This is a genomic window from Pseudomonas kermanshahensis, from assembly GCF_014269205.2.
Classification (GTDB): domain Bacteria; phylum Pseudomonadota; class Gammaproteobacteria; order Pseudomonadales; family Pseudomonadaceae; genus Aquipseudomonas; species Aquipseudomonas kermanshahensis.
Genome location: NZ_JABWRY020000001.1, coordinates 4,057,629 through 4,171,605, shown reverse-complemented (window position 1 = coordinate 4,171,605; position 113,977 = coordinate 4,057,629). Strand labels below are relative to the sequence as shown.

At 62.3% G+C, this 113,977-nt stretch carries 99 protein-coding genes and 16 tRNA genes (2 of these 115 only partly in view); 87 read left to right on the top strand and 28 right to left on the bottom strand.

Features of this window, described 5'->3' with window-relative positions; translation table 11 throughout:
• Together HU764_RS18805 and phhA are read right to left on the bottom strand one after the other, a co-directional pair.
• On the bottom strand, positions 1–98 hold the beginning of the coding sequence (locus tag HU764_RS18805) for a 4a-hydroxytetrahydrobiopterin dehydratase (protein WP_027593094.1). 259 nt of this gene lie to the left of the window's left edge; 98 of the gene's 357 nt are visible here — the first part of the coding sequence; its start codon is at positions 96–98; the stop codon falls past the left edge of the window.
• A 37-nt stretch (positions 99–135) separates the two neighbouring features.
• Entirely contained in the window at positions 136–924 is a 789-nt protein-coding gene (gene phhA, locus HU764_RS18800; protein WP_027593093.1) for a phenylalanine 4-monooxygenase, read from the bottom strand.
• A 256-nt stretch (positions 925–1,180) separates the two neighbouring features.
• Here phhA and HU764_RS18795 point away from each other — a divergent pair, with 256 nt between their 5' ends.
• Positions 1,181–2,740 (top strand): sigma-54-dependent phenylalanine hydroxylase transcriptional regulator PhhR, encoded by a 1,560-nt coding sequence (locus HU764_RS18795; RefSeq protein WP_027593092.1) that lies wholly within the window; start codon positions 1,181–1,183, stop codon positions 2,738–2,740.
• Positions 2,741–2,812: 72 nt separating this feature from the next.
• On the opposite strand, the gene HU764_RS18790 is transcribed toward HU764_RS18795, so the two are convergent.
• Entirely contained in the window at positions 2,813–3,067 is a 255-nt protein-coding gene (locus HU764_RS18790) for a DUF2790 domain-containing protein (protein ID WP_027593091.1), read from the bottom strand.
• A gap of 409 nt (positions 3,068–3,476) precedes the next feature.
• On the opposite strand from HU764_RS18790, the gene acs reads away from it, so the two are divergent.
• The 21 genes from acs (at position 3,477) to mgtE (ending at position 25,241) form a co-directional block, all read left to right on the top strand.
• Positions 3,477–5,438, top strand: a complete 1,962-nt coding sequence (gene acs / locus HU764_RS18785) for an acetate--CoA ligase (protein WP_027593090.1) — start codon at positions 3,477–3,479, stop codon at positions 5,436–5,438.
• Between the two features lie 624 nt (positions 5,439–6,062).
• Positions 6,063–6,848 (top strand): ABC transporter substrate-binding protein, encoded by a 786-nt coding sequence (locus HU764_RS18780; protein WP_085272483.1) that lies wholly within the window; start codon positions 6,063–6,065, stop codon positions 6,846–6,848.
• An 88-nt stretch (positions 6,849–6,936) separates the two neighbouring features.
• Positions 6,937–7,626: an ABC transporter permease gene (locus HU764_RS18775; protein WP_027593088.1), complete on the top strand. Its 690-nt coding sequence runs from the start codon at positions 6,937–6,939 to the stop codon at positions 7,624–7,626.
• Positions 7,623–8,321: an ABC transporter permease gene (locus HU764_RS18770; protein ID WP_027593087.1), complete on the top strand. Its 699-nt coding sequence runs from the start codon at positions 7,623–7,625 to the stop codon at positions 8,319–8,321. Before HU764_RS18775 ends, HU764_RS18770 begins: the two co-directional genes overlap by 4 nt.
• 22 nt (positions 8,322–8,343) lie before the next feature.
• Positions 8,344–9,108: an arginine/ornithine transport ATP-binding protein AotP gene (gene aotP / locus HU764_RS18765; RefSeq protein WP_027593086.1), complete on the top strand. Its 765-nt coding sequence runs from the start codon at positions 8,344–8,346 to the stop codon at positions 9,106–9,108.
• A gap of 104 nt (positions 9,109–9,212) precedes the next feature.
• Positions 9,213–10,193 carry a transcriptional regulator ArgR gene (argR, locus tag HU764_RS18760; protein WP_186703654.1) on the top strand — a complete coding sequence of 327 codons (981 nt, stop codon included), beginning with the start codon at positions 9,213–9,215 and terminating at the stop codon, positions 10,191–10,193.
• Positions 10,194–10,500: 307 nt separating this feature from the next.
• Positions 10,501–11,721 carry an aspartate aminotransferase family protein gene (locus HU764_RS18755; RefSeq protein ID WP_186703653.1) on the top strand — a complete coding sequence of 407 codons (1,221 nt, stop codon included), beginning with the start codon at positions 10,501–10,503 and terminating at the stop codon, positions 11,719–11,721.
• 142 nt (positions 11,722–11,863) lie between these two features.
• Positions 11,864–12,883 carry an arginine/ornithine succinyltransferase subunit alpha gene (aruF, locus tag HU764_RS18750; RefSeq protein ID WP_027593083.1) on the top strand — a complete coding sequence of 340 codons (1,020 nt, stop codon included), beginning with the start codon at positions 11,864–11,866 and terminating at the stop codon, positions 12,881–12,883.
• 86 nt (positions 12,884–12,969) lie between these two features.
• Entirely contained in the window at positions 12,970–13,998 is a 1,029-nt protein-coding gene (astA, locus tag HU764_RS18745; RefSeq protein ID WP_027593082.1) for an arginine N-succinyltransferase, read from the top strand.
• Positions 13,999–15,462 (top strand): succinylglutamate-semialdehyde dehydrogenase, encoded by a 1,464-nt coding sequence (gene astD / locus HU764_RS18740; RefSeq protein WP_186681895.1) that lies wholly within the window; start codon positions 13,999–14,001, stop codon positions 15,460–15,462.
• 23 nt (positions 15,463–15,485) lie between these two features.
• A complete protein-coding gene (gene astB, locus HU764_RS18735; protein ID WP_085272487.1) occupies positions 15,486–16,835 on the top strand; it encodes an N-succinylarginine dihydrolase in 1,350 nt (449 codons plus the stop codon).
• Positions 16,836–16,849: 14 nt separating this feature from the next.
• The gene (locus HU764_RS18730; protein WP_027593079.1) at positions 16,850–17,140 is read left to right on the top strand and encodes a hypothetical protein; all 291 of its coding nucleotides are present in this window, start codon (positions 16,850–16,852) and stop codon (positions 17,138–17,140) included.
• A 10-nt stretch (positions 17,141–17,150) separates the two neighbouring features.
• On the top strand, positions 17,151–18,158 hold the full coding sequence (gene astE, locus HU764_RS18725) for a succinylglutamate desuccinylase (RefSeq protein WP_186681973.1): 1,008 nt from the start codon (positions 17,151–17,153) through the stop codon (positions 18,156–18,158).
• Positions 18,159–18,484: 326 nt separating this feature from the next.
• Positions 18,485–21,109 (top strand): alanine--tRNA ligase, encoded by a 2,625-nt coding sequence (gene alaS / locus HU764_RS18720; RefSeq protein ID WP_085272489.1) that lies wholly within the window; start codon positions 18,485–18,487, stop codon positions 21,107–21,109.
• A gap of 84 nt (positions 21,110–21,193) precedes the next feature.
• Positions 21,194–22,429 carry an aspartate kinase gene (locus HU764_RS18715; RefSeq protein WP_027593076.1) on the top strand — a complete coding sequence of 412 codons (1,236 nt, stop codon included), beginning with the start codon at positions 21,194–21,196 and terminating at the stop codon, positions 22,427–22,429.
• 158 nt (positions 22,430–22,587) lie between these two features.
• Positions 22,588–22,776: a carbon storage regulator CsrA gene (gene csrA / locus HU764_RS18710; protein ID WP_003254503.1), complete on the top strand. Its 189-nt coding sequence runs from the start codon at positions 22,588–22,590 to the stop codon at positions 22,774–22,776.
• Positions 22,777–22,848: 72 nt separating this feature from the next.
• A tRNA-Ser gene (locus tag HU764_RS18705) sits at positions 22,849–22,939 on the top strand.
• A gap of 107 nt (positions 22,940–23,046) precedes the next feature.
• Positions 23,047–23,123: transfer RNA gene (locus HU764_RS18700), tRNA-Arg, on the top strand.
• A gap of 72 nt (positions 23,124–23,195) precedes the next feature.
• A tRNA-Arg gene (locus tag HU764_RS18695) sits at positions 23,196–23,272 on the top strand.
• Between the two features lie 72 nt (positions 23,273–23,344).
• Positions 23,345–23,421 (top strand) — tRNA-Arg (locus HU764_RS18690).
• Positions 23,422–23,798: 377 nt separating this feature from the next.
• On the top strand, positions 23,799–25,241 hold the full coding sequence (gene mgtE / locus HU764_RS18685; RefSeq protein WP_027593075.1) for a magnesium transporter: 1,443 nt from the start codon (positions 23,799–23,801) through the stop codon (positions 25,239–25,241).
• Positions 25,242–25,347: 106 nt separating this feature from the next.
• On the opposite strand, the gene HU764_RS18680 is transcribed toward mgtE, so the two are convergent.
• A complete protein-coding gene (locus tag HU764_RS18680; protein ID WP_003254499.1) occupies positions 25,348–25,674 on the bottom strand; it encodes an Arc family DNA-binding protein in 327 nt (108 codons plus the stop codon).
• Between the two features lie 347 nt (positions 25,675–26,021).
• On the opposite strand from HU764_RS18680, the gene phnN reads away from it, so the two are divergent.
• Positions 26,022–26,651, top strand: coding sequence for a phosphonate metabolism protein/1,5-bisphosphokinase (PRPP-forming) PhnN (phnN, locus tag HU764_RS18675; RefSeq protein WP_186703652.1), 630 nt, complete (start codon positions 26,022–26,024; stop codon positions 26,649–26,651).
• An 88-nt stretch (positions 26,652–26,739) separates the two neighbouring features.
• Positions 26,740–26,816 (top strand) — tRNA-Arg (locus HU764_RS18670).
• A 71-nt stretch (positions 26,817–26,887) separates the two neighbouring features.
• Here the strand turns inward: HU764_RS18670 and HU764_RS18665 are convergent.
• From HU764_RS18665 to HU764_RS18640, 6 genes are all read right to left on the bottom strand, one after another.
• Positions 26,888–27,214 carry an AzlD domain-containing protein gene (locus HU764_RS18665; protein ID WP_099430121.1) on the bottom strand — a complete coding sequence of 109 codons (327 nt, stop codon included), beginning with the start codon at positions 27,212–27,214 and terminating at the stop codon, positions 26,888–26,890.
• Positions 27,214–27,954, bottom strand: coding sequence for an AzlC family ABC transporter permease (locus HU764_RS18660; RefSeq protein WP_186681980.1), 741 nt, complete (start codon positions 27,952–27,954; stop codon positions 27,214–27,216). Before HU764_RS18660 ends, HU764_RS18665 begins: the two co-directional genes overlap by 1 nt.
• A gap of 130 nt (positions 27,955–28,084) precedes the next feature.
• Positions 28,085–29,029 (bottom strand): dihydrodipicolinate synthase family protein, encoded by a 945-nt coding sequence (locus tag HU764_RS18655; protein ID WP_420876197.1) that lies wholly within the window; start codon positions 29,027–29,029, stop codon positions 28,085–28,087.
• 37 nt (positions 29,030–29,066) lie between these two features.
• Positions 29,067–30,440: a fosfomycin efflux MFS transporter AbaF gene (gene abaF, locus HU764_RS18650; RefSeq protein ID WP_273003976.1), complete on the bottom strand. Its 1,374-nt coding sequence runs from the start codon at positions 30,438–30,440 to the stop codon at positions 29,067–29,069.
• A gap of 264 nt (positions 30,441–30,704) precedes the next feature.
• Entirely contained in the window at positions 30,705–31,325 is a 621-nt protein-coding gene (locus HU764_RS18645) for a GntR family transcriptional regulator (protein ID WP_186682068.1), read from the bottom strand.
• A gap of 124 nt (positions 31,326–31,449) precedes the next feature.
• Positions 31,450–31,965, bottom strand: coding sequence for a hypothetical protein (locus HU764_RS18640; RefSeq protein ID WP_099454960.1), 516 nt, complete (start codon positions 31,963–31,965; stop codon positions 31,450–31,452).
• A 214-nt stretch (positions 31,966–32,179) separates the two neighbouring features.
• Between HU764_RS18640 and HU764_RS18635 the strand changes: the two genes are divergently transcribed.
• Positions 32,180–33,178 carry a sensor domain-containing diguanylate cyclase gene (locus tag HU764_RS18635; protein ID WP_186681982.1) on the top strand — a complete coding sequence of 333 codons (999 nt, stop codon included), beginning with the start codon at positions 32,180–32,182 and terminating at the stop codon, positions 33,176–33,178.
• Positions 33,179–33,319: 141 nt separating this feature from the next.
• Here the strand turns inward: HU764_RS18635 and lpdA are convergent, their stop codons facing one another.
• The 4 genes from lpdA to HU764_RS18615 are packed head-to-tail and all read right to left on the bottom strand — an operon-like array spanning position 33,320 to position 38,281.
• Entirely contained in the window at positions 33,320–34,699 is a 1,380-nt protein-coding gene (gene lpdA, locus HU764_RS18630; protein WP_186681984.1) for a dihydrolipoyl dehydrogenase, read from the bottom strand.
• 2 nt (positions 34,700–34,701) lie between these two features.
• Positions 34,702–35,988 carry a dihydrolipoamide acetyltransferase family protein gene (locus HU764_RS18625; protein ID WP_186703651.1) on the bottom strand — a complete coding sequence of 429 codons (1,287 nt, stop codon included), beginning with the start codon at positions 35,986–35,988 and terminating at the stop codon, positions 34,702–34,704.
• Positions 35,989–37,047, bottom strand: a complete 1,059-nt coding sequence (locus HU764_RS18620) for an alpha-ketoacid dehydrogenase subunit beta (protein WP_186681988.1) — start codon at positions 37,045–37,047, stop codon at positions 35,989–35,991.
• Position 37,048: 1 nt separating this feature from the next.
• Positions 37,049–38,281 carry a 3-methyl-2-oxobutanoate dehydrogenase (2-methylpropanoyl-transferring) subunit alpha gene (locus tag HU764_RS18615; protein WP_027593064.1) on the bottom strand — a complete coding sequence of 411 codons (1,233 nt, stop codon included), beginning with the start codon at positions 38,279–38,281 and terminating at the stop codon, positions 37,049–37,051.
• A 197-nt stretch (positions 38,282–38,478) separates the two neighbouring features.
• Between HU764_RS18615 and bkdR the strand changes: the two genes are divergently transcribed.
• Complete coding sequence (bkdR, locus tag HU764_RS18610; RefSeq protein WP_027593063.1) at positions 38,479–38,964, top strand: Bkd operon transcriptional regulator BkdR; 486 nt, start codon at positions 38,479–38,481, stop codon at positions 38,962–38,964.
• A gap of 201 nt (positions 38,965–39,165) precedes the next feature.
• On the opposite strand, the gene rne is transcribed toward bkdR, so the two are convergent.
• A complete protein-coding gene (gene rne, locus HU764_RS18605; protein WP_186703650.1) occupies positions 39,166–42,411 on the bottom strand; it encodes a ribonuclease E in 3,246 nt (1,081 codons plus the stop codon).
• A gap of 801 nt (positions 42,412–43,212) precedes the next feature.
• On the opposite strand from rne, the gene rluC reads away from it, so the two are divergent.
• The 3 genes from rluC to sppA are packed head-to-tail and all read left to right on the top strand — an operon-like array spanning position 43,213 to position 45,845.
• Complete coding sequence (rluC, locus tag HU764_RS18600; protein ID WP_027596073.1) at positions 43,213–44,169, top strand: 23S rRNA pseudouridine(955/2504/2580) synthase RluC; 957 nt, start codon at positions 43,213–43,215, stop codon at positions 44,167–44,169.
• 3 nt (positions 44,170–44,172) lie between these two features.
• Positions 44,173–44,832 (top strand): HAD family hydrolase, encoded by a 660-nt coding sequence (locus tag HU764_RS18595; protein ID WP_186681992.1) that lies wholly within the window; start codon positions 44,173–44,175, stop codon positions 44,830–44,832.
• 23 nt (positions 44,833–44,855) lie between these two features.
• Positions 44,856–45,845, top strand: coding sequence for a signal peptide peptidase SppA (gene sppA / locus HU764_RS18590; protein ID WP_186681994.1), 990 nt, complete (start codon positions 44,856–44,858; stop codon positions 45,843–45,845).
• A 155-nt stretch (positions 45,846–46,000) separates the two neighbouring features.
• Here sppA and HU764_RS18585 read toward each other — a convergent pair whose 3' ends face one another.
• The gene (locus HU764_RS18585) at positions 46,001–46,579 is read right to left on the bottom strand and encodes a Maf family protein (RefSeq protein WP_186681996.1); all 579 of its coding nucleotides are present in this window, start codon (positions 46,577–46,579) and stop codon (positions 46,001–46,003) included.
• A gap of 96 nt (positions 46,580–46,675) precedes the next feature.
• Here HU764_RS18585 and HU764_RS18580 point away from each other — a divergent pair, with 96 nt between their 5' ends.
• The 12 genes from HU764_RS18580 to HU764_RS18525 all read left to right on the top strand — a co-directional run bounded on the left by HU764_RS18580 (position 46,676) and on the right by HU764_RS18525 (position 56,566).
• Complete coding sequence (locus tag HU764_RS18580; protein ID WP_027596077.1) at positions 46,676–47,203, top strand: YceD family protein; 528 nt, start codon at positions 46,676–46,678, stop codon at positions 47,201–47,203.
• Between the two features lie 13 nt (positions 47,204–47,216).
• Positions 47,217–47,399, top strand: a complete 183-nt coding sequence (rpmF, locus tag HU764_RS18575) for a 50S ribosomal protein L32 (protein WP_003247154.1) — start codon at positions 47,217–47,219, stop codon at positions 47,397–47,399.
• A gap of 3 nt (positions 47,400–47,402) precedes the next feature.
• Positions 47,403–48,413: a phosphate acyltransferase PlsX gene (gene plsX / locus HU764_RS18570; RefSeq protein ID WP_081717536.1), complete on the top strand. Its 1,011-nt coding sequence runs from the start codon at positions 47,403–47,405 to the stop codon at positions 48,411–48,413.
• Positions 48,414–48,539: 126 nt separating this feature from the next.
• The gene (fabD, locus tag HU764_RS18565) at positions 48,540–49,478 is read left to right on the top strand and encodes an ACP S-malonyltransferase (RefSeq protein ID WP_027596079.1); all 939 of its coding nucleotides are present in this window, start codon (positions 48,540–48,542) and stop codon (positions 49,476–49,478) included.
• A gap of 15 nt (positions 49,479–49,493) precedes the next feature.
• A complete protein-coding gene (gene fabG, locus HU764_RS18560) occupies positions 49,494–50,234 on the top strand; it encodes a 3-oxoacyl-ACP reductase FabG (RefSeq protein WP_027596080.1) in 741 nt (246 codons plus the stop codon).
• Positions 50,235–50,438: 204 nt separating this feature from the next.
• Positions 50,439–50,675, top strand: coding sequence for an acyl carrier protein (acpP, locus tag HU764_RS18555; protein ID WP_008096410.1), 237 nt, complete (start codon positions 50,439–50,441; stop codon positions 50,673–50,675).
• Positions 50,676–50,863: 188 nt separating this feature from the next.
• Positions 50,864–52,108 (top strand): beta-ketoacyl-ACP synthase II, encoded by a 1,245-nt coding sequence (fabF, locus tag HU764_RS18550; protein WP_027596081.1) that lies wholly within the window; start codon positions 50,864–50,866, stop codon positions 52,106–52,108.
• On the top strand, positions 52,108–52,923 hold the full coding sequence (gene pabC / locus HU764_RS18545) for an aminodeoxychorismate lyase (protein WP_186682000.1): 816 nt from the start codon (positions 52,108–52,110) through the stop codon (positions 52,921–52,923). Before fabF ends, pabC begins: the two co-directional genes overlap by 1 nt.
• 4 nt (positions 52,924–52,927) lie before the next feature.
• Positions 52,928–54,130, top strand: a complete 1,203-nt coding sequence (mltG, locus tag HU764_RS18540) for an endolytic transglycosylase MltG (protein WP_186682002.1) — start codon at positions 52,928–52,930, stop codon at positions 54,128–54,130.
• Between the two features lie 9 nt (positions 54,131–54,139).
• Complete coding sequence (gene tmk / locus HU764_RS18535; protein WP_099430108.1) at positions 54,140–54,772, top strand: dTMP kinase; 633 nt, start codon at positions 54,140–54,142, stop codon at positions 54,770–54,772.
• A complete protein-coding gene (locus HU764_RS18530) occupies positions 54,765–55,751 on the top strand; it encodes a DNA polymerase III subunit delta' (RefSeq protein WP_099453311.1) in 987 nt (328 codons plus the stop codon). Before tmk ends, HU764_RS18530 begins: the two co-directional genes overlap by 8 nt.
• A gap of 29 nt (positions 55,752–55,780) precedes the next feature.
• Positions 55,781–56,566, top strand: a complete 786-nt coding sequence (locus tag HU764_RS18525) for a TatD family hydrolase (protein ID WP_186703649.1) — start codon at positions 55,781–55,783, stop codon at positions 56,564–56,566.
• A gap of 222 nt (positions 56,567–56,788) precedes the next feature.
• Here the strand turns inward: HU764_RS18525 and HU764_RS18520 are convergent, their stop codons facing one another.
• Complete coding sequence (locus HU764_RS18520) at positions 56,789–57,922, bottom strand: aminotransferase class V-fold PLP-dependent enzyme (RefSeq protein ID WP_186682008.1); 1,134 nt, start codon at positions 57,920–57,922, stop codon at positions 56,789–56,791.
• A 72-nt stretch (positions 57,923–57,994) separates the two neighbouring features.
• On the opposite strand from HU764_RS18520, the gene HU764_RS18515 reads away from it, so the two are divergent.
• From HU764_RS18515 to HU764_RS18500, 4 genes are all read left to right on the top strand, one after another.
• A complete protein-coding gene (locus HU764_RS18515; protein WP_027596088.1) occupies positions 57,995–58,630 on the top strand; it encodes a TetR/AcrR family transcriptional regulator in 636 nt (211 codons plus the stop codon).
• A gap of 96 nt (positions 58,631–58,726) precedes the next feature.
• Entirely contained in the window at positions 58,727–59,695 is a 969-nt protein-coding gene (locus tag HU764_RS18510; RefSeq protein WP_186682010.1) for a GTP 3',8-cyclase MoaA, read from the top strand.
• Positions 59,696–59,761: 66 nt separating this feature from the next.
• Positions 59,762–60,367: a DUF4823 domain-containing protein gene (locus HU764_RS18505; protein WP_027596090.1), complete on the top strand. Its 606-nt coding sequence runs from the start codon at positions 59,762–59,764 to the stop codon at positions 60,365–60,367.
• A 10-nt stretch (positions 60,368–60,377) separates the two neighbouring features.
• On the top strand, positions 60,378–60,938 hold the full coding sequence (locus HU764_RS18500; protein ID WP_186682012.1) for a DUF1285 domain-containing protein: 561 nt from the start codon (positions 60,378–60,380) through the stop codon (positions 60,936–60,938).
• Between the two features lie 156 nt (positions 60,939–61,094).
• Here HU764_RS18500 and HU764_RS18495 read toward each other — a convergent pair.
• Positions 61,095–61,170: transfer RNA gene (locus HU764_RS18495), tRNA-Asn, on the bottom strand.
• A gap of 73 nt (positions 61,171–61,243) precedes the next feature.
• On the bottom strand, positions 61,244–62,440 hold the full coding sequence (locus HU764_RS18490; protein WP_027596092.1) for an amino acid aminotransferase: 1,197 nt from the start codon (positions 62,438–62,440) through the stop codon (positions 61,244–61,246).
• 287 nt (positions 62,441–62,727) lie between these two features.
• Between HU764_RS18490 and uvrB the strand changes: the two genes are divergently transcribed.
• Positions 62,728–64,743: an excinuclease ABC subunit UvrB gene (gene uvrB, locus HU764_RS18485; RefSeq protein WP_027596093.1), complete on the top strand. Its 2,016-nt coding sequence runs from the start codon at positions 62,728–62,730 to the stop codon at positions 64,741–64,743.
• A 191-nt stretch (positions 64,744–64,934) separates the two neighbouring features.
• On the opposite strand, the gene HU764_RS18480 is transcribed toward uvrB, so the two are convergent.
• Positions 64,935–66,485 carry an MDR family MFS transporter gene (locus HU764_RS18480; protein ID WP_189662680.1) on the bottom strand — a complete coding sequence of 517 codons (1,551 nt, stop codon included), beginning with the start codon at positions 66,483–66,485 and terminating at the stop codon, positions 64,935–64,937.
• On the bottom strand, positions 66,475–67,530 hold the full coding sequence (locus HU764_RS18475; protein WP_186682014.1) for an HlyD family secretion protein: 1,056 nt from the start codon (positions 67,528–67,530) through the stop codon (positions 66,475–66,477). The genes HU764_RS18480 and HU764_RS18475 overlap by 11 nt, the downstream gene beginning before the upstream one ends.
• A gap of 143 nt (positions 67,531–67,673) precedes the next feature.
• Here HU764_RS18475 and gltX point away from each other — a divergent pair, with 143 nt between their 5' ends.
• From gltX to HU764_RS18415, 12 genes are all read left to right on the top strand, one after another.
• Positions 67,674–69,155, top strand: coding sequence for a glutamate--tRNA ligase (gltX, locus tag HU764_RS18470; RefSeq protein ID WP_027596096.1), 1,482 nt, complete (start codon positions 67,674–67,676; stop codon positions 69,153–69,155).
• Between the two features lie 320 nt (positions 69,156–69,475).
• Positions 69,476–69,551, top strand: a tRNA-Ala gene (locus HU764_RS18465).
• Between the two features lie 72 nt (positions 69,552–69,623).
• Positions 69,624–69,699 (top strand) — tRNA-Glu (locus HU764_RS18460).
• A 53-nt stretch (positions 69,700–69,752) separates the two neighbouring features.
• Positions 69,753–69,828 (top strand) — tRNA-Ala (locus HU764_RS18455).
• A 42-nt stretch (positions 69,829–69,870) separates the two neighbouring features.
• Positions 69,871–69,946, top strand: a tRNA-Glu gene (locus HU764_RS18450).
• 65 nt (positions 69,947–70,011) lie between these two features.
• Positions 70,012–70,087 (top strand) — tRNA-Ala (locus tag HU764_RS18445).
• A 42-nt stretch (positions 70,088–70,129) separates the two neighbouring features.
• A tRNA-Glu gene (locus HU764_RS18440) sits at positions 70,130–70,205 on the top strand.
• A 164-nt stretch (positions 70,206–70,369) separates the two neighbouring features.
• Positions 70,370–70,909 carry a TetR/AcrR family transcriptional regulator gene (locus HU764_RS18435; RefSeq protein ID WP_186682018.1) on the top strand — a complete coding sequence of 180 codons (540 nt, stop codon included), beginning with the start codon at positions 70,370–70,372 and terminating at the stop codon, positions 70,907–70,909.
• A gap of 25 nt (positions 70,910–70,934) precedes the next feature.
• Positions 70,935–71,768 (top strand): alpha/beta hydrolase, encoded by an 834-nt coding sequence (locus HU764_RS18430; protein ID WP_186682020.1) that lies wholly within the window; start codon positions 70,935–70,937, stop codon positions 71,766–71,768.
• Between the two features lie 49 nt (positions 71,769–71,817).
• Positions 71,818–72,252 carry an acyl-CoA thioesterase gene (locus tag HU764_RS18425; protein WP_186682022.1) on the top strand — a complete coding sequence of 145 codons (435 nt, stop codon included), beginning with the start codon at positions 71,818–71,820 and terminating at the stop codon, positions 72,250–72,252.
• A gap of 51 nt (positions 72,253–72,303) precedes the next feature.
• Complete coding sequence (locus HU764_RS18420; RefSeq protein ID WP_186703648.1) at positions 72,304–73,275, top strand: tRNA dihydrouridine synthase; 972 nt, start codon at positions 72,304–72,306, stop codon at positions 73,273–73,275.
• 262 nt (positions 73,276–73,537) lie between these two features.
• Positions 73,538–73,981, top strand: coding sequence for an Hsp20 family protein (locus HU764_RS18415; RefSeq protein WP_027596735.1), 444 nt, complete (start codon positions 73,538–73,540; stop codon positions 73,979–73,981).
• Between the two features lie 56 nt (positions 73,982–74,037).
• Here the strand turns inward: HU764_RS18415 and HU764_RS18410 are convergent, their stop codons facing one another.
• Both HU764_RS18410 and HU764_RS18405 read right to left on the bottom strand, forming a co-directional pair.
• Positions 74,038–77,334: a bifunctional diguanylate cyclase/phosphodiesterase gene (locus HU764_RS18410; RefSeq protein WP_186682026.1), complete on the bottom strand. Its 3,297-nt coding sequence runs from the start codon at positions 77,332–77,334 to the stop codon at positions 74,038–74,040.
• A 61-nt stretch (positions 77,335–77,395) separates the two neighbouring features.
• A complete protein-coding gene (locus tag HU764_RS18405; protein ID WP_027596733.1) occupies positions 77,396–78,274 on the bottom strand; it encodes a LysR family transcriptional regulator in 879 nt (292 codons plus the stop codon).
• Positions 78,275–78,404: 130 nt separating this feature from the next.
• Here HU764_RS18405 and leuC point away from each other — a divergent pair, with 130 nt between their 5' ends.
• From leuC to asd, 5 genes are all read left to right on the top strand, one after another.
• Entirely contained in the window at positions 78,405–79,838 is a 1,434-nt protein-coding gene (gene leuC, locus HU764_RS18400; protein ID WP_027596732.1) for a 3-isopropylmalate dehydratase large subunit, read from the top strand.
• Positions 79,835–80,479, top strand: coding sequence for a 3-isopropylmalate dehydratase small subunit (gene leuD / locus HU764_RS18395; RefSeq protein ID WP_027596731.1), 645 nt, complete (start codon positions 79,835–79,837; stop codon positions 80,477–80,479). The genes leuC and leuD overlap by 4 nt, the downstream gene beginning before the upstream one ends.
• Positions 80,480–80,627: 148 nt before the next feature.
• The gene (locus HU764_RS18390) at positions 80,628–81,392 is read left to right on the top strand and encodes a class I SAM-dependent methyltransferase (RefSeq protein ID WP_186682028.1); all 765 of its coding nucleotides are present in this window, start codon (positions 80,628–80,630) and stop codon (positions 81,390–81,392) included.
• Between the two features lie 54 nt (positions 81,393–81,446).
• Complete coding sequence (gene leuB, locus HU764_RS18385) at positions 81,447–82,529, top strand: 3-isopropylmalate dehydrogenase (protein WP_186682030.1); 1,083 nt, start codon at positions 81,447–81,449, stop codon at positions 82,527–82,529.
• Positions 82,530–82,592: 63 nt separating this feature from the next.
• Positions 82,593–83,705, top strand: a complete 1,113-nt coding sequence (gene asd / locus HU764_RS18380; protein WP_186682032.1) for an aspartate-semialdehyde dehydrogenase — start codon at positions 82,593–82,595, stop codon at positions 83,703–83,705.
• Positions 83,706–83,816: 111 nt separating this feature from the next.
• Here the strand turns inward: asd and HU764_RS18375 are convergent, their stop codons facing one another.
• Positions 83,817–86,891, bottom strand: a complete 3,075-nt coding sequence (locus HU764_RS18375; RefSeq protein WP_186703647.1) for a TagA domain-containing protein — start codon at positions 86,889–86,891, stop codon at positions 83,817–83,819.
• A gap of 209 nt (positions 86,892–87,100) precedes the next feature.
• Here HU764_RS18375 and HU764_RS18370 point away from each other — a divergent pair, with 209 nt between their 5' ends.
• From HU764_RS18370 to HU764_RS18295, 16 genes are all read left to right on the top strand, one after another.
• Positions 87,101–88,105: an aspartate-semialdehyde dehydrogenase gene (locus tag HU764_RS18370; protein WP_186703646.1), complete on the top strand. Its 1,005-nt coding sequence runs from the start codon at positions 87,101–87,103 to the stop codon at positions 88,103–88,105.
• A 70-nt stretch (positions 88,106–88,175) separates the two neighbouring features.
• Positions 88,176–90,866 carry a motility hub landmark protein FimV gene (locus HU764_RS18365; RefSeq protein WP_186703645.1) on the top strand — a complete coding sequence of 897 codons (2,691 nt, stop codon included), beginning with the start codon at positions 88,176–88,178 and terminating at the stop codon, positions 90,864–90,866.
• A 110-nt stretch (positions 90,867–90,976) separates the two neighbouring features.
• Entirely contained in the window at positions 90,977–91,834 is an 858-nt protein-coding gene (truA, locus tag HU764_RS18360) for a tRNA pseudouridine(38-40) synthase TruA (RefSeq protein WP_099453327.1), read from the top strand.
• 59 nt (positions 91,835–91,893) lie between these two features.
• Positions 91,894–92,514 (top strand): phosphoribosylanthranilate isomerase, encoded by a 621-nt coding sequence (locus HU764_RS18355; protein WP_099453328.1) that lies wholly within the window; start codon positions 91,894–91,896, stop codon positions 92,512–92,514.
• A 218-nt stretch (positions 92,515–92,732) separates the two neighbouring features.
• Positions 92,733–93,626 (top strand): acetyl-CoA carboxylase, carboxyltransferase subunit beta, encoded by an 894-nt coding sequence (accD, locus tag HU764_RS18350; RefSeq protein ID WP_027596723.1) that lies wholly within the window; start codon positions 92,733–92,735, stop codon positions 93,624–93,626.
• On the top strand, positions 93,626–94,912 hold the full coding sequence (gene folC / locus HU764_RS18345) for a bifunctional tetrahydrofolate synthase/dihydrofolate synthase (protein WP_186703644.1): 1,287 nt from the start codon (positions 93,626–93,628) through the stop codon (positions 94,910–94,912). Before accD ends, folC begins: the two co-directional genes overlap by 1 nt.
• 4 nt (positions 94,913–94,916) lie before the next feature.
• Positions 94,917–95,576: an SPOR domain-containing protein gene (locus HU764_RS18340; RefSeq protein ID WP_186703643.1), complete on the top strand. Its 660-nt coding sequence runs from the start codon at positions 94,917–94,919 to the stop codon at positions 95,574–95,576.
• Between the two features lie 148 nt (positions 95,577–95,724).
• The gene (locus tag HU764_RS18335) at positions 95,725–96,282 is read left to right on the top strand and encodes a CvpA family protein (protein ID WP_012313468.1); all 558 of its coding nucleotides are present in this window, start codon (positions 95,725–95,727) and stop codon (positions 96,280–96,282) included.
• 42 nt (positions 96,283–96,324) lie between these two features.
• Positions 96,325–97,830: an amidophosphoribosyltransferase gene (gene purF / locus HU764_RS18330; protein WP_027596720.1), complete on the top strand. Its 1,506-nt coding sequence runs from the start codon at positions 96,325–96,327 to the stop codon at positions 97,828–97,830.
• A gap of 15 nt (positions 97,831–97,845) precedes the next feature.
• A complete protein-coding gene (locus HU764_RS18325) occupies positions 97,846–99,057 on the top strand; it encodes an O-succinylhomoserine sulfhydrylase (RefSeq protein WP_085273675.1) in 1,212 nt (403 codons plus the stop codon).
• Complete coding sequence (locus HU764_RS18320) at positions 99,054–99,827, top strand: SDR family oxidoreductase (RefSeq protein ID WP_186703642.1); 774 nt, start codon at positions 99,054–99,056, stop codon at positions 99,825–99,827. The genes HU764_RS18325 and HU764_RS18320 overlap by 4 nt, the downstream gene beginning before the upstream one ends.
• A gap of 321 nt (positions 99,828–100,148) precedes the next feature.
• Positions 100,149–100,224: transfer RNA gene (locus HU764_RS18315), tRNA-Val, on the top strand.
• A 92-nt stretch (positions 100,225–100,316) separates the two neighbouring features.
• Positions 100,317–100,393 (top strand) — tRNA-Asp (locus tag HU764_RS18310).
• Between the two features lie 101 nt (positions 100,394–100,494).
• Positions 100,495–100,571 (top strand) — tRNA-Asp (locus HU764_RS18305).
• A gap of 140 nt (positions 100,572–100,711) precedes the next feature.
• Positions 100,712–100,788: transfer RNA gene (locus HU764_RS18300), tRNA-Asp, on the top strand.
• A 189-nt stretch (positions 100,789–100,977) separates the two neighbouring features.
• Positions 100,978–101,811 carry a DUF2242 domain-containing protein gene (locus HU764_RS18295; RefSeq protein WP_186682042.1) on the top strand — a complete coding sequence of 278 codons (834 nt, stop codon included), beginning with the start codon at positions 100,978–100,980 and terminating at the stop codon, positions 101,809–101,811.
• Positions 101,812–102,041: 230 nt separating this feature from the next.
• Here the strand turns inward: HU764_RS18295 and HU764_RS18290 are convergent, their stop codons facing one another.
• Together HU764_RS18290 and HU764_RS18285 are read right to left on the bottom strand one after the other, a co-directional pair.
• A complete protein-coding gene (locus HU764_RS18290) occupies positions 102,042–103,082 on the bottom strand; it encodes an AraC family transcriptional regulator (RefSeq protein WP_027596716.1) in 1,041 nt (346 codons plus the stop codon).
• Between the two features lie 4 nt (positions 103,083–103,086).
• Positions 103,087–104,205: a nitrilase-related carbon-nitrogen hydrolase gene (locus tag HU764_RS18285; protein WP_186682044.1), complete on the bottom strand. Its 1,119-nt coding sequence runs from the start codon at positions 104,203–104,205 to the stop codon at positions 103,087–103,089.
• 190 nt (positions 104,206–104,395) lie between these two features.
• Here HU764_RS18285 and HU764_RS18280 point away from each other — a divergent pair, with 190 nt between their 5' ends.
• Both HU764_RS18280 and HU764_RS18275 read left to right on the top strand, forming a co-directional pair.
• The gene (locus HU764_RS18280; RefSeq protein WP_186703641.1) at positions 104,396–106,432 is read left to right on the top strand and encodes an NADPH-dependent 2,4-dienoyl-CoA reductase; all 2,037 of its coding nucleotides are present in this window, start codon (positions 104,396–104,398) and stop codon (positions 106,430–106,432) included.
• A 78-nt stretch (positions 106,433–106,510) separates the two neighbouring features.
• Positions 106,511–107,404, top strand: a complete 894-nt coding sequence (locus HU764_RS18275) for a pyridoxal-phosphate dependent enzyme (RefSeq protein ID WP_186703664.1) — start codon at positions 106,511–106,513, stop codon at positions 107,402–107,404.
• Here HU764_RS18275 and cybB read toward each other — a convergent pair.
• Both cybB and HU764_RS18265 read right to left on the bottom strand, forming a co-directional pair.
• The gene (cybB, locus tag HU764_RS18270) at positions 107,395–107,940 is read right to left on the bottom strand and encodes a cytochrome b561 (protein ID WP_186703640.1); all 546 of its coding nucleotides are present in this window, start codon (positions 107,938–107,940) and stop codon (positions 107,395–107,397) included. The genes HU764_RS18275 and cybB overlap by 10 nt on opposite strands.
• Positions 107,941–108,077: 137 nt before the next feature.
• Positions 108,078–109,013 (bottom strand): DUF1853 family protein, encoded by a 936-nt coding sequence (locus HU764_RS18265; protein WP_186682048.1) that lies wholly within the window; start codon positions 109,011–109,013, stop codon positions 108,078–108,080.
• Between the two features lie 88 nt (positions 109,014–109,101).
• Here HU764_RS18265 and HU764_RS18260 point away from each other — a divergent pair, with 88 nt between their 5' ends.
• The 6 genes in view from HU764_RS18260 to pepN are tightly spaced (at most 13 nt apart) and all read left to right on the top strand, a layout consistent with a single transcriptional unit that may run on beyond the window.
• Complete coding sequence (locus HU764_RS18260; RefSeq protein WP_027596710.1) at positions 109,102–109,992, top strand: NAD(+) kinase; 891 nt, start codon at positions 109,102–109,104, stop codon at positions 109,990–109,992.
• Positions 109,992–110,963: a metallophosphoesterase gene (locus HU764_RS18255; RefSeq protein ID WP_027596709.1), complete on the top strand. Its 972-nt coding sequence runs from the start codon at positions 109,992–109,994 to the stop codon at positions 110,961–110,963. The genes HU764_RS18260 and HU764_RS18255 overlap by 1 nt, the downstream gene beginning before the upstream one ends.
• Entirely contained in the window at positions 110,960–111,847 is an 888-nt protein-coding gene (locus HU764_RS18250) for a rhomboid family intramembrane serine protease (protein WP_186703639.1), read from the top strand. The genes HU764_RS18255 and HU764_RS18250 overlap by 4 nt, the downstream gene beginning before the upstream one ends.
• 13 nt (positions 111,848–111,860) lie before the next feature.
• Positions 111,861–112,121 carry a YeaC family protein gene (locus HU764_RS18245; RefSeq protein ID WP_027596707.1) on the top strand — a complete coding sequence of 87 codons (261 nt, stop codon included), beginning with the start codon at positions 111,861–111,863 and terminating at the stop codon, positions 112,119–112,121.
• Positions 112,118–112,948 (top strand): DUF2797 domain-containing protein, encoded by an 831-nt coding sequence (locus tag HU764_RS18240; protein WP_085273671.1) that lies wholly within the window; start codon positions 112,118–112,120, stop codon positions 112,946–112,948. The genes HU764_RS18245 and HU764_RS18240 overlap by 4 nt, the downstream gene beginning before the upstream one ends.
• Before the next feature lie 13 nt (positions 112,949–112,961).
• Positions 112,962–113,977 carry the beginning of an aminopeptidase N gene (gene pepN / locus HU764_RS18235; protein WP_186682050.1) on the top strand. 1,642 nt of this gene lie beyond the right edge of the window, so only the first 1,016 of its 2,658 coding nucleotides appear in the window; it begins with the start codon at positions 112,962–112,964; its stop codon lies off the right edge, out of view.

Below are 113,977 nucleotides of genomic sequence, written 5' to 3'. Positions count from 1 at the left end.
TCCGGGATTTCGCGAATCAGCTCGGCCAACTCTTCGTCACTGACTTTCGGGGCGTCGGCGCGGCAGGCTTCGCAGTGGGCTTGGTTCAAGGCATTCATGGTGTCTTTTCCAGTTCGAGTTGTTATCAGGGTGGCTTCAGGCAGCAACCTTGGGTGGAAACTTGGGGGTGTGCAGGCCCAACTGCATGGCTTGCTGCACCATGCCCATGATGTCTTCATGGGCCAGGTCGAATAGGCGCTTGAGGTTCGGCAGCACGAAGTACAGCGGCTGCAGAATGTCGATACGGTACGGCGTGCGCATCGCCTCGATCGGGTCGAACGCCTGATGTTCCGGTTCGTTCGACAGACTGTAGACCGTTTCTTTCGGCGAAGAGAGGATGCCGCCACCATAGATCTTGCGACCTTGCGGGGTCTCCATCAGGCCGAACTCGATGGTCATCCAGTACAGGCGCGCCAGGTAAACGCGCTGTTCCTTGGTCGCAGCCAAGCCGAGCTTGCCGTAGGTGTGGGTGAATTCGGCGAAATACGGGTTGGTCAGCAGCGGGCAGTGGCCGAAGATCTCGTGGAAGATGTCGGGCTCCTGCAGGTAGTCCAGTTCTTCCGGCGTGCGGATGAACGTGGCGACCGGGAAGCGCTTGCTGGCCAGCAGTTCGAAGAACGTTTGGAAGGGGATCAAAGCTGGCACCCTGGCAACCTGCCAGCCGGTGGTGGCGCCCAAGACCTTGTTGACCTCGCCCAATTGCGGGATACGGTCGTGGGGCAGCTTCAACTGATCGATGCCGTCCAGGTATTCCTGGCAGGCACGGCCTTCGATGACTTTCAGCTGGCGTGTGATCAGCGTGTTCCACACCGCATGCTCTTGCTGCGGGTAGTCGATAAAACCATGCGCATCGGGCTCGCGTGCCACGTATTGCGTCTGTTTCATGTGGCTCTCCTGGTGAGGGCTTTTCTTGTTATGTCCACGACATACCTAAGGAATATCCCCTCATTGCCCGATTTGCACGGGGGTAGGGTGGCCACCCCGGTCCAGGATCGGTCCTGGTTCGTAACGATAATTTTACAAAAAGGCGTAGGTGTCGGAAAATCCGGGGCAAAGGGCTGATGGTTTACGGGTTTTTGTCAGCTTATCTTTACGAATTTTCTGCGTCGGGTTGAAAAACTTCGGCGCTTCGAGAGCGTTCATGCGTATCAAAGTGCATTGCCAGAACCGCATCGGCATCCTTCGCGACATCCTCAACCTGTTGGTGGAGTACGGCATCAACGTGCTGCGTGGTGAGGTGGGCGGCGACCATGGCAACGCCATCTACCTGCACTGCCCGAACCTGATCAACCTGCAGTTTCAGGCACTGCGGCCCAAGTTCGAAGCCATTGCCGGGGTGTTCGGCGTCAAACGCGTCGGCTTGATGCCCAGCGAGCGCCGGCACATGGAGCTGAACGCGTTGCTGGGTGCGTTGGACTTTCCGGTGCTGTCGATCGACATGGGCGGCAGCATCGTCGCCGCCAACCGCACTGCGGCGCAGTTGCTCGGGGTGCGCGTCGACGAGGTACCGGGCATGCCGCTGGCGCGTTATGTGGAAGACTTCGACCTGCCCGAGTTGGTGCGCGCCAACAAGTCGCGTATCAATGGCCTGCGGGTCAAGGTGAAAGGGGATGTGTTTCTCGCCGACATCGCCCCCTTGCAGTCCGAGCATGACGACAGCGAGGCGCTGGCCGGCGCGGTGCTGACCTTGCACCGCGCCGACCGTATCGGTGAGCGCATCTACAACGTGCGCAAGCAGGAACTGCGCGGCTTTGACAGTATCTTCCAGAGCTCGCGGGTGATGGCGGCGGTGGTGCGCGAGGCACGGCGCATGGCGCCCTTGGATGCCCCTTTGCTGATCGAAGGGGAGACCGGCACCGGCAAGGAGTTGCTGGCACGTGCCTGCCACCTGGCCAGCCCGCGTGGGCAGTCGCCGTTAATGGCGCTCAACTGTGCGGGGTTGCCAGAGTCCATGGCCGAGACCGAGCTGTTCGGCTACGGGCCGGGTGCTTTCGAGGGTGCGCGGGCCGAGGGCAAGCTGGGCCTGCTGGAGCTGACGGCCGGCGGTACGCTGTTCCTTGATGGGGTAGGGGAGATGAGCCCGCGTTTGCAGGTGAAACTGCTGCGCTTTCTGCAGGACGGTTGCTTTCGCCGCGTAGGCAGTGATGAAGAGGTGTACCTGGATGTGCGGGTGATCTGCGCCACCCAGGTGGATTTGTCCGAGCTGTGCGCGCGCGGTGAGTTCCGCCAGGACCTGTACCACCGCCTCAACGTGCTGTCGCTGCACATTCCGCCATTGCGTGAGTGCATGGACGGGCTGGAAGGCTTGGTGCAGCACTTTCTCGACCAGGCCAGCCGGCAGATCGGCTGCGCCTTGCCACGGTTATTACCGGCCGCGATGGATAAACTAAGCCAGTACCACTGGCCAGGCAACGTACGGCAACTGGAAAACGTATTGTTCCAGGCGGTTTCGTTATGTGAAGGCGGTGTAGTTAAAAGTGAACATATACGTTTGCCGGACTACGGTGTGCGGCAACCGTTGGGAGAGTTTTCATTGGAAGGGGACCTTTCACAGATTGTCGGCCGTTTTGAAAAAGCCGTGCTGGAAAGTTTGATGGGGGAATTTACAAGTAGTCGCGCGCTGGGCAAAAGACTGGGTGTTTCGCACACCACGATTGCCAATAAGTTGCGGGATTATGCGTTGGGCAAGTCAACTGAATAATGCCAGCCGACTGGGTTTATTTGTTCGCGGGGAAACCCGCGAAGGGCCCCAGCGGGGCCCCGATCTCAAGGGTTAGCCGTTAGAGCAACCGTTCCCCATCACGCGGTATTCAAGAATGTGCTTCTGGCCCTGGGAGTCCTCGTAGGTCATGCGGGCGGGCACGACTTCACAGACGTTGGGCACTTCGCTCATGGAGATGACGCGGGCAATGTCCAAGTGCTGCGAGTAACTGTACTGTTCAACCGGAATCTGCTCGGCATCGTTTGCTTCGCCGGCCATTGCCGCGCCGCAAAGACTGCCAAGTACCAATACCAGTAAAGCTTTCATTTTCTATTTACCTGTCTAAGGTCGTGAGGGGGTGCGCGGCGCTTGTGGCGCCGCGAGTGCTGCTAGTTTTAACGATCGGGATTTAGCGGGTGATTAACGCTTGCCTTCGTGGGGGCTGTTGCCAGAAGTTAATCGCCTTGCCGTTGTTGGCGAGATGAATTCTAGGCAGATGGCAACCGCTGAAACAGTGGGACTTTTGATAAAGTGTTTTGACAGAATCTGTAACAATCACGCGAAAAAAAACGGCGATTCTTTCTGCCTAGGGCTGCGAGCCGCGTGCTAGAGCGCTTTGCTCGTACGTCAGTACCAAAATCCGCTGCTTTACTACCAACGTCGAATGGCTTTTGCCGCTCTGGTACAGTTACAAACGGTTCCATACAAAAACAACTATTACACCGAGGTAACACAGATGAGTGCGGCTCCACTGTATCCCGTTCGTCCCGAGGTTGCGGCCACTACCCTGACCGACGAGGCCACCTACAAGGCCATGTACCAGCAATCGGTGATCAACCCGGACGGCTTCTGGCGCGAGCAGGCCCAGCGTCTCGACTGGATCAAGCCGTTCACCAAGGTCAAGCAGACCTCGTTCGATGACCACCATGTCGATATCAAGTGGTTTGCCGACGGCACTCTGAACGTTTCCTCCAACTGCCTGGACCGTCACCTCGAAGAGCGTGGCGACCAACTGGCGATCATCTGGGAGGGCGACGACCCTTCCGAGCACCGCAACATCACCTACCGCGAGCTCCACGAGCAGGTCTGCAAGTTCGCCAACGCCCTGCGCGGCCAAGACGTGCACCGTGGCGATGTGGTGACTATCTATATGCCGATGATCCCCGAGGCCGTGGTCGCCATGCTGGCCTGTGCCCGCATCGGTGCAATCCACTCGGTGGTGTTCGGCGGCTTCTCCCCTGAGGCGTTGGCTGGCCGAATCATCGACTGCAAGTCCAAGGTGGTGATCACCGCCGACGAAGGTGTGCGTGGCGGGCGCCGTACGCCGCTCAAAGGCAACGTCGACCTGGCGCTGACCAACCCTGAGACCAGCAGCGTGCAGAAGATCATCGTGTGCAAGCGCACCGGTGGCGATATCGCCTGGCACCAACACCGCGACATCTGGTACGAAGACCTGATGAAAGTGGCCTCCAGCCACTGCGCGCCGAAAGAGATGGGCGCTGAAGAAGCGCTGTTCATCCTTTACACCTCCGGCTCCACCGGCAAGCCCAAGGGCGTGCTGCACACCACCGGGGGTTACCTGGTTTACGCCGCGCTGACCCACGAGCGCGTGTTCGACTACCGCCCAGGTGAAGTCTACTGGTGCACCGCCGACGTTGGCTGGGTCACCGGCCACAGCTACATCGTCTACGGCCCGCTGGCCAATGGCGCCACCACCTTGCTGTTCGAAGGCGTGCCGAACTACCCGGACATCACCCGTGTGTCGAAGATCGTCGACAAGCACAAGGTCAATATCCTCTACACCGCACCGACCGCAATCCGCGCCATGATGGCCGAAGGGCAGGCTGCGGTAGAGGGGGCTGATGGTTCCAGCCTGCGCCTGTTGGGTTCGGTCGGCGAACCGATCAACCCCGAAGCGTGGAACTGGTACTACAAGACCGTCGGCAAGGAGCGTTGCCCGATCGTCGACACCTGGTGGCAGACCGAGACCGGCGGCATCCTGATCAGCCCACTGCCGGGCGCCACTGGCCTCAAGCCGGGTTCGGCGACCCGTCCGTTCTTCGGCGTGGTGCCGGCGCTGGTGGATAACCTGGGCAACCTGATCGATGGCGCTGCTGAAGGCAACCTGGTGATTCTCGATTCCTGGCCGGGCCAGTCGCGCTCGCTGTATGGCGACCACGACCGCTTCGTCGACACCTACTTCAAAACCTTCCGGGGCATGTACTTCACCGGTGACGGCGCGCGCCGCGACGAGGATGGTTACTACTGGATCACCGGGCGTGTGGACGACGTGCTCAACGTGTCTGGCCACCGCATGGGGACTGCCGAGATCGAAAGCGCCATGGTTGCCCATTCCAAGGTTGCGGAAGCGGCTGTGGTGGGCGTGCCGCACGACATCAAGGGCCAGGGCATCTATGTTTATGTCACCCTCAATGCCGGCGTGGAGCCTAGCGAACAATTGCGCCTGGAGCTGAAGAACTGGGTGCGCAAGGAGATCGGTCCGATTGCCTCGCCGGATGTGATCCAGTGGGCGCCAGGGTTGCCGAAGACACGCTCGGGCAAGATCATGCGGCGTATCCTGCGCAAGATCGCCACGGCGGAATACGGCTCGCTGGGTGATATCTCGACCCTGGCCGACCCGGGTGTGGTGCAGCACCTGATCGACACGCACAAAGCCATGAACCTGGCTACGGCCTGATATTGGGGCAGAGCGCGAGCCCTTGTAGGAGCGGCCTTGTGTCGCGAAAGGGCCGCAAAGCGGCCCCGGCATTGCCAGTGGCGAAGCTGAAATGGTGGGGCCGCTTCGCGCCCCATCGCGACACAAGGCCGCTCCTACAGGGGTGTGTATGTGTCAGAAAACCCCGCACGGGCAACCGGCGGGGTTTTTTGCTTTACTGTTACCCGACATTCATCGGTAACTCTTCTGTCACCGATTACGCACAGGCGCGGGGCGAGCGGAAACAGTCATGACCCGTTTCGGTGCGTTCGCCGAGCCATTTTCTGCAACACAGCACGCTACACTTGCCGTCGTACAAGGCTTTGCGAATAATAGGCCCAGTAATTGCTAGGTCTATAGGTTATTTTCCTTGCGCCTTTGCATGTTTTGCAATGGCTGTCAACATCGCCCGCAGTGGTTTCAAGCGCTTCTGTAAGTAGTTGTCGCTTTGAAGAAATATCGACTACAGGGCTGTCGTTAAAATGCCACTCACTCGCTCGTGGTCTGCGGCCTTGGTCGAACCCTGCGCGGCTCGCGTTGTACCCATTCGCATATCGGGCAGTTGTTACCCTGCCTTGTATTGCCCCGTACCGATGGAGTTACCTGATGAAGAAGCTCGCACTGCTTGGCGCCCTGGCGCTGTCCGTGTTTTCCCTGGTGTCGCAGGCCGATGAAAAACCGTTGAAAATCGGTATCGAAGCCGCTTACCCACCCTTCGCCTTCAAGCAGCCCGACGGCAGCATCGCCGGTTTCGACTACGACATCGGCAATGCCCTGTGTGAAGAGATGAAAGCCAAGTGCACCTGGGTCGAGCAAGAGTTCGACGGCCTGATCCCGGCACTGAAGGTGCGCAAGATCGACGCTATCCTGTCGTCGATGTCGATCACCGAAGACCGCAAGAAATCGGTCGACTTCACCAAGCGCTACTACCTGACCCCAGCGCGCCTGGTCATGAAGGAAGGCACCACCGTCAGCGACAACCTCAACGAACTGCAGGGCAAGAAGATCGGCGTGCAGCGTGGCTCGATCCATGACCGCTTCGCCAAGGAAGTACTGGGCGCCAAAGGTGCCACCGTGGTCCCTTACGGCACCCAGAACGAAATCTACCTGGATGTCGCGGCCGGTCGCCTCGATGGCACCGTGGCTGACGCCACCCTGCTGGAAGATGGCTTCCTGAAGACCGACGCTGGCAAAGGCTTCGCGTTCGTAGGCCCCGCATTCACCGACGCCAAGTACTTCGGTGATGGCATCGGCATTGCCGTGCGCAAGGGCGACAAGGCTAACGTCGACCGCATCAACGCGGCCATCGACGCCATCCGTGCCAACGGCAAGTACAAACAAATCGAAGCCAAGTACTTCAATTTCGATATCTACGGTCCAGACTCGAAGTAAGACGTCGGGTTAAACCTGTGCAATGGTGCAAACAGCAGAGGCTCTGAGGTTTGCACCATTTTTCATTCTCTAGGTCGAGGACCTCATCATGTTGAAAGGCTACGGGGCAGTCATCCTCGACGGGGCGTGGCTGACGCTGCAGCTCGCCCTGTCGTCGATGGCCCTGGCCATCGTGCTCGGCCTGATCGGTGTGGCGCTGCGCTTGTCGCCGGTGCGCTGGCTGGCTTGGCTGGGCGATATGTATGCCACGGTCATCCGTGGTATTCCGGACTTGGTACTGATCCTGCTGATCTTCTACGGCGGGCAGGACATCATCAACCGGGTAGCGCCGCTGCTCGGTTACGAAGACTACATCGACCTGAATCCGCTGGCGGCGGGTATCGGGACCTTGGGCTTCATTTTTGGCGCCTACCTGTCGGAAACCTTCCGCGGCGCCTTCCTCGGCATCCCCAAGGGCCAGGCCGAAGCCGGCGTGGCCTATGGCATGAGCAACCGTCAGGTGTTCTTCCGCATCCAGGTGCCGCAGATGATCCGCCTGGCCATCCCGGGCTTCACCAACAACTGGCTGGTGCTGACCAAGGCCACGGCGCTGATCTCGGTGGTCGGCCTGCAGGACATGATGTTCAAGGCCAAGCAGGCGGCGGACGCTACCCGTGAACCCTTCACCTTCTTCCTGGCGGTGGCGGCCCTGTACCTGGTCTTGACCAGTGTCTCGCTGCTGGCGCTGAAGTATCTTGAAAAACGCTACTCGGTAGGCGTCAAGGTGGTTGAACTATGATCTTCGACTACAACGTGGTGTGGGAGGCCATGCCGCTGTACTTGGGCGGGTTGCTGACTACCCTGAAGCTGCTGGCGCTGTCGCTGTTGTTCGGTTTGCTCGCGGCGATTCCGCTGGGGCTGATGCGGGTGTCCAAGCAGCCGCTCGTGAACCTCACCGCCTGGCTGTACACCTACGTGATTCGCGGCACACCGATGCTGGTGCAGTTGTTCCTGATCTACTACGGCCTGGCCCAGTTCGAAGCGGTGCGCGAGAGCATCTTCTGGCCGCTGCTGTCCAGTGCGACCTTCTGCGCTTGCCTGGCCTTTGCCGTCAACACCAGCGCCTACACCGCAGAAATCATCGCCGGCAGCCTCAAGGCCACGCCCCATGGCGAGATCGAAGCGGCCAAGGCCATGGGCATGTCGCGCTTCAAGATGTACCGCCGCATCCTGCTGCCCTCGGCCTTGCGCCGGGCATTGCCGCAGTACAGCAACGAAGTGATCATGATGCTGCAGACCACCAGCCTGGCGTCGATCGTCACCCTGATCGACATCACGGGTGCGGCGCGCACGGTCAATGCCCAGTACTACCTGCCTTTCGAGGCCTACATCACGGCGGGCGTGTTCTACCTGTGCCTGACCTTCATCCTGGTGCGCCTGTTCAAGATGGCCGAACGCCGCTGGCTCGGCTACCTGGCGCCGCGCAAGCACTGACCGCTTTGTGAGAATCGACAGCATGTACAAACTCGAAGTCCAAGACCTGCACAAGCGCTATGGCAGCCATGAAGTGCTCAAGGGCGTGTCCCTGGCGGCCAAGGCAGGCGATGTGATCAGCATCATCGGCTCCAGCGGTTCGGGCAAGTCAACCTTCCTGCGCTGCATCAACCTGCTGGAGCAGCCCCACGCCGGCAAGATTCTGCTCAATAACGAAGAGCTGAAACTGGTCGCCGGAAAAGATGGCGCGCTCAAGGCGGCCGACGCGCGCCAGTTGCAGCGCATGCGCTCGCGCCTGTCGATGGTGTTCCAGCATTTCAACCTGTGGTCGCACATGACCGCGTTGGAGAACGTCATCGAAGCCCCCGTGCACGTGCTTGGGGTGAGCAAGAAAGAGGCCCTGGAAAAGGCCGAGTACTACCTGGCCAAGGTCGGTGTGGCCCACCGCAAGGATGCCTTCCCGGGGCACATGTCCGGTGGTGAGCAGCAGCGGGTGGCGATTGCCCGTGCCCTGGCCGTCGAGCCTGAGGTGATGCTGTTCGACGAGCCGACCTCGGCCCTTGACCCCGAGCTGGTGGGCGATGTGCTCAAGGTCATGCAGGCGCTGGCCCAGGAAGGCCGGACCATGGTGGTGGTGACCCACGAGATGGGCTTTGCCCGCGAGGTGTCGAACCAGTTGGTGTTCTTGCACAAAGGCTTGGTCGAAGAGACCGGCTGCCCGCGCGAGGTGCTGGCCAACCCGCAATCGGAGCGGCTCAAGCAATTTCTCTCCGGCAGCCTCAAGTAAAGTAGGCTGCATCTTTGCACCAGAATAGGGCATGCTGCGCAGCGAGCGCAGCCTGACCCTGTGCCACTGACGTGAACGCCCCCCAAGGTTTCGGACCGCACCCTATGACCACCCAGCGAATCGGTTTTCTCATCTGGCCCAGCACCAAGCCCTTGACCCTGGCGCTGGCCGAGGAAGTGTTGCAGGTGGCCCAGCGGGTGCATCCGGACGTGGTCTACGACTTGGCGTTTCTGCAGGCGGAGCCGGCGGTGGAGGGCGCCTGGCGCCTGCCGGGCGAGCCGTGGAATGGCCGCCTCGAAGGGTGCCAGAAGCTCTTGTTGCTGTCCGACGAGCCGCCGCAGGCCGTGGGTTCGGTGCTGTCGACTGCACTCAAGCAACTGGCGCGCAGTGGTTGCATGATCGGTGGCTTGTCTGCCGGTGTGTATCCGCTGGCGCAGCTTGGCCTGCTCGACGGTTACCGCGCGGCGGTGCACTGGCGCTGGCAGGATGATTTTGCCGAGCGCTTCCCCAAGGTCATCGCTACCAGCCACCTGTTCGACTGGGACCGCGACCGCCTGACTGCCTGTGGTGGTATGGCAGTGACCGACCTGTTGCTGGCCGTGCTGGCGCGTGATCATGGCGCGGAGCTGGCGGGGGCGGTGTCCGAGGAGCTGGTGGTCGAGCGCATTCGCGAGGGCGGCGAGCGTCAGCGCATTCCGTTGCAAAACCGCTTGGGCTCCAGCCACCCCAAACTGACCCAGGCTGTGCTGCTGATGGAAGCCAACATCGAAGAGCCGCTGACCACCGACGAGATCGCCCAGCATGTGTGCGTGTCGCGTCGGCAGTTGGAGCGAATCTTCAAGCAGTACCTGAACCGCGTACCTAGCCAGTATTACCTTGAGCTGCGGCTGAACAAGGCGCGGCAGATGCTGATGCAGACCAGCAAGTCGATCATCCAGATCGGCTTGTCGTGCGGGTTCTCTTCGGGGCCGCATTTTTCCAGTGCCTACCGTAACTTCTTTGGCGCGACGCCGCGGGAAGATCGCAACCAGCGGCGTAACAGCAGCCCGTTCGAGTTGAGCTCGGCGCCGGCTGAAAAAGGCTGAGATTCTGGTTGGGTTCGGGCGAATGCCTTGGGGGTGAGGGCGGCGCTCGATCTCCCAGGCGCCGCTAAACTATCGGCGTACGCCCAAAGGCACCGAATCCCTTGTGAACACCCGTTCACCCAGCCACCCACTCCCGTTACACTGCGCGATTGCGACAGTGTTTGTCGCATTGCCGAAAGCCTGGGTAAAACAGGGTTTTGCGCTGTAACAAGTTGTCGCTTGGCCGCAAGGACAGGCGCTGATCAGTCCTTACAATCCCCCCATCGCTCGCCACTTCCAGGCCAGCGTTCCTCTTCAGGAGACTCAGATGTCCGTTGAGCAAGCCCCGGTGCAACGTGCCGATTTCGACCAGGTCATGGTTCCCAACTATTCGCCGGCGGCCTTCATTCCTGTCCGAGGCGAGGGTTCCCGGGTTTGGGACCAGTCGGGTCGCGAGCTGATCGACTTTGCTGGCGGTATCGCCGTCAATGCCCTGGGTCACTGCCATCCGGCACTGGTCAAGGCGCTGACCGAGCAGGCCAACACCCTCTGGCACGTGTCCAACGTCTTCACCAACGAGCCGGCCCTGCGCCTGGCGCACAAGCTGGTAGACGCGACCTTTGCCGACCGTGCCTTCTTCTGTAACTCCGGCGCCGAGGCCAACGAGGCCGCCTTCAAGCTGGCCCGTCGCGTGGCCCATGACCGCTTCGGCCCTGAAAAGCACGAAATCATCGCCACCGTGAACAGCTTCCACGGGCGTACCCTGTTCACTGTCAGCGTCGGTGGCCAGCCGAAGTACTCCGATGGCTTCGGGCCTAAGATCACCGGCATCAGCCATGTGCCGTACAACGACCTGGAAGCACTGAAAGCACAGATTTCCGACAAGACTTGCGCGGTGGTAATCGAACCGATCCAGGGCGAAAGTGGTGTGGTGCCGGCCGACAAGGCGTACCTGGAAGGCGCACGCAAGCTGTGCGATGAGCACAATGCCCTGCTGATCTTCGACGAAGTGCAGACCGGCGTTGGCCGTACCGGTTCGCTGTACGCTTACCAGCACTACAGTGTAACCCCGGATATCCTGACCAGCGCCAAAAGCCTGGGTGGCGGCTTCCCAATCGGCGCCATGCTGACTACCACGGAGCTGGCAAAACACTTGGCCGTCGGCACCCACGGCACCACCTATGGCGGTAACCCACTGGGTTGCGCCGTCGCCTGCGCGGTGCTGGACGTGATCAACACCCCTGAAACCCTGGCCGGCATCAAGGCCAAGCACACACGCTTCAAAACCCGCCTGGAGCAGATCGGCCAGCAGTACGGCCTGTTCTCCCAGGTGCGTGGTGTCGGCCTGCTGATCGGTTGTGTGCTGACCGACGCCTGGCAGGGCAAGGCCAAGGACGTGCTCAACGCCGCCGAGAAAGAAGGTGTGATGGTGCTGCAGGCCGGCCCGGACGTGGTGCGTTTCGCGCCTAGCCTGGTGGTCGAAGACGCCGACATCGATGAAGGCCTGAACCGCTTCGAGCGCGCCGTGGCCAAACTGACCCAAGGCTGATTCGCCAGCGGTCCCTTCGCCGGCCCTTAGCGGGCCGGCGATAGCTGAATTCCAGTGCGGGCGCGTGCTTGCCGTTTCAATCACGCGCCCGCCGTTTTTTCGCGCCGTCACGAACGGCCCGCTTTACCAAAGGAGTGACACCATGCTGGTGATGCGCCCCGCGCAAATGGCTGACCTGAACGAAGTGCAGCGCATGGCTGCCGACAGCCCCATTGGTGTCACCTCGCTGCCGGACGATACTGCCCGTCTTGGCGACAAGATCGCCGCGTCGGAAACCTCCTTCGCCGCCGAGGTCAGCTTCAATGGCGAAGAAAGCTACTTCTTCGTGCTCGAAGACAGCGACACCGGCAAGCTTGCCGGCTGCTCGGCCATCGTCGCCTCGGCCGGTTACTCCGAGCCGTTCTACAGTTTCCGTAACGAGACCTTCGTGCACGCCTCGCGCGAGCTGAAGATCCACAACAAGATCCACGTTCTCTCGCTGTGCCACGACCTGACTGGCAACAGCTTGCTGACCAGCTTCTACGTGCTGCCCGAATTGGTCGGCAGCGGCTGGGCCGAGCTCAACTCGCGTGGCCGCCTGCTGTTCATGGCCTCGCACCCGGAGCGTTTTGCCGATTCGGTGGTGACCGAGATCGTGGGCTACAGCGACGATCAGGGCGAGTCGCCCTTCTGGGATGCCATAGGCCGCAACTTCTTCGACCTCAACTACGCCCATGCCGAGCGCCTGTGCGGGCTGAAGAGCCGTACCTTCCTGGCCGAACTGATGCCGCACTACCCGATCTACGTGCCGCTGCTGCCCGACGAAGCTCAGGAGGCCATGGGCCAGGTGCATCCGCGCGCGCAGATCACCTTCGACATCCTGATGCGGGAAGGCTTCGAGACCGAGCACTACATCGACATCTTCGACGGCGGGCCGACCTTGCACGCACGGGCTTCGGGCATTCGCTCGATTGCCCAGAGCCGTGTAGTACCGGTCAAGCTGGAGGAGGCCCCGGCCAAGGGTGGGCGCCCGTACCTGGTGTGCAACGGCCAGTTGCAGGACTACCGCGCGGTGTTGCTGGAACTCGACTGGGTGCCCGGCAAACCGGTCAGCCTGGGGCGCGACGCGGCCGAGGCCCTGGGTGTCGGTGAGGGTGCAAGCGTGCGGCTGGTTGCCGTGTAAGGCGTGAGCCTGCGCAGGCAGCTCGAAACAGCAAGCTCGAAACGAAGCGTTTCGCGGTGGCAGAGGTCGCCGCTCAAGGAGATAGCATGATCGTTCGTCCCGTACGCAGCAGCGATTTACCCGCGCTGATCGAATTGGCTCGCAGCACTGGTACCACCGGGCTGACCACGCTGCCAGCCAACGAAGAGCGCCTTGGGCATCGCGTGGGCTGGGCCGAGAAGAGCTTCCGTGGCGAAGCCGAGCGGGGCGATACCGACTACCTGTTCGTGCTGGAAAACGACGAAGGCCTGGTGGTGGGCATCAGTGCCATCGCCGGGGCCGTCGGCCTGCGTGAGCCTTGGTACAACTACCGGGTCGGGCTCACCGTCAGCGCCTCGCAGGAGCTGAACATCTACCGCGAGATCCCCACCCTGTTCTTGGCCAACGACCTGACCGGCAACTCCGAGCTTTGCTCGTTGTTTTTGCGCAGTGACTACCGTTCTGGCCTCAATGGCCGCTTGCTGTCGCGGGCGCGGATGTTGTTCATCGCCGAGTTCCCGGAGCTGTTCGGCAAGAAGATCATTGCCGAGATGCGCGGCATGTCCGACGAGCAGGGCCGCTCGCCGTTCTGGGAAAGCCTGGGCCGCCACTTCTTCAAGATGGAGTTCAGCCAGGCCGACTACCTGACCGGGGTGGGCAACAAGTCGTTCATCGCCGAGCTGATGCCCAAGTTCCCGCTGTACACCTGCTTCCTCTCCGAAGCCGCGCGCAACGTGATCGGGCGTGTACACACCGACACCGAGCCTGCGCTGGCCATGCTCAAGCAGGAAGGTTTCAACTACCAGGGCTATGTCGACATCTTCGACGCAGGCCCCGCCATCGAGTGCGAGACCGCCAAGATTCGTGCCGTGCGCGAAAGCCAGACCCTGGTGCTGGCGGTCGGTACCCCGGGCGATGACGCCACCCCTTACATCATCCACAACCGCAAACGCGACGACTGCCGCATCACGGCCGCGCCTGCACGCCTGGCGGCTGGCACCCTAGTGGTCGACCCGCTGACCGCCAAGCGCCTGCGCATGGGGGCTGGCGACAACGTGCGTGCCGTGCCGCTGTCGGCGAGCCGGGAGGCCCAGTAAATGACTACGCATTACATCGCCGGCGATTGGCAGGCCGGCCAGGGAGCACCCCTGCAATCGCTCAACCCCGTGACCCAGGCGGTTGTCTGGGACGGGCAGGGCGCCGACGCCAGCCAGGTTGACGCTGCCGTGAAGGCTGCGCGCCAGACCTTTCCGGCCTGGGCACAGTTGAGCCTGGAGGCACGTATCGATGTGCTGGAAAAGTTTGCCGAACAGCTGAAGCAGCATGCCGAAGCGCTGGCGCACTGCATCGGCGAAGAAACCGGCAAGCCGCTGTGGGAATCGGCGACCGAAGTCACCAGCATGATCAACAAGGTGGCGATTTCGGTACAGAGCTACCGTGAGCGCACCGGTGAAAAAAGCGGCCCACTGGCCGATGCCACGGCCGTGCTGCGGCACAAGCCCCACGGTGTGGTGGCGGTGTTCGGGCCCTACAACTTCCCCGGCCACTTACCCAATGGGCACATCGTGCCGGCACTGCTGGCGGGCAACTGCGTTGTCTTCAAACCCAGCGAACTGACGCCCAAGGTGGCCGAACTGACGGTCAACTGCTGGATCGCCGCTGGCCTGCCTGCCGGAGTGCTCAACCTTGTCCAGGGCGCGCGTGAAACCGGCGTGGCGCTGGCGGCCAACCCGGGTATCGACGGGGTGTTCTTCACCGGCTCCAGCCGCACTGGCAACCTGTTGCACCAGCAGTTCGCCGGGCGCCCGGACAAGATCCTCGCGCTGGAAATGGGCGGCAACAACCCGTTGCTGGTGGACGAGGTCAAGGACCTGGACGCCGCGGTGTACACCATCATCCAGTCGGCCTTCATTTCTGCTGGCCAGCGCTGCACCTGTGCACGACGCCTGCTGGTGCCGCAAGGGGCGTGGGGCGATTCGTTGATCACGCGGCTGGTCGAGGTGTGCAAAAGCATCACCGTTGGCGCTTTCGACCAGCAGCCAGCGCCGTTCATGGGTTCGGTGATTTCGCTGCAGGCAGCGCAGGCGCTGATCGCAGCCCAGGCCGAGCTGGTGGGCAAGGGCGCCGTGAAGTTGCTGGAAATGACCCAACCCGAGGCCGATGCCGCGTTGCTGACGCCAGGCATTCTCGATGTCAGCGCCGTTGCCGACCGCCCGGACGAAGAGTTCTTCGGCCCGTTGCTGCAGGTGATTCGCTACGCCGATTTCGAGGCCGCCATCGATGAGGCCAACAACACCCAGTACGGCCTGGCCGCCGGTCTGCTGTCCGACTCCCGCGCCCGTTACCAGTACTTCTGGCTGCGCAGCCGGGCGGGCATCGTCAACTGGAACAAACAGTTGACCGGCGCCGCCAGCAGCGCGCCGTTCGGGGGTGTCGGCAACAGCGGCAACCACCGCGCCAGCGCCTATTACGCGGCCGACTACTGCGCTTACCCCGTGGCTTCGCTGGAGACCGCCAGCCTCGCCTTGCCGGCAACCTTGACGCCGGGCGTCACCCTATAACAAACGGTCTCGGAGCCTAGCCGATGAAATCCTATGAAGTGAATTTTGATGGCCTGGTGGGGCCTACCCACAACTATGGCGGCTTGTCTTACGGCAATGTGGCTTCGCAAAGCAACAGCCAGCAGGCGTCCAACCCGCGTGAAGCGGCGCGCCAGGGCCTGGCAAAAATGAAGGCTTTGGCCGACATGGGCTTCAAGCAGGGCGTGCTGGCCCCGCAGGAGCGCCCGGACGTGGCTGCGCTGCGCCGCCTGGGCTTCACTGGCAGCGATGCCGAGGTGATCCAGCGCGCTGCCAAGCAGGCCATGCCGTTGTTGGTGGCCAGCTGCTCGGCCTCGAGCATGTGGGTGGCCAACGCTGCCACGGTCAGCCCCAGTGCCGACACCGCCGATGGCCGCGTGCATTTCACTGCTGCCAACCTCAACTGCAAATACCACCGCAGCATCGAGCACCCGACCACCAGCCGTGTGCTGGGGGCGATGTTCGCCGATGACAAACACTTCGCCCACCACGAGGCATTGCCGGCGGTGGCGCAGTTCGGTGACGAGGGCGCGGCCAACCACACCCGCTTCTGTCGCAGCTACGGCGAGGCGGGCGTCGAATTCTTCGTCTACGGCCGCAGCGCCTTCGACAGCCGCTACCCTGCGCCGCAGAAGTACCCGGCACGGCAAACCCTGGAGGCTTCCCAGGCCGTGGTGCGGCTGCACGGCCTGCGCGACGACGGCGTGGTCTACGCTCAACAGAACCCGGCAGTGATCGACCAGGGCGTGTTCCACAATGACGTGATTTCGGTGGGCAACGGCGAGGTGCTGTTCTACCACGAGGACGCCTTCCTCGAGACCGAAGCGGTGCTTGGCCAGCTGCAAGCTAAACTGGCCCACAAGGGCGGCAACTTCCAGGCCATCCGAGTGCCGCGTGCGGCGGTGGCAGTAGACGACGCCGTGCGTTCGTACCTGTTCAACAGCCAGCTGCTCAGCCGTGACGACGGCTCCATGCTGCTGGTAGTGCCGGAGGAGTGCCGCAGTAACGAGCGCGTCTGGGCCTACCTGGAACAACTGACCCAGCAGGGCGGCCCGGTCAAAGAGGTCAAAGTGTTCGACCTCAAGCAGAGCATGCAGAACGGCGGAGGCCCTGCTTGCCTGCGTCTGCGCGTGGCATTGAAGGAATCGGAACTGGCGGCGGTGAATCCAGGCGTTATCATGACCGCGCCGCTGTACGACACCCTGCTGCAATGGGTCGACAAGCATTACCGCGATCGCCTTGGCGAAGCGGAGCTGGCCGATCCGCAACTGCTGGTCGAATGCCGTACGGCACTGGATGAGTTGACCCAGATTCTGAAATTGGGTTCGGTCTATCCGTTCCAACGCCAACCTTGAAGAGAGACTAAGTAATGACCGATGCCCTGCGCCTGATCCTCGAAGACGAAGACGGCACCCAGCTGGAAACCTCCTGCACCCGTTTTGCTGTGGTCTGGCAAGGCAAGGAAGTGTGGATTCAGCAGGACGGCCGCGGCCAGTTGCTGATTGGCGTGGATGTCGATGAAAACGACACCGAGTATGCCAACCTGCTGCTGCGCCCGATGGCCACCAACCTGGTCAGCCTGCAGCTGGAAATGGAGCTGGCTGAAGCCGCTGATGGCGACGATCACGTCCATGGCCCTGATTGCGGTCACCACCATTAAGGAAGTGCCTATGCTCGCCCTCGGCAAATTGCTTGAGCTGACCTTGACCGATCACGAACCGGCCGAGAAGACCCAAGTTACACCCAAGGGCGTGCGTTTGCGCTGGCTGGGGGAGGGCGCCCTTGAGGTGCGCCCGCCCGAGCATGAGGACAGTGGGCTCGACCTGCTGCTGTCGGCCGGTATCCATGGTAACGAAACGGCGCCGATCGAGTTGCTCGAGCGCCTGTTGCATGGCGTGGCCAATGGCAAGATCAAGCCGCGTTCGCGGGTGTTGTTCCTGTTCGGCAACCCGGCGGCCATCCGCAAGGGCGAGCGCTTCGTCGAGCAGGACATCAACCGCCTGTTCAATGGTCGCCACGAGCTGTCCAGTGGTTTCGAGGCGCTGCGCGCCGCCGAGCTTGAACAGTTTGCCCGGGTGTTCTTCAGCAAGCCGGGCCGCCCCCGCCTGCATTACGACCTGCATACCGCCATCCGTGGCTCGAAGATCGAGCAGTTTGCCCTGTACCCCTACAAGGAAGGGCGCAAGCATTCCCGCCGGGAGCTGGCGCGCCTGGCCGCAGCGGGTATGGAGGCCGTGTTGTTGCAGAGCAAGTCGTCCATTACCTTCAGCGCCTTCACCTACGAGCAGCTCGCCGCCGAGGCGTTCACCCTGGAGCTTGGCAAGGCGAGGCCGTTCGGGGAGAACGAGCAGGTCAACCTCGACAAGCTGGAAGAGCGCCTGATCCAGATCATCGAAGGCACCGAGCCTGAGACTGAAGACTCGCTGGAGGGCTTGAAACTGTTCCGCGTCGCTCGCGAGATCATCAAGCACAGCGAGGGCTTCCGCCTGCATTTGCCGGCGGATATCGAAAACTTCTCCGAGTTGAGCATGGGTTACCTCCTGGCCGAAGACCTGGCCGAAACGCGCTGGGTGGTCGAGGAGGAGGGCGCGCGGATCATCTTCCCTAACCCCAAAGTAAAAAACGGCCTGCGCGCGGGAATTCTGGTGGTACCGGATTCGGGCCAGTGCCTAGGCTGAATACCGCCCTTGTAGGAGCAGCACAAGGCTGCTCCTACCGGAAATGCAGGTTTATTGGATCCTGTTTCACCCTGAAAACCTATTAATTCACCGTCTATTCCATTTTCCCTTCCCTTCGGCCGTAATGGGCTTGCCAGTGGCGAAAGGCTGCAATTAGCATCCGATCATGTCATTTTCGTTTGCAACCGCCTGAAAACCGTCTATTCGACGTTTTCCATCGCATAAACACACTGCACCGAGTTTGCAGGACCGATATAATGCGGCCCTTTGCCGTCGTTTCGTCGACGCGTTTGCCCACCAGGGCCGCCGTTTCCGTGGAAGAACCTATGAAAAGCGCAGAAATCCGTGAAGCCTTCCTTCGCTTCTTCGAAGAGCAGGGACACACCCGAGTTGCCTCCAGCTCCCTGATCCCGGGCAATGACCCGACCCTGCTGTTTACCAACGCCGGCATGAACCAGTTCAAGGACTGCTTCCTCGGCCAGGAAAAGCGCGCCTACACCCGCGCCGTCAGCAGCCAGAAATGCGTACGCGCCGGTGGCAAGCACAACGACCTGGAAAACGTCGGCTACACCGCGCGTCACCATACGTTCTTCGAGATGCTGGGCAACTTCAGCTTCGGCGACTATTTCAAGCGCGACGCGATCACCTACGCCTGGACCTTCCTGACCTCGGACAAGTGGCTGAACCTGCCGAAGGAAAAGCTCTGGGTCACCGTCTACGCCACCGATGACGAAGCGTACGACATCTGGACCAAGGAAATCGGCGTGCCGGCCGAGCGCATGGTGCGCATCGGTGACAACAAAGGCGCCCCGTACGCGTCCGACAACTTCTGGACCATGGGCGATACCGGCCCGTGCGGCCCTTGCACCGAGATCTTCTACGACCACGGCGCCGACATCTGGGGCGGCCCACCCGGCTCGCCGGAAGAAGACGGCGACCGCTACATCGAGATCTGGAACAACGTCTTCATGCAGTTCAACCGCACCGCCGATGGCGTCCTGCACCCGCTGCCTGCCCCCTCGGTAGACACCGGCATGGGCCTGGAGCGTGTCAGTGCGGTACTGCAGCATGTTCACTCGAACTACGAGATCGACCTGTTCCAGAACCTGCTCAGCGCCGCGGCCAAGGCCATCGGTTGCAGCAATGACAGCCAGGCGTCGCTGAAAGTGGTCGCCGACCATATCCGTTCGTGCGGCTTCCTGATCGCAGACGGCGTGCTGCCGTCCAACGAAGGCCGTGGCTACGTGCTGCGCCGCATCATTCGCCGCGCTTGCCGCCACGGCAACAAGCTGGGCGCCAAGGGCAGCTTCTTCTACCAGATCGTTGCCGCACTGGTGGCCGAGATGGGCGAAGCCTTCCCAGAGCTGAAGAGCCAGCAGGCGCATATCGAGCGCGTGCTCAAGGCTGAAGAAGAGCAATTCGCCAAGACCCTGGAGCAAGGCCTGCGCATCCTCGAGCAGGACCTGGCGCAACTGCAGGGTGACGTGGTGCCGGGTGACGTGGTGTTCAAACTGTACGACACCTACGGCTTCCCCATGGACCTGACCGCCGACATCGCTCGCGAGCGCGAGCTGACCATCGACGAAGCCGGTTTCGAGCGTGAAATGGACGCTCAGCGTGAGCGTGCGCGCTCTGCCAGCGCCTTCGGCATGGACTACAACAGCCTGGTCAAGGTCGACACCGCCACGGACTTCCTGGGCTACACCACCACCGAAGGCCAGGCCAAGGTCATTGCCCTGTACAAGGACGGCCAGGCCGTCGAGCAGTTGGGCGAAGGCGAGCAGGGCGTGGTGATCCTCGACCGCACGCCGTTCTACGCCGAGTCCGGCGGCCAGGTGGGTGACAGCGGCTTCCTGCAGGCCGGCGCCGTGCGCTTTGACGTGCGCGATACCACCAAGACCGGCGGTGCCTTCCTGCACCACGGTGTGGTTGCCAGCGGTGCATTGAGCGTGGGTGCCGAGGTCGAGGCCAAGGTCGACGCCGACGTGCAGCACGCCACCTCGCTGAACCACTCCGCCACTCACCTGCTGCACGAAGCGCTGCGCCAGGTGCTGGGCGATCACGTACAGCAGAAGGGCTCGCTGGTCGACAGCCAGCGCCTGCGTTTCGACTTCAGCCACTTCGAGGCGGTCAAGCCAGAGCAGATCAAGGCGCTGGAAGACATCGTCAACCGTGAAGTGCGCCGCAACACCGAGGTGCTGACCGAGGTGACCGACATCGAGACCGCCAAGCGCAAAGGCGCCATGGCCTTGTTCGGCGAGAAGTACGGCGATACCGTGCGCGTGCTGAGCATGGGTGGCGACTTCTCGGTGGAGCTGTGCGGGGGTATCCATGCCAAGCGCACCGGCGATATCAGCCTGTTCAAGATCATCAGCGAAGGCGGCGTGGCCTCTGGGGTACGTCGTATCGAAGCGGTTACCGGCGCGGCTGCGCTGGCCTACCTGAACGCTGCTGAAGAGCAGGTGAAGGAAGCCGCGCAACTGGTCAAGGGTAACCGTGACAACCTGATCGACAAGCTGTCGGCGGTGCTCGAGCGCAACCGTCAGCTGGAGAAGCAGCTGGAACAGCTGCAGGCCAAGGCCGCCAGCGCCGCCGGGGATGATCTCTCCAACGCGGCCGTTGAGGTCAAGGGTGCCAAGGTGCTTGCCGCTCGCCTGGATGGGCAAGATGGCAAGGCCTTGCTGGCCCTGGTCGATCAGCTGAAGAACAAGCTCGGCCACGCAGTGATCCTGCTGGGCAGTGAGCATGAGGGCAAGGTCGTGCTGGTGGCCGGCGTGACCAAGGACCTCTCCAGCCAACTCAAGGCTGGCGATCTGATGAAACAAGCCGCTGCGGCAGTGGGTGGCAAGGGCGGTGGCCGTCCGGACATGGCCCAGGGTGGCGGCGTCGACGTCGCTGCGCTGGACCAGGCCTTGGCGCTGGCCGTGCCGTTCGCAGAGCAGGGACTTTGAGATGAGGGGGCCGGCGGTCTAGTCGCCGGCTCCTTCATGTTGGATTGTTTTTTGGGGCCCTGTATGGGCTGAGGCACCATTGAAATGGCGTTGATCGTACAGAAATTTGGCGGCACCTCTGTCGGTTCCATCGAGCGGATCGAGCAGGTAGCCGAAAAGGTCAAGAAACACCGTGAGGCGGGCGACGACTTGGTGGTCGTGCTGTCGGCCATGAGCGGTGAAACCAATCGCCTGATCGATCTGGCCAAGCAGATCACCGATCAGCCGGTTCCGCGTGAACTGGATGTGATCGTGTCGACCGGTGAGCAGGTCACCATTGCCCTGCTGACCATGGCCTTGATCAAGCGTGGTGTGCCAGCGGTGTCCTACACCGGTAACCAGGTGCGCATTCTGACCGACAGCTCGCACAACAAAGCCCGCATCCTGCAGATCGACGACCAGAAGATTCGCGCCGACCTCAAGGAAGGGCGTGTGGTCGTGGTTGCAGGTTTCCAGGGGGTCGACGAGCACGGCAGCATCACCACCCTTGGCCGTGGCGGCTCCGACACCACCGGCGTCGCCCTGGCGGCGGCGCTCAAGGCTGACGAGTGCCAGATCTACACCGACGTCGATGGCGTCTACACCACTGACCCGCGCGTGGTGCCGCAGGCACAGCGCCTGGAGAAGATCACCTTCGAAGAGATGCTGGAAATGGCCAGCCTCGGCTCCAAGGTGCTGCAGATCCGTTCGGTGGAGTTCGCCGGCAAGTACAACGTCCCGCTGCGCGTGCTGCACAGCTTCAAGGAGGGTCCGGGTACCCTCATTACCATTGATGAAGAGGAATCCATGGAACAGCCGATCATTTCCGGTATCGCCTTCAACCGTGATGAAGCCAAGCTGACCATTCGCGGCGTGCCGGACACCCCGGGCGTGGCCTTCAAGATCCTCGGCCCGATCAGCGCCTCGAACATCGAGGTCGACATGATCGTGCAGAACGTGGCGCACGATAACACCACCGACTTCACCTTCACCGTACACCGCAACGAGTACGAGAAGGCGCAGAACGTGCTGGAGAACACCGCCCGTGAAATCGGTGCCCGCGAAGTGATCGGCGACACCAAGATCGCCAAGGTCTCGATCGTTGGCGTTGGCATGCGCTCCCACGCAGGCGTTGCCAGCCGCATGTTCGAAGCCCTGGCCAAGGAGAGCATCAACATCCAGATGATCTCCACCTCCGAGATCAAGGTTTCGGTCGTGATCGAAGAGAAGTACCTGGAGCTGGCCGTACGCGCGCTGCACACCGCGTTCGAACTGGACGCTCCTGCCCGACAGGGCGAGTAAGGCGCTGCCTGGAAGGGCGCGGCTTGCCGCGCCCTTCGCGTTTCTGCTCGCCACGCACGCTGCTGCGGGGTGGGCAACCAGGGCTGGGTCGTCGTCCGCGACCAGGCCCCCGATACCAAAGACTGTTATCCCTGAATGTTTTGCGTAAGGAGAAAGCTATGTTGATTCTGACTCGCCGGTGCGCCGAGAGCCTGATCATTGGAGACGGCGAGATCACCGTGACGGTGCTTGGCGTCAAAGGCAACCAGGTGCGTATTGGCGTCAGCGCCCCGAAAGAAGTGGCTGTGCACCGCGAGGAAATCTACCTGCGGATCAAGAAAGAGAAGGACGAGGAGCCAAGCCTTTAATTCTTTTGAAGTTTTTTTCAAAAAAAGGGTTGCAAAGGTGAAAGAGGTTCTTTAATATTCGCCTCGTGTTGCGGTGAGGTGGCCGAGTGGCCGAAGGCGCTCCCCTGCTAAGGGAGTATACCTCATAAGGGTATCGGGGGTTCGAATCCCCCCTTCACCGCCATTATTCGCTTAGGCCGCTGTAAACAGTAAGAACGCTAAGTAGTTGAAATTAAACGAAAAAAGTTCTTGCAAAAATGTTTCAGCGACCTATAATGCGCGGCAAGACACGGACTCATAGCTCAGCTGGATAGAGTACTCGGCTACGAACCGAGCGGTCGCAGGTTCGAATCCTGCTGAGTCCGCCACTTTTGAAGTGGCTTTGCTTACAAGGCTACTTCAAACAACCAGTGGTAATCTGGTCTAAAACTACCAACCACGGACTCATAGCTCAGCTGGATAGAGTACTCGGCTACGAACCGAGCGGTCGCAGGTTCGAATCCTGCTGAGTCCGCCACTTTTGAAGTGGCTCTGCTTGCAAAGACGCTTCAACAAGCCAGTGGTAATCTGGCCTAAAAATACCGACCACGGACTCATAGCTCAGCTGGATAGAGTACTCGGCTACGAACCGAGCGGTCGCAGGTTCGAATCCTGCTGAGTCCGCCATACAATCAAAAAGCCCGCTCAAATGAGCGGGCTTTTTGTTTTCTCCCGTTCACTGTTTCTCAGTGATGCCCGCTAGACTGCACATAAACCGGCCCGATAATCTTTTGCGCGGCATTTGTGTTTTTTCTTTTGCTCCCGCCGTCGCACACATAGCTTCGAGCGTTGTCCTAGCTTTATCTCGCAAACGATTGTTCTGGCCAAAAATTTAAGCGATCTGACAGCTTAGGCAGTGTATGATTGCGCCCGTCAGCCCCGCCGGGGCTTGTGGAATACCACCATGGACTTACCCAGTAGTTACTCCTTAACAAGATTCATACAGATAGATCTGACCGATTGATTCCCCCGGCGTGCTCCGCTGCTGGGAGTGGAGTTCGCCTATGACTGAAGTAGAAGTAAAGAAAGCGCAAGAGAGCCTGCAGGATCGCCTGGCTCAGGTGGTCGAACTGCTGCAGCGCCAGCGCGTGGTCGAAGACCTCACCCACCGCCAGGAGGGTGCTCATCACGACCTGGTCGAAAACCTCGTCCACCGCCAGAACCTCGTTGAGCTGCAGCGCAAGCTCGATGACCTGCACCCCGCCGACGTCGCCTACATCCTCGAAGCATTGCCCCTGGAAGACCGCCTGACGGTCTGGCAGCTGGTGCGCTCGGACCGCGACGGCGACATCCTGCTTGAAGTATCCGATTCGGTTCGCCAATCGCTGATCGCCGACATGGACGATCACGAACTGCTCGCCGCTGCCAAGGAAATGGACGCCGACGAACTGGCCGACCTGGCGCCCGAGCTACCGCGCGACGTCGTTCACGAGTTGATGGAAACCCTCGATGCCCAGCAACGCGAGCGCGTGCGTTCGGCGCTGAGCTACGATGAGGAGCAGGTCGGTGCGTTGATGGACTTCGAGATGGTCACCATCCGCGAAGACGTCAGCCTCGAAGTCGTATTGCGTTACCTGCGCCGCCTGAAAGAGCTGCCGAACCACACCGACAAACTGTTCGTGGTCGACTATGACGGCATTCTCAAGGGCGTGCTGCCCATCAAGCGCCTGCTGGTCAACGACCCGGACAAGAAGGTGGCAGAGGTCATGGCGACCGACCCTGTGTCCTTCCACCCCGAGGAAGATGCCTACGACGCGGCTCAAGCCTTTGAACGTTACGACCTCGTATCCGCCCCGGTGGTGGACAAGAGCGATCGCCTGATCGGCCGTCTGACCATTGACGAAATGGTCGACCTGATCCGTGAAGAGAGCGAGAGCGAAGTGCTCAACATGGCCGGCCTGCGCGAAGAAGAAGACATCTTCGCCTCGGTCTGGCGTTCGCTGCGCAACCGCTGGGCGTGGCTGGCCATCAACCTGATTACTGCATTCCTGGCTTCACGGGTGATCGGCCTGTTCGAGGGGTCGATCGAGAAGCTGGTGGCGCTGGCCGCCTTGATGCCGATCGTGGCGGGCATCGGTGGTAACTCCGGCAACCAGACCATCACCATGATCGTGCGTGCGATGGCGCTGGACCAGGTGTCGCCAGGCAATACCAGCCGCCTGATGCGCAAGGAGCTGGCTGTATCGTTGCTCAACGGCTTGATCTGGGGTGGCGTGATCGGTGCGGTGGCGTTCTGGCTGTATGGCAGTTGGTCGTTGGGCCTGGTGATGACCGCGGCTATGACCTTGAACCTGCTGTTGGCAGCGTTGATGGGGGTGTTGATCCCGATGACCCTGACACGCCTGGGGCGCGATCCGGCGATGGGCTCCAGCGTGATGATCACGGCGGTGACCGACAGCGGCGGGTTCTTCATCTTCCTGGGCTTGGCGACGCTGTTCCTGCTCTGATTATTGGGGGGCCAGCCTATGGCCGCTCCTACACACGATTGCTAATGATGTGACGAACAATAAAAAAGCCAGCTTACGCTGGCTTTTTTGTGTTCGCTAGCAACCTTCAGGAAGCGTCGGCGGCCATTTCTACATCGTGAGCGATGAGGGCGACCAGGGCGTTCTGCTGGCGGTGGGACAGTTGGCGGAAGCGTTGCAGCAACTCGCGCTCATGCAGGGACAGTTCAGGGCTGTCCAGGCGCATGCTCAGCTCGTCACCCAACGCGCCTTCCTGGATAAGGCTCTGTTCCAGGCGCGCGATGATCTCGGAGTTCATGCTGCGGTGATGGTTGCGCGCTACCTCGGCAATGCGCTCACGCATCCCATCTGGCAGGCGGACGACAAACTTGTCAGCAGTGCGGCTGGAGTAAATAGCCTGTTTCATTGGGCGCATATAAATTGACCGGATTTACTGGTTCAGGGGACGCGGTTCTCAAATTGGCCGCACGGAGTGGAAATACGACCGTGGCGACAACAAAATGTTCAACCCTCGTGGAAAATTGGATGCTCATCTTGCCTCATGGTCGCCGTTTCCTTGGCGTCAATTCTGTGACAAATAGTGAGCCCGGTAAAGGCTTTATGCCAGTACCAATTATCAGAAATGAGCACTGGTTTGAAAAGTTTTACATGCTCCGACTTGTCCCGCCGTCAGTCTTCTGCCGTCAAAAACTGGTAAAACGCAGCAAAAGGCCAAGAAAACTCCTAGAATGCGCGGGTTTCCTTCCATAGAGCATAGTGGCTATGCAACATGACGCAAGCGCACGGCGATCAGCGACAGGCCGCCTGATATTTCTGATAGGACCGTCGGGTTCAGGGAAAGATTCCCTGATCGATGCCGCGCGCGAGCAACTCACTGCTGCCGGGGTAAAAATTGCTCGCCGCATCATCACGCGTTCGGCCGAAGCCAAGGGTGAAGCAGCCCAAGGCGTCACTGCCCAACAGTTCGAAGCGATGCGTGCGCAGGGTGGATTTGCCATGCATTGGCAAGCCAATGGCCTGAGCTACGGGATCCCGCAGCACGTTGATCAATGGCTGGAAGCGGGCAGCGCGGTGCTGGTGAATGGCTCCCGCGCCTATCTGGCTGAAGCGCAGCGGCGCTACCCGGATCTTCTGGCAGTGCTCATCGACGTGAAGCCCCAGGTATTGCGCCAGCGCTTGCTGGCCAGAGGCAGAGAAACCCCGGACGAGATCGAACAGCGGTTGGCGCGTAATGCGGGGCTGCAAGCCTTCAATGACCCTGCGGTGCATGTGCTGGACAATTCCACTACGCTCGACGCAGCGGTGACCGGATTGTTCAAACTGCTTCATGATGAAGGCGTACTCCGGTACCTGACCCAACCAGCCACGGAACCGCAGAAAAGGATTACGTGAAAAAGGCCTGTTGCAGCATGACAAACGGCAGCATGCTGGTTAACATGCTGGCCGTCCAACTGTGCAGTGTTCACTGCCCGGTTCTAGCGTCTCAGTAGCTCAATTGGATAGAGCATCCCCCTCCTAAGGGGAAGGTTGCAGGTTCAATTCCTGCCTGGGACGCCATTTCCTTCCGAGCGACTCCACACCTTCATCACCCTCCGACGCTTTTGTCGGCAAACGTGCGCACACGTTGCCTACAGCCCCCAGTGCTTCAATGCCCACAGCGCGCCCATGCCCACGCCCAGCGTCAACAGCGTGCTGCGCGTACGCCAGGCCACCAGGCCCGCCAGTATCGCGGCGGGAATCTGCGGGTTCATCCAGTCGAAGTCGGCGTGCCGGTCAGGGAACACCACGGCCGGCAGCACCAATGCGGCCAGCACGCTGGCCGGCACGTAGGCCAACGCGCGGCGAAACAGCGGCGGGATGCGCAGCACGGTGTAGAACTCGATGAACGACAAGCGGACCGCGAAGGTGCCCAGGCCGATCAGCAGGAAGGTAATCCACTGGCTCATTTCGCTCATCATGCGTCCTGCTCGATGTGTTCATCCGCCACGGGCTGTACGGCTTTTGTTTTCCGCAGGTTCTCTAGGGTCAAGCCGGCGATGATCCCACCCAATGCACCCGCCAACAGGCCCAGGTTATATGGCAGGTCGACCGCCAGCACCGCGAGCAGGCCACCGGTCAGCGCTGCGCCGAGCGTCGCCCGGTTACGGATGCTGGGGATTAGCAGCGCCAGGAACGACAAAGGAATGGCAAAGCCCAGCGACCAATCTTCGGGGATGCCAGCGCCCAAGTACATGCCGGCCAGCACCGAAAGGTTCCAGCCAAACCACATGGTAATCGCCGTGCCAGCGTAGTAGTGAAAGGCGAAGCGCCCGAGTTCGCCTGAAGACATCTTCAATGAGCACAAGGCAAAGGACTGGTCGGAAAGCAGGTAGGCCATCGGCCATTTATGGCGCCGTGGCAGGTGGCTCAGGTGCGGGGCGAGGCTGGCGCTGTACATCAGGAAGCGAAGGTTGATCACCAGTGCCGTGACCACCATCGTCACCGGCAGGGCGCCGCTTTGCATCAATTGCATCACCACCATCTGCGCGGAGCCTGAATAGAACAGCAACGTCATACCGATGGCATCGGCGGGCGACAGGCCCAGGCCGATGGCCGTGACCCCGGTGATCAAGCCGAAGGGCACGACCCCGGAGGTCAACGGCAGGACGCTGTGGGCGCCTTGTCTGAACGCTTGGGTCGCGCTGGGGTACGGCATTTGAATTCCTTGACGGTGTCCGGGAGAGGGGGGCTCGCTCCCAAGGTAATGCGCGTGAAAGTTGCCCGCAATGGCTGCGTGCTAAAGGTGTTGCCCCCTGCCAGAGGAAGGGGGCTTTGCGTCAGCGCGGTCAGTCTATGTTGTTGGCCGCGGACCAATCGGCGTACCAGGTGCGGAACAACGCGTACTGCTGTTCGGCATAGCGGCGTTGGGCGTCGCTCAATGCATCGCTTTCGTTGAAGTGCAGGGCGTATTCCTGGTCGCCATTGAGCACCATCAGGTGCTTGTAGTACAGGACCAGGTCGCAGCCTTCATCGAACGATGACAGCACGGCCAGGGCCGCTTCCAGCTCGCCGGCCAGCCGGCGCGCTTTTGCATCGCCTTTGGCTGCGCGTTTGGCCAGCGCGACCAGGTGCAGCACTTCGCGCGGCAGGGCATTGCCGATGCCAGTGATGGCGCCGGTGGCATTGCAGTTGACGAAACCGTGCACCACCTGGGTATCGACGCCTACCATCAAGGTCACGTCGTCATCTTTGGAGGTGATGAATTCTGCGGCATAGCGCAGGTCGGCACCGCCGCCGAATTCCTTGAAGCCGATCAGGTTCGGGTGCTCGCGGCGCAGGTCGAAAAACAGGTCGGCGCGGGTCGCGAAGCCATAGTACGGGCTGTTGTAGATCACCGCTGGCAGCTGAGGGGCAGCGTCGAGAATGGCCTTGAAGTGGGCCTTTTGGGCTACCGCCGAGGCGCCGCGGGACAGCACGCGGGGGATCACCATCAAGCCCTGGGCGCCGACTTTGGCGGCATGGGCGGCATGGGCCACGGCTTCGCGGGAATTGACCGCACCGGTGCCAACGATGGTCGGGATGCCGGCGGCGACCAGGCGGGCCACGCCTTCCTGGCGCTCGGCCTCGGTCAGCAGCGGCCAGTCGCCCATGGAGCCGCAATACACCACGGCGCTCATGCCAGCGTCGATCAGCTCGCGGCCTTTGCGTACCAGCGCGTCGAAGTCCGGTTTGCGGTCCGGGGTGCAAGGTGTCATCAGTGCGGGGATGGTGCCGGTGAAGATGTTGCTCATGGTCATTACCTCGAGAGTTGTCATTCTTGTTGGTCGGTCAGCGCTTGGCAGTGCGCGCCACGGATTCTTCGTCCACCGCCCGCAGCGACTTGCCGCGTGTCTCCCTGGCACCGGCGACGGCAATGATCGAGATCACGGCGGAAACCACCAGGTACCAGGCGATCGGTGTGGAGCTGTTGTATTCCTTGAGCAGGGTCACTGCGATCAGCGGGGCCAGCGAACCGGCGAGGATCGGCGCGACTTGGTAGCACAGCGACAGGGCGGTGTAGCGCACATGGGTGGGGAACAGCTCGGCCATCAGGGCGGAGTAGGGCGCGTAGGTCATCGACTCGATGGCCAGGCCCAGGGTGATGGCGGCCATGATCAGCCAGTTGTTGCCGGTGTCCATCATCGGGAAGCCGATGAACCCCCAGAAGGCGGTGAGCACGGCGCCGATCAGGTACACCGGCTTGCGCCCGATGATGTCCGAGAGGTAGCCCATGAACGGGATCATGAAGAAGTGCAGCAGGTGTGCGCCAAACATCAGCAGCAGGACCTGTGACGTGTCCTTGTGCACCACCAGCTTCAGGTAGGTGATGGAGAAGGTGACGACGATGTAGTACAGAATGTTTTCGGCAAACCGCGCACCAATGCCGATCAGCACCTCGCGCCAGTATTTGGTGACCACCTCGACCACGCCCAGTTGCTGGCTTTCCATCAACTGCTGGCGGGCCTGGGCTTCTTTGAAGATGGGCGCATCGTCGACCCGGGTACGGATCCAGTAGCCAATCAGCACGACCACCGCCGAGAACCAGAACGCAACGCGCCAGCCCCAGTCCAGGAACTGCGCTTCAGTCAGGTTGGTGGAGAGCAGCAAGAGGATGACCGTGGCAATCAGGTTGCCTGCTGGCACGCCGGCTTGCGGCCAGCTGGCCCAGAATCCGCGGCGGTTGTCCGGGCTGTGTTCGGACACCAGCAATACCGCGCCGCCCCATTCACCGCCAAAGGCAAAGCCCTGGATCAACCTCAGTACCACCAGCAGGATGGGGGCGGCGTAGCCGATGCGTTCGAAGGTGGGCAAGCAGCCCATCAGGAAGGTGGTCACCCCGACGACGATCAGGCTGATCTGCAGCAGGTGCTTGCGGCCGACCTTGTCGCCGTAGTGGCCAAACACCAAGCCGCCGATGGGGCGTGCGAGAAAGCCCACGGCGTAAAGCGCGAAAGCCGCGATGATGCCGTCCATTGCACTGCCGGTCTGGCGGAAGAACAGCTGGCCGAACACCAAGGCCGATGCTGTGCCATAGAGGAAGAACTCGTACCACTCGGCAACAGCGCCCGCCATCGCGGCTGCCACCACACGTTTGATGCCTGCAGGCGCCTTGTCTGCTGTGTTCGCGGCACTCACTGATGCCGCCGTTGAGGGTGTGGCCATCGTTTTGCACTCCGATACGTATTATTGGAAGAAGGAGTAGGCAGTTCGGCATCGATTGGATGCCGTGCATTCCTTATATGGTATTTCGTATACGATATCTAGATAAGCAAAAACGAAGCCAAACAGACCGCTCACGGTAATGCGTGTAGGAGCAGCCTTGTGCTGCGAAGCGGTCAGCGCCGCCTGCGAAGATTAACGGGGTTATTACCGGCCTCTTCGCAGCACAAGGCTGCGCCTATAAAGGGCGCGCGGTGGGTGAGAGAATTAGTTATGGGGCAGGTGATCGTAAAGGCTTTGGCACACACCATTGATGTGCGCTTCGATCAGCCGAGCAGCTAGCTCCACATCCCGTGCACGGCAGGCGGCGACGATATCGCGATGCTCGTGATCGGCTCGGTCCTTGCCCGCCGACAAACTCATCTGCATGCGCAAATAACGTTCGACCTTGTCATGAATGGAGCGAATCAGGCTGATCAAGTAGGGGCGTTTTGCAGGCTCGTACAAACAAGCGTGCAACGCCCAGTTGAGGTCGGCCCAACGGCCGATGTCATCCTCGCCGATGAATTCTGCGCAGATAGCTTCAGCACGGGCAAAGTGTTCTTCGGTCATGTTGGGGATCGCCAGGCGGATCGCCTTCACTTCCAACAACACCCTCACCTCGAACATCTGCGCCAGTTCCGGCTCCGAGATGCGCGTGACCAATGCGCCACGGTTGCGATGAAAGTCCACCAGGCCTTCCGCTTCAAGGCGTTTCAAGGCTTCACGTACGGGAATCTTGCTGACATTGAAGGCGTGCGCCACTTCGTCCTGGCGCACGGGTTCGCCTTCGGCGAGCTGGCCTGAAATGATCGCCTCACGCAGGTGCTTGGCGATGATTTCCGACATAGAAGGGGTCGCCCCCAGGTTGGTGGCTTTGAAGGACGGCAGCGGCACAGGATTTTCCAGCAGGTGGCATTGCGGATATCTTATACGAAACCTTGGTCTATCCAAATCAACCGCCACCGCGGCGTCACACCAGGCTGGCTACCGGATCCTCATCTTCCGATGCGGCGACCTGCTCCTCGATCTTCGCTTGTACCTTTTGGTGCATGTCCTCTTTCATGCGCTGGGCGATCAGTTCGTCGACCTTTGCCTTCATCTCCGGCGGCAAGGCGTTGTACTCCTCTGGCGTAATGCCGATCTCACGCAGTAATTTTTCCTTGATCATCTCGCCAGGTGATTTGGCCATGTAGTCGCGAAACTCTTGCAGGGCGCTACTGGTCGTCTCTGTTTCAGCATCGGCTTGCTGGCGCGCAGCGACCTCAGGGTTTTGCAGCGCTACCTTGAGTTTGGCAAAGGCTTCTTCGCGCGCATCCTCGGCGTTTTGCTGTGAGGTGTTGCCTTGGCTGTGCTGTTGCGCTGCGGTGTTGCCGGTGGCCGCTGGCGCGCGCAGTTGCGCGGCTTGGGCGACGGCCTGTTCATCGGTGGCGCGCTGGGGTTGGTGAACTGTGGGCTGCCAGCTGACGCCGTTGGGGGCGATTATCATGTTTCCTCCTGGAAATCTCATTGGCAGGCACTCCGCGCAAAAGCCATGCCAGCACTGAACAGGCCGAAAATAGGCCTTCGGGCCTATTCCGGTTACTTTCCGGTGGGCATATGCTTGCCCGTCAGAGGCATTGCCTTGCCGCATGCGGCAACCATCAATACTGTCGGCAGCCCCTTGAACGGAGCGCAGTTGCTGGGCATCAGGGAGAGCGTCCATGAGTCAGGAAACCATGCCGGCACCCGCCGGTTTCAGTGAGCAGCAGCTGCAAACCTTGTTCGAGTTGGTAAGTGACGGCATCTGGGACTGGAATGCCAACACCGGCTACGTCTACCGCAACCCAGGCTGGTACGCCATGCTCGGCTATGCCAGTCATTCCATGGCCAACTCGGTGCTGACCTGGGAAAGCGTGATTCACCCGGAGGACTACCCGCGGGTCATGGCGCATTTCGAGGCCTACATCAATAACCGCAACGAGCGCTACCTGATCGAGTACCGCTGCCGCTGCCAGGATGGCAGCTACCTGTGGATCGAAGACAGCGGCTACATCATCGACCGCAACGACGACGGCTCGGTGGCCCGCATGCTTGGCGCCCACCGCAATATCGATGCCGGCAAGCGACGGGTGGCCCAGCTTGAGCAGCAGAACCTGTCGCTGGAAGGCCTGGTGGCCGAGCGCACCCGCGAGCTGTCCTGGGTCAACCAGCAATTGCAGCGTCAGCTGGATGAAAACCGCGAACTGGCCGAACGCGATGCGTTGACCCGCATCGCCAATCGGTACCGGCTGGAAAAGGTGTTGCTGCAAGAGTGCGAGCGCGCCCAGCGCTTCCGCCACCCCTTGTCGCTAATTGCCATGGACGTGGATGACTTCAAGCCGATCAACGATCATTACGGCCATGCCCGTGGCGATGCGGCGCTGGTGCAGGTGGTCGACAACCTGCGCACCTGCCTGCGCGAGCATGACCTGTTGGCGCGCTGGGGCGGTGACGAGTTCGTCATCGTGCTGCCGCAGACGGCGCTGGACGATGCGCTTGAAGTGGCCGCACGGTTGCGCCAGGTGATGGAGCAGGTGGAGCCGGTAGGCGAGTGTCGCCTGACCATGAGCTATGGGGTGGTGCAGTGGCAGGAGGGTCAAGACCCGGATGATTTGTTGGCCCGCGCTGACAAAGCCCTGTATCGCGCCAAAGGCGCGGGTAAGAACGCGATAGCTGAATGAGCTGACGATGGGTGAATGGGGCCGCTGCGATGGGTCGCACAGCGGCCCCTTTGGCCGCCACAGGTCCCCGCTGAGCGAAAGAAAAAAGACCCGCGGCGCCTTGCGGCGCAGCGGGCCAAATCGGCCTCAGCCGCTTCAGTGTCAGATATGCAAGGCGTGGCCCAGTGCACGCAACGCAGCTTCCTGTACCGCTTCACCCAGCGTCGGGTGGGCGTGGATGGTACCGGCGATGTCCTCAAGGCAGGCGCCCATTTCCAGCGATTGGGCAAAGGCCGTGGACAGTTCCGAGACCGCCACGCCAACCGCTTGCCAACCCAAGATCAGGTGATTGTCGCGGCGCGCCACCACGCGCACGAAGCCGGCTTTCGACTCAAGGCTCATGGCCCGGCCATTTGCCGCGAACGGGAACTGCGCGACGATGCAGTCCAGGCCTTGTTGGCTGGCTTGCTCCGGCGTCTTGCCGACCACCACGATTTCCGGGTCGGTAAAGCACACTGCGGCGATCGCATTCGGCTCGAAGCGCCGTGCCTTGCCAGCGATGATCTCGGCGACCATCTCGCCCTGGGCCATGGCCCGGTGTGCGAGCATTGGTTCACCCGCCACATCGCCGATGGCCCAGACATTGCGCATGCTGGTCTGGCAGCGTTCGTCGATGGCGATGGCGGCGCCGTTCATCTTCAGTTCCAGCGATTCAAGGTTGAAGCCTTGAGTACGCGGGCGCCGGCCGACAGCCACCAGCACCCGGTCGGCCTCCAGGCGCAGTTGCTGGCCTTGGCCATCACGGGCCAGCAGGCAACCGTTCTCGTAACCCTCGACGCTATGGCCCAGGTGCACGGCAATGCCCAGCTTCTTCAGCGCCTCGGCCACCGGTGCGGTCAGCTCGCTGTCGTAGGTCGGCAGGATGCGCTCGCGCGCTTCCACCACGCTCACCTGCGCGCCCAGCTTGCGGTAGGCGATACCCAACTCCAGGCCGATATAACCACCGCCCACCACAACCAGGTGCCGCGGCAAGGTTTCGGGTGCCAACGCTTCGGTCGAGGAAATGATCGGCCCACCCAGCGGCAGCATCGGCAGTTCGACGCTGTTGGAACCTGTGGCCAGCAACAGGTGCTCGCACTGGATGCGTTGGCCGTCGACGTCGACATGCTTGCCGTCGAGGACCTTCGCCCAGCCATGGATCACCTTGACCCCGTGCTTCTTCAGCAAGGCAGCCACCCCGGTGGTCAGGCGGTCGACGATGCCGTCTTTCCAGGCCACGCTGCGGGTGATGTCCAGGCGCGGTGAGCTGACACTGATGCCCAGTGGCGATGGCTCGGTGTAGCGCGAGGTCTGGTGGAACTGCTCGGCGACATGAATCAGCGCCTTGGACGGAATACAGCCAACGTTGAGGCAAGTGCCGCCCAACGCCTGGCCTTCCACCAGCACGGTGGGAATACCCAATTGCCCGGCGCGGATGGCGGCCACATAGCCGCCAGGGCCGCCGCCGATGATCAGCAGGGTGGTTTCGATAGTCTGTTGCATGCTCACTCCACGAACAGGCAGGCGGGTTGCTCAAGCAGGCCACGCACGGCCTGGATGAACAGCGCAGCATCCATGCCGTCGACCACCCGGTGGTCGAACGAGCTGGACAGGTTCATCATCTTGCGTATGACGATCTGGCCGTCGATCACCATCGGCCGCTCGACCATGCGGTTGACGCCGACGATCGCCACTTCCGGGGTGTTGACCACCGGTGTACTGACGATGCCGCCCAACGCGCCGAGGCTGGTCAGGGTGATGGTCGAGCCAGACAATTCCTCGCGGCTGGCCTTGTTGCTGCGCGCGGCGGTCGCCAAACGGCCGATCTCGCTGGCATTGCCCCACAGGCTGCCGGCTTCGGCGTGGCGCAGTACCGGTACCATCAGGCCATTGTCGCCTTGGGTGGCGATGCCCACATGCACCGCGCCATGGCGGGTGATGATTTGCGCTTCGTCGTCATAGGTGGCGTTGATCTGCGGGAAGTCGCGCAGGGCCACGACCAACGCGCGGACCAAAAACGGCAGCAGGGTCAGCTTGCCGCGGCTGTCGCCGTGCTTCTGGTTGAGCTGCTGGCGCAGGGCTTCCAGGGCTGTGACGTCGATCTCTTCGACGTAGCTGAAGTGCGCGACCCGGCGCTTGGCGTCCTGCATGCGCTGGGCGATCTTGCGGCGCAGGCCGATGACTTGCACCTGCTCGCTGTCGGTACGCTTGGCGTAGCCACTGGGCGCTTGCCCGGCGGCGGTCTGTGGCTTGCTCATGAACGCATCGAGGTCTTCGTGCAGGATGCGCCCGGCTGGGCCGCTGCCATGCACGTAGCGCAGCTCGATGCCGGCATCCAGCGCACGCTTGCGCACAGCTGGGGAGGCCAGCGGCTTGTCGCCCGCCTGTCGCGGCACGATGGGCGCGGCTGTGGCGGTGGCTGCGGCCTGGCAGGCTGGCGCTGCGACGGCGGCACGCGCTGGCGGTGTGTTGGCTGCTGGCGCGGCCACTGGCTCGACGGGCTTGGCTTCAGCGGGCTTGCCCTGCGGCGCGTCGACATGGTTGCCGCTGCCTTCCACTTCGATGCGGATCAGCTCGCTGCCGACCGCCATCACCTCACCCGGCTGGCCACCCAGGGCCAATACCTTGCCGCTGACCGGCGAAGGGATTTCCACGGTCGCCTTGTCGGTCATGACATCGGCCACCACCTGGTCTTCGGCGATCACATCACCGACCTTGACGAACCACTCGACCAACTCGACTTGCGCGATGCCTTCGCCAATGTCCGGCATCTTGATGACGTGCGTGCCCATTCAGACCTCCATGACCCGTTTCAATGCCGCACCTACCCGCGAAGGCCCTGGGAAGTAAGCCCATTCCTGTGCGTGAGGGTAGGGGGTGTCCCAACCGGTGACGCGCTCGATCGGCGCTTCGAGGTGATGGAAGCAGTGCTCCTGAACCAGCGCCACCAACTCGGCACCGAAACCGCAGGTGCGGGTAGCCTCGTGCACCACCACGCAACGGCCGGTCTTTTTCACCGACGCGACGATGGTCTCCAGGTCCAGCGGCCACAGGCTGCGCAGGTCGATGACTTCGGCATCGACGCCGGTTTCCTCGGCGGCCACTTGGGCCACGTAGACCGTGGTGCCATACGTCAGCACGGTAACGTCGCTGCCGGGGCGGGTGATTGCCGCCTTGTCCAACGGCACGGTGTAGTAGCCATCCGGCACGGCGCTGTGCGGGTGCTTGGACCACGGCGTCACAGGGCGGTCGTGGTGGCCGTCGAACGGGCCGTTGTAGAGGCGTTTGGGCTCAAGGAAAATGACCGGGTCGTCGCATTCGATCGAGGCGATCAGCAGGCCCTTGGCGTCATAGGGGTTGGACGGCATGACGGTGCGGAGCCCGCACACCTGGGTGAACATCGCTTCGGGGCTCTGGCTGTGCGTCTGGCCGCCATAGATGCCGCCACCGCAGGGCATGCGCAGGGTCAGCGGGGAGATGAACTCGCCGGCCGAGCGATAGCGCAGGCGGGCCATTTCCGACACGATCTGGTCGGAGGCCGGGTAGAAGTAGTCGGCAAACTGGATTTCCACCACCGGGCGCAGGCCGTAGGCGCCCATGCCCACGGCAGTGCCGACGATGCCGCTTTCCGAGATCGGGGCGTCGAACACGCGCGACTTGCCGTACTTGGTCTGCAAGCCTTCAGTGCAGCGGAACACGCCACCGAAGTAGCCGACGTCCTGGCCGTAGATCACGACATTGTCGTCACGCTCAAGCATGATATCCATGGCCGAGCGCAGGGCCTGGATCATGGTCATGGTAGTGGTGGCCATGGCGGTTTCCGGGTTGATGCTGTTGTTATGGTCGTTCATCTCAAACCCCCAGTTCCTGGCGTTGACGGCGCAGGTGTTCGGGCATTTCCTTGTACACGTCCTCGAACATCGAGGCCGCGCTCGGGATATGGCCGTTGGCCAGGGTGCCGTACTGTTCAGCTTCCTTCTGCGCGGCGATGACCGCAGCCTCGAACTCGGCGGTGACCGCCTGGTGCTCTTCCTCGGACCAGTGGCCGATCTTGATCAGATGCTGCTTCAGGCGGGCGATCGGGTCGCCCAGCGGGAAGTGGCTCCAGTCATCGGCAGGGCGGTACTTGGACGGGTCGTCGGAGGTGGAGTGCGGGCCGGCACGGTAAGTGACCCATTCGATCAGGCATGGGCCCAGGCCACGGCGGGCGCGTTCGGCGGCCCAGCGCGAGGCGGCGTACACAGCGACGAAGTCGTTGCCGTCGACGCGCAGGGAGGCGATACCGCAGCCCACGCCACGGCCGGCGAAGGTGGTCGATTCACCGCCAGCAATGGCCTGGAAGGTGGATATCGCCCACTGGTTGTTGACCACGTTGAGGATCACCGGCGCGCGGTACACGTGGGCAAAGGTCAGGGCGGTATGGAAGTCCGACTCGGCGGTGGCGCCGTCGCCGATCCAGGCTGAGGCGATCTTGGTATCGCCCTTGATCGCCGAGGCCATGGCCCAGCCGACCGCCTGCACGAACTGGGTCGCCAGGTTGCCGCTGATGGTGAAGAACCCGGCCTCGCGTACCGAGTACATGATCGGCAGCTGGCGCCCCTTGAGCGGGTCGCGCTCGTTGGACAGCAACTGGCAGATCATCTCCACCAGTGACACGTCCCGGGCCATCAGGATGCTCTGCTGGCGGTAGGTGGGGAAGCACATGTCGGTGCGGTTCAGGGCCAGGGCCTGGGCGCTGCCGATGGCTTCCTCGCCCAAGCTCTGCATGTAGAAGGACATCTTTTTCTGGCGCTGGGCAACCACCATGCGGCTGTCGAAGATGCGCGTCTTGAGCATGGCGCGCATGCCTTGGCGCAGCACCTGCGGGTCGATGTCTTCGGCCCATGGGCCGAGGGCGTCACCGTGCGCGTCCAACACGCGGATCAGGCTGTTGGACAGCTCTGCGGTGTCGGCAGCGTCGACGTCGATGGACGGTTTGCGGACAACACCTGCATCGTTCAGACGCAGGTAGGAAAAATCGGTCTGGCAGCCTGGCCGGCCGGTGGGCTCGGGCACATGCAAACGCAGGGGGGCGTACTCGTTCATGCTTTTTACGCTCGCTCGAATGTTGTTTTTGTGAGCTCTGAAGCGGCCGCCGCTGAGTACCGGCTTGTGACTGGTAAGTCAGCGTCACCTACATCTTAGTGGCACGGCAGGAGAATTTTTCTCTCAAGTTGGTTGCCTTTGCTGACGGGCGCAGATAAACATTCCGCATAAACACAAAAAACCGGTGAATTTGTCTCATGCGCAAACTCGATCGTACCGATATCGGTATTCTCAACAGCCTTCAGGAAAACGCCCGCATCACCAACGCGGAGCTGGCGCGGTCGGTCAACCTGTCGCCCACCCCCTGTTTCAATCGGGTCAAAGCGATGGAAGAGCTGGGGGTGATCCGCCAGCAGGTGACCTTGTTGTCGCCGGAGGCGTTGGGGCTGGACGTGAATGTGTTCATCCATGTGAGCCTGGAAAAACAGGTCGAGCAGTCGCTGCACCGCTTCGAGGAAGAGATCGCCGAGCGCCCCGAGGTGATGGAGTGCTACCTGATGACGGGCGACCCGGATTACCTGCTGCGGGTGTTGCTGCCCAGTATTCAAGCGCTGGAGCGGTTTCTCGATTACCTGACGCGGTTGCCGGGCGTGGCGAATATCCGGTCGAGTTTTGCCTTGAAGCAGGTGCGCTATAAAACGGCGCTGCCATTGCCCGCGAATGGGATGACCCTGCGCGAATAAGGGAAGCGGAATTACACACCTGTAGGAGCAGCCTTGCGCTGCGAAGAGGCCGGTGAAATCACCGTAGATCTTTGGTGTTTACACTGGCCTCTTCGCAGCACAAGGCTGCTCCTACCTGATTCGGGCGGCCTGAAATAGAGGCAAGCAAGAAAAAGCCCCGCCAGTTCGCACTGGCGGGGCTTTTTCATTCAGCCTTGGCTATCAGCCGTGATGAGGTTTGTGCTCATCAGCGGTTTCCAGGGCAGTTTCCTGCGTCGATGCAGCAGCTTCCTGCGCGGCTTTAGCCGCAGCCTCGGCTTCACGCTTGCGGCGACGCACTTCACGTGGGTCGTTAGGCGCGCGGCCGTTTGCCAGCATTACAGTGGCGGTTTCAACCACGACAGGTGCTTCGACCGGTGCGGGCTCTACCGCAACTGGAGCAGGCTCAGCGACCACTTCCGGTTGGGCTTCGGCAGCCGGAGCAGGTGCTTCAATGACCGGTGCCTGTTCGATGAAGGCCGGGGCCTTTTCGATTTCACCGGCTTCGACCGCTGGAGCTTCCACTGGGGCTTCGGCAACCACTGCAGGTTCGGCCGCAGGGGCTTCTTCCACGACCGGCTGTGGCGCAACTTCAACCACAGGTTCGGCAGTCGCTTCCACCACTACGGGTTCGCTGACAGGTTGTTCGACCACCGGAGCAATGGCGACTTCCTCGGCCTGTGCAACGGCTTCGACCTGCTCGGCGGGCTTGGCGACTTCGCGGGTGTCGGTTTCGGCGACTTCAGCGGTGGCGCGCTCGGCCTGCTGATTGGCTTGGGCTTCGGCATCGGCACTGATGCTGCTGCTGGCAACAGCCGCGGTCACAGCCAGGCCGGCAGCCAGTTCGGCACCCAGCTCGCTGGCCTGGTGCTGTTGTGGCTGCTCTTCGCTGCCGTCGTCTTCGCTACCTTCGATCAGCTCACCGTTGGCATTGCGCTGACGCTCGCGACGGTTGCTGCGACGACGCTGGCCGCGGGAACGGCGGCGCGGACGCTCGCCATCGGCGCCTTCCTGCTCGTCTTGCAGCAACTCTTCGTTCGGCAGTTGCTCTTCGGCAAGCTCTGCAGCCTGCTCGGTGGCTTCTTCGCTGGCACGTGGCTGGCGCTCTTCACGCGGTGGGCGTGGGGCACGCTCTTCACGTGGGGCGCGTTCTTCGCGGGGTGCGCGTTCTTCACGTGGGGCACGCTCTTCACGCGGAGCACGCTCTTCACGCGGAGCACGTTCTTCACGCGGCGCGCGCTCTTCGCGAGGGGCACGCTCTTCACGCGGTGCACGCTCTTCGCGTGGGGCGCGTTCTTCACGGGCTACACGCTCTTCGCGTGGCTGGCGCTCTTCACGGGCAGCGGGTGCCGGCGTGGCTTCCAGCGGCTCGCGCAGTTCGCGTACCGGGCGTTCTTCGCGGTTGCCACGACGGTCTTCGCGAGGCTGACGTGGTTGGCGCTCTTCGCGCGGTGCACGTTCTTCACGCGGTGCACGTTCTTCACGCGGGGCACGTTCTTCACGTGGTGCGCGTTCTTCGCGAGGCTGACGCTCTTCGCGTGGTGCGCGCTCGGCACGCTCTTCGCGTGGCTTGCGCTCTTCGTCGCGACGGCCGTTACGGTTGCGGGTCTGCTGGCGGCCGTTGCGACGCTCTTCGTTGCGTGGGGTGCGTTCAGCAGCTGGTTTTTCGGCTGTGACGGCCGGTGCGGCGACCGGTTCGTCCTTGCCGGCGAACAGGCTGACCAGCGACTTGACCAGGCCTTTGAACAGGCTTGGCTCTGGGGCGCTTGGCGCTGGGGCTACAGGTGCGGCAGGCTGCTGCGGCTCTTCGACAGTGCTCGGCACCGGCGCGTTGGCGCGGGCCGGGGCAGTCTTCACCGCGGCTTCCTGGCGAACCAGGGTGCGGGTGGCGGTCGGCTGCGGCGCTTCTTCGGTTTCGGTGGCGGCGATCTCGTAGCTGGACAGGTTGTTCAGCACTTCAGGGTTGTCGTCGCGCAGGCGCTGGACTTCGAAGTGCGGGGTTTCCAGGTGATCGTTCGGCAGGATGATGATGCGTGCACGGGTGCGCAGTTCGATCTTGGTGATCGAGTTGCGTTTCTCGTTCAGCAGGAAAGCAGCGACCGGGATCGGCACCTGGGCGCGCACTTCGGCAGTGCGGTCCTTCAGCGCTTCTTCCTCGATCAGGCGCAGGATGGCCAGCGACAGCGACTCGACGTCGCGGATGATGCCGGTACCCGAGCAGCGTGGGCAGACGATGCCGCTGCTTTCGCCCAGCGATGGGCGCAGGCGCTGACGGGACATTTCCAGCAGGCCGAAGCGCGAGATACGGCCAACCTGAACGCGGGCGCGGTCGGCCTCAAGGCACTCACGCACACGCTCTTCGACGGCGCGCTGGTTTTTGGCCGGGGTCATGTCGATGAAGTCGATGACGATCAGGCCGCCGATATCACGCAGACGCAGTTGGCGGGCGATTTCTTCGGCCGCTTCCAGGTTGGTCTGCAGGGCGGTTTCCTCGATGTCGCTGCCTTTGGTGGCGCGCGCCGAGTTGATGTCGATAGAGACCAGGGCCTCGGTCGGGTCGATTACGATCGAGCCGCCGGACGGCAGGTCGACGACGCGCTGGAAGGCGGTCTCGATCTGGCTCTCGATCTGGAAGCGGTTGAACAGCGGGACGCTGTCTTCGTACAGCTTGACCTTGCTGGCGTACTGCGGCATCACCTGGCGGATGAAGGTCAGGGCTTCTTCCTGAGCGTCCATGCTGTCGATCAGCACTTCGCCGATGTCCTGGCGCAGGTAGTCGCGGATGGCGCGGATGATGACGTTGCTTTCCTGATAGATCAGGAATGGCGCGGCGCGGTCAAGGGAAGCTTCCTTGATGGCGGTCCACAGCTGCAGCAGGTAGTCGAGGTCCCATTGCATTTCTTCGCTGCTGCGGCCAAGGCCGGCAGTGCGCACGATCAGGCCCATGTCGCCCGGCACGGTCAGGCCGTTCAGGGCTTCGCGCAGCTCGTTGCGCTCTTCGCCTTCGATGCGGCGGGAGATGCCGCCAGCGCGTGGGTTGTTAGGCATCAGCACCAGGTAGCGGCCGGCCAGGCTGATGAAGGTGGTGAGGGCGGCGCCTTTGTTGCCGCGCTCTTCCTTCTCGACCTGGACGATGACTTCCTGGCCTTCGCTGAGGACGTCCTTGATGTTGACGCGGCCTTCGGGGGACTTCTTGAAGTACTCGCGGGAGATTTCTTTCAGCGGCAGGAAGCCGTGACGTTCGGAGCCGAAGTCGACGAAGGCGGCTTCGAGGCTAGGTTCGATGCGGGTGATCTTGCCTTTGTAGATGTTGGCCTTTTTCTGCTCACGGGCGCCGGACTCGATGTCCAGGTCGTAGAGGCGTTGGCCGTCCACCAGGGCTACACGCAACTCTTCGGGTTGAGTTGCGTTAATCAGCATTCTTTTCATGTTGTACCGTCGGTTTCCGGGCTGCCGGAAACGGCGTTCGGCACACACGACGTCTCATGGTCGGTGCCAAGGTGCGCAAAGGGTGGCGGGGCCACCCCCGTGTCGAGCGACGTTCGGCACCAGCCGGTTGCCCAGCCTGCCGTTGTCACGACGACGCGTCCTGTTTGCTGCGGTGCCTAGCTGGCCCTTGTGGCTTTCGAATAGGTATCCGAATCAACCCAGCGGGCCAAGTGCACTCAGTCAGGAGGAGGAATCAACCTTCAGCCGTGGACGCCCGGAGGCATCTGTTTCAGGACCTTATCCGCTCGCCGCCCATGTCAGTGGGCCGGTGGCCGGACGCGGTGCTACACGGTCCGAGGGCTGTGCATCTCCACCCTGCACGTATCCCTGATAATTCGGGTGCTGCCGCGCGCTGAATCCGCAACGGGTTGCATTTTTCGCCAGCGCGGGTTCCGCGCTGGCGCCATTCATGTCCAAGGCAGGTATTTCCGAAGCATTCGCCGTGCGTTGCGTGGAAGCGACGAGGCGGGCAGAGGTGCAGCGAAAAGAATCGGGTAAGCAGGTGAAACACCGCACTTGTCGTTTTTTTTCGGTCTTCTCTACACAGCGCTGGTGGCGATTCCAGGCAATTCGGTAAACTGGCGAAAACCCCGTAGGACGGCCTCGCGTCCTGGAGAATTGCGAAGGTCAGGGACCGGCGAAGAGCCTGGTGCCGCTGGCCTGCCGCTTTTGGCGGCGTTCGCGACTATAGCAGCAATGATTAAGTGCTTCAATTCCATAAAAAATTGTTATGATCCCTTGATGACGACCAATACCCCTCCGACTTCCGGCGTTCAGCTGATCGAAGTCGCGCCGGAGCTTGCCGGCCAACGCATCGACAATTTCCTCATCACGGCCCTCAAGGGCGTGCCCAAGACGCTTGTCTACCGCATCCTGCGCAAGGGTGAAGTGCGGGTCAACAAGGGGCGCGTCAAGCCTGAGTACAAGATTCAGGCCGGCGATATCGTGCGGGTACCGCCCGTCCGCTTGCCCGAGCGTGATGCGCCTGCGCCGGTGGCGCAAGGCCTGTTGCAGCGCCTGGAAGCGGCGATTGTCTATGAAGACAAAGCGCTGATCGTGATGAACAAGCCGGCCGGTATTGCCGTGCATGGCGGCAGTGGCCTGAGCTTTGGTGTGATCGAGGCGCTGCGCCAACTGCGCCCGGACGCCAAGGAACTTGAACTGGTGCACCGCCTGGACCGCGACACGTCCGGCCTGCTGATGATCGCCAAGAAGCGCAGCATGCTGCGCCACCTGCATGCCGCATTGCGTGGCGACGGTGTCGACAAGCGCTACATGGCCTTGGTGCGCGGCCATTGGCCGACCGCCAAGAAGCAGGTCAACGCACCGTTGCTCAAGAGCAACCTGCGTTCTGGCGAGCGTATGGTCGAGGTCAATGACGAGGGCAAGGAAGCGCTGACCCTGTTCCGCGTGCTGCGCCGTTTTGGCGAGTTCGCAACCATTGTCGAGGCGCGCCCGATCACCGGTCGTACTCACCAGATTCGTGTGCACACCTTGCATGCTGGGCACATGATCGCAGGCGACAGCAAGTACGGCGATGAAGACTTCAGCCGCGAAATCCGCGAGCTGGGCGGCAAGCGCCTGTTCCTGCATGCCTACGCCCTGACCGTGCCGCTGCCTGACGGCGGCGAGCTCAAGCTCGAGGCGCCGGTGGATGAGGTGTGGGCTAAGACGGTTGAGCGTTTGAGTGCGTCCTGATCTATGAAAAAGCCGTATGAACTGCTGATTTTCGACTGGGATGGCACCCTGGCCGATTCCATCGGCCGCATCGTCGAGGCGATGAATGCCGCCGCTGAGCGTGCCGGTGAGGCGCCAAGCCACGAAGAGGCGGTCAAGGGCATCATCGGTCTGGCCCTGGGCGAGGCGATCCATACCCTGTACCCGCACCTGACGCCGGTAGCGCTCGAGCGCTTCCGGCAGCACTACGCCGACATCTACATGGCGCTCGATCAGCAGCCCTCGCCGTTGTTCGAGGGCGTGGTCGAGTCGCTGGATGCCTTCCGTGCAGAGGGTTACCGCCTGGCGGTGGCGACCGGCAAGGCGCGTCGCGGCTTGGATCGGGTGCTCAAGGCCAATGGCTGGGAGCAGTTTTTCGACATCACCCGTGCTGCCGACGAGACCCGTGGCAAGCCGCACCCGCTGATGCTCGAGGAAATTCTCGGCCATTGTGGTGTCGAACCAGAACGTGCGCTGATGGTCGGCGATTCGGCGTTCGACCTGCAGATGGCCAGCAATGCTGGCATGCATTCGGTGGCTGTCGGGTATGGCGCGATGTCGTTGCAGGCATTGGCCGAATTCGGCCCGCAGCTGTGCATCAATCATTTTTCCCAGTTGCGTGAGTGGCTGGGCCGTTCCGCGTAATTTCACGTCCAAGGCAGGTAAGCATGGCAGACGAATGGAAAGCCCCTGAGTCCGAACCCGAGGAGCGCGAAGAGCGCAAGAGTTGGAAGCTGTTGGAGAAGACCCTGCTGGCGGGCGTCCAGGAGCAGCGTCGCGCGCGTCGCTGGGGGATCTTCTTCAAGCTGCTGACCTTCGTCTACCTGTTCGGCATGCTGATGCTGTTCACGCCGCTGATGGACATGGACAAGGCGGCTTCGCGCAGTGCCAGCCATACGGCGCTGATCGAGGTGCGCGGCGTGATCGCCGACCAGGAGGCTGCCAGTGCCGATAACCTCGTCAAGAGCCTGCGTGAGGCGTTCAAGGACGCCAAGACCAAGGCGGTGGTGCTGCGCATCAACAGCCCAGGCGGCAGCCCGGTGCAGGCGGGTTATGTATATGACGAGATTCGTCGCCTGCGTGCCGAGTACCCGGCCATCAAGCTGTATGCGGTAATTACCGACCTGGGCGCTTCCGGTGCTTACTACATTGCCAGTGCGGCGGACGAGATCTATGCCGACAAGGCTAGCCTGGTCGGCTCCATCGGGGTGACGGCAGCGGGTTACGGGTTTGTCGGGTCGATGGAGAAGCTTGGGGTCGAGCGACGCACGTACACTGCAGGCGAGCACAAGGCCTTCCTGGACCCGTTCTCGCCAGAGAAGCCGGAAGAGCGTGCGTTCTGGCAGGGTGTGCTGAACACCACGCACCAGCAGTTCATCGCCATGGTCAAGCAGGGGCGGGGTGACCGCCTGAAAGACAAAGAGCACCCGGAGCTGTTCAGTGGCCTGATCTGGACTGGCGAGCAGGCCAAGGCGCTGGGGCTGGTGGATGGCCTGGGCAGTGCCAGCTATGTCGCGCGGGAGATTGTCGGCGAGAAGGAGTTGGTGGATTTCACGGTCGAGGAATCGCCGTTTGATCGCTTCTCGAAGCGGCTGGGCGCGAGCGTGGCGGAGCATCTGGCGATGTATATGGGGTTCCAGGGGCCGTCGTTGCGCTGAGGGTTCACCGTCGCAGTTTTGGTGCCTGTGAGATCAGGCGCCGCCCGCGCCCATGTCCCAGAAATAATTGGCCCGAAACAACTGTAGGAGCAGCCTTGTGCTGCGAAGCGCCGCGCAGGCGGCGCTCAATCTCATAAGCGCCACAAATGTTGAGCCTAAGGTATCTCCACCCCTTCCTTCGTCAACATATCCACCAGCCGAATCAGCGGCAGCCCCACCAGGCTGGTCGCATCGCAACCGTGCGTGCTTTGGAATAAGCTCACCCCCAGCCCTTCCGCCTTAAAGCTCCCGGCGCAATCCAGCGGCTGTTCTGCCGTTACATAGCGCTCGACCCGTTTGCGGTCCAATTCACGCATGGTGACGGTAAAGGGCACGCAATCGACCTGGCAGTGCCCCGTGGCGCTGTTCAGCAGTGCCAGCCCGGTCAGGAAGGTCACTTGCTGCCCGCTCGCCTCCAGCAGCTGCTCGCAGGCGCGGGCGAAGGTGTGTGGCTTGCCCAGGATCTGTTCACCCAGCACAGCGACCTGGTCAGAGCCAATGATCAGGTGCCCTGGGTGGCTGCCCGCCAATGCCTCAGCCTTTTGCCTGGCCAGGCGCCGTACCAGCTCCACGGCAGGCTCGTCACCCAGTCGCTGCTCGTCTATATCGGGGCTTGCGCAGGTGAATGGCAGGCGCAGGCGGGCGAGCAGTTCGCGTCGATAAGGGGAGCTGGAAGCCAGTAATAAGGGAAGCATGGTAGACTCCTGGTCAGTTGAACCAAATTCTAACATGCAACATGCCGCCTAATTTCCTTTGACAGGTGCGGGGGGCATCCCTAGAATGCTGCGCCTATGTTGAATGACCCGATTCCACCTCACGTTGACCCGCGCAAATTAGCCGATCGTGGCGTAACCCTTAACGGTTCGCTGCAACTCGCTGATTTGGAAAGACTCTGCGACCCGCTTTCCGACAATGTCGGTACGGTGCAGGCGAAGTTAAATTTTGAACGAGATGAACAGCACGTGGTGGTTATCCACAGCGAGCTCGACGTCGAGGTCAAGATGGTTTGCCAGCGTTGTCTTGAGCTGGTCACCCTGCCGATCCACAGCGAATGTACTTACGCCGTGGTGAAGGAGGGTGCGAATACCCAGTCGTTGCCGAAAGGCTATGACGTGCTGGAACTGGGCGAAGATCCATTGGATCTGCAGGCGCTGGTCGAGGAGGAGCTTCTGCTCGCCTTGCCAATCGTGCCTGCTCATCATCCGGAAGAATGCCAGCAGCCGGCGGGCGCAGACGAGCCCGATTCGAGCAAGGACGAGGTATCGCGGTCCAACCCGTTCAGTGTTTTGGCGCAGTTAAAGCGTGACCCAAACGTTTAGGAGTTAATCAATTATGGCTGTTCAGCAGAACAAAAAATCCCGCTCTGCCCGTGACATGCGCCGTTCGCACGACGCTCTGTCGGAAAACGCGCTGTCGGTAGAGAAAACCACCGGTGAAGTTCACCTGCGCCACCACGTATCGCCAGAAGGCGTATACCGTGGTCGCAAAGTGGTCGACAAGGGCGCTGACGAGTAATCCTTGTCCGCTCAGATCATCGCGATCGACGCAATGGGCGGGGACTTCGGTCCCCGCAGCATTGTCCAGGCTAGCATTGCCTGCCTTTCGGCTACTCCCTCGCTGCACCTGACCCTCGTCGGTCAACCCTCCCTCCTTGAAGATCTTGTCAGCGGCCTTGCGGCGGCGGATCGCGCGCGCCTGCAGATTGTCGCGGCCAGCGAGGTGATTGGCATGGACGAGCGGCCATCCCAGGCGTTGCGTGGCAAACCGGATTCGTCGATGCGCATTGCGCTCGAACTGGTGCGTGACGGCAAGGCCCAGGCCTGCGTGAGTGCCGGCAACACCGGGGCGCTGATGGCGTTGTCGCGTTTCGTGCTCAAAACCCTGCCGGGTATCGATCGGCCGGCCATGGTGGCGGCGATCCCGACTCAGGCGGGGTACTGCCAGTTGCTCGACCTGGGTGCCAATGTCGATTGCAGTGCCGAGAACCTCTTCCAGTTCGCCGTGATGGGCTCGGTGGCCGCCCAGGCGCTGGGTGTGCATCGGCCGCGCGTGGCGCTGTTGAATATCGGCACCGAGGACATCAAGGGCAACCAGCAGGTCAAGCTGGCGGCCACCTTGCTGCAGAACGCCCGTGGGCTTAACTATGTGGGCTTCGTCGAAGGCGATGGCCTGTACCGCGGCGAGGCTGACGTGGTGGTGTGTGACGGTTTTGTCGGCAACATCCTGCTCAAATCCAGCGAGGGCCTGGCGACGATGATCGCTGCGCGCATCGAGACGCTGTTCAAGGGTGGCGTGTTGTCGCGCGCTGCCGGCGCGCTGGCCATGCCACTGCTCAAGCGCCTGCAGGCTGACCTGGCGCCGGCGCGGCACAACGGTGCGAGTTTCCTGGGTTTGCAGGGGATCGTCATCAAGAGTCACGGTTCGGCAGGTGTGCAGGGCTTTCAGAGTGCGATTCAGCGGGCGCTGATCGAGATTCAGGAAAACTTGCCGCAGCGGCTGCATGGCCGCCTTGAAGACCTGTTGCCTTAGGCAATTCGCCGATGAAGTGCTTAAATGTGACCGCTTGGTCCGCGTCTCCATCCAAGTTTTCAGATTCCGCGTCAGGCTGATGCCCGGCGCACCCTATCCGACGACAAGATCATAAGGGCTTGTTCAATGTCTGCATCCCTCGCATTCGTCTTTCCCGGTCAAGGTTCCCAGTCGCTCGGCATGCTCAAGGAATTGGGCGCCGAAAAGCCGGTGATCGTTGAGACCTTCAAGGAGGCCTCCGAGGCTCTGGGCTATGACCTGTGGAAGCTGGTCCAGGAAGGCCCGGAAGAACAACTCAACCAAACCGACAAGACCCAGCCGGCCATCCTCACTGCCTCGATCGCCCTGTGGCGCCTGTGGTTGGAAGAGGGCGGCGCGCAGCCGGCGTTCGTTTCCGGCCACAGCTTGGGTGAATACAGCGCCTTGGTTGCCGCTGGCAGCCTGTCGCTCAAAGATGCAGTGAAGCTGGTCAAGCGCCGTGGCGAACTGATGCAGGAGGCCGTGCCTGCCGGTCACGGCGCCATGGCCGCGATTCTCGGCCTGGACGACGCCGTAGTGGTCGATATCTGTGCCAAGGCCGCCGAAGATGAAGTGGTCAGCGCGGTGAACTTCAACTCGCCAGGCCAGGTCGTGATCGCGGGTAACACGGCTGCCGTGGACCGTGCCATGGCGCTGTGCAAAGAGGCCGGTGCCAAGCGCGCCCTGCCGCTGGCGGTCAGCGTGCCGTCGCACTGCGCCTTGATGAAGCCGGCTGCCGAGCGTTTTGCCGAATCGGTCAACGCCATCGAATGGAAGGCCCCGCAGATCCCGGTGGTGCAGAACGTCACCGCCGCTATCGCCGCCGACCTCGATGCGCTCAAGCATGACCTGCTGGCACAGCTTTACCAGCCCGTGCGCTGGGTCGAGTGCGTGCAGACCCTGGCCGCCAATGGCGCGGTCAACCTGGTCGAGTGCGGCCCGGGCAAAGTCCTCGCCGGCCTCAACAAGCGTTGCGCCGACGGTGTCACCACCTACAACCTCAATACCCCTGACGCCGTCGCCGCCACCCGTGCGGCGCTGGCCTGAATTGGAGAAGCTTGCATGAGCCTGCAAGGTAAAGTTGCACTGGTCACCGGCGCTAGCCGTGGCATCGGCCAGGCCATTGCCCTCGAACTGGGCCGCCAGGGCGCGACCGTGATCGGCACCGCCACGTCGGCTTCCGGCGCCGAGCGCATTGCCGCCACCCTCAAAGAGCACGGCATCGCCGGCACCGGCATGGAGCTGAATGTGACCAGCGCCGAGTCCGTGGAAGCGGTGCTGGGTGCCATCAGCGCACAGTTCGGTGCGCCGACCATCCTGGTCAACAACGCCGGCATCACCCGCGACAACCTCATGCTGCGCATGAAGGACGACGAGTGGTTCGATGTGATCGACACCAACCTGAACAGCCTCTACCGTCTGTCCAAGGGCGTGCTGCGCGGCATGACCAAGGCGCGTTGGGGTCGTATCATCAGCATCGGCTCGGTTGTCGGTGCCATGGGCAACGCCGGCCAGGCCAACTACGCGGCGGCCAAGGCCGGCCTCGAAGGCTTCAGCCGCGCCCTGGCGCGTGAAGTGGGCTCGCGTGGTATCACCGTCAACTCGGTGACCCCGGGCTTCATCGACACCGACATGACTCGCGAGCTGCCAGAAGCGCAGCGCGAAGCCCTGCAGACCCAGATTCCGCTGGGCCGCCTGGGCCAGGCCGAGGAAATCGCCAAGGTGGTTTCCTTCCTGGCCTCCGACGGCGCAGCCTATGTGACCGGCGCTACGGTGCCGGTCAACGGCGGGATGTACATGTAACAACTGCAACTCAATGTGACGGATTTCGTAAAAAAAGAGTCATACTGCGAGCCTAAAATCCGTTATAAAGCTGCAACCAGATTCCAGGCAGCGGGTGCGGTGACTAATCCGAAGGTGCGTTTAGCTTGAAAAGCGAACGTCTTTCTATAAAATTGGTCACCGGCCAGCTGCCTGACATATGTCCATTAGGAGTGAAAACTAGGTATGAGCACCATCGAAGAACGCGTCAAGAAAATCGTCGCCGAGCAACTGGGCGTCAAGGAAGAGGAAGTGACCAACGAGAAGTCCTTCGTCGATGACCTGGGTGCCGATTCGCTTGACACCGTTGAGCTGGTGATGGCTCTGGAAGAGGAATTCGAGACCGAGATTCCTGACGAAGAAGCCGAGAAGATCACTACCGTTCAAGCCGCTATCGACTACGTCAACAGCCACAAGGCCTAAGACGCAGTAGTCGACGCTTCTTGTCGGGAAAAACCGCACTGCCTTTGCTGGCGTGCGGTTTTTTCTTTGCGAGCCCCCTGCCTTCAGCTCAAGGGTATCGTTCACCGCGCACCGAGAGCCTGTTGTCATTCCATTCCATCGCATGAATGCAATGCCAAGAGACTCTGTTATTAGAAAAGGAGAGTACTGTGTCGCGTAGACGCGTCGTGGTCACCGGTATGGGTATGCTGTCGCCACTGGGTACCGATGTACCGAGCACCTGGCAGGGCATTCTGGCTGGCCGCAGTGGCATCGGTCCGATCGAACATACGGATCTGTCTGCCTACTCCACCCGTTTCGGCGGCTCGGTGAAAGGCTTTGAGGTCGAACAGTACCTGTCGGCCAAAGAGGCCCGCAAACTTGACCTGTTCATCCAGTACGGCCTGGCGGCCGGGTTCCAGGCCGTGCGTAATGCGGGCCTGGAGGTCAACGACAGCAACCGTGAACGCATTGGCGTGGCCATGGGTTCGGGTATTGGTGGCCTGACCAACATCGAAGAAACCAGCCGGACCCTGCACGAGCAGGGCCCGCGGCGTATTTCGCCGTTCTTCGTGCCGGGTTCGATCATCAACATGATCTCCGGTTTCCTGTCTATCCACTTGGGGTTGCAGGGCCCGAACTACGCCATTGCCACCGCCTGCACCACGGGCACCCACTGCATCGGCATGGCGGCGCGCAACATCGCCTACGGCGAAGCTGACGTGATGATCGCCGGTGGCGCCGAAATGGCCGCCTGCGGCCTGGGCATGGGCGGCTTCGGCGCATCGCGTGCGCTGTCGACCCGCAACGATGAGCCAAGCCGTGCCAGCCGTCCTTGGGACAAAGGCCGTGATGGTTTCGTGCTGTCTGACGGTGCCGGTGCCCTGGTGCTGGAAGAACTCGAGCACGCCAAGGCCCGTGGCGCGACCATTTATGCCGAGCTGGTTGGTTTCGGCATGAGCGGCGACGCTTACCACATGACCTCGCCACCCGATACCGGCGAAGGCGCTGCCCGTTGCATGGCCAATGCCCTGCGCGATGCGGGTATCCAGCCTGAAGAGGTCAGCTACATCAACGCCCACGGCACTTCGACCCCGGCCGGCGATATCGCCGAAGTGGCGGCGATCAAGCGTGTGTTCGGTGAGCATGCCTACAAGCTCGCGGTCAGCTCGACCAAGTCGATGACTGGCCACCTGCTGGGTGCTGCTGGCGCGGTGGAAGCGATCTTCAGCGTGCTGGCGATCAACAGCCAGATGGCGCCGCCGACCATCAACCTGGACGAGCCGGACGAAGGGTGTGACCTGGACTTCGTGCCACACCAGGCGCGCAGCATGCCGATCGATGTGGTGCTGTCCAACTCGTTCGGCTTTGGTGGCACCAACGGCTCGCTGGTGTTCCGCCGGTTCGCCGGTTGATGCACAGCTGGGTCGACGGCCAGCCGGCGGATGCAGTCAACTTGCAAAACCGCGGCCTGGCATACGGCGATGGTCTGTTCGAGACCATCGCCGTGCGCGGTGGCCGGCCCAGTTTGCTGGCGGGTCACCTCGCACGCTTGGCGCTGGGTTGCCAGCGCCTGGCAATCGACGTTGACCTGGTGTTGGTTGAAGACGAGCTTCTGCGTTACGCCAGCCAGCTCGGTGATGGCGTCGCCAAACTCATCCTGACCCGTGGCGACAGCCAGCGCGGCTATGCCCCGGTTGCCGGTGCCGCGGCACGGCGCATCCTTCAGGGCAGCCCACTGCCCAGCTATCCTGTCGAGCATGCCGAGCGTGGCGTGCGTTTGTTCCCGTGCCAGACCCGGCTTGGGGAACAACCGCTGCTGGCCGGGCTCAAACACCTCAATCGCCTGGAGCAGGTGCTGGCGCGTGCCGAATGGCAGGACAGCGAGCATGCCGAAGGCCTCATGCGAGATGGGCGGGGCAGGGTGGTCGAAGGGGTGTATAGCAATCTTTTCCTGGTGCGTGACGGCGTGCTACTGACCGCAGACCTCAGCCGATGCGGCGTCGCGGGAGTAATGCGTGCCGCGTTGTTGCAGCAGGCCCAGGCGCTGGCCATTCCCGTCCAGGTTCGTGACCTGGCATTCGATGAACTGCAGCAGGCGGATGAAGTATTCGTTTGCAACAGTGTCTATGGGGTCTGGCCTGTGCGGGGAATTGCCGCGCTGAACTGGTCGCCAGGCCCACTCACCCGTAAACTGCAGGCCGTTGCCCGTACGTTACTGGATACCTGAATTCGTGAGACGCAAATTCCTGCTGCTGCTGGAAATGGGGTTGATCCTGGCTGGCCTGGCATTCGGTTGGTCAGCCTGGAAGGTCAACTCGGTCCTGGAGCAGCCCTTGCACGTGACGCAGGAGCGCCTGCTCGATGTGCCCAATGGCACCAACCCCAACCGCATGTTCTACCGCATGCAGAACGAGGGGTTGCTCGATGACGCCTTTTGGCTGCGGCTTTACTGGCGCTTCAACATGGCCGGTACGCCCCTGCACACCGGTGAGTACCGCCTGACCCCGGGCATGACGGTCGAGCAGTTGTTCGATGCGTGGCGCCGCGGCGATGTCGTGCAGTACAACCTGACCCTGGTCGAAGGCTGGACCTTCCGCCAGGTACGCTCGGCGATCGCCAAGCACGAAAAGCTCAAGCACACGCTGGACGGCCTGACCGACGCCGAGGTCATGGACAAGCTTGGCCACACCGGGGTGTTCCCTGAAGGCCGCTTCTTCCCGGACACTTACCGCTTCGTGCGTGGCATGAGCGACATCGAATTGTTGCAGCAAGCCTACATGCGCCTGGACGAAGTGCTGGCCAAGGAGTGGTCGGAGCGCACCACTGACCTGCCTTATCGCGACCCCTACCAGGCGCTGATCATGGCCTCGTTGGTGGAGAAGGAAACCGGCATCCCGCAAGAGCGTGGGCAGATTGCCGGCGTGTTCGTGCGGCGCTTGCGCCTGGGCATGATGCTGCAGACCGACCCAACAGTGATCTATGGCATGGGCGAGCGCTACAACGGCAAAATCACCCGCGCCGACCTGCGTGAGCCAACGCCCTATAACACCTACACCATTACCGGCCTGCCGCCGACGCCCATCGCCATGGTCGGCCGCGAGGCGATTCACGCTGCGCTCAATCCGTCCGATGGCACCAGCTTGTATTTCGTCGCTCGCGGCGATGGCAGTCACGTGTTCTCCGACGACCTGGACGATCACAACTCGGCGGTGCGCGAGTTCCAGCTCAAGCGGCGGGCGGATTACCGCTCCAGCCCGGCTCCGCAGGCCCAGCCGGGTGCGGGGGAGGCCGTGGAGCCCGAGACGCCCGCAGCGGACCAGCCGACTGCGCAGCCTGAGCCCGATGAGGCGCCCGTGCAGGAAACCGCCCCGGCCAGCGACCCTGCCCCCGTCGATGCACCGGCCACTGCGCCGACGCCCGACGAACAACATTAAGGACTGCCTGTGAGCGGCTTGTTTATTACTCTGGAAGGCCCCGAAGGCGCGGGCAAAAGTACCAACCGTGAATACCTGGCGGCGCGCCTGCGCGAGCAAGGCTTGGATGTGTTGCTGACCCGCGAGCCGGGCGGTACGCCGCTGGCCGAGAAGGTGCGTGAACTGTTGCTGGCACCCAGCGATGAAACCATGGCGGCCGATACCGAGCTGTTGCTGGTGTTCGCTGCACGCGCCCAGCACCTGGCGCAGGTGATCCGTCCTGCGCTGGCCCGCGGCGCCGTGGTGTTATGTGACCGGTTTACCGATGCCACCTACGCCTATCAGGGTGGTGGTCGCGGGTTATCCGTCGAGCGTATCGCCACCTTGGAGCAATTCGTCCAGGGGGACCTGCGCCCTGACCTGACACTCGTATTCGACCTGCCCGTAGAAGTCGGCCTCGCCCGCGCCGCTGCGCGTGGCCGCCTGGACCGTTTCGAGCAGGAAGGCCAGGCGTTCTTCGAGGCTGTGCGCCAAGCCTACCTGCAGCGTGCCCATCGTGAGCCGCAGCGCTACAGCCTGCTGGACGCCGCGCAACCGCTGGAGGCCGTGCAGCGCGCCATCGATGCGCTGCTGCCCGGGATTCTGGAGCGTTGCCGTGGCTGAAGCCTACCCCTGGCAGCAGGCCATCTGGCAGCAGTTGGCCGGTCGCAGCCAGCACGCCCACGCCTACCTGCTGCATGGGCCGCAGGGCATTGGCAAGCGGGCCCTGGCCGAGCGGTTGATGGCGCGCCTGCTGTGTCAGCAGCCGCAGGGCCTGGATGCCTGTGGTAGCTGCAAGTCCTGCCTGCTGCTCAAGGCCGGTAGCCACCCCGACAACTACGTACTGGAGCCCGAAGAGGCCGACAAGCCGATCAAGGTCGACCAGGTGCGTGAGTTGGTGGCTTTCGTGGTGCAGACTGCGCAGTTGGGTGGGCGCAAAGTCGTGTTGATCGAGCCGGTCGAGGCAATGAACATCAACGCTTCCAACGCCCTGCTCAAAAGCCTTGAAGAGCCCTCTGGCGACACCGTTCTGCTGTTGGTCACGCACCAGCCCAGCCGCCTGTTGCCGACCATCAAGAGCCGTTGCCAGCAGGTCGCTTGCCCGCAGCCCAGCCTGGCCCAGAGCCAAGCCTGGCTGGCCCATGCGCTGGCCGACAGCGATGAAGCCGAGCGCGATGAGTTGTTGACCCTGGCCGCTGGTTCGCCATTGATGGCGGTGAGCTTGCAGGCGCAGGGCGTGCGCGAGCAGCGTGCGCTGGTCACCGACGGGGTGAAGAAACTGCTCAAGCAGCAGCAATCGCCCAGTCAGTTGGCAGAGGCTTGGAATGGCGTACCGTTGTTGCTGTTGTTCGACTGGTTCTGCGACTGGTCGCACCTGATCCTGCGCTATCAGTTGACCCAGGACGAAGAAGGGTTAGGCTTGGCCGATATGCGCAAGGTTGTGCAGTACCTGGCGCAAAAAAGCCGCCAGGCCAACGTGCTTCAGGTGCAGGCGTGGATCCTGGAACAGCGCCAGAAGGTGCTGGGCAAGGCTAACCTGAACCGCGCCCTGCTGCTCGAAGCGCTGCTGGCGCACTGGCAGCAGTTGCCAGGCGCCCGCTGACTTTCCCTTTTCATGTGTGCCGTTATCCCATGCTCGTAGATTCCCATTGCCACCTTGACCGTCTTGACCTGAGCGCCCACCAGGGCTCCCTCGATGCCGCCCTGCAAGCCGCGCGTGAGCGCGGGGTGAGGCACTTCCTGTGCATTGGCGTCAGCGCCGAGAACGCTGGTGCGGTCAAAGCGCTGAGTGAGCAGTACGCCGATGTCGATTGTTCGGTGGGGGTGCACCCGCTCGACCTGGCACCGGGCGAAACCCCGGCGTTGGAGTGGCTATTGCGTGAGTTGGCGCATCCGCATGTGGTGGCGATCGGTGAAACCGGCCTGGACTACCACTACGAGCCGGAAGCCGCCGAGTTGCAGCAGGCATCGTTTCGCCTGCACCTGGAGGCCTCGTGCCAGACCGGCAAGCCGGTGATCGTGCATACCCGTGCTGCGCGGGCCGACACCCTGGCGCTGCTGCGCGAGGCGAACCTGCCCCAAGCCGGTGTGCTGCACTGCTTCACCGAAGACTGGGACATGGCCAAGGCGGCGCTGGACCTGGGCTATTACATCTCGTTGTCGGGCATCGTCACCTTCCGCAATGCCGATGCCTTGCGTGAGGTGGCGCGCCAAGTGCCTGTCGACCGCCTGCTGGTGGAGACCGATTCGCCATACCTGGCACCGATACCGCACCGGGGCAAGCCTAACCTGCCGCAGTATGTGCGTGAGGTGGCCGAATACGTCGCCTCGTTGCGAGGGGCCAGCTATGAGCAGTTGGCGGAGCAGACCACCGCCAACTTCAAGCGGTTGTTCCCGCTGGCTCGCGTGGCCGGGTAGCGCGACAGGCAAAAAAAACCCGGGTTCTGGGGGAGGGAATCCGGGTTAAGACCATTAGGAGTAAAACAAAGGTACGCGGTCCCTGAGCACCTTTATCGGCGCGCCACTTGGGGGGGATGCGCCGCGCCAACACTTCAAGTATTGGTCAGGTTTGGCGCAGTGCCAGTGGCTGTTGGTCGTTTTTTAAACAGATTTGGAATACGCCCGCGTTCCATTGCACTCTCAGTGCATGGCCAGGCGCCGCACCTGCTGAACAGTTTCGTCGATCAGTTGCTCACCGGTATAGAAATGCGGTGAAAATCGCACACTGCCGCCGCGCAAAGCGCAAATTGTGCGCTGGGCCATCAAGGCCTTGTAGATGTCCACGCTGGCCTGCCCTTTGATACTGAATGTGACGATGCCCGCTCGTCTGTCTGGGTCAGCCGGGGTGTGCAGCACAACACCGGGCACTGATGCCAAGCCTTCATACAACTGAGCCACGCGCTGTTGCAATTGCTGCGCGACCGTGCTGATACCGACCTCCTCCAGGAGCGACAGGCTTGCCTCCAGCGCGTGGGCGCCGAGCATGTTCGGGCTGCCACACTCGAAACGCCGCGCGCTGTGAGCGGGCTGCCATTGGCGTTGGTCGAAGTCGCCCAAGTGTTCCAGCATGTGCCAGCCATAGGCATTGAGTTCAAGTTGCGGGCGTAGCGCGGCGCGGCAATAGAACATCCCCAGCCCCTCAGGGCCGAGCATCCACTTATGGCCATCGGCCACGGCAAAATCACACTGAAAGCGTTGCACGTCGAAGGGCAGGGCGCCTACCTGCTGAATGGCATCGACGCAGAACAGTACATTACGCGCCCGGCAACCCTCACCCAGGCGCGCCAGGTCCAGGCGCAGGCCACTGCCGAACTGCACCGCACTGACCGCCAATAGCCGGGTGCGTGGGCCGCAGGCCGTCAGCAAGGTGGCTTCGGGGTCTGGGCCGGCCAGGCTGGCTTCGATCACCTGCACGCCACGGTCGGCCAACGCCTCCCACACCACGCGGTTGGAGGGGAACTCTTCGTCGCTGATCACCACCTGGTCGCCCGCTGCCCAGTCCAGCCCAAAGGCGACCAGCGACAGCCCTTCGGAGGTGTTCTTCACCAAGGCGATATCGCCAGGCGAGGGCGCATGGATAAGCCGCGCCAGCCGCGCGCGCAGACGTCGCTCGGTGGCCAGCCAGGATGGGTACTCGCTGGCACCTAGGCAAACGTTGTCGCGGGCGAAGCGGGCCACTGCCTCGGCAGCCCGCCGTGGCCAGGGGGCGATGGCGGCGTGGTTCAGGTAGCGCAGCCCGGGGGCATGGTCGAACTCATCGTGAAACATAGACATGGTTGGATGATCCGTGCAATTTCCCGCAAGTTAGGCATAATAAACCGCTTCGATTGTCATCCAGTCCTTCCTATGCAGAAAGAACCTCGTAAGGTCCGTGAGTTTCGCCGTCGCGAACAGGAAATCCTCGATACCGCGCTCAAGCTGTTTCTCGAACAGGGTGAAGACAGTGTCACCGTCGAGATGATCGCTGACGCGGTAGGTATCGGCAAAGGCACGATCTACAAGCACTTCAAGTCCAAGGCGGAGATCTACCTGCGCCTGATGCTCGACTACGAGCGTGATTTGAACGAGCTGTTGCACTCGGCCGACGTCGACCGTGACAAGGAAGCCCTGTCGCGCGCCTACTTCGAGTTCCGCATGCGCGACCCGCAGCGCTATCGCCTGTTCGACCGCCTGGAAGAAAAGGTGGTCAAGGGTAATCAGGTGCCGGAGATGGTCGAGCAGTTGCACAGCATCCGCGCCTCCAACTTCGATCGCCTCACCCAGTTGATCAAGGGCCGTATCAGCGAAGGCAAGCTCGAAGACGTACCGCCGTACTTCCACTACTGCGCGGCCTGGGCGTTGGTGCATGGCGCCGTGGCGCTGTACCACTCGCCGTTCTGGAGCAATGTGCTTGAAGATCAGGAAGGTTTCTTCCAGTTCCTCATGGACATCGGCGTACGCATGGGCAACAAGCGCAAACGCGACCCGGAACCCACCCACTGACCGGTCCGGTGGCTCCAGCATGAACAAGGTACTTGCAAAAACCTGATTTATGAGTCAGGTTTTGCCAGCCCCGCTTCATCCATGCTGGAGTCATCCATGATCGTCGATCGTCAAGGCAGGCGTTTTCGCAACCTGCGTGTCAGCCTGACGGCTGCCTGTAACTACGCGTGCACTTACTGCGTGCCCAATGGCAAACGCCTGGTGGCGGCGCAGGACGAGCTGTCGGCGCAAGCCCTGGCGCGGGGCGTTGCTTACCTCATCGAGGCCGCGGGTATCGAGCGTTTACGCATTACTGGTGGCGAGCCGCTGGTCAGCCCCCGGCTGGATGGCTTTCTGGCTGCCATTGCCAAACTCCCCCTCGACGATATCTCGCTGACCACCAATGGCCAGTTGCTCGCGCGCAAGCTGCCAGCGCTTCATGCCGCCGGCATCCGCCGTTTGAATGTGTCCCTCGATACCCTCGACCCGCTAGCGTTTCGCCGCATCGCCCGTGGTGGCGACCTGGCCAGTGTGCTGGCAGGCATGCAGCGCGCCAGCGAGCAGGGCATGCGCATCAAAGTGAACATGGTGCCGATGCGTGGGCAAAACCTCGACCAGGTGTTGCCGCTGCTGGATTACTGCCTCGAGCGGGGTTTCGAGCTGCGCTTCATCGAGCTCATGCGCATGGGCCACTTGGCCAGTGATCGCAACGCATTTTTGCAGCAATTCGTGGGCCTCGACCAGGTGCTCGGGCTGATTGGTACCGAGCATGCCTTCGAGCAGGTCGACGTGCCGGTGGATGCTACGGCCCTGCGTTACCAGATCCCGGGTAAAGGCCATTTCGGCGTAATTGCCAACGAGAGCGTGCCGTTTTGCCGCGGTTGCTCGCGGCTACGTTTGTCATCGACGGGTTGGCTGCATGGCTGCCTGTCGTCGAGCAACCGCCACTTTGTCGGCGATCTGCTGGAAAAGCCGCGTCATCAAGCGCTCCCTGCCTTGCAGCGGCTGCTGGTCAAAGCCCTGGCAGACAAGCAGGATGTGGCGTTTTCCGGGGGTGTTACGGTGATGAAGGTAATCGGCGGCTGAGTCTGGCGCAAAAGCTGCATCCGCCGGCTATTCGCCGGTTTTTCGTCGCCGGCCACTGGAGGAAAGATGCGTAGCCTGGTCTTGCTGCTGGCGCTGATGGCGTTGGGCGGCTGCATGAATGTCAGCGATATGGGCGAAGGCGTCCGTTACCACATGAGCGACGCCGGTCTGCTCGACCACAGCGATACCCGCAGGACACTGTCGATCCGCCTGCAGCCCGACTCGTTCATCTTCATTGGCCAGGGTGCCTTCGTGCCGCCCGGTAAAGGGCCAGTACCGCACCAGAACGTGGTGGCCGACCAGGCCTTCAAGAGCTTCGTCGAGTATTTCCCCCTGGTACGCCGTGCCCAAGGCCCGCTCGGCTTGGAGGACGCGATCGCCCAGGCGCGCTCGGTGGGCGCGGACTACGTGCTGTACACCCGTTTTGCACGTACCGACGACCGCATCGGCAACGGCGACGAATGGTATGACGAACAGGCTGTCGACCGTCTCGGCTGGGACACTGGGGTGGTGCAGATGATGCTGATTGAAACCAATACCCGCTACTTGATTGACACCGCACGCATCAAAAGCCGTGGCGGTTTGTTGACGTTCCACGACAATACGCCGGAAGATTTGCTTGCCGCGCCGATGCGCGAGTACGCTCGGAGCCTTCTGGGCATGAGCGAATGAGGCAAGCGTGATGAGCGACTCCGGCAAGGCCAATGACCTTCTGGCGCAAATCCCCAAGGCAAAGGGTTTGCCGCCCGTGCACCTGTGGAACCCGGACTTCTGCGGCGACATCGACATGCGCATCGCCCGCGACGGTACCTGGTATTACCTGGGCACGCCGATCGGGCGCAAGCCGATGGTGCGGTTGTTTTCCACGATCATCCGCCGCGACGGCGATGACTACTTCCTGATAACCCCGGTGGAGAAGGTCGGCATCCGTGTCGACGATGCGCCCTTTGTCGCGGTTACTCTGGAGGTGCAGGGCGAGGGCGAGCAACAAATATTGCGCTTCACCAGCAATGTCGACGACCAGGTCGAGGCGGGGCCGGATAACCCATTGCGGGTCGAGCTCGATCCTGTCACGCAAGAGCCATCTCCCTACGTGCTGATGCGCAGCAACCTTGAGGCGCTGATTCATCGCAATGTGTTCTACCAACTGGTCGAGCTGGCGGTGCCGCGCATTATCGAGGGTGAAGAGTGGCTGGGGGTATGGAGCCGGGGTGAGTTCTATCCGATCGGGCGTACCGGCTGAGACCTGTGTGGCTGGCATGCGCATGCCTTGAGTATGGCGGTGTCAATCAGACCGAGCGCCGCCCGCCCGGCGCTCGGTCTGCCAGGCGCTGCAGCATTCCAACCGTACAACGAAAAAGCCCCCGGTTGCTTGCGCACCCGGGGGCTTTTCAGTGTTTGGCTCCGCGACCTGGACTCGAACCAGGGACCCAATGATTAACAGTCATTTGCTCTACCGACTGAGCTATCGCGGAATCTGCGCATATCTTACTGATCACCAAAGGGAAGTCAAGCTTCCCCCTGGTAAATCAGAACCGAATCAAGCAGTTACAGCACTTCGACGATAGCCTTGGTGACCACGTGGATGTTGCTTTGATTCAGTGCAGCGACCGCGATGCGGCCGGTGTCCAGCGCGTAGATGCCGAACTCGTTCTTCAGGCGTGCCACTTGCTCGACGGTCAGGCCGGAGTAGGAGAACATGCCCACTTGGCGGCCAACGAAGCTGAAGTCGCGCTGAGCACCGTAGGTGGCCAGCAGCTCGACCATCTGCTTGCGCATGCCGTGGATGCGCTGGCGCATTTCGCCCAGCTCCGCTTCCCACATCTGACGCAGCTCATCGTTGTTGAGCACGGTGGCGACGATGGTCGCGCCATGGGTCGGCGGGTTGGAGTAGGTGGTGCGGATCACGCGCTTGACCTGGGACAGCACGCGGGTGCTTTCGTCCTTGGAGCCGGTCACGATCGACAGGGCGCCGACACGCTCGCCATACAGCGAGAACGACTTGGAGAACGAGCTGGAAACAAAGAAGTCCAGGCCCGACTCGGCGAACAGGCGCACGGCGAAGGCGTCTTCAGCGATGCCGTCACCAAAGCCCTGGTAGGCCATGTCGAGGAATGGCACGTGGCCCTTGGCCTTGACCACTTCCAGGACGTTTTTCCAGTCGTCCAGGGTGAGGTCAACGCCGGTCGGGTTGTGGCAGCAGGCGTGCAGGACGACGATCGAGCCGGACGGCAGGCTGTTCAGGTCTTCGAGCATGCCGGCGCGGTTGACGTCGTTGCTCGGTGCGTCGTAATAGCGGTAGTTCTGTACCGGGAAGCCTGCGGTCTCGAACAGGGCGCGGTGGTTTTCCCAGCTTGGGTCGCTGATGGCAACCACGGCATTGGGCGACAGGCGCTTGAGGAAGTCGGCGCCAATCTTCAGCGCACCGGTGCCGCCAACGGCTTGCACGGTGACGACACGGCCAGCGGCCAGCAGCGGCGACTCGGCGCCGAACAGCAGTTTTTGCACGGCCTGGTCGTAAGTCGCGATACCGTCGATCGGCAAGTAGCCGCGCGAGGCATGCTGGGCAGCACGCTGGGTCTCGGCTTCGATCACGGCGCGCAGCAGCGGAATGCGGCCTTCCTCATTGCAGTAGACGCCCACGCCCAGGTTGACCTTGTCGGTACGTGGATCGGCGTTGAATGCTTCGTTGAGGCCCAGAATAGGGTCGCGGGGTGCCAGCTCGACAGCGGAAAACAGGCTCATTGTTACCTTGGCTCTGATTGGAGAGTGATAGGACGTACACGCTCCAGCCGAATGCACTGAAGCGGTGCACAAACGGGGAGTCAGTATAGTGATACCGACCGGTCACTGCGACACTCTGGCGCAGCTTTTCCGGCCATTTACGCAAATATTTTTTGACCATTGGTCTTATTGCCGTGTCCACAGCAATAAGCGTTCACAGCTGGGGCTTGAAACCGGCTCCGAGCGAACGCATTTGGGTATAGACTACTGGCTAAATTTACAGTTGCTGCGACACCGCGAGGTCCCTCATGTCCGAGTTCCAGCTCGTCACCCGTTTCCAGCCGGCCGGCGATCAGCCCGAAGCCATTCGCCAGATGGTCGAAGGCATCGAGGCGGGGCTTTCGCACCAGACGTTGCTCGGCGTGACCGGCTCGGGCAAAACCTTCAGCATCGCCAACGTCATTCAGCAGGTGCAGCGACCGACCCTGGTGCTGGCGCCGAACAAGACCCTGGCGGCGCAGCTGTATGGCGAGTTCAAGGCGTTCTTCCCGAACAACGCGGTCGAGTATTTCGTTTCCTACTACGACTACTACCAGCCCGAAGCCTATGTGCCCTCGTCCGATACCTTCATCGAGAAAGATGCGTCAATCAACGACCACATCGAGCAGATGCGCCTGTCGGCGACCAAGGCCTTGCTGGAGCGGCGCGACGCGATCATCGTCACCACCGTGTCGTGCATCTATGGCCTGGGCAGCCCCGAGACCTACCTGAAGATGGTCCTGCACGTGGACCGCGGCGACAAACTCGACCAGCGCGCCTTGCTGCGCCGCCTGGCTGACTTGCAGTACACCCGCAACGAGATGGATTTCGCTCGCGCCACCTTCCGCGTGCGCGGCGACGTAATCGACGTGTTCCCGGCCGAATCCGACCTTGAAGCCATCCGCATCGAGCTGTTCGATGATGAAGTGGAGAACATCGCTGCTTTCGACCCGCTCACTGGCGAGGTCTTCCGCAAGCTGCCGCGCTTCACGTTCTACCCCAAGAGCCACTACGTGACCCCGCGTGAGACGCTGCTCGACGCCGTCGAAGGCATCAAGGAAGAGCTCAAGGACCGGCTCGAATACCTGCATAAGGGCAACAAACTGGTGGAGGCGCAGCGGCTGGAGCAGCGCACCCGTTTCGACCTGGAGATGATCCTGGAGCTGGGTTACTGCAACGGTATCGAAAACTACTCGCGCTATCTGTCCGGGCGCCCCTCCGGCGCGCCGCCACCCACCCTTTACGACTACCTGCCCGCCGATGCGCTGCTGGTGATCGACGAGTCGCACGTCAGCGTCCCCCAGGTCGGCGCCATGTACAAGGGCGACCGCTCGCGCAAGGAAACCCTGGTGGAATACGGCTTCCGCCTGCCTTCGGCGCTGGACAACCGGCCCATGCGCTTCGATGAATGGGAGTCGGTAAGCCCGCAGACCATTTTCGTTTCGGCAACCCCCGGTCCTTACGAGGCCGAACATGCTGGCCGCGTGGTCGAGCAGGTGGTGCGGCCTACCGGCCTGGTCGACCCACAAGTGGAGATACGCCCGGCGTTGACCCAGGTCGACGACCTGCTGTCGGAGATCCGCAAGCGTGTCGATGCGGGTGAGCGGGTGCTGGCGACCACGCTGACCAAGCGCATGGCCGAGGACCTTAGTGATTACCTGGCCGACCACGACGTGCGGGTGCGTTACCTGCACTCGGACATCGACACGGTCGAACGGGTGGAAATCATCCGCGACCTGCGCTTGGGCACCTTCGATGTGCTGGTCGGCATCAACCTGCTGCGCGAGGGCCTGGACATGCCCGAAGTGTCGCTGGTGGCGATTCTCGATGCCGACAAGGAAGGCTTCCTGCGTTCCGAGCGGTCACTGATCCAGACCATTGGCCGGGCCGCGCGTAACCTCAATGGTCGCGCCATCCTGTACGCCGACCAGATGACCGGCTCCATGCAGCGGGCCATCGACGAGACTGAGCGGCGCCGGGAGAAGCAGATTGCCTTCAACCTGGCCAACGGTATCGTGCCCAAGGGGGTGGTCAAGGACATCACCGACATCATGGAAGGCGCTACCGTACCTGGCTCGCGCAGCAAGAAGCGCAAGGGTATGGCCAAGGCAGCGGAGGAGAGCGCCCGCTACGAAGCCGAGCTGCGCACGCCGGGCGAGATCACCAAGCGTATCAAGCAGCTGGAAGAGAAGATGATGCAGTTCGCCCGGGACCTGGAGTTCGAGGCGGCAGCGCAAATGCGCGACGAGATTACCCAGTTGCGGGAGCGGCTGATCACCAGCTGATCCTTTGCTCCCGGTTAGGCCTCTTCGCGGGGCAAGCCCGCTCCCACAGGTACCTCACTGCCCTTGTGAAAAGTGAGGTATCTGTGGGAGCGGGCTTGTCTCAGGATGAACGCAGCTCTCAAAGTCAGTGGGCATTTGTGGGAGCGGGCTTGCCCCGCGAAGAGGCCGGTACAGGCAACAAACAAATCAGCTCAATGAGCCTCCCCAGCCTTCAACCCCTCCGGCAGCTTGCGCGTCAACAGTACCGCTACCATGCTCACCGCCAAGCCGATGCCGACAAAGTGGAAGGCATCGTTGTACGCCATGATCTGCGCCTGCTGATGGGTGATCTCACTCAGCTTGCCAAGCGCCGCCGTCTCACTGCCCAGTCGCTCCGCCAGTTGCGCCAAGCGCTCTGCCACCTGTGGGTTGCTGGGCACCACCGATTCGCGCAGGTAGTCGAAGTACACCTTGGTCCGCGCATCCAGCAAGGTGGCCAGCAAAGCAATGCCAATCGCCCCACCCAGGTTGCGCAAGATGTTGAACAGGCTCGATGCCGACCCGGCATCTTGTTGCTGGATATAGGCCGTGGCAATCAACGAAATGGTCACCATGATCATCGGTTGCCCCAGTGCCCGAATGATCTGGATGTGGTTGAACTGCGGCCCCGCAAAGTCCGGGTTAAGTACCCCCGAGCCAAAGCTGGCGGCCCCAAACAGGCAGAAGCCTACAGCGCACAGTATTTTCGGCGAGACCACTTTCATCAGCTGCGGTACCAGCGGAATCAGAAACAGCTGCGGTACCCCCATCCACATGATCACCTCGCCGATCTGCAGGGCGTTGTAGCCTTGGATCTGCGCCAGGTACAGCGGCAACAAATAGATTGAGCCATACAGCCCGACCCCCATGCCCAGGCTGGCAATACTCGACAGCCCAAAGTTGCGGTTGCCGAGGATGCGCAGGTTGATCAAAGGGTGCGGCTTGGAAAACTGCAGGATGACAAAGGTAATCAGGCTGATCAGGGCGACGGTGCCCAGGCTGACGATCAGGTTCGATTCCAGCCAATCCTTGCGATGGCCTTCCTCGAGAAAGACCTGCAGGCAGCCCAGCCCCAGGCCGAGCGTGACGATGCCGGCATAGTCGGTGCTCTTCAGCAGCTCCCAATGCGCCTCTTTTTTCTCCAGCCCGTACAGCAGCCCAGCGATCATCACCAACCCTGGCGGGATGTTGATGTAGAAGATGTACTCCCAGCCCCAGTTCTCGGTCAGCCACCCTCCCAGGGTCGGGCCGATCGAGGGCGCGAAGGTGGCCGTCATGGCGAACATGGCCATGCCCTTGGCGCGGTGGTGCTCGGGTAGCTTGATCAGGGTCAGGGTGAAGGCCAGGGGGATCAGCGCGCCACCGGTAAAGCCCTGCAGTGCACGGAACATGATCATGCTCTCCAGGTTCCAGGCCATGGAGCAGAGCAGGGACGACAGCAAAAAGCCGGCCGAAACCCACACCGCCAAGCGCCGGGCGGACAGCAACTGCACCAGCCAGGCGGTCAGCGGGATCATGATGATTTCCGCAACCAAGTAGGAGGTGGAGATCCACGAGCCTTCTTCCAGGGTCGCGGAAAGCGCGCCCTGGATGTCCTTCAGCGACGAGTTGGTGATCTGGATGTCGAGCACGGCCATGAAGGCGCCGAGCATCACGCTCATCACCGCAATCCAGTCGCGCCGGGTGGGCTCGGCAGTGGGCCGGAGCAACTGATCACCGGCCATTGCGGCCTTCATCCTCGGTGCGGATATCGACAGTGGCGGTGACCGACATGCCGGGACGGATGCGGCCATGCAGCGGGTTGTCGGCGCTGAAGGTCAGCTTTACCGGGATGCGCTGCACCACCTTGGTGAAGTTACCGGTGGCGTTGTCCGGTGGCAGCAGGCTGAACTGGGCGCCGGAGGCTGCGAACAGGCTGTTGACCCGGGCTTCGATGGGGGTGTCTGGGTAGCTGTCGAACAGCAATTCGGCGCGCTGCCCTGGTTGCATGTGGCCAATCTGGGTTTCCTTGAAGTTGGCCTGTACCCAGATGTCTTCGTCGGGCACGATCGACAGCAGATAGGCGCCAGCCTGTACCACCTGACCGTTGCGTGCGTTGCGTTGGCCGATGGTGCCGCTGATCGGGGCGCGGATCTCGCAGCGGGTCAGGTTCAATTCGGCCTGGGCAAGGTCGGCACGGGCATTGGCGATCTGCGCATCGAGGCGTTTGAGCTCGGCAGTCAGGGCATTGACCTGCTGGCGCTGGCTTTGCAGGTCAGCGCGGGCCTTGTCGACCTGGGAGCTGGCGACATGGCTTTCTGCCGAAAGGGTAGTCACCCGCTCCTCGGACACGAAGCCAGGCTTACGCAGGGCTTCTGCGCGGTTGAGGTCCAGGCGTGAGCGGTTGAGCGTGGCCTGGTTGGCGGCGACCTGGGCCTGGCCCGCAGCGATCAAGCTGCCTTGTTGCGTCAGGCGGCTTTCAGCTTGCACGTGTTCCGCTTCACGGGTTGCCAGGGCGGCTCGGGCGCGCTCGACGGCAAGTTGAAAATCGGCGGCTTCCAGGCGTACCAGCAGTTCGCCTTTGACCACGTGCTGGTTGTCCTGCACCCGTACATCTTCGATACGCGCGCCAAGTTGGCTGGAAATACGGGTGATTTCGCCCTGAACGTAAGCGTTGTCGGTACTTTCGTAAAAGCGCCCCTTGAAGTACCAGTGGGCCAGGAAGGCGAGGGCGATGGCCGCAACCACGACAAAGAAGATCAGCAGGCGGCGTTTGAGTTGAGCAGGCATGAGGACTATGGTTCCAGAAATGTAAACAAATTTAACAGCGACGGACGGCAATTCGACAAGTGTCGTTCGCGCCATTGCTGGAGCCGGGTGCCTGCTCCCTGCTAACATCCCGCCTTTGTTTCATCTTTCGTTCGAGACCTTCCATGACCACCGTACGCACGCGTATCGCGCCATCGCCCACGGGCGACCCCCATGTCGGCACCGCCTACATCGCCCTGTTCAACTACTGCTTTGCCAAGCAGCACGGCGGCGAGTTCATCCTGCGCATCGAAGATACCGACCAACTGCGCTCCACCCGCGAGTCGGAACAGCAGATCTTCGACGCCTTGCGCTGGCTTGGCATCGAGTGGAACGAAGGCCCGGACGTCGGTGGCCCGCACGGCCCTTACCGGCAGAGCGAGCGTGGCGAGATCTACGCCAAATACGCCAAGCAACTGGTCGATGCCGGCCATGCGTTCTACTGCTTCTGCACCGCTGAAGAGCTGGAGCAGATGCGCGCCGAGCAAATGGCCCGTGGCGAGACCCCGCGTTACGACGGCCGTGCCCTGTTGCTGAGCGCTGAAGAAGTGCAGCGCCGCCTGGACGCCGGCGAGCCCCACGTGATCCGCATGAAGGTGCCGAGCGAAGGTATCTGCGTGGTGCCGGACATGCTGCGCGGTGACGTCGAAATCCCATGGGACCGCATGGACATGCAGGTGCTGATGAAGAACGACGGCCTGCCGACCTACTTCCTGGCCAACGTGGTCGACGACCACTTGATGGGCATCACCCACGTCCTGCGGGGTGAAGAGTGGCTGCCGTCGGCGCCCAAGCTGATCAAACTGTACGAGTACTTCGGTTGGGAGCAGCCCAAGCTGTGCTACATGCCGCTGCTGCGTAACCCGGACAAGTCCAAGCTGTCCAAGCGCAAGAACCCAACCTCGGTCACCTTCTACGAGCGCATGGGCTTCATGCCCGAGGCGATGCTCAACTACCTCGGCCGCATGGGCTGGTCGATGCCGGACGAGCGCGAGAAGTTCTCCCTGGCCGAAATGGTCGAGCACTTCGACCTGTCGCGCATCTCCCTGGGCGGGCCGATTTTCGACATTGAAAAACTGTCCTGGCTCAACGGCCAGTGGCTGCGCGAGCTACCGGTCGAACAGTTCGCCGCGCGCTTGCAGAAATGGGCGTTCAACAGTGATTACATGATGAAGATCGCCCCGCATGTTCAAGGCCGGGTCGAGACCTTCAGTCAGGTTGCGCCGTTGGGTGGCTTCTTCTTCGAGGGCGCGCTGAAGCTCGATGCCAAGCTGTTCGAGAGCAAGAAGTTGTCGGCTGATCAGGTGCGCCAGGTCATCCAGTTGATCCTGTGGAAGCTCGAAAGCCTGCGCCAGTGGGAGAAGGACCGCATCACCGGTTGCATCCAGGCCGTGGTCGAGTCGCTGGAGCTGAAACTGCGTGACGCCATGCCGCTGATGTTCGCCGCTATTACCGGCCAGGCCAGCTCGGTGTCGGTGCTCGATGCCATGGAAATCCTCGGCCCGGACCTGACCCGCTACCGCTTGCGCCAGGCTCTGGACTTGCTGGGTGGTGTGTCGAAAAAAGAAAACAAAGAGTGGGAAAAGCTGCTGGCGAACATCGCCTGATTAGGTGTTGATCGCCTGTGTAGGAGCGGCCTTGCGTCGCGAAAGGGGTGCGAAGCGGCCCCCGCGATAGCGCAGCCCCGCAAATCGGGGGGCGCTTCGCGCCCCTATCGCGACGCAATGCCGCTCCTACAACGGCCGTGTATGCCATGAAAAGAAGGGCAGGGCGGTAAGTGATTGTTATCTGTGAAAAAACTTTTGAATATTTTCAAAAATTCGTTTGACAGCCGTGCAATCCGATCTTAATATGCGCCCCGTCCACAGCGATGAGCGAAACGAAACGCCAGGCACCCAGCCAGCGATTCTGCTCAGAGCGACATAGTGGGGCTATAGCTCAGCTGGGAGAGCGCCTGCATGGCATGCAGGAGGTCAGCGGTTCGATCCCGCTTAGCTCCACCAAATTCCGCTTAGCAGCCACGGCTGATAAGCAAGACCGGGTCCAGCAACCGGGTCTTGAAGGTAAGAAGGTTCGTCCCCTTCGTCTAGTGGCCTAGGACACCGCCCTTTCACGGCGGTAACAGGGGTTCGAGTCCCCTAGGGGACGCCAGTTTTACACAAGCGATGTTTAACGATTTCGCTGGGCCGCGAGGCTAAAAATCTGGGGCTATAGCTCAGCTGGGAGAGCGCCTGCATGGCATGCAGGAGGTCAGCGGTTCGATCCCGCTTAGCTCCACCAATTTTGCCGCGGTTTGTGAAAACGAACCGGCACGAAGGTTACGTCCCCTTCGTCTAGTGGCCTAGGACACCGCCCTTTCACGGCGGTAACAGGGGTTCGAGTCCCCTAGGGGACGCCACTTTTACCCGCGTTTTGCGGGGCTTAAAGAGGCTCATTCGTCTATTGGATGAGCCTTTTGTTTTCGGGGCTATAGCTCAGCTGGGAGAGCGCCTGCATGGCATGCAGGAGGTCAGCGGTTCGATCCCGCTTAGCTCCACCAATTTTGCCGCGGTTTGTGAAAACGAGCCGGCACGAAGGTTACGTCCCCTTCGTCTAGTGGCCTAGGACACCGCCCTTTCACGGCGGTAACAGGGGTTCGAGTCCCCTAGGGGACGCCATGTTTACCCGCGTTTTGCGGGACTTTAAAGGCTCATTCGCTTATTGAATGGGCCTTTTGTTTTTCTCCCTTTCCTTTTTTCCGGGCACCGACAGGTGGTCGTGAATTTCGCTTGCCAAAAAATATGATGCTTATAATATTACAAGCATAATATTCGAGGTGGCCATGAACGACAAAAAGAGCAAAACCCGCGAACGGATTCTCGAAGCTGCGCGCAGTGCCTTGATTCAGCAGGGGCCCGCTGAGCCAAGCGTCAGCCAGGTCATGGGGGCTGCAGGCCTGACGGTAGGCGGGTTCTATGCCCATTTCGAGAGCAAGGACGAACTCATGCTGGAGGCGTTTCGCCAGTTATTGGGCGAACGGCGGGACTTGCTGGCGCAGGTCGACCCCAGCCTGGACGGCGAGGCGCGCCGGGCGTTGGTGACCGCGTTCTACCTTTCGCGCAAGCACCGCGACGCGCAAGTGCATGCGTGCCCGCTGCCCAACGCCCTGGGCGAAATGCAGCGCCTGCCAGAGGTGTTCCGCGAGGTGCTCGCCGAGCACATCGAGCTGATGACCGCGAAAATGGTCGATCGCCCCGAAGACATCGACAAAGCACTGGCCGACCTGGCGCTGATGGTCGGTGGCCTGGCCCTGGCGCGCGCCTTGGGCACTGGCGAGCTTTCTGACCGTGTATTGCGTGCCGCCAAGTCGGCGGTGATCTGAATAACCACAATGCTGGAGCAAGGCGATGACTACCCTGAGCTGGATTCGTGGCGTCAATGGCACCCTCGGCCACCTGGCCCCTGAGCATGTGGCCGGCAAAATGCGCCGGGCATTCATGACCCCACGTACATTGCCCCCAAAAGCGTGGGAGTTGCCGCTGCTGGCCAAGGCCGAGCGCATCACCCTGCGCTTCGGGCTGTCGGCGTTGCGTTGGGGCAAGGGGCCGACAGTATTGCTGATGCACGGCTGGGAAGGGCGCCCCACCCAGTTTGCCGCGTTGATCGAGGCCCTGGTCCAGGCCGGGCATACAGTGGTGTCGTTGGAGGGGCCGGCACATGGTCGCTCTCCAGGCCATCAAGCTCACGTGGTGTTGTTCGCCCGCGCACTGCTGGAAGCGGCTGCCGAGCTGCCGCCGTTGCGCGCGGTGATAGGCCACTCCATGGGTGGAGCCAGTGTGTTGCTGGCGTTGCAGATGGGGCTGCGCGCGGAGGCGGCAGTGAGCATCGCTGCACCCGCCCGGTTGCTTGGCGTGTTGCGCGGCTTCGCGCATCGCCTGGGGTTGCCGGCGCGCGCACGGGCCGCATTCATACGCCAAGTGGAGCGGGATGTGGGGATGCAGATCACGCGCCTGGATGTCAGTGGTTACCAGCTGGAACTGCCAGGCTTGGTGGTACATGCGGCTGACGATGGCCTGGTGGCTGTCGATGAGGCCCGTATCATCCACAAGGCCTGGTTCGACAGCCGCTTGCTGCTGCTGGAGGAGGGCGGGCACCAGCGAGTGCTGGCCGACCCACGTCTGGGCGAGGCGGTGCTCGAATTGCTTGCACGGGCCAGCGCGCCGGCCCGGCAAACGGCCTGAGCATCCGTTACACTGGCTTTCAGTTGTGTTTTTGTTATTAGGAGCGTGCATGAGCTGGGACTTGGCAACACCCTTCATCATCGACCTGCGTGTCGGCAGCGAGGACATCGACGGCCTCGGCCACGCCAACAATGCCACCTATGTCACGTGGCTCGAACGCTGCGCCTGGCGCCACTCTCAGCGCCTTGGCCTAGACCTTGCCGAGTACCGCCGCCTGGACCGGGCCATGGCGGTGGTGCGCCACGAAATCGATTACCTGGCCGCGGGCTATGAAGATGACGAACTGCAGCTGGCGACCTGGATCATCGACTGGGATCAACGCCTGCGCATGACCCGCCGCTTCCAACTCAAGCGCCCGCGTGATGGCGCGACCCTGCTGCGGGCGCAGACCACCTTCGCCTGTATCGAATTGTCCAGCGGCAAGCCCAAGCGCATGCCTGCAGAGTTCATCGAGGGTTACGGCCAAGCGCTGATCGGTGCCTGAAGGGCTGTGGTTTTTTGTTAGACTGCCGCCTTTTCCCGCCGAGACCCACACATGCAAATTGCCCTGGCCCCCATGGAGGGGCTGGTCGACAACATCCTGCGCGACGTCCTGACCCGAGTGGGTGGCATCGATTGGTGCGTCACCGAGTTCATCCGCGTGTGCGACCGCCTGCTGCCGCCATCCTCGTTCGACAAGCTGGCGCCTGAATTGCGCCAAGGCGCGCGGACCGCGGCCGGGGTGCCGATGCGTGTGCAACTGCTGGGCTCCGACCCGGTCTGCCTGGCCGAGAACGCAGCGCTGGCCTGTGAGCTGGGCGCACCAGTAATCGACCTGAACTTCGGTTGCCCAGCCAAGACCGTGAACAAGTCGCGCGGCGGCGCGGTGCTGCTCAAGGAGCCAGAACTGCTGCACGCCATCGTCCGCGAAGTGCGCCGTGCGGTGCCGGCGCATATCCCGGTGACGGCGAAGATGCGCCTGGGCTTCGACAGCCCCGATGGCGCGCTGGACTGCGCCACGGCCCTGGCCGAAGGCGGTTCGGCGCATCTGGTGGTGCACGCCCGCACCAAGGTCGAGGGCTACAAGCCGCCCGCTCACTGGGAGTGGGTGGCGCGGGTGCAGGATGTGGTCAAGGTGCCGGTGTTCGCCAATGGCGAAATCTGGACCGTGGACGACTGGCGCCGCTGCCGTGAAGTCAGTGGTGCCGAACACATCATGTTGGGGCGTGGGCTGGTGTCGCGGCCCGACTTGGGCGTACAGATTGCCGCTGCCCGCGAGGGGCGCGACTACCAGCCGATGAGCTGGGACGACCTGCTGCCGCTGCTGCGCGAGTTCTGGCGCCAGGCCCAGGCCAAGCTGTCGCCGCGCTATGCGCCGGGGCGGATGAAGCAGTGGTTGGCGATGCTGACCCGCAGTTATCCGGAAGCGGTCGTGCTGTTTGCCGAGCTGCGTCGCGAAGATGATTGCGCGCGGATCAGCCGGTTGTTGGGGGGTGAGGTGCAGGCGTTCGAGGCGTGTGTTGCCTGATCACGGGGAACTGCCCGATTCACGGTAGGAGCAGCCTTGTGCTGCGAAGAGGCCGGCGGCTCCAGTGACTTCTCGTTGCGAGCACTGGCCCCTTCGCAGCGCAAGGCTGCTCCTACACCGGTTGTGTTGGAACGCAAACCCGCTCAAAAAAATTTTCGTGGTCCCTCTTGAAAGCCATTTCACCGACCTTATCTTTTGAGTACGCGATGCCGAACTCGGGTCGCGCAGTGACTTACTTGCTGAATCTCAGGAGTTTATGACCATGACTACCGCTTTCTCTCTCGCTCCACTGTTCCGCCATTCCGTTGGTTTCGACCGTTTCAACGACCTGTTCGAATCCGCGGCACGTAACGAGGCCGGTAGCAGCTACCCGCCCTACAACGTGGAAAAACATGGCGAAGACCACTACCGCATCGTGGTTGCCGCAGCCGGTTTCCAGGAGCAGGACCTCGACCTGCAAGTCGAAAAAGGTGTCCTGACCGTCTCCGGTGGCAAGCGCGACAACAGCGCCGCTGAAGTGACCTACCTGCATCAGGGCATCGCCCAGCGCGCCTTCAAGCTGTCGTTCCGCCTGGCCGACCACATCGAGGTCAAGGCTGCGGGCCTGGCCAATGGCTTGCTCAGCATCGACCTGCTGCGCATCGTGCCTGAAGAAGCCAAGGCCAAACGCATCCCGATCAATGGCGACAAGCCAGCGCTGAACTAAGTGTAAGGCTGTGACAAAAAGGGCACCTTCGGGTGCCCTTTTTTGCGTGCGGGCAGTCAGTAATCCGCAGGTGCTTCCAGTAGCATCTGCCGGAATTCGTGCAACGGCAGTGGCCGGCTGTGCAGGTACCCTTGATACAAGTGGCAGCCCAGTTTCTCCAGAAACTCCAGTTGCTCGGTCAGCTCCACCCCTTCGGCAATCACCGCCAGGTCCAGGCTGTGGGCCATGGCGACGATGGCGCGGACGATCTCGGCGTCGTTAGGGTCTATCGGTGCGTCGCGCACGAAGGTCTGGTCGATCTTCAGTGCATCCACCGGCAAGCGCTTGAGGTAGGTCAGTGACGAATAGCCCGTGCCGAAGTCGTCCATGGCAAAACTCACCCCGTAACGCTTCAGTTCGCGCATCTTGCTGATGGTGTCTTCCAGGTTCTGGATGACGATGCCTTCGGTGATTTCCAGCTTCAGCATCCGCCGTGGCAAGCGGTAGTCGTCCAGGCTGCGCAGCACCCGCCCGACGAAATCGTTTTGGCGGAACTGCCGCGGGCTGATGTTTACGCACAGGCTGAAATCATCAGCGTCGATCAACCCGTCCGTGAGCATGCGCGCGCAGGCATCGCAGGCTTCGTCGAGGATCCAGCTGCCTACTTCCAGGATCAGGCCGCTTTCTTCCAGTACCTGAATGAACTGCGCCGGTGGCTGCTGGCCGAGCTGCGGGTGGTGCCAGCGCAGTAGCACTTCGGCACCGACAATACGGTTGTCGCGGGCATCCACCTGGGGCTGGAAGTGCAAGGCCAGCTCACCCCGTGCGAGCGCCAGGCGCAGGTCGTTTTCCATGCGCAGGCGCTCGCTGGCAGCCTTTTGCATGGTGGTGTGGAACAACTGGGTGGTATTGCGCCCGGAGTCCTTGGCCCGGTACAGGGCGATATCGGCACGCTTGAGCAGGTCGGCGGGGGTGGTGCCGTGGTCGGGGATCAACGCCACGCCGATGCTGGGGGTTACTTGCAGGCGCTGGCCATCCAGCGACATCGGTTCGGCCAGCAGTTCGCGCAGGGTATCGGCCAGCTCGCGCACTTTGCTTTCGACCTGTTCGCGGCTGCCTTCCAGGCCGCTGAGCAGCACCACGAATTCATCGCCCCCCAGCCGCGCCACGGTGTCTTCCAGGCGCACGCTGGCCTCCAGGCGCGCGGTGATGATCTTCAGTACCGTATCGCCTACCGGGTGGCCCAAGGAGTCGTTGATGTGCTTGAAGTGGTCGAGGTCAAGGAACAGCAGCGCGCCACGCAGGTTGTGGCGCTTGAGCAGGGCGATCTGCTGGCTCAGGCGGTCCATCAGCAGGGCGCGGTTGGGCAGGTTGGTCAGCGGGTCGTGGTACGCCAGGTGGCGGATCTGCGCCTGGGCATTTTTCAGTTGGCTGACATCGCGGGCGGTCAGCAGCAGGCAGTCGGTCTCGTTGAGGGTGATCGGTTCCACCGACACTTCGACGGTGAGGATGTCGCCGCGTTTGTTGCGCCCGAGCATCTCCCGATGGTGCACCCGGCCACGCTCTTTGAGCTCGGCGAGCAGGGCGCTGCGCTGCTTGTCATCGGCCCAGATGCCCAACTCATACACGCTGCGCCCGACCACTTCGGCCGCGCTGTAGCCGGTGAGCCGGCAGAAACCATCGTTGATTTCCAGGTAGCGGCCGCTGTAGCGCTCGGTGATGGTGATGGCATCAGGGCTGGAGTGGAAGGCCTTGGCGAACTTCTCTTCGCTGGATTTCAGCGCCGCCTCGGCCCGTTGCTGCTGGGTAATGTCGCGCAGGGTGGTGACGCTGCAGGGTTGGTCATCGACGCTGATCAGGCAGCTGGATATCACGCAGGTCAAGGGCACGCCGTTGCGGTGGTTGACCACCACCGCAACGTTGCTCAGGGCCTGTTCGCGGATCACCCGCTCGATGCGTTGCGCACGTTCGATGGACTCAGCCCACAGGCCGATTTCCTCGGCGGTGCGACCGATTACCTGGTCGGCGCTCCAGCCGAACGTCTGGGTAAAGGCCGGGTTGATCTCGATGAACTGGCCGGTGTCCTGGCGGGTCACGCAGATGGGGTCAGGGCTGACCTGGAACAGGCTGGCGAACTTTTCTTCCGAGGCGCTGAGGCGTTGCTCGCGCTCGACCTGGTCGGTGATGTCCAGCAGGGTGCCGGCCATGCGCAAGGGGTTGCCTTGGTCGTCCCGGTACAGCCGTGCGCGGCTTTCGATATAGCGTGACGCGCCGTTCTCCAGCTGCACGCGGTAAGTGATCTGGTAATTGCCCGCAGGCCCTTCGCGCAGGCTGCGGTAGGCTTGGCGCATGACATTGCGCTCTTCCTCCGGTACGCCCTCGAAAAAGGCATCGAACGATTCGTGGAAGGGGATCGGGTCCAGCCCGTGTAGCTGCGCGGCACGGGCCGAGCCGTAGAGCATGCCGCTGGGGATGTGCCAGTCCCAGGTACCCAGCTGGGCTGAGTCCAGGGCCAGGTCGAGGCGTTCCTGGCTGTCCTTGAGGGCCTGTTCGGCACGCTTGCGTTCGGTAGTGTCGACGAAGGTGCTGAGCAAAAATGTCACCCCCTCCAGTTCGATGGCCTGGGTGCAGAGGATGCCGTCGTGCACCTTGTCGTTGCTGGCCCGGAACTGCACTTCCATGATCAGTGGGCCTCCGCTGGCGCGGGTAGCGTCCAGCAGTTGCGGGCGCTGCTCGGGGTGCACCCACAGGCCCAGCTCCAGGCTGGTCTTGCCAATCACTTGGTTGCCTGGCCAGCCGAACATGTCTTCGAAATGCTGGTTGACCTCGAAGATCATGCCGTCGTGGCGGCGGGTCAGGAGGATCGCATTGGGGCTCAGGTGAAACAGCGTGGCAAAGCGTTTTTCCGAGTTGATCAGCGCCGTTTCGCGCTCGCGCTGGCGGGTGATCTCACGGATGACCCCGATCATCTGCGGTCTGCCGTGGCGGTCGTGGGTCAGGCTGCCGTTGATTTCCAGCCAGTGCAGGCTGCCATCCGGCCAGCGGATGCGGTGGCGCATGGCTTGCTCCACGGGCTCGCCGTTGACCACCGCCTGGAACAGCTGACGGGTGCGTGCGCGGTCTTCTTCGGGCAGCAGGTCGAGGTAGTCGATGTCGTTGGGCAGCGGGCGTAGCGGGTCGAAGCCGAACAGCGCCTGGGTACCGCGTGACCAGCTGACCCGGCCGGTTTCGATGTCCCACAGCCAGGCCCCCAGGCGGGCGCCGTTGAGCGCGGCGAGCAGTTGCGGGGCGTTTTGCCAGGCCTGTTCGGATTCCTGTGGGTCGGCCGCAGGAATGCGCGGCAGGCGCGGAAAGCGGTTTGCTGATTTGGGCATTGGTACCAGACCTTTGGCGTTTGACGAGTCCTTGAGTTGGAAATGCCGTACTGACGACCGGTCAGGCGGACCCTGCATGGCTGTCGAGCAAGGCCATGAAGGCCCTCGCCGCATTCGATAGCGTTCGCTCCGTGTGCAAAATGTAGCCTAGCTGGCGCGACAGCTGTATGCCGGGTAAAGCGATGGGTGCAACCTGATCATCGAGCATGGTGCGCGGCAGCACGCTCCAGGCCAGGCCAATGGAAACCATCATTTTGATGGTTTCCAGGTAGTTGGTGCTCATGGCGATGTTCGGCGTCAGGCCCTGGCTTTCGAACAGGCGCTGGACGATGTGGTGGGTAAAGGTATTACCACCCGGGAAGACCGCCGGGTGGCGCGCGACATCGGCCAGGCTGACCGCGTGGTTGTTGGCCAGCGGGTGTTCCGGGGCCGCCACGAAGTCCAGCGCGTCGTCCCACACCGGGATCGCCTTGATCAGGTGGTGGGGCTCTGGCGCCAGCGTGATAACGGCAATTTCAGCGCGGCCATGGAGTATTTCGTCGTAGGCAGCTTCTGAGTCCATGAACTGAATATCCAACGCCACCGAAGGGTATTGCCGAGTAAAGGCCCGTAAAAGCGGGGGCAAGCGGTGCAAGCCGATATGGTGGCTGGTGGCCAGGGTCAACCGACCACTCACTTCCCCGGTCAAGTTGGTCAGCGCGCGTCGGGTATCATCAAGCACGTTGAGAATCTGATAGGCCCGCGGCAACAGCGCCCGCCCGGCCTCGGTCAGGGTCACTTCACGCCCCAAGCGGTCGAACAGGCGCACGTCCAGTTGCTGCTCAAGCCCGGCGATGCGTTTGCTGATGGCGGGCTGGGTCAGGTGCAGGCGTTCGCCGGCCCCTGAGAAGCTGCCGGTCTCGGCAATGGCGATAAAAGCGCTGAGGTTGGCCAGATCCATCTTTCAGATTCCTGGTGGTTATGCAAAGCATAAAAATTATGAATTTGAGTTATTCAATCTATCGCCATAGCATCGTCCGTACAAGCCAAGGGGTCTTTGGCATAGAAAGACGCTGATGAGGAACAGTCTGATGGCTGGCAAAACGCTCTACGACAAACTCTGGGAAGCCCATGAGGTCAAGCGCCGTGATGACGGCTCGTCCTTGATCTATATCGACCGCCACATCATCCACGAAGTGACGTCGCCCCAGGCCTTCGAAGGCCTGCGCCTGGCGAACCGCAAGCCATGGCGTATCGATACCAACATCGCCACCCCTGATCACAACGTGCCGACCACGCCAGAGCGCAAGGGCGGTATCGACGCCATCGTCGACCAGGTGTCGCGCCTCCAGGTGCAGACCCTCGATGAGAACTGTGACGAGTACGGCATCGTCGAATTCAAGATGAATGACGAGCGCCAGGGCATCGTCCATGTCATTAGCCCAGAGCAAGGTGCCACCTTGCCGGGCATGACCGTGGTCTGCGGCGACTCGCACACGTCCACCCACGGCGCTTTCGGTGCCTTGGCCCACGGCATCGGCACCTCCGAGGTCGAGCATGTGCTCGCCACCCAGTGCCTGGTCGCCAAGAAGATGAAGAACATGCTGGTGCGCGTCGAAGGCGAATTGCCTGCAGGCGTCACTGCCAAGGACATCGTCCTCGCCGTCATCGGCAAGATCGGCACCGCGGGTGGCAACGGCCACGCCATGGAGTTCGCCGGCAGCGCTATCCGTGGCTTGTCCATGGAAGGCCGCATGACCATCTGCAACATGTCGATCGAAGCCGGTGCCCGCGTGGGCCTGGTGGCGACCGATGCCACCACCGTCGCCTATGTCGAAGGCCGCCCCTATGCACCGAAGGGCGAGCAATGGAAGCAAGCCGTCGAGTCGTGGAAAGACCTCGTCTCCGATGAAGACGCCGTGTTCGACACCGTGGTCGAACTGGATGCCGCGCAAATCAAGCCACAGGTCAGCTGGGGCACATCGCCCGAGATGGTGTTGGCCGTTGATCAGCGCGTACCGGACCCAGCTGCCGAAGCTGACCTGGTCAAGCGGGGCTCGATCGAGCGTGCCCTGAAGTACATGGGCCTGACCGCCAACCAGGCGATCACCGATATTCAGCTGGACCGCGTGTTCATCGGCTCGTGCACCAACTCGCGGATCGAAGACTTGCGCGCCGCGGCCGAAATCGCCAAGGGCCGCAAAGTGGCCGCTACCGTCAAGCAGGCCATTGTCGTCCCGGGCTCGGGCCTGGTGAAGGCGCAAGCCGAGCGTGAAGGCTTGGACAAGATCTTCCTTGAAGCGGGCTTCGAGTGGCGCGAGCCGGGTTGCTCGATGTGCCTGGCGATGAACCCGGACCGCCTGGAAAGCGGCGAGCACTGTGCCTCGACGTCCAACCGCAACTTTGAAGGCCGTCAGGGTGCCGGTGGTCGTACTCACCTGGTCAGCCCGGCCATGGCCGCCGCCGCTGCGGTGACCGGCCACTTCATCGATGTCCGCGAGTTGATCCAAGGGAGCGCAGCATGAAAGCCTTTACCCAGCACACTGGCCTCGTCGCGCCGTTGGACCGTGCCAACGTCGACACCGACCAGATCATCCCCAAGCAGTTTCTCAAGTCGATCAAGCGCACCGGCTTCGGCCCCAACCTGTTCGACGAGTGGCGCTACCTGGACGTGGGCCAGCCCTACCAGGACAACAGCAAGCGCCCGTTGAACGAAGAGTTCGTGCTCAACCACGCGCGCTACCAGGGCGCCAGCGTGTTGCTGGCGCGCGAAAACTTCGGTTGCGGTTCGAGCCGCGAACACGCGCCATGGGCGTTGGACGAGTACGGCTTCCGCAGCGTCATCGCACCGAGCTTTGCCGACATCTTCTTCAACAACAGCTTCAAGAACGGCTTGCTGCCGATCATCCTGAGCGATGAGGAAGTCGATGAGCTGTTCAAGCAGGTCGAAGCCAACCCTGGCTATCAGCTGACCATCGACCTGCAAGCCCAGGCCGTGACCCGTCCTGATGGCAAGGTGCTGCACTTCGAGATCGACGCGTTCCGCAAGCACTGCTTGCTCAACGGCCTCGATGACATCGGCCTGACCTTGCAGGACGGCGATTCTATCAAGGCCTTCGAAGCCAAGCACCGCGCCAGCCAGCCTTGGCTGTTTCGGGATGCCTGATAGGCGTAGGTGACAGGGCTGGCCCCTTCGCGGGGCAAGCCCGCTCCCACAGAAACTCCTCTGCCTCAAGTCTTGTGCAGTACCTGTGGGAGCGGGTTCACCCGCGAAAAGGCCGGTAAAGGCAACAAGAAACCAAAAGGATTTATACATGACCAGCACCACCCACACCGACGTGGTCCAACGCCAGTTCGGCGAGCAGGCCAACGCCTACCTCAGCAGCGCCGTGCACGCCCAGGGCACCGAGTTCGCCCTGCTGCAAGCCGCGCTGGCCGGCCAGGCCGAGGCTCGCGTGCTGGACCTGGGCTGCGGTGCCGGTCATGTCAGTTTCCACGTTGCGCCCCTTGTCACCGAAGTGGTCGCTTACGACCTGTCGCAGTCCATGCTCGACGTGGTGGCCAGTGCCGCCGCCGACCGTGGCCTGGGCAATATCATCACGCAACGCGGCGCCGCCGAACGCCTGCCGTTCGCCGACGCCTCATTCGACTTCGTTTTCAGCCGCTACTCGGCACACCACTGGAGCGACCTGGGCCTGGCCCTGCGCGAAGTGCGCCGCGTGCTGAAACCGGGCGGTGTGGCGGCCTTCATCGATGTCATGTCGCCGGGCAGCCCGTTGCTCGACACCTACCTGCAAACCGTTGAGGTGCTGCGCGACACCAGCCACGTGCGCGACTATTCCGTCGCCGAATGGCAACGCCAGGTTAGCGAAGCCGGCCTGCATGTGCGCAGCCACACCCGCCAGCCGCTGCGCCTGGAGTTTGGCACCTGGGTCGAGCGTATGCGTACCCCCGAACCGATGCGTGTGGCCATACGCCAATTGCAGCAAGCCATGGGCGAGGAAGTGCGGCAGTATTACCAGATTGAAGCCGACGGCTCGTTCAGCACCGATGTGCTGGTACTGTGGGCTGAGCGCTGAGTTTTTTTCGGTGTGGCCGAGCTGGCCGCACCGCTTGAATGGATAGAGGAAAGCATGAGCAAGCAGATTCTGATTCTCCCAGGTGATGGCATTGGCCCGGAAATCATGGCCGAGGCGGTGAAGGTGCTGGAGCTGGCCAACGACAAGTTCCAGCTCGGCTTCAGCCTGGCCCACGACGTGATTGGTGGCGCGGCCATCGACAAGCACGGCGTACCGCTGGCTGATGAGACCCTGGAACGTGCGCGCCAAGCCGATGCCGTGTTGCTGGGCGCTGTGGGCGGCCCGAAATGGGACAAGATCGAGCGTGACATCCGCCCTGAGCGCGGCCTGCTGAAAATCCGTTCGCAACTGGGCCTGTTCGCCAACCTGCGCCCGGCCATCCTCTACCCGCAACTGGCCGATGCCTCGTCGCTCAAGCCGGAAATCGTCTCGGGCCTGGATATCCTCATCGTTCGCGAACTGACCGGTGGCATTTATTTCGGCGCGCCACGTGGCCAGCGTGAACTCGAAGGCGGCGAGCGCCAGGCTTATGACACGCTGCCCTACAGCGAAAGCGAAGTGCGCCGTATTGCCCGCGTCGGCTTCGACATGGCCCGCGTGCGCGGCAAGAAGCTGTGTTCGGTGGACAAGGCCAACGTTCTGGCCTCCAGCCAATTGTGGCGCGAAGTGGTCGAAGACGTAGCCAAGGATTACCCGGATGTCGAGCTGAGCCACATGTACGTGGACAACGCCGCCATGCAGCTGGTGCGCGCGCCCAAGCAGTTCGACGTGGTAGTGACCGACAACATGTTCGGTGACATCCTGTCGGATGAAGCTTCCATGCTGACCGGTTCCATCGGCATGCTGCCGTCGGCGTCGCTGGATGCCAACAACAAGGGCATGTACGAGCCGTGCCATGGCTCGGCGCCGGACATCGCCGGGCAGGGCATCGCCAACCCGCTGGCGACCATTCTGTCGGTGTCGATGATGCTGCGTTACAGCTTCAACCAGCACGCTGCCGCAGAGGCCATCGAGCAGGCGGTCAGCCTGGTGCTGGACAAAGGGCTGCGCACCGGTGACATCTGGTCGGCCGGCTGCGACAAAGTAGGCACGCAGGAAATGGGCGACGCAGTAGTCGCAGCGCTGCGGAATCTGTAATCTCTCTGGCCCGCCACCGTTTTTGGTCGGTGGCGGCCCACTTTTAGCAAAGGTGTAGTTGCGATGAAACGTGTAGGTCTGATCGGTTGGCGCGGTATGGTCGGTTCCGTGCTCATGCAGCGGATGCTGGAGGAGCAGGATTTCGACCTTATCGAGCCGGTGTTCTTCACCACCTCCAATGTCGGTGGCCAAGGCCCGAACGTGGGCAAGGATATTGCTCCGCTCAAGGACGCTTATTCGATTGAAGAACTCAAGACCCTCGACGTGATCCTGACCTGTCAGGGCGGCGACTACACCAACGAGGTCTTCCCCAAGCTGCGTGAGTCGGGCTGGCAGGGTTACTGGATCGATGCCGCCTCGTCGCTGCGCATGCAGGACGATGCAGTGATCGTGCTCGACCCAGTCAACCGCAAGGTGATTGACCAGCAGCTCGACGCCGGTACCAAGAACTACATCGGCGGCAACTGCACCGTCAGCCTGATGCTGATGGGCCTGGGTGGCCTGTTCGAAGCTGGCCTGGTCGAGTGGATGAGCGCCATGACCTATCAGGCGGCCTCCGGTGCCGGCGCGCAGAACATGCGTGAGCTGATCAAGCAGATGGGCGCTACTCACGCGGCTGTGGCCGATGACCTGGCCAACCCGGCCAGCGCCATTCTCGACATCGACCGCAAGGTCGCCGAGGCCATGCGCAGCGAAGCCTACCCGACCGAGAACTTCGGCGTGCCGCTGGCTGGCAGCCTGATCCCGTGGATCGACAAGGAACTGCCGAACGGCCAGAGCCGCGAAGAGTGGAAGGCCCAGGCCGAAACCAACAAGATCCTCGGCCGCTTCAAGAGCCCGATCCCGGTCGATGGCATTTGCGTGCGCATCGGCGCCATGCGCTGCCACAGCCAGGCGCTGACCATCAAGCTGAACAAGGACGTGCCGCTGGCCGATATCGAAGGCATGATCAGCCAGCACAACCCGTGGGTGAAGCTGGTGCCGAACCAGCGCGAGATCAGCATGCAGGAACTGAGCCCGACCAATGTCACCGGTACCCTGAACATTCCGGTAGGTCGCCTGCGCAAGCTGAACATGGGTTCCCAGTACCTGGGCGCGTTCACCGTTGGCGACCAGCTGCTGTGGGGCGCTGCCGAGCCGCTGCGCCGCATGCTGCGGATTCTGCTGGAACGTTGAGCCGGGTTTGAGCGTTCGAAGCCCTGCAAGGCGTTGGCCTTGCAGGGCTTTTTTTTGCACAGCGTTGGCGATGGGCAGCTCATGCGCTATCGAGCGGTTTGTCAGCTGCAATCACGGCTGGTCAGGTCCGTAGCTAAAGAACTGAGAGTCACCCCCCAAGGGTTTAAGCGAAACCGTACCATCCTGCCCTACATCCAGGAATTGACCAGTCTTCTTGTTCTGAAGTCGAATCGTGTAGAGCTGCGCGCGTAGCATTAACCAGGTGAGTCTGTCCGCACGCGGTTGCGCGCACCCCTGAAGCTTCAACTCGTCGTTCAGGCATTGACCTGCGCCGTTCATAAGTGCGATCTCGTTACCTTCACCTGGTATGTTGGTCGTGCTGATCCAGTACCAACTTTTCAGGGGATTGGGCTCGCAGGTCGACATTGCTACTGTTTCGCCCGAAGTTATCATGCAGCGATTTTTATGCACCACTGTGAGCTTCACTAGCGCTTGTTTCTGGAAACGTTGGCCTGGGCTGTAGGTCAGCGGGGCAAGCACTGGGGTGCTGTTACTTTGGCTGGCGGTGATGAACTTTCCGGTAGTCAGTTCCTGTAGATAGATGTCAGACGGGGTCTGGGTCAGGTCTTGGCGTGTCCACCAAACGGTATCTTTGCGCGGGAAATGGCATTCGCCAGTTGCTAAACGGGCGTTGATGCAACGGCCCGAGAGGTCGACTGGCTCGTATGCGTCGAACTGATGGGGGAACACATTCTTGGGTGGGAGGCGCCAAATTGCGTCCGCATTGCAGGTCGCAAGTTTCAAACCTTGATCAGTGGCTGTTAGGCAGGCGTTTCGTTCTTTTGAATACAGATATAGCGGCTCCCAGACCTGATTTATCTGCTCGCCGTGCTCAGCCCCCATGCTAATGACCAGGGGAAGGCGGTTATCTTCCAGCTGTCGCTCATAAACGACGGCGTTATCCACCTTGAGCACCGCTTTGACAGGTTTACGCTGGGAGTTGACATTGAAAACGGCCGTTTTCAACGTGTCTTTCGCGATGGGGCCGGCGTAGAGTGGGTGTGTTTCGATGGCGCCGCTGGCGTAATGAATATCGACCCGATAACTGTGCGGGTTGTGATCGTCGCCTGGCATGAAATGTTGCAATTCGTTATCGCTGCTATTGGGGAGCAAGTCCAGGTCGCGGGGGCCAGTGGGGGTAATGAATTTGCCTGTGTTGCTTTCTTGCAGCTTCAGCAGGCGAGAATGATTCGTGAGGTCTATGCGGCCGCGCCAGCGAACTTGTCGTTCGGCGTTGACGCAACTGCGAAAGTGAAAATTGAATTCCAGGCATTTTCCCTCCCTGTTACGCACGATGACAATCGGCGCGAGTGGCGCTTCCGCTGCGTTATTAGGGGGTACGGTGTCTATGGTTAATTGAGCCGATTCGTCATCGCAAGCTTTCAATACCAGCAGGTCGTTCTCCGAGGCGAGGCATTGCGAGGTTGTCGTCATCAATACGGAATAGCTCGCGCTGCGCTGTGGGCGGGTCGCAGAACTGGCAGATAACTGTGCAGGCCTGAAGACATTCCCATAGTTGCTCAAAATGGCCGGATAGATTTGGTTGATGCCGTCCCGGTTGTGGGACGGGTCTGAAAAGGTCGCCACCAAGGTATGTACCGGCACTGCAGTTTCAATAGGGACTTGATTTGATTCGGGCGAAAGCAACGACGGTAGGGCGGCAGGTTGCTGAATGCCTGAGTCAGGGAGGCCGTGAGAGGGGGCAGTCACCGCAAGGCCTTTGTCTTCCTTGGCGGCAACCGCAGTGACGCCAATGGCCGGCGGGCGGTGGTCGTCAAACACATCAGCGTACTTTGCGCCGTCCGGCAGCCGTCCGAAGCGCTGTTGTACACGCAGCGTCTGCTGGTGGTTATAGGGAGAAATATAGCGCTTCCAACTGGCGCCTTCTGTCGATTTCAGGCCCAGTTTTTCGAACTCGTCAAACAAGGGCGCCGAAGCGGGACCGGAAGCCCAAGGAGGGGCGGAGAGTGATCCAACAACCTGGCCGAAGTAGTGCAAGCCCAAATAGTCTACCGGGAGACTGTAGCGGTGTGGGTCAGGATGTGTGTGTGGCAGAAAGACATTGTCATACGCCCTATACGACCAGTCTTCGTAGCGTGGGGGTGTATCGTGGGGGAGGCCAAAGGCGTGGCCTGTTTCATGCCAGAAGCCATCGGGGAAGTAAGGGTAATTACAGCTGTTACCTCCACAGCTGGCGGCTACGCCTGGCGGCAATGGAGGCATGCCGTTTGGCGTGTCAAGCAATTGCCCCGTAATGGCCACAGGGTATCCCGCTTTCTTGTCGCCCAGGTTCGAAGCCGCGCGCCAGTAGTGGCCCATGCCCACTTTGGCCGGTAACGTCTTGTCGCCGAACGCAGCCCACTCCATGCCATTCGTTTTGTCGTAAACATGCGGCTTTTGGTCGGGGCCCATGGCAATGATGCGTGGCCAGTAGGCTTTGCCGGTCCCTAGGTGAAGGCGTTGAGTGGGCAGTTCGGAGAGCATTTCCCGTGCTGCAATACGCGCGGCAGTGGGGTTGTACTCACCGTCGAACTGTTCGAGGGTATCCCTGCACGTCGACTTATCCTTGAAGATGCAGCCCTTGATGTTCATCAGCGTCAGCCCCTCGCTTTCAGGGGTCATGAACACGAATTTGTAGGTGGGTAGTGAGCCTTTATTGTTCGGGTTGCCAGCTTGCTGAAAACTGATGCGTGCATCAGCGGTGAACAGGTTCCAGGGTATCTGATAGGTGAACGTGTTTTCCCTGAACTTCGGGTAGCTGCCTTCAATGGTCTTTCCAGAGAAGGTGTCCGTCTGGTCATATACCGCAGTGCCTGGAAGCGCTTCCGGGCGATCCATGCGTACGGTGGTGGTGCGGCCCTGCCGCGTTATGATCATCTCAACGTCAGTGACGGGCTTGTTGGGCCTGAACAGGACCAAGGCCGCTTTGTGCGGCACCAGAAAAGGGTCGAAGATTCTGCGAGTCGCCGCTACCACATGCGTTTGGGCAAAATCTACCTGCCCCCCCAGAGTGCCCTGCAGATCATTCCTCGGCGCATCCGCGAAGTTAGTCGGGTCGTAATCCTGAGGTGCGCAGGCGCTAGTGGCCAAACAGGACAAAAGTGTTGTTACCAGTAGTGGGCGCATAACGTGTCCCTTGATGAACAGACGTCATGCGAGAGTGGTGGCGATCGAGAAATCCCGAAACTGGCAAAAATGTCAGGTAGCGCCTGTCGTTCTCACCGGCCTGATGTTCGACTGTCGGTCGCAGAGGGGCTGGCGTATTGAGGGTGTTCGTTGTTCCATAATCCGAGTAAAGTGCCGCCCCCCGCCGTTTCAGCAAAAGGATCCCCTCCATGACCCAACCTCTGGACATCGCCGTCGTCGGCGCCACCGGTAGCGTCGGTGAAACCCTCGTACAGATCCTCGAAGAGCTGGCATTTCCGGTCGCGACCCTGCACCTGCTGGCCAGCATGGAGTCGGCGGGCAGCAGCGTGATGTTCGCAGGCAAAACGATCAAGGTGCGTGAAGTCGACAGTTTCGATTTCGCCCAGGTCAAGCTGGCCTTCTTCGCTGCCAGCCCTGCCGTCAGCCGCAGTTTCGCCAACAAAGCCCAGCAGGCGGGCTGCACGGTCATCGACCTGTCCGGCGGCCTTGACGACGCCCTCGCCGTGGTGCCGGAAGCCAATGCTGACAGCATCGCCAACCTTAAGCTGCCTGCGCGCTTGGCCAGCCCTGGCTCTGCAGCCGTTGCCCTGGCTGTCGCGCTGGCACCACTGAAAGGCCTGCTGGACATCGAACGGGTGCAGGTCATGGCCAACCTGGCGGTCTCTGCCCAAGGCCGCGAAGCGGTCAACGAACTGGCCCGTCAAACCGCCGAGCTGCTCAATGCTCGCCCGTTGGAGCCGCGCTTCTTCGACCGCCAGGTGGCGTTCAACCTGCTGGCCCAGGTGGGTGCGGTTGACGAACAAGGCCATGCTGGCCTTGAGCGGCGTCTTGTCAGCGAGCTGCGCGAGTTGCTGGGGCAGCCCGAGCTGAAGATTTCCGTGACCTGCATTCAAGTCCCGGTGTTTTTCGGCGATAGCTTCAGTGTGGCGGTGCAAAGCCGTAAACCGGTAGACCTGGTGGCAGTCAATGCTGCGTTGGAGAGTGCCGACAGCGTCGAGCTGGTCGAGCGAGACGATTATCCGACGCCGGTAGGTGACGCAGTGGGCCAAGACGTGGTCTATGTTGGACGTGTACGCCATGGTGTCGATGACGACCAGCAGCTCAACCTCTGGCTGACCACCGACAACCTGCGCAAAGGCGCCGCGCTCAATGCTGTGCAAGTGGCGCAATTGTTGATTAAACACAGGCTGTAAAAGATACTGCGAGCACTTTTGTCCTGCTCTGCATGCAGGTTTCGGGACGATTCATACAAGGGAAGAGGTCATGCTTCGAATTCGCAAACTGGTTCTGGCCATGGCGGCTGCCTCGGCGCTGTCGTCGGGCATGGCCAATGCGTTGGGCTTGGGGGAGCTGACCCTCAAGTCGGCACAGAATCAGCCGCTGGACGCCGAGATCGAATTGCTCGACGTGCGCGACCTCACTGCCGCCGAAGTGGCGCCCAGCCTGGCGCCGCCGGAAGAGTTCAGCAAGGCGGGGGTAACCTTTGCGACTTACCTCGAAGACCTGACATTCACGCCGGTGATCAACCCCAACGGCAAGAGCGTGCTGCGCGTCACCTCCAGCCAGCCGCTGCCGGGGTCTGTGGTCAAGTTTCTGGTGCAGGTGATGTGGCCGCAGGGGCGACTGCTGCGTGACTACAGCGTCCTGCTCGACCAGGCCAAGGCCCAGGGCAAGCAGCCTGCGCCAGGCAATGTTGCACCCGCAGTGACGGGTGCCAGCAGCTACACCACTCAGCGCCGCGACACCCTGTGGCAGATTGCTGCGCGCAACAGCCAGGGCGGCTCGATTCAGCAGACCATGATTGCGATCCAGGCGCTGAACCCGGACGCCTTCATTGGCAACAACATCAACCAGTTGAAGGTGGGCCAGGTACTGCGCCTGCCCGACCAGCAACAAATCCAGGCCATTGCTCAGGGCGAGGCGGTTCGCGACGTGGCCGAGCAGTATGCGGCCTGGCGTGAAGGCCGGCGCCTGGGGCCGCGTGCCCGTCAGCTCGACGCCACCCGCCGCGGTGCCGCCGAGGCCGCGCCAGAGCGCATTGCCCAGGGTGACAACCTGCGCCTGGTCAGCCCCGGCAACCAGGCAGGTGCTGCGCCGGCCAAAGGCCTGAACGACAAACTGGCCGTGGCCCAGGAAAGCCTCGATACCAGCCGTCGTGACAACGATGAGCTCAAGAGCCGCATGGCGGACCTGCAGAGCCAACTGGACAAGCTGCAGCGTCTGATCGCACTGAAAAACGACCAGTTGGCCCGGCTTGAAGCCCAGGGCGCAGCAGGTGAGGCGCCAGTCGCCGCTGCGCTGCCAGGCGAGCCTGCGCCGGCCAATCCGGCAGCTAACGCCGAGCCGGACGTAAAACCTGCACCGGCGGCCGTCGATACTGCGCCGGCCAGTGTGCCTGACGCCCAGCCGCGCGCTGACGGCGTGCTTGGCAACCCGTTGCTGCTGTGGCTGATTGCAGGGTCTGCGTTCCTCGTGCTGTTGCTGCTGCTGGTGCTGTTGATGCGCAAGCGCAAGGCCCAGGAAGAAGCCGAGAAACACCTGCGCATGGCGCGGGCCTTGGCTGAGGAAGAGCAGGGTGCGGGCCTGGATATCGATGCCGACAGCTTTGAAGGCCTGGAGGTCTCTGCGCCGAGCGTAACGCTGTCGCCAGCGGTGGTCGCGGCGTCTGCTGCTGCCGCCACTGCTGCAGAAAAGCCCGCGGTCGCGCTCGCCGAGCCAGCGCCGCAGCCAGACACGACGGCCGCCCTGTTGGCGGAAGTCGAGCAAAGCCTGCAAAGCGGCCGCCTGAACCATGCCGCCGAGCTGCTTGAGACGGCCCTTGCCGCAGCGCCTGAGCGTGACGTACTGCGCCTGAAACTGATGGAAGTGTATGCCCGTCAGGGTGATCACAGTGCGTTCGTCGAGCAGGAGCGTGTGCTGCCAGCGACTGAGCAGAATGTTGCTCAGGTTGACGAACTCAAAGGCCGTTTCCCAGCCATGCTGGGGCTGGCCGCCGCCGGTTTGGGTGCGGCAGCGTTGGCTGCCGAGATGGATGAGCAGTACGTGCAGGGCCTGCTGCAGGACCAGCCTGAGGCGCCGGTGGTTGAAGACATCGTGCCCGAGGGCGCGTCAGAGGCCGAGCCAGAGGTGCTGTCGGAGCCCGATTTCGTCGCAGAGCAAGCGCTGGACGACATCGTTGAGCCTGAGGTCGAGGCCATCAGCGAAGTTCCAGCGCTTGATGCGTCGGATCTGGACAGTGACTTCGACCTGAGTCTGGGTGAAGACCTGCCCGAGGAAGACCCGTTGGCAGCGCCGCTGCTCGACGAGCCAGTGCTGGACGAAGTGCAGGTAGAGGAACAGCCCGCTGCCGTAGAGACTGAGCTGCAAGCTGACGCTGTAACAGACGTCGCAGCCGATGCCGATGCTGATTTCGAGGCGATGCTGGCGCAGGCCGAGCCGCAGCCCGTTGCCGATCTGGATGATTTCGACCTCGACGTCAGCGAGCCCGTAGCCCCGGCTGTCGCCGAACAGACGCCGGTAGACGTTGCCGACGAGCTGGCAGCCTTCGACAGCGTGCCGGCGTTTGACCCGACCACCGAACTGGACCTGCCGTCGGACTTCGACCTTTCGCTGTCGCTGGAGGATGACTCGCCGGCTGCCAAGAGCTTTGCTTCGGAGCTGGATGACGTCAACGCGGAGCTGGACAAGCTGTCCCAGAACCTCGAGTCGCCTTCGCTGGAACCGCACTTCACCGCTGAAGACGCCGTTGAGCAGCCCGAGCCCGAGCCGCTGGACGACTTGGACTTCGACTTCTTCTCTGGCAGTGATGAAGTCGCCACCAAGCTCGACCTGGCGCGCGCCTACATCGACATGGGCGACCACCAGGGCGCCCGTGACATCCTCGATGAAGTCGTCAAGGACGGCGACGGGACGCAGCGTCAGGAAGCCGAGGACCTGTTGTCTCGGTTGGTCTGAGCCCCGTTCTGAGGTCTCGCGGCTAAACAGATGTAACCACCCCCAACGGCAGCCCAACAGGGCTGCCGTTGTCGTTATAATCCCGCCATTGCGTAATCACCACAGGTTTCATGCTTTTGGACATCATCGACACCACCGCCGAATCTGCGGCTGAAGGCTACTCCCGCATCGCCCTGGGCGTGGAATACAAGGGCTCGCGCTACCGCGGCTGGCAGCGCCAGGCCAGCGGCGTGCCCAGCGTCCAGCAAGCCCTCGAGCAGGCGTTGTCGAAAGTCGCGAACGAGCCGATTTCCGTGATCTGTGCCGGGCGTACTGATGCCGGGGTTCACGGTTGCGGGCAAATCGTGCACTTCGACACGCGCGCCATCCGCGATGAGCGCGCCTGGACCCTGGGCACCAATTTCAACCTGCCCCACGACATCAGTGTGGTCTGGTCGCGCCCGATGCCGGCGGACTTCCATGCCCGCTTCAAGGCCACCGCCCGGCGTTACCGCTACGTCATCTACAACGACCCGATCCGCCCCGCGCACCTGGCCGAGGAGGTGACCTGGAACCACCGCCCGCTGGATGTCGAGCGCATGGCCGAAGCCGCCGAGTTCCTGCTCGGTACCCATGACTTCAGCGCCTTCCGCGCCAGCCAGTGCCAAGCCAAGTCGCCGATCAAACACATCCATCACCTGCGCGTCACCCGCCATGGCCAGATGATCGTGCTGGACGTGCGCGCCACGGCGTTCCTGCACCACATGGTGCGTAACATCGCCGGTGTGTTGATGACCATCGGCGCGGGTGAGCGGCCCGCCACCTGGGCGCGGGAAGTACTGGAAGGGCGCAACCGCCGCGAGGGTGGGGTGACGGCACACCCGTACGGTTTGTACCTGGTGCAAGTGGAATACCCCGAAGCCTTTCAATTGCCCCAGCGTTACATCGGCCCACACTTTTTGACCGGCTACGAGGCATTGGCAGACTGACGGGCCAAAAGCCTTTTGCTAACATCCGGCCTTCACCGAAACAGCAGGGTTCGCAGTCCATGAGCAACGTTCGCAGCAAGATCTGCGGGATTACCCGCATCGAAGACGCGCTGGCTGCCGCCGAGGCGGGGGCCGATGCCATCGGCTTCGTCTTCTACGCCAAGAGCCCGCGTGCCGTGGACGTGCGCCAGGCGCGCGCGATCATTGCCGAGCTGCCGCCGTTCGTGACCACCGTCGGGTTGTTCGTCAACGCCTCGCGTTGCGAGCTGAACGAGATCCTCGAAGTGGTTCCCCTGGACCTGCTACAGTTCCACGGCGACGAAACCCCGCAAGACTGTGAAGGCTTCCATCGCCCCTGGATCAAGGCCCTGCGCGTGCGTCCGGGTGATGATCTGGAAGCGGCCTGCCGGCTTTATGCTGGCGCCCGCGGTATCTTGCTGGACACCTATGTGCCCGGCGTGCCCGGGGGCACGGGTGAAGCCTTTGACTGGTCGCTGGTGCCGGCGCGCCTGAGCAAGCCGATCATCCTGGCCGGTGGCCTGGACGCGCAGAATGTCGGCCGGGCCATTGCCCAGGTCAGGCCTTATGCGGTGGATGTCAGCGGCGGGGTGGAGCAGGCCAAGGGCATCAAGGATGCGGCAAAGATCGAAGCCTTCATGCGTGCGGTGAAACAGGCGTGACGGTGGATGTGACGGTTGGCGGCGCACCATCGTCCATAGCTATCGCAGCCCCTGCGGGGCGCCCGCCGATACGGTGGGCGAACAACACATTAACGGTGGCGCGGCGCGTCGGAAGCCCCGGCGGCCGTTCCATCATCGTTTCATAAAAGATTTTGAGCTCAAGGGCAGGGCAGGCCGGTTACGCCGGCCCCCGCCCGCCGATACTGGAGAAAGAAAGCATGAGCAACTGGTTAGTCGACAAACTGATCCCTTCGATCATGCGTTCCGAGGTGAAGAAGAGCTCGGTGCCTGAAGGCCTGTGGCACAAGTGCCCGGCTTGCGAGGCCGTGCTGTATCGTCCGGAGCTGGAAAAGACCCTTGATGTCTGCCCTAAGTGCAACCACCACATGCGCATCGGCGCACGTGCGCGTATCGACATCTTCCTCGACGCCGAAGGCCGTGCTGAGCTGGGCGCCGAGCTGGAGCCGGTCGACCGCCTGAAATTCCGCGATGGCAAGAAGTACAAGGACCGCCTCACCGGTGCGCAGAAGCAGACCGGCGAAAAAGACGCGCTGATCTCCATGAGCGGTACCCTGATGGGCATGCCGATCGTGGTCAGCGCGTTCGAATTCTCCTTCATGGGCGGCTCCATGGGTGCCATCGTCGGTGAGCGTTTCGTTCGCGCCGCCAACTACGCCTTGGAAAACCGCTGCCCAATGGTCTGTTTCTCGGCCTCCGGTGGCGCACGTATGCAGGAAGCGCTGATCTCGCTGATGCAGATGGCCAAGACCTCGGCTGTGCTGGCGCGCCTGCGTGAAGAAGGCATTCCGTTCATCTCCGTGCTGACCGACCCGGTCTACGGCGGCGTTTCCGCCAGCCTGGCGATGCTGGGCGACGTCATCGTCGGCGAGCCCAAGGCACTGATCGGCTTTGCCGGCCCGCGCGTGATCGAGCAGACCGTACGCGAGAAGCTGCCAGAAGGCTTCCAGCGCAGCGAGTTCCTGCTGGAACACGGCGCTATCGACCTGATCATCTCCCGTGGCGAACTGCGCCCGCGCCTGGCCCGTCTGCTGGCGCAGATGACCGGCCAGGAAACCCCGGAGCAGGCACGTGAGGCGGCTGCGGTCGCGTGATGAAACAACGATCCCTGGGCGAATGGCTCGCCTACCTCGAGCAGTTGCACCCTTCGGCCATCGACATGGGGCTGGAGCGTTCGCAGAACGTGCTTGCCCGCCTGGCGCTGGGCAAGTTGGCGCCGCGCGTGGTGACCGTCACCGGCACCAATGGCAAGGGTTCCACCTGCGCCTTCGTCGCCGCGATGCTGCGTGCCCAGGGGCTCAAGGTGGGCGTGTACAGCTCGCCACACCTGTTGCGTTACAACGAGCGGGTGCTCATCGATGGCCAAGAGGCCAGTGATGAGCGCCTGTGCGAAGCCTTCGCCGCCGTCGAGGCGGCGCGAGGCGACATTTCCCTGACCTATTTCGAGATGGGCACCCTGGCGGCGTTCTGGTTGTTCTACCAGTCCAAGCTGGATGCCGTGGTGCTCGAAGTGGGGCTCGGTGGCCGTCTGGACACCGTGAACGTGGTGGATGCCGACCTGGCGCTGGTGACCAGCATCGGCGTCGACCATGTCGATTACCTGGGTGATACGCGTGAGCTTGTCGCTTTCGAAAAGGCCGGCATCTTCCGCGCTGGCAAGCCGGCGCTGTGTGGCGACCTTGACCCGCCGCAGCCCTTGCTGGACAAGGCCCATGAGCTGGCGGCGCCGTTGTTCTTGCGTGGGCGTGACTTCGACCTGGAAAGCACAGGCGACAGCTGGCACTGGCGTGGGACCACGGCCGAAGGTGCGCTGGTAGCATTGCGCGATCTGCCGTTGCTAGACCTGCCCATGGAAAACGCCACCCTGGCCCTACAGGCCTACCTGTTGATGGGCCTGCCCTGGGATGCCGGTCAATTGCGCCAGGCGCTGCTCGATACCCGTATCACCGGTCGCCTCGATCGCCGTGAAGCGCGCTGGCAGGGCAAGCGTGTGGAGCTGTTGCTGGATGTCGGCCATAACCCGCATGCTGCGGCGTACCTGGCACGGCGCCTGGCGGTAAGGCCGGTCAAGGGGCGCCGCCTGGCAGTGTTCGGCCTGCTGGCCGACAAGGACCTGCCGGGCGTTGTCGAGCCTTTGCAGGCGCTGGTCGACGACTGGGCGGTCGCACCGCTGGACACGCCGCGCAGCCGTCCGGCCGCAGAACTGGCTGACGCCTTGACGAACCTCGGCGCCGCAGTGAAGTCTTATGCCAGCGTCGACGCGGCCCTCGAAGGGCAATGCGCGCAGGCGACGGCGGATGATCAGGTCCTGCTGTTCGGTTCGTTTTTCTGTGTCGCCCAGGCCCTGGAGTGGTTGGCGCGGCAGGCCCCGGAGGGTTGAGTAGATGGCAGTGCTGGATAAAGGGATGAAACAGCGCATGGTAGGTGCGTTGGTGCTGGTGGCGCTGGCGGTGATCTTCCTGCCGATGCTGTTCACCCGCGAGGACGAGATGCGCCAGGTGCGTGTCGAGGCCCCGCAGGCGCCGGCCATGCCGAGCCTGCCAGAGGTGCAAGTGGAGCCGGTCGCCGTGCCGGAGCCGCAGGTGCTTGCAGAGGAGCCGCAGCAGCCACCGGTGGTGGTTGACGAGTCTACCGCGCCAGCCAGCACGCCTAGCCAGCCGATTACGCCATCCCCGCAGACGCAAACGCAGGCCCAGGCTGCCAAGCCGCCAGCGCCCAAGGTTGAAGCCACACCGGCCGCCACCCCTGCGCCTGCCGTTGCCGCCGCCAAGCCGGCAGCGCCGTCTAAGATCGACGTGAATGGGTTGCCGGTCAGTTGGTCTATCCAGCTGGCCAGCCTTTCCAATCGTGCCGGGGCTGAAAGCCTGCAGCAGACGTTGCGAAGCCAGGGCTACAACGCCTACATCCGCTCGGCGGGTGGTATGAACCGGGTGTATGTCGGGCCACTGATCGAGCGCGCCGAGGCTGAGCGCGTACGTGATGCAATCAACCGCAAGCACAGCCTCAAAGGCTTTGTGGTGCGCTTCCAGCCCGAGCGCGGCTGATAGCGCTGCCTCTTTGTAGGAGCGGCCTTTCGCGACGCAAGGCCGCTCCTACAAGTATCGCGCAGTTGTTAATCGGCCCGACATTCCGCTTACCCCCAGCCCGCCGCTCTGGTAAAATGCGCCGCCTCAAACGTCTGCAGGCAGCACCGTGGCATTTACCTGGGTTGATTGGGCGATCATCGCGATCATCGCCGTCTCCACACTGATCAGTCTCAAGCGCGGCTTCGTCAAGGAAGCCTTGTCCTTGCTCATCTGGATCATTGCCGGTGCGGTTGCCTGGATGTTCGGTGGCTCGCTCTCGGTGTATCTTGAAAGCTACATCCAGACGCCATCGATGCGCATCATCGCAGGCTGCGCCATTCTTTTCGTCGCCACCCTGCTGGTGGGGGCCATGGTCAACTTCCTTGTCGGCGAGCTGATCCGCGTGACCGGGCTGTCGGGTACCGATCGTTTCCTCGGCATGGCTTTCGGCGCCGCGCGCGGGGCCTTGCTGGTGGTAGTGGCCATCGGGCTGCTTAGCCTGGGGCCGGTTCAACAAGACACTTGGTGGCAGGAATCACGCCTGATACCACAATTTCTCTTGGTCGCTGACTGGTCGAAAAACCTGATTCTGGGTTTCACCAGCCAGTGGATGTCCAGTGGGGTGATCAGCACACCGGCTGATCTCCCGTTCAAGGAACAGTTGCTCGGGCCGGCAAAGCCCTGAGCGCTATTCACTCAAGTTTCGTCAAAGTAGGGGTTGCGTCGCATGTGTGGCATCGTCGGTATCGTCGGTAAGTCGAACGTCAATCAGGCGCTGTATGACGCGCTTACGGTCCTCCAGCACCGCGGCCAGGACGCTGCCGGTATCGTGACCAGCCATGACGGCCGGTTATTCCTGCGCAAGGATAATGGCCTGGTGCGCGATGTCTTCCAGCAGCGCCACATGCAGCGGCTGGTCGGCCACATGGGTATCGGCCACGTGCGCTACCCAACGGCGGGCAGCTCGACCTCGGCCGAGGCCCAGCCGTTCTACGTCAACTCGCCGTACGGCATCACCCTGGCGCACAACGGCAACCTGACCAACGTCGAGCAGTTGGCCAAGGAGATCTACGAGTCCGACCTGCGCCACGTCAACACCAATTCCGACTCGGAAGTGCTGCTGAACGTGTTCGCCCACGAGCTGGCCGTACGCGGCAAGCTGCAGCCGACCGAAGAAGACGTGTTCGCTGCGGTTTCCCACGTGCACAGCCGCTGCGTAGGTGGTTATGCGGTGGTGGCCATGGTCACCGGTTATGGCATCGTCGGTTTCCGTGACCCGAACGGTATTCGCCCGGTGGTGTTCGGCCAGCGTCACACCGACGAAGGTGTGGAGTACATGATCGCCTCCGAAAGCGTCGCCCTGGACGTGCTCGGCTTCACCCTGATCCGCGACCTGGCGCCGGGCGAAGCGGTGTACATCACCGAAGAAGGCCAGCTGTACACCAAGCAGTGTGCACAAAACCCGAAACTGCAGCCGTGCATCTTCGAACACGTCTACCTCGCCCGTCCGGACTCGATCATGGATGGCGTCTCGGTGTACAAGGCGCGCCTGCGCATGGGCGAAAAGCTGGCCGAGAAGATCCAGCGTGAACGCCCTGAGCACAACATCGACGTGGTCATCCCAATCCCGGACACCAGCCGCACTGCGGCGCTGGAACTGGCCAACCACCTGGGCGTCAAGTTCCGCGAAGGCTTCGTCAAGAACCGCTACATCGGCCGTACCTTCATCATGCCCGGCCAGGCTGCGCGCAAGAAATCGGTACGCCAGAAGCTCAACGCCATCGAGCTGGAATTCCGCGGCAAGAACGTGATGCTGGTGGACGACTCGATCGTGCGCGGCACCACCTGCAAGCAGATCATCCAGATGGCCCGCGAAGCCGGCGCCAAGAACGTCTACTTCTGCTCCGCAGCCCCTGCGGTGCGCTACCCCAACGTCTACGGCATCGACATGCCGAGCGCTCACGAACTGATCGCCCACAACCGCACCACCGAACAGGTGGCCGAGTTGATCGGCGCCGACTGGCTGATTTACCAGGACCTGCCGGACCTGATCGAATCGGTCGGTGGCGGCAAGATCAAGATCGAGCACTTCGATTGCGCAGTGTTCAATGGTGAATACGTCACCGGCGACATCGACGCAGCCTACCTTGATCGTATCGAGCAGGCCCGTAACGACCTGGCGAAGGTGAAGACCCAGGCGGTCAGCGCGATCATCGACCTCTACAACAACTGATTAGGGAGCGACGGCATGACGGATCAATGGGATGCCGGACGACTGGACAGTGACCTCGAGGGTGTCGGCTTCGACACCCTGGCGGTGCGCGCCGGGCAAAACCGTACACCAGAGGCCGAGCACAGCGAAGCGCTGTTCCTGACCTCCAGCTATGTTTTCCGTACGGCTGCCGATGCGGCTGCACGCTTTGCTGGCGAAACGCCAGGTAACGTCTACTCGCGCTACACCAACCCGACTGTGCGTGCCTTCGAGGAACGCCTGGCGGCCATGGAGGGCGCCGAGCAGGCAGTGGCGACGTCCACCGGTATGGCGGCGATCCTTGCCGTGGTCATGTCGCTGTGCAGCGCCGGTGACCATGTGCTGGTGTCGCAGAGCGTATTTGGCTCGACCATCAGCCTGTTCGAGAAATACTTCAAGCGCTTCGGCGTCGAGGTGGACTACGTGCCGCTGGTCGACCTGTCGGGTTGGGAAAAGGCCATCAAGGCCAATACCAAGCTGCTGATCGTCGAGTCGCCGTCCAACCCGCTGGCCGAGCTGGTCGATATCACTGCTCTCAGCGAAGTCGCCCACGCGCGTGGCGCCATGCTGGTGGTGGACAACTGCTTCAGCACCCCGGCACTGCAGCAGCCGCTCAAGCTGGGTGCCGACATCGTGTTCCACTCGGCAACCAAGTTCATCGATGGCCAAGGCCGTTGCATGGGCGGTGTGGTGGCTGGGCGCAGTGAGCAGATGAAAGAAGTGGTGGGCTTCCTGCGTACAGCAGGCCCGACCCTCAGCCCGTTCAATGCGTGGATCTTCACCAAAGGCCTGGAAACGCTCAAGCTACGCATGCGTGCGCACTGCGAGAGCGCTCAGCAACTGGCTGAGTGGCTGGAGCAGCAGGACGGCATCGAGAAAGTGCATTACGCCGGCCTGCCAAGCCACCCGCAGCACGAACTGGCCAAGCGCCAGATGAGCGGCTTTGGTGCGGTGGTCAGCTTCGAGGTCAAGGGCGGCAAAGAGGGCGCCTGGCGCTTCATCGATGCCACGCGGGTCATCTCGATCACCACCAACCTGGGTGACAGCAAGACCACCATCGCGCACCCTGCCACCACCTCCCACGGCCGCTTGTCGCCGCAGGAACGTGAGGCAGCGGGTATCCGCGACAGCCTGGTCCGCGTCGCCGTGGGCCTTGAAGATGTGGCCGACCTGCAGGCAGACCTCGCGCGTGGGTTGGCGGCACTGTGATTGAAATCAGCGGCAGTAAGCCAGGCCATAACGGCCGGGTAGCCTTGGTGACTGGTGCCGCTCGCGGCATCGGCCTGGGGATTGCCGCCTGGTTGATCTGCGAAGGCTGGCAGGTGGTGCTCAGCGACCTTGACCGCCCACGCGGGGCCAAGGTGGCCAAGGCGTTGGGTGACAACGCCTGGTTCATCACCATGGACGTTGCCGACGAGGCGCAGGTCAGTGCCGGGGTGTCCGAGGTACTGGGGCAGTTCGGTCGGCTCGACGCGCTGGTGTGCAATGCGGCGATCGCCAACCCGCACAACCAGGCGCTGGAAAGCCTTAGCCTGGCGCAATGGAACCGCGTACTGGCGGTCAACCTCAATGGCCCGATGCTGCTGGCCAAGCATTGCGCACCTTACCTGCGTGCGCATAACGGGGCGATCGTCAACCTGACCTCGACCCGGGCACGGCAGTCCGAACCGGACACCGAAGCCTATGCGGCAAGCAAGGGCGGCCTGGTTGCGTTGACCCATGCCCTGGCCATGAGCCTGGGCCCGGAGATCCGCGTCAATGCGGTGAGCCCGGGCTGGATCGATGCACGAGACCCTTCCCAGCGCCGTGCCGAACCGTTGACCGATGCCGACCATGCCCAGCACCCGACGGGCAGGGTAGGGACGGTGGAAGACGTGGCGGCCATGGTGGCCTGGCTGTTGTCGCGCCAAGCGGCTTTCGTCACCGGCCAGGAGTTCGTGGTCGATGGCGGCATGACCCGCAAGATGATCTACACCTGAGCTGTCAGATGTTAAGAAGGGGACCGAAAGGTCCCCTTTTTGTTTCCAGCGATTATTCATCGCGCGACCGCTTGGTGCAGGGGTAGCCTTATGCTGCGAAGAGGGCAGTGAGCTCATGCTGAATCATCGGTGCTTTCATCGGCCTCTTCGCAGCACAAGGCTGCTCCTACAGTGAAGGCAGCATTGATCCGTTGGCCTCACACCGGCAAACCTCTTTTTTGCCCTTTTTGAAAAAAAATTCAATGGGGGTATTGACTTAGCATCGGTACCTGCGTAAATTTCGCGGCCTCAGCGAAGCAAACGCAACAAGCAACATCGCGGGGGTGATTAGCTCAGCCGGGAGAGCATCTGCCTTACAAGCAGAGGGTCGGCGGTTCGATCCCGTCATCACCCACCACTTCCTGAGCGTTCCTGGTGCAGGAAGCTTCGAAAGAAGCAGATAGCCAGAGAGGAACAAGGCCTGATAAGCCACGACGTAAGTCACTATGCGCAGCGGTAGTTCAGTCGGTTAGAATACCGGCCTGTCACGCCGGGGGTCGCGGGTTCGAGTCCCGTCCGCTGCGCCACTTTTTAGTAACAGATGGGTGCCTTGCACCGGTCTGAGATCGAAAGGCAAATATGCCTGAGGTCGATCCCAGTTTCAATCGGGCGCAAGCCTGAACGATACGCAGCGGTAGTTCAGTCGGTTAGAATACCGGCCTGTCACGCCGGGGGTCGCGGGTTCGAGTCCCGTCCGCTGCGCCATCTTAGCTTCGAAGCCCCTTGAACGCTTCGAAGCAACAAAAAGAGCGATCAACGTGTCGCTTTTTTTGTGCCTGACTTCACTGTGCCCTTGGCCGGTAAGCAGGCAACAGGTTTCAACTGGGCGCAAGCCCAAGCGATACGCAGCGGTAGTTCAGTCGGTTAGAATACCGGCCTGTCACGCCGGGGGTCGCGGGTTCGAGTCCCGTCCGCTGCGCCATCTTCGCCTCGAGGCCCCTTGAACGCCTCGAAGCAACGTGAAAAGCGACCTTAGGGTCGCTTTTTTCGTTTTCACGCCCCGCCAGCCCACATTTACACGAAGCTGACAGACTCTTCACGGATGAACGGTTTCAGTGCCCGTGCGCAGTGATGCACAATAGGCACCTTCTCGACTTACCCGGAATTCGCAATGACCAGATCATCCGTCTTTGGTGCGCTCGGGCTGGCCCTGGTGCTGGCGGGCGTGACCGGTTGTTCCTCAAAAAAAGCTGCCATCTACGAACATGAGAACTTCGATGACTCGGGCACCTTCTCGCGCAGCTTCCCGGTGACCGATGCCGGCTCCTGCGAGGCCGCTCGCCGCGCCTTGCTCAGCCAGGGTTACATCATTACCAGCAGCGGTGCCAACCAGGTGACCGGCAACAAGAGCTTTCAGCAGAACAGCGAAAACCACCTTCAGATCAGCTTCAACGTTACCTGCGCACCCGACGTGAGCGACGAGCAGCGCTCGACCATGTTCGCCAACGCCCTGCAGGACCGCTACAGCCTGAAGAAATCCAACACTTCCGCCAGCCTTGGCGTGGGCGTGCTGGGTTCTGTGTCCATGCCGATAGGCTCCAGTGATGACTCGATGGTCAAGGTCGCCAGTGAGACGGTGACGGCGGCGCAGTTCTACGACCGTTACTTCGCACTGGTAGAGAGCTATCTGCCGAAGCCGAAAAAAGCCAGTAAGGCTAAGGCCAAAGTCGAGCCTGAGGCGCCCGCCCCCAAGGTTGAAAAACCAGCGGTCGACCTGGGGTTGCCGGAGCAGGCGGCTGCAGCGCCTGTGGCCGCTCCTGTAACGCCCGCGGCTGAACCCACCCCAGCGCCTCCTGCCGCCATTGCCCCCGCCAGCGAAGTGCCAGCAGCGCCAGCGGCAAATGACAGCCAGGGGTCACAGCCTGTAGCGCCGCCCGCCGAACCTGCGCCTATCCAGGTGCAACAGGAGACACAGCCTGCAGAGCCCGTACCCGCGGCGCTCTGACACATTCCCTGTTACAGACAGGCGGCGATAACGCCGTCGATTCCTGCTACGTTTACTTCTCATGAGCTTGTCATCATTCCTTCACCCAACCTGCTTAGGTTGAAGGCGACATCTACGAAGACAAATGAGAAAAGAGGACGCAGGGCAATGGATGAATATCAGGAAGAGCTGCTCGAGTTCCAGGCATACGAACTGGACACCCCGGAACCCGCCGACGACGCCACCGAGCTTTAGCCGGCCTGCCGCTGACTGCGGCGAAACTCCCCCGGCGTGAGGCCGGTCCAGCGCTTGAATGCGCGCTGGAAAGCCTCTGCCGAAGCAAACCCCAACAGATAAGCGATTTCGCCGAAAGCCAGCTCCGTGTCACGGATGTAGGTTTCGGCCAGGTCGCGCCGTGTCTCGTTCAACACGTCGCGAAAACGCGTTCCTTCTTCGGCCAGCTTGCGCCGCAATGTCCAGGTCGGCAGTTGCAGGCTCAACGCCACTTCGTCCAGGTCCGGTTCGCGGCCGCCATTGAGCAGCGGGCCGAGCAGGTGCGTGATGCGTTCACCGAGGCTGCGCACCCGCGTGCGCTGTTGCAACTCCGCTTCGCAAAGCTGCAGCAGGTGCTGCCAGGTGCTCGGGCAGTGCTGCGGGTTGGCCATCTGCAGGGTGGCGCGGCTCAGGCGCAGTTGATTGCCGTCGGCGCCGAATTGCACCGGGGTGCTGCACAGCGCCTGATACTGGGCGGCATAGGGAGGCGCAGCAAATTCGATTTCAAGCCGTTCGGCCTGCAGCACAGTCCCCGCCAGGTCGCCCAGTTGCGCCAGCCAGCCGGCGAGCAGGGAGTCGACCACGAAGCGGTTGTAGGTGTTGTAGGGGCTGATGGAATAAAAACGCAGCCAGGCGCCTTGGGCATCTTCCTGGAAGCGCGAGTGGCCCCGGTAGTTGGCAGCGTACAGCGGCTCGAAGCGCAACAAGGTGCGCGCCGCTTCGCCCACGGTGGGCGCCTGGGCTGCGGTGATGCCCGCAAGGCCTGCATGCGCCAGACGGCTGAGGCGGCCCATGTGCAGGCCCAAGGCCGGCTCGGCGCACAGCGCGATGGCGGCATGCCCAAGGTGCATGTAACGCGGGATCGACAGGCGTGCTCCGGCTTCGGCCAGGCGTGCCGCATCCAGGCCATAGCGTTGCAGCAGGGGCGCAGGGTCGTGGCCCAGCACGCGCAATGCCTCGGCCAGTGGCTGGACAAACCCTACCGACAGATCACCCAGGCGCACGCGGGGGCGGGCCACGGGGTTACAACCAGAGGTTCAGCAGGCGGGCGCCATGGCTGGGGTTGCCCGCCAGCAGTTGACCCGACTGATGGGCGAAGCCCTGGCCATCGCTGGCCTGCTCCCAGAACTGCCCACGCATGAACACGCTCATGCTGCTGACGTCTTCGCCAGCGGCCTGGGTCAGGCGTTGCCAGGCGTTTTGTTCGCTGACTTCGCCACGCTTGAGGGCGAGCTCCGCCGCCGCGTCCTGATGGCGATTGCCACGCCATGGCGCCTCCCAGCTGCCTTTGCCACTGAGGAATACCGGGTTGGCGATCAATTGCACGGATTGTTGTGTCAGTTGCTGGTGGTTTTCCGGGTACCAGCTGTCACTGCCGACCAGTACGCCCAGGCGCCCGGCCGGGGTTTGCAGTACTTGCAGCGGTTGCTGGCGGCCATCATGGATGAAACGGCGCGTTTCGCTGTCCGGGTACTGCTGACGCTGTGGCTGGCCCAGCAGCGAGCCGTCGCCGGCAAACACCACGCTGCTGTTGTACAGCGGGCCATTACCGGCGTGCAGCACACCTTGTTTGACATAGGGGGCCGGCAGCACGATGGAGCCGGCCACCAGGGTGACACCAAACTCCTTGGCCAGGCCACCGAACAACTGCTGATAATCGGCGGCCATCTGCTCGGCCTTCATGCGCAGGTGGGCATCGCTGCGCCAGTCGTCGGCGTTGGCGCGCAGCATGGCCAGGCCATAGCGCAGCGGGTTGCTCAGCTCCAGCCATTGCAAGGCCTCGCGGCTCTGCGTGACTTGGTACAGCTCGTTCTTTTCACCCCGTGCCCACAGCCAGGTACCGATGTGCTCGGGCAGCACCACCACCGTGCGTGGGCCGACCAGCCCCTGTACGCGAGCCTGCTGCAAATAGGCCGAAAGCTTGCGGTGCAGGCGTTGCAGGTTCTGGTAGTCACTGGGGTAGAGCAGCGGTTCGACGCCAAGCAAATTGCCTCGCTCACCGGGCACGCCATGATTGAGCGCCAGCTCGATGCGCAGGTCGGAAAGGTAATGGCCTTCCGGGCGCTGCTGGGTCCAGAAGCCGTAGCCGCACAGGGCGGCTATCATCACCAGCGCCAAGGCGCTTGCCAGAAGTTTTTGCATGAAGCGGTACAGCGCCTTGGAAGTTGGAGTTGTCTAGGGTAGCCCTGCTGTACGGGAGGATCAATAAGTTGTCAGTTTCGATCATTGAGACTGTTCAAACAGCTGTTTAATGTCAGTGGCAGATAAACGACGGGGCCCGCCAGCTGGCGAGGCACCCGCATTCCGTGATCACGCCACAGGGGGACATTCCATGGCTGCCGACCGTTATCCGCACCTGCTCGCACCGCTCGACCTGGGCTTCACCACCTTGCGCAACCGCACCCTGATGGGTTCGATGCACACCGGTCTTGAAGAACGCCCCGGCGGCTTCGAGCGCATGGCGGCCTATTTTGCCGAGCGCGCCCGTGGCGGCGTCGGCCTGATGGTCACCGGCGGTATCGCTCCGAATGACGAAGGCGGCGTCTATTCCGGCGCTGCCAAGCTCAGCACCGAGGAAGAGGCCGACAAGCACCGCATCGTGACCGAGGCGGTGCATGCCGCTGGCGGCAAGATCTGCCTGCAGATCCTCCATGCCGGGCGCTATGCCTACAGCCCGCGCCAGGTCGCGCCCAGCGCCATCCAGGCGCCGATCAACCCGTTCAAGCCCAAAGAACTGGACGAAGCAGGCATCGAGAAACAGATCGCCGATTTCGTCAATTGCGCCGCGCTGGCCCAGCGGGCCGGCTATGACGGCGTCGAGATCATGGGTTCGGAAGGCTACTTCATCAACCAGTTCCTGGCCGCCCACACCAACCACCGCACCGACCGCTGGGGGGGCAGCTATGAAAACCGCATGCGCCTGGCCGTCGAGATCGTCAGCCGTGTGCGTGAGGCGGTGGGCCCGAACTTCATCATCATCTTCCGCCTGTCGATGCTGGACCTGGTCGAAGGGGGCAGCACCTGGGACGAAATCGAGCTGCTGGCCAAGGCCATCGAGCAGGCGGGGGCGACCCTGATCAACACCGGTATCGGTTGGCACGAAGCGCGTATCCCAACCATCGCCACCAAAGTGCCGCGGGCGGCGTTCAGCAAGGTCACCGCCAAGCTGCGTGGCACCGTGAGCATTCCGCTGATCACCACCAACCGCATCAACACCCCGGAAGTCGCCGAGGCGGTGCTCGCCGAAGGCGATGCTGACATGGTTTCGATGGCCCGGCCGTTCCTGGCCGACCCGGACTTCGTCAACAAGGCCGCTGCCGGGCGCGCTGACGAGATCAACACCTGCATCGGTTGCAACCAAGCCTGCCTGGACCACACCTTCGGCGGCAAGCTGACCAGTTGCCTGGTCAACCCGCGCGCCTGCCACGAAACCGAACTCAACTACCTGCCTGTGCGCACCGTGAAGCGTATTGCCGTTGTCGGTGCTGGCCCGGCCGGCCTGGCTGCCGCCACCGTGGCCGCCGAGCGGGGCCACCAGGTGACCTTGTTCGATGCCGCTGGCGAGATCGGCGGGCAGTTCAACGTGGCCAAGCGGGTGCCGGGCAAGGAAGAGTTCTTCGAGACCCTGCGCTATTTCCGTAACAAGCTGAGCAGCACTGGCGTAGACCTGCGCCTGAACACCCGCGTCGATGTACAGGCGCTGGTGGACGGCGGCTTCGACGAGGTCATCCTGGCCACCGGGATTGCGCCGCGTACGCCAGCGATCCCGGGGGTCGAGCATGCCAAGGTGCTCAGCTACCTGGACGTGCTGCTCCAGCGTAAGCCAGTCGGCCATGCGGTCGCGGTGATTGGCGCCGGTGGCATCGGTTTCGATGTGTCCGAATACCTGGTGCACCAGGGCGTGGCCAGCAGCCAGGACCGCGAGGCGTTCTGGAAAGAGTGGGGCATCGACACCCAGCTCGAGGCCCGCGGGGGTGTGGCCGGCATCAAGGCTGCGCCGCACGCGCCGGCACGCCAGGTGTATCTGCTGCAGCGCAAGCAGTCCAAGGTCGGCGACGGGTTGGGCAAGACCACCGGCTGGATCCACCGGACGGGGCTGAAGAACAAGCAGGTGCAGATGCTCAACGGCGTGGAGTACCTGGGTATCGATGATGCCGGCTTGCATATTCGGGTCGGCGGCGGTGAGCCGCAATTGCTGGCAGTGGACAACGTGGTGATCTGTGCCGGGCAGGAGCCGCTGCGAGAGCTGCAAGAAGGCTTGCTGGCCGCAGGCCAGTCGGTGCACTTGATCGGTGGCGCGGATGTGGCGGCCGAGCTGGATGCCAAGCGGGCGATCAACCAAGGCTCGCGGTTGGCTGCCGAGCTTTGAGATAGCCGGGGGCCGCGAAGCGGCCCCCGATGTTCACTGATAAACTGAAGCCTTCGCTTCAGGCCCCGATCCATGTCTATCGATTTTTTGGACCTGCCCCAGGCTCCTCTTCACCCCCTGAACCTGCCCTGGCTACAAAACGCCAAGGTCGAAGTCGCCATCCTGCGCTTGGACTTGATCGACCCCCTGATCAGCGGCAACAAGTGGTTCAAGCTGCGCCACCACCTCCAGCACGCCCATGAGTCAGGTGCCCCTGGCCTGATCAGCCTCGGCGGCAGCCACTCCAACCACCTTCATGCCCTGGCCGCTGCCGGCAAGCGCTTCGGCTTCGCCACGGCCGGCCTGCTGCGTGGCCACCCCCAGGACACGCCGACGGTGCGGGATCTGCAGGCGTTGGGCATGCACGTGCATTGGCTCGGCTATGGCGGCTACCGCGCCCGTCATGAGGCGGGTTTCTGGCAGCCCTGGCAGGAACGCTACCCCGGTTGGCACTGCATTCCCGAAGGCGGCGGCGGCTTGGCCGGCGCGCAGGGTTGCGGGTTGATCGTCGCGCAGGCGCGCGCGCAACTGGCCGAGATCGGTTGGGACGATTACAGCGCCTGGTGGCTGGCCGTGGGTACCGGTACAACGTTGGCCGGCCTGGTGCTGGCAGAGGCGGGCGCGCATGACGTGCACGGCGCGCTGGCGGTGCCCCGCGATCACGGCGTGCCGGACGTTGTGATGGATCTGGGCGGCGGCAGTGGCTATCAACTTCATGATGCCTGCCGGGGCGGTTTCGCTCGGACCGACGACGAGCTGCTGGCGTTCATCGACGCTTGCGAGCGGCACACAGGCGTGCCGCTAGAAGCGCTCTACACCGGCAAGGCCCTGCTGGCGCTGCGCGAGCAGGTCGAGGCCGGCCTGTTCGCGCCCGGCACCCGCCTGATCGTGCTGCATACCGGTGGCCTGCAAGGCCGGCGCGGTTATTTGTAGGGCAGCATGCGCAGCAGCGTGTTGTCGCGCTGCACGTAGTGGTGATACAGCCCGGCCACTGCATGCAGGCCGATCAGCCAGTAACCCCAGCTGCCGATGCGTTCATGCCAGCCTTTGATGAATTTGGCCTGGTCTGGGTCCGCGCCGATGAGGTGCGGCAGTTCCATCCCATAAAAAGGGACTGGCTTGTCGGCGGCACTCAAAATCAGCCAGCCGGCGAGGGGTAGGCCGATCATCAGCAGGTACAGCGCCAGGTGCATCAGGTGGGCAAGGCCGGTCTGCCAGGCCGGTGGCTTGGGCAGGATGGGCGGGGTGGGGCGGCTCAGGCGCACAGCCAGGCGCAGCCAGACCAGCACGAACACGGTCAGGCCCAGCATGAAGTGCAGGTCCTTCATCAGATTGCGCTCGGCGCTGTCCTTGGGGAACAGGCCGCGAAACTCGATGCAGGCGTATACGACGGCCAGTAGCACCAGCATCAGCCAATGCAGGGCGATGGACAGGCGCGCGTAATGTTGCGTGGGGGTGGATGAAACCATGGTTGATCCTCATCATCAGGTCTTGAAGTGGCGCTCTTGGTGGCGCTCAGTAGTCACTGTATCCGCTTGAGGGAACCAATCTTTGCTCCAGGTCGGTGAAAATTGTGTTGCTTGTACTGGCCTCTTCGCTGGCAGAATCATCGCGTGGGCAAAAGTGGCCAGCTATCAGCCACCAAAAACACCCGCTCCACTTCATGCCAGGCACCCTCGGCTTCCTGCTCCAGCCTGACCAGCATCTGCGCCGGCGCATGCTCATCCAGCCCCCGCAGCCAAGCCCCGAACTGCAGTGCCGTCCAGCATTCATTCGCCTCGACCCGCGCCGGTGCCAACCAGGCATCGCGGGGCAAAGGCTGCCAGCGTTCGCCAGTGGCCATCGACCAATCCCGCCGCCGCAACCAGCGCCCGCGCAGGTGCAGTGGGTTGGCCCCCTCGGGCGGTTCTGCCTGCCCAGGCCATGGGTAGAACAGGTAACCGGCCAGCCACAGGTGCGCCTGCACCTGCTGCACGCCAAGCCCGGCCAGGGCCGCGCGGCTCTGCGCGCCACTGGACATCGGCAATTGATGCCCAGTCAGGTGCGCCAGTTTGATCCCCAGCCGGTCATGGCAACCTGGGCCAAGCCACTGCGTCGGGTCTCGGCCATCGCTGTGGGTCGGCCCCAGGTAAAACTTGATGGCCAACTCGAAATGCTGCACCCCCTCGTCATCCCGCAACAGAATGTCCAGCTCACCCAACGTCTGCCCGCCTGCGCGAATCGCCAGGTTTGCTGCCAGCAACTCAAGGCCCGGCGCCTGGCCCAGGGCGAACTGCCAGAGGCATTCGTAGTACAGGCCCAGCCGCCGACTGGTCAGGCGCGCCAGCCTGTCGCGCAGCGCTTGCTCGTCGGCATCCAGGGCCAGCAGCCAGGCCTTCAGGCGTTGCGGATCATCGGCCCAGGCGCTGCCGGCCAGCGGGTGGCGCTGGGGGCAGGGCGGGGCGCTCAGCAGCGGGGGCGACAGCAATGCCCAGGCCAGGTCGCGCACGGCAGGGCGGCGCAACTGGCGAGGCAAGTCGTGGAGTTCGGCGAAAGGCATCATCCAGCGAGCATAGCCGGTTTGCCGCTACCCGGTCGTTTCGCCCATAATCGGCGCATAGTCACCCGCCGCAGAGCCTCGCAGGAGCCCCATGGAGCAATTTCGCAATATCGGTATCATCGGACGCCTTGGCAGCTCGCAGGTGCTCGACACCATTCGCCGACTGAAAAAATTCCTCCTCGAGCGCCACCTGCACGTGATCCTCGAGGACACCATCGCTGAAGTCCTGCCCGGCCACGGCCTGCAGACGTCCACGCGTAAGCTGCTGGGCGAGGTCTGCGACCTGGTCATCGTCGTCGGCGGTGACGGCAGCCTGCTCGGCGCCGCCCGCGCGCTGGCCCGGCACAACATCCCGGTGCTCGGCATCAACCGCGGCAACTTGGGCTTTCTCACCGACATCCGCCCTGACGAACTGGAAGAAAAGGTCGCCGAAGTGCTCGACGGCCACTACCTGGTGGAAAACCGCTTCCTGCTGCAGGCCGAAGTGCGCCGTCACCACGAGGCCATCGGCCAGGGCGATGCGCTCAACGACGTGGTCTTGCACCCCGGCAAGTCGACGCGGATGATCGAGTTCGAAATCTACATCGACGGCCAGTTCGTCTGCAGCCAGAAGGCCGATGGCCTGATCGTCGCCACCCCGACCGGTTCGACCGCCTACGCGTTATCGGCCGGCGGCCCGATCATGCACCCCAAGCTCGACGCCATCGTCATCGTGCCGATGTACCCGCATACCCTGTCGGGGCGGCCGATCGTGGTGGACGGCAACAGCGAACTGAAGATTGTCGTGGCCAAGGACCTGCAGATTTACCCGCAGGTGTCCTGTGACGGCCAGAACCACTTCACCTGCGCCCCTGGCGACACCATCACGGTGAGCAAGAAGCCGCAGAAACTGCGCCTGATCCACCCGCTGGACCATAACTACTACGAAGTGTGCCGTACCAAACTCGGCTGGGGCAGCCGCCTTGGAAGCAGGGACGACTGATGCTCGATCCGGCGCGAAGTTTTGACATCATCGGTGACGTGCATGGCTGTGCGCTGACCCTTGAACGCTTGCTCGACGCCCTCGGTTACAAGCGTGTGGCCGGCGTCTGGCGTCACCCGCGGCGCCAGGCATTGTTCCTCGGCGACATCGTCGACCGTGGGCCGCGCATCCGCGAGGCATTGCACATCGTGCACGACATGGTCGAGGCCGGCCAGGCGTTCTGCATCATGGGCAACCATGAGTACAACGCCCTGGGCTGGGTCACCCCGGCGCTGCCCGGCAGCGGCAAGGCCCATGTGCGCGAACATACGCCACGCCACGCCCGGCTGATCGACGAGACCCTCACGCAGTTCGCCCACCACCCGGGCGACTGGCATGACTTCGTCAACTGGTTTTACGAACTGCCGCTGTTCGTCGACGCCGGGCGTTTCCGCCTGGTGCATGCCTGCTGGGACCCACGGCTGATCGAGCCGCTGCGCCAGCAATACCCGGATGGGCGCATCGACGAACATTTCATCCAGGCCTCGGCCGTGCCCGGCAGCTTTGCCGCCACCGTGTGCAATCGCCTGCTGCGGGGCACCGACATGCGCCTGCCGGACGGCTTGACCCTAACCGGTGGCGATGGCCTGACCCGCGCGTTCTTCCGCACCAAGTTTTGGGAAGAAGACCCGCAAACCTATGGCGACATCGTGTTCCAGCCCGATGCGCTGCCTGAAGCCGTCGCCAGCACGCCACTGAGCCATACCCAGAAGAACGCCTTGCTGCGCTATGCCGAGGACGAGCCTTTGTTGTTCGTCGGCCACTACTGGCGCAGCGGCCGCCCAGCGCCGATCCGCGACAACCTGGCCTGCCTCGACTACAGCGCGGTGCTTTACGGCAAACTGGTCGCCTATCGGCTGGATGATGAAACCCGTATCGACCCGCACAAGTTCGTCTGGGTCGACGTCGACCGCCCACAGGCCAATCAATGAACATAATCGAAGTGATGCGCCTGCCGCTGTCGGTCGACCTCAGCGGCTTCGTGCACCTGCTGCAACGCTTGCAGGTGCCACACCGGGTCAGTGAAGAAGGTGAAGTCCAGGTCCTGTGGGCCCCCGACACGCTGGCCCAGGATGTGCTGCAACTCTACCAACGCTATCCCGACGGTAACGCCGACTTTGAGCTTGCGCAGGCCCCTGTGGAAGGGGATTCAGCCGCGAGTGCCCCCACACAGCCCTCCCTCAAAGACCAGGTAAAAGCCTGCAAGGTCACCGCCGCTGTCCTGCTGCTGTGCTTCATCGTTGCCGGCATCACCGGCCTTGGCGACAACTTCTCGACCATTGGCTGGTTCACCTTCCTCGACTTCCGCGTGCAGGGCGACTACCTCTACTTCACCCCGCTGGCCCAGGGCCTCGCCGAAGGCCAATGGTGGCGCCTGGTGTCGCCTATGCTGCTGCATTTCGGCGTGCTGCACCTGGCCATGAACAGCCTGTGGTACTGGGAACTGGGCAAGCGCATCGAGCTGCGCCAGGGGCCCTGGCTGTTGCTGGGCCTGACCCTGTTGTTCAGCCTGGTTTCCAACCTGGCCCAGCACTACACCAGTGGCGCGAGCCTGTTCGGTGGCCTTTCTGGGGTGCTGTACGGGCTGCTCGGGCACATCTGGCTGTATCAGTGGCTGGCGCCCAACCCGCACTTCAACCTGCCCAAGGGCGTGCTGGTGATGATGCTGATCTGGCTGGTGGTGTGCCTGACCGGCGTAGTCGGCCAGCTCGGCTTCGGCCAAATCGCCAACGCCGCCCACGTCGGCGGCCTGCTCATCGGATGCCTGACAGGGCTCTTGGGTGGCGGCATGGCCCGGCGTAAACTGTCGGCTTGAATTAGGAGACGCTATGTCCACTTTCGCGCAAATGATTGAAAACATTACTCCCGAGATCTACGAGAGCCTGAAAACGGCCGTGGAAATCGGCAAATGGTCTGATGGCCGCAAGCTCACTGCCGAGCAGAAAGAGCTGTCGCTGCAGGCGGTGATCGCCTGGGAAATGAAAAACCTCCCCGAAGACCAGCGTACCGGCTACATGGGGCCGCAAGAGTGCGCCTCGAAGTCTGCGCCGATCCCTAACATTCTGTTCAAGTCGGACTCGGTACATTGATCGAACTCGCTCGTGGCTCTTTGAGCAAGATGGCGGTGCGCCTTGAGGCACCGGTCGTGCAATACAGCTTTCGCCTGGGTGAAGAGCAGGTACCGGTCAACCCGTTGATCGGCCAGCGCTTGCGCCTCGAGTACCTCGGCGCCATTCACTGCAGCCATTGCGGCAAGCGCACCAAGACCAGCTTCAGCCAGGGTTACTGCTACCCGTGCATGACCAAGCTGGCCCAGTGCGACGTGTGCATCATGGCCCCGGAACGCTGCCACTATGACGCCGGCACCTGCCGCGAACCGTCCTGGGGCGAGCAGTTCTGCATGACCGACCACGTCGTCTACCTGGCCAACTCGTCAGGGGTCAAGGTCGGCATTACCCGCGCCACCCAGTTGCCCACCCGCTGGCTCGACCAGGGTGCCAGCCAGGCGCTGCCGATCATGCGCGTTGCCACCCGCCAGCAGTCGGGCCTGGTCGAAGACGTGCTGCGCAGCCAGGTACCGGATCGCACCAACTGGCGCGCTCTGCTCAAGGGTGACGCCGAAGCGCTGGACCTGGTGGCCATTCGTGAACAGATTTTCGATGCCTGTGCCGACGGCCTGCGCGAGCTGCAAGGGCGCTTCGGCTTGCAGGCGATTCAGCCGCTGCCGGATGCCGAAGTGGTGCAGATGCGTTACCCGGTCGAGGCCTACCCGACGAAGATCGTCAGCTTCAACCTGGACAAGAACCCGGTAGTGGAAGGCACGCTGTTGGGCATCAAGGGCCAGTACCTGATCTTCGACACCGGCGTGATCAACATTCGCAAGTACACGGCCTACCAATTGGCCGTGCTCCAGTAAAAAGGACCTGCACATGCGTACCGAACAACCGCAAGTGATCTACCTCAAGGACTACCAGGCGCCCGAGTACCTGATCGACGAGACGCACCTGACCTTCGAGCTGTTCGAGGACCACACCCTGGTCCATGCGCAACTGGTCATGCGCCGCAACCCGGCACGCGGTGCCGGTCTGCCGCCGTTGGTGCTCGACGGCCAGCAGCTTGAGCTGCTGCGCGCTTCCCTTGACGATACCGAGCTGCAGGCAAGCGATTACCAGCTCGAAGCCGACAGCCTGACCGTGCAGCCCAAGGCCGAGCGTTTCACCCTCGACACCAGCGTGAAGATCCACCCCGAGAGCAACACCGCGCTGGAAGGCCTGTACAAGTCCGGCAAGATGTTCTGCACCCAGTGCGAGGCCGAGGGCTTCCGCAAGATCACCTACTACCTCGACCGCCCGGACGTGATGAGCACCTTCACCACCACGGTGATCGCCGAGCAGCATCGCTACCCGGTGCTGTTGTCCAACGGTAACCCCATCGGCAGCGGGCCGGCAGAAGACGGCCGCCATTGGGCAACGTGGGAAGACCCGTTCATGAAACCGGCCTACCTGTTCGCCCTGGTGGCCGGTGACCTCTGGTGCGTCGAGGACAATTTCGTGCGCCAGTCGGGCCGCGATGTGACCCTGCGCATCTACGTCGAACCCGAGAACATCGACAAGTGTGACCACGCCATGGTCAGCCTGAAGAAGTCCATGCGCTGGGACGAAGAAGTCTATGGCCGCGAGTACGACCTGGACATCTTCATGATCGTCGCGGTCAACGACTTCAACATGGGCGCCATGGAAAACAAGGGCCTGAACATCTTCAACTCCAGCTGCGTGCTGGCCCGGGCCGAAACCGCCACCGACGCCGCCCACCAGCGTGTCGAAGGCGTGGTCGCCCACGAATACTTCCACAACTGGTCGGGCAACCGCGTCACCTGCCGCGACTGGTTCCAGCTGTCGCTCAAGGAAGGCTTCACGGTGTTCCGCGACGCCGAGTTCAGCGCCGA

Bases quoted from the DNA above. Each gene is read 5' to 3' on its own strand.
- phhA (WP_027593093.1), bottom strand. From the start codon at position 924: ATGAAACAGACGCAATACGTGGCACGCGAGCCCGATGCGCATGGTTTT.
- HU764_RS18795 (WP_027593092.1), top strand. From the start codon at position 1,181: ATGCGTATCAAAGTGCATTGCCAGAACCGCATCGGCATCCTTCGCGAC.
- HU764_RS18790 (WP_027593091.1), bottom strand. From the start codon at position 3,067: ATGAAAGCTTTACTGGTATTGGTACTTGGCAGTCTTTGCGGCGCGGCA.
- acs (WP_027593090.1), top strand. From the start codon at position 3,477: ATGAGTGCGGCTCCACTGTATCCCGTTCGTCCCGAGGTTGCGGCCACT.
- HU764_RS18780 (WP_085272483.1), top strand. From the start codon at position 6,063: ATGAAGAAGCTCGCACTGCTTGGCGCCCTGGCGCTGTCCGTGTTTTCC.
- HU764_RS18775 (WP_027593088.1), top strand. From the start codon at position 6,937: ATGTTGAAAGGCTACGGGGCAGTCATCCTCGACGGGGCGTGGCTGACG.
- HU764_RS18770 (WP_027593087.1), top strand. From the start codon at position 7,623: ATGATCTTCGACTACAACGTGGTGTGGGAGGCCATGCCGCTGTACTTG.
- aotP (WP_027593086.1), top strand. From the start codon at position 8,344: ATGTACAAACTCGAAGTCCAAGACCTGCACAAGCGCTATGGCAGCCAT.
- argR (WP_186703654.1), top strand. From the start codon at position 9,213: ATGACCACCCAGCGAATCGGTTTTCTCATCTGGCCCAGCACCAAGCCC.
- HU764_RS18755 (WP_186703653.1), top strand. From the start codon at position 10,501: ATGTCCGTTGAGCAAGCCCCGGTGCAACGTGCCGATTTCGACCAGGTC.
- aruF (WP_027593083.1), top strand. From the start codon at position 11,864: ATGCTGGTGATGCGCCCCGCGCAAATGGCTGACCTGAACGAAGTGCAG.
- astA (WP_027593082.1), top strand. From the start codon at position 12,970: ATGATCGTTCGTCCCGTACGCAGCAGCGATTTACCCGCGCTGATCGAA.
- astD (WP_186681895.1), top strand. From the start codon at position 13,999: ATGACTACGCATTACATCGCCGGCGATTGGCAGGCCGGCCAGGGAGCA.
- astB (WP_085272487.1), top strand. From the start codon at position 15,486: ATGAAATCCTATGAAGTGAATTTTGATGGCCTGGTGGGGCCTACCCAC.
- HU764_RS18730 (WP_027593079.1), top strand. From the start codon at position 16,850: ATGACCGATGCCCTGCGCCTGATCCTCGAAGACGAAGACGGCACCCAG.
- astE (WP_186681973.1), top strand. From the start codon at position 17,151: ATGCTCGCCCTCGGCAAATTGCTTGAGCTGACCTTGACCGATCACGAA.
- alaS (WP_085272489.1), top strand. From the start codon at position 18,485: ATGAAAAGCGCAGAAATCCGTGAAGCCTTCCTTCGCTTCTTCGAAGAG.
- HU764_RS18715 (WP_027593076.1), top strand. From the start codon at position 21,194: ATGGCGTTGATCGTACAGAAATTTGGCGGCACCTCTGTCGGTTCCATC.
- csrA (WP_003254503.1), top strand. From the start codon at position 22,588: ATGTTGATTCTGACTCGCCGGTGCGCCGAGAGCCTGATCATTGGAGAC.
- mgtE (WP_027593075.1), top strand. From the start codon at position 23,799: ATGACTGAAGTAGAAGTAAAGAAAGCGCAAGAGAGCCTGCAGGATCGC.
- HU764_RS18680 (WP_003254499.1), bottom strand. From the start codon at position 25,674: ATGCGCCCAATGAAACAGGCTATTTACTCCAGCCGCACTGCTGACAAG.
- phnN (WP_186703652.1), top strand. From the start codon at position 26,022: ATGCAACATGACGCAAGCGCACGGCGATCAGCGACAGGCCGCCTGATA.
- HU764_RS18665 (WP_099430121.1), bottom strand. From the start codon at position 27,214: ATGAGCGAAATGAGCCAGTGGATTACCTTCCTGCTGATCGGCCTGGGC.
- HU764_RS18660 (WP_186681980.1), bottom strand. From the start codon at position 27,954: ATGCCGTACCCCAGCGCGACCCAAGCGTTCAGACAAGGCGCCCACAGC.
- HU764_RS18655 (WP_420876197.1), bottom strand. From the start codon at position 29,029: ATGAGCAACATCTTCACCGGCACCATCCCCGCACTGATGACACCTTGC.
- abaF (WP_273003976.1), bottom strand. From the start codon at position 30,440: ATGGCCACACCCTCAACGGCGGCATCAGTGAGTGCCGCGAACACAGCA.
- HU764_RS18645 (WP_186682068.1), bottom strand. From the start codon at position 31,325: ATGTCGGAAATCATCGCCAAGCACCTGCGTGAGGCGATCATTTCAGGC.
- HU764_RS18640 (WP_099454960.1), bottom strand. From the start codon at position 31,965: ATGATAATCGCCCCCAACGGCGTCAGCTGGCAGCCCACAGTTCACCAA.
- HU764_RS18635 (WP_186681982.1), top strand. From the start codon at position 32,180: ATGAGTCAGGAAACCATGCCGGCACCCGCCGGTTTCAGTGAGCAGCAG.
- lpdA (WP_186681984.1), bottom strand. From the start codon at position 34,699: ATGCAACAGACTATCGAAACCACCCTGCTGATCATCGGCGGCGGCCCT.
- HU764_RS18625 (WP_186703651.1), bottom strand. From the start codon at position 35,988: ATGGGCACGCACGTCATCAAGATGCCGGACATTGGCGAAGGCATCGCG.
- HU764_RS18620 (WP_186681988.1), bottom strand. From the start codon at position 37,047: ATGAACGACCATAACAACAGCATCAACCCGGAAACCGCCATGGCCACC.
- HU764_RS18615 (WP_027593064.1), bottom strand. From the start codon at position 38,281: ATGAACGAGTACGCCCCCCTGCGTTTGCATGTGCCCGAGCCCACCGGC.
- bkdR (WP_027593063.1), top strand. From the start codon at position 38,479: ATGCGCAAACTCGATCGTACCGATATCGGTATTCTCAACAGCCTTCAG.
- rne (WP_186703650.1), bottom strand. From the start codon at position 42,411: ATGAAAAGAATGCTGATTAACGCAACTCAACCCGAAGAGTTGCGTGTA.
- rluC (WP_027596073.1), top strand. From the start codon at position 43,213: ATGACGACCAATACCCCTCCGACTTCCGGCGTTCAGCTGATCGAAGTC.
- HU764_RS18595 (WP_186681992.1), top strand. From the start codon at position 44,173: ATGAAAAAGCCGTATGAACTGCTGATTTTCGACTGGGATGGCACCCTG.
- sppA (WP_186681994.1), top strand. From the start codon at position 44,856: ATGGCAGACGAATGGAAAGCCCCTGAGTCCGAACCCGAGGAGCGCGAA.
- HU764_RS18585 (WP_186681996.1), bottom strand. From the start codon at position 46,579: ATGCTTCCCTTATTACTGGCTTCCAGCTCCCCTTATCGACGCGAACTG.
- HU764_RS18580 (WP_027596077.1), top strand. From the start codon at position 46,676: ATGTTGAATGACCCGATTCCACCTCACGTTGACCCGCGCAAATTAGCC.
- rpmF (WP_003247154.1), top strand. From the start codon at position 47,217: ATGGCTGTTCAGCAGAACAAAAAATCCCGCTCTGCCCGTGACATGCGC.
- fabD (WP_027596079.1), top strand. From the start codon at position 48,540: ATGTCTGCATCCCTCGCATTCGTCTTTCCCGGTCAAGGTTCCCAGTCG.
- fabG (WP_027596080.1), top strand. From the start codon at position 49,494: ATGAGCCTGCAAGGTAAAGTTGCACTGGTCACCGGCGCTAGCCGTGGC.
- acpP (WP_008096410.1), top strand. From the start codon at position 50,439: ATGAGCACCATCGAAGAACGCGTCAAGAAAATCGTCGCCGAGCAACTG.
- pabC (WP_186682000.1), top strand. From the start codon at position 52,108: ATGCACAGCTGGGTCGACGGCCAGCCGGCGGATGCAGTCAACTTGCAA.
- HU764_RS18525 (WP_186703649.1), top strand. From the start codon at position 55,781: ATGCTCGTAGATTCCCATTGCCACCTTGACCGTCTTGACCTGAGCGCC.
- HU764_RS18520 (WP_186682008.1), bottom strand. From the start codon at position 57,922: ATGTCTATGTTTCACGATGAGTTCGACCATGCCCCCGGGCTGCGCTAC.
- HU764_RS18515 (WP_027596088.1), top strand. From the start codon at position 57,995: ATGCAGAAAGAACCTCGTAAGGTCCGTGAGTTTCGCCGTCGCGAACAG.
- HU764_RS18510 (WP_186682010.1), top strand. From the start codon at position 58,727: ATGATCGTCGATCGTCAAGGCAGGCGTTTTCGCAACCTGCGTGTCAGC.
- HU764_RS18505 (WP_027596090.1), top strand. From the start codon at position 59,762: ATGCGTAGCCTGGTCTTGCTGCTGGCGCTGATGGCGTTGGGCGGCTGC.
- HU764_RS18500 (WP_186682012.1), top strand. From the start codon at position 60,378: ATGAGCGACTCCGGCAAGGCCAATGACCTTCTGGCGCAAATCCCCAAG.
- HU764_RS18490 (WP_027596092.1), bottom strand. From the start codon at position 62,440: ATGAGCCTGTTTTCCGCTGTCGAGCTGGCACCCCGCGACCCTATTCTG.
- uvrB (WP_027596093.1), top strand. From the start codon at position 62,728: ATGTCCGAGTTCCAGCTCGTCACCCGTTTCCAGCCGGCCGGCGATCAG.
- HU764_RS18480 (WP_189662680.1), bottom strand. From the start codon at position 66,485: ATGGCCGGTGATCAGTTGCTCCGGCCCACTGCCGAGCCCACCCGGCGC.
- HU764_RS18475 (WP_186682014.1), bottom strand. From the start codon at position 67,530: ATGCCTGCTCAACTCAAACGCCGCCTGCTGATCTTCTTTGTCGTGGTT.
- gltX (WP_027596096.1), top strand. From the start codon at position 67,674: ATGACCACCGTACGCACGCGTATCGCGCCATCGCCCACGGGCGACCCC.
- HU764_RS18435 (WP_186682018.1), top strand. From the start codon at position 70,370: ATGAACGACAAAAAGAGCAAAACCCGCGAACGGATTCTCGAAGCTGCG.
- HU764_RS18430 (WP_186682020.1), top strand. From the start codon at position 70,935: ATGACTACCCTGAGCTGGATTCGTGGCGTCAATGGCACCCTCGGCCAC.
- HU764_RS18425 (WP_186682022.1), top strand. From the start codon at position 71,818: ATGAGCTGGGACTTGGCAACACCCTTCATCATCGACCTGCGTGTCGGC.
- HU764_RS18420 (WP_186703648.1), top strand. From the start codon at position 72,304: ATGCAAATTGCCCTGGCCCCCATGGAGGGGCTGGTCGACAACATCCTG.
- HU764_RS18415 (WP_027596735.1), top strand. From the start codon at position 73,538: ATGACTACCGCTTTCTCTCTCGCTCCACTGTTCCGCCATTCCGTTGGT.
- HU764_RS18410 (WP_186682026.1), bottom strand. From the start codon at position 77,334: ATGCCCAAATCAGCAAACCGCTTTCCGCGCCTGCCGCGCATTCCTGCG.
- HU764_RS18405 (WP_027596733.1), bottom strand. From the start codon at position 78,274: ATGGATCTGGCCAACCTCAGCGCTTTTATCGCCATTGCCGAGACCGGC.
- leuC (WP_027596732.1), top strand. From the start codon at position 78,405: ATGGCTGGCAAAACGCTCTACGACAAACTCTGGGAAGCCCATGAGGTC.
- leuD (WP_027596731.1), top strand. From the start codon at position 79,835: ATGAAAGCCTTTACCCAGCACACTGGCCTCGTCGCGCCGTTGGACCGT.
- HU764_RS18390 (WP_186682028.1), top strand. From the start codon at position 80,628: ATGACCAGCACCACCCACACCGACGTGGTCCAACGCCAGTTCGGCGAG.
- leuB (WP_186682030.1), top strand. From the start codon at position 81,447: ATGAGCAAGCAGATTCTGATTCTCCCAGGTGATGGCATTGGCCCGGAA.
- asd (WP_186682032.1), top strand. From the start codon at position 82,593: ATGAAACGTGTAGGTCTGATCGGTTGGCGCGGTATGGTCGGTTCCGTG.
- HU764_RS18375 (WP_186703647.1), bottom strand. From the start codon at position 86,891: ATGCGCCCACTACTGGTAACAACACTTTTGTCCTGTTTGGCCACTAGC.
- HU764_RS18370 (WP_186703646.1), top strand. From the start codon at position 87,101: ATGACCCAACCTCTGGACATCGCCGTCGTCGGCGCCACCGGTAGCGTC.
- HU764_RS18365 (WP_186703645.1), top strand. From the start codon at position 88,176: ATGCTTCGAATTCGCAAACTGGTTCTGGCCATGGCGGCTGCCTCGGCG.
- truA (WP_099453327.1), top strand. From the start codon at position 90,977: ATGCTTTTGGACATCATCGACACCACCGCCGAATCTGCGGCTGAAGGC.
- HU764_RS18355 (WP_099453328.1), top strand. From the start codon at position 91,894: ATGAGCAACGTTCGCAGCAAGATCTGCGGGATTACCCGCATCGAAGAC.
- accD (WP_027596723.1), top strand. From the start codon at position 92,733: ATGAGCAACTGGTTAGTCGACAAACTGATCCCTTCGATCATGCGTTCC.
- folC (WP_186703644.1), top strand. From the start codon at position 93,626: ATGAAACAACGATCCCTGGGCGAATGGCTCGCCTACCTCGAGCAGTTG.
- HU764_RS18340 (WP_186703643.1), top strand. From the start codon at position 94,917: ATGGCAGTGCTGGATAAAGGGATGAAACAGCGCATGGTAGGTGCGTTG.
- purF (WP_027596720.1), top strand. From the start codon at position 96,325: ATGTGTGGCATCGTCGGTATCGTCGGTAAGTCGAACGTCAATCAGGCG.
- HU764_RS18325 (WP_085273675.1), top strand. From the start codon at position 97,846: ATGACGGATCAATGGGATGCCGGACGACTGGACAGTGACCTCGAGGGT.
- HU764_RS18295 (WP_186682042.1), top strand. From the start codon at position 100,978: ATGACCAGATCATCCGTCTTTGGTGCGCTCGGGCTGGCCCTGGTGCTG.
- HU764_RS18285 (WP_186682044.1), bottom strand. From the start codon at position 104,205: ATGCAAAAACTTCTGGCAAGCGCCTTGGCGCTGGTGATGATAGCCGCC.
- HU764_RS18280 (WP_186703641.1), top strand. From the start codon at position 104,396: ATGGCTGCCGACCGTTATCCGCACCTGCTCGCACCGCTCGACCTGGGC.
- cybB (WP_186703640.1), bottom strand. From the start codon at position 107,940: ATGGTTTCATCCACCCCCACGCAACATTACGCGCGCCTGTCCATCGCC.
- HU764_RS18265 (WP_186682048.1), bottom strand. From the start codon at position 109,013: ATGATGCCTTTCGCCGAACTCCACGACTTGCCTCGCCAGTTGCGCCGC.
- HU764_RS18260 (WP_027596710.1), top strand. From the start codon at position 109,102: ATGGAGCAATTTCGCAATATCGGTATCATCGGACGCCTTGGCAGCTCG.
- HU764_RS18255 (WP_027596709.1), top strand. From the start codon at position 109,992: ATGCTCGATCCGGCGCGAAGTTTTGACATCATCGGTGACGTGCATGGC.
- HU764_RS18250 (WP_186703639.1), top strand. From the start codon at position 110,960: ATGAACATAATCGAAGTGATGCGCCTGCCGCTGTCGGTCGACCTCAGC.
- HU764_RS18245 (WP_027596707.1), top strand. From the start codon at position 111,861: ATGTCCACTTTCGCGCAAATGATTGAAAACATTACTCCCGAGATCTAC.